Below are 115,343 nucleotides of genomic sequence, written 5' to 3' on the forward strand. Positions count from 1 at the left end.
TTTTGCATCTTTGTTGGGAATCGTCAGTGCGACGTTCTCAGGCGTGACAATCTGTTCAGACATAGTTTTATTCCGGCCTCGTTGTTACACGTTATGGCCCCTGGAGGGTGGTTGAAAAAAAGAAGCGCCCCGGGAAAGCGTCTGCTTCTCTCGGGGCGCTGCATTGTACAAATTCTGGTGTACAGATGCCACGGTTGCACGCGGCATTGGCGAAATAAAGTGTAAATGTCCTTACACTTTGTTCAGCGGATTAGCGAGTGCGCGGGCACACTTCGCCTTCTGCGAAGAAGAAAGCGATTTCGCGCGCGGCGGATTCTACGGAGTCAGAACCGTGGGTGCCGTTCTCGGTGAAGCTGTCAGCGTAGTCAGCACGCAGGGTACCCGCCAGCGCGTTCGCCGGGTTGGTTGCGCCCAGCAGGTCACGGTGACGCTGAACGGCGTTTTCGCCTTCCAGTACGGAAACCACGATTGGGCCGGAGGTCATGAACTCAACCAGACCGTCGAAGAATGGGCGACCTTCGTGTTCTGCATAGAAACCACGAGCCTGTTCAACGCTCAGGTGCAGCATTTTGGTGCCAACAATTTTAAAACCAGCAGATTCAAAACGCGCAAAGATGCTACCGATAACGTTTTTTGCTACCGCGTTCGGCTTGATGATGGAAAAAGTACGTTCAATAGCCATGTTAACCCCTGTAAGTTGTTCTGTTGTCGTACATACATGCGTATGACCTGGCGCGGATTATAATGAGCAACGCAGGTATTGCCTATGGATATAGGTAACATTTTTTTAAAATAAGACGAGTTTTAGTAACACTCTTCACTAAATCGCTTATTCTGCACATTATTGCACCGCGAACTGCACGGTCTGTACCTGCCCGGCGTCATCCATTACCAATAACTGATATTCACCAGACTTATCAAGTTTAAGACTCAATAGCGGTGAGTGGGTGTCTAATGGTTCACCATTCAAGAACCACCAGCGACTGCCCTGCCCGCCAGATGCCAGCACTGGCAACGTAGCTGCAGCCTGACCTGGCACCCGTTTAATCACGCCCCCCTCCCGGATACCCGAGAGCACCAGCGGCGGTGGGGCATTCTCATTCTGTGGTGGGCAGACGTTTGAGCGAGCAGGCAGACGCGCGGCGCGTTTTTCAGCAATCGGTAGCCAGGGCTCGAGCGGCAGCGGCCAGACAATCATCGTTTTCTGCTCAGCATCCGGACAATCGGCCGCCACGCGCTGGCCCTGAGCGTTCAGCCAGATCGGGAATCGAATTCCTTTCACCCCTTCCTGCTCTGGCATCAATAAGGTGGGCGGCTGACTCTCGTCCAGCAGCCAAGTTGACAAGCGGCGGCGGCAGTTACTGTCTCCGGCTGGCAGACTCTGACCACCAGGCCAGCAAATCACCCCACTACTGACCGATTCAGGGCGCGGATCTTCAGGCATTTTAGCCTGTTCCAGCGCCGAGCGCGGTTGCAGCATGTTATTCACTTGATTGAGTACCGGTACCGCACTGGCAAAACCAAACTGCCCTGCAACCGGGGTGCCATCCGGCCTGCCGGTCCAGACACCAATAAGATAGCGCCCGTTGACCCCTATCGCCCAGGCATCACGGTAGCCATAGCTGGTACCGGTTTTCCACGCCAGCGGTACGACACGGGGTAAGGCGCTGTCCGGCAAAGGCTGCGCTTCATTCGCCAGAATACGGCGGATGATCCACGCCGACCCCGGAGACATCAAAGGGCGCTCAATCAGTGGGTCGTCAGGCTGTAAACGCAGTTGCCCGGCCTTCCCCTGGCGAGCAAACGCACTGTAGGCGGCGGTGATATCTGCCAGTCGCGCCCCCGCCCCACCGAGAATCAGCGAAAGATTGGGCTCTGCCCCTTGTGGCAAGGTCAGCGGCAGCCCCGCATTACGTAACATGCCGGCAAACTTTTTCGGACCATAGACTTCAAGGACCTGTACAGCGGGAAGATTAAGCGAGCGCACCAGCGCCTCGCTCATACTGACCGGACCATGAAAGCCGCTATCAAAATTGCCAGGTCGATAATCGCCGGTGCGGCGCGGCACATCCTGCAATAAAGAAGCCGGATGAATCAGCCCCTCGTCCATCGCCAGGCCGTAGATAAACGGCTTGAGAACCGAGCCTGGTGAGCGAATCGCGCTCACCATATCCACATGACCAAACCGGGTGTCATCAGAGATATCTGCCGAACCGACCCAGCCGCGCACTTTCATATCGGTGTGGTCGACAACGATAATCGCCAGGGAGCTGCGCTGAGGCAGCCGGGTTTTGAGGCTCAGCGCCAGCTCTTCCAGCTGACGTTGCAGGCTGGCATCCAGGGTGGTGGTGACCTTCAGCGCAGAACGCTGGCTGACCATCATGCGGGAAAAGAGCGGCGCCAGTTGTGGCATCTGGCGCGGTGCCAGCCAGACAGGCTCTTCGCGTGACTCCGCCACCTGCTCTGCACTCCAGACGCCCTGGCTGACCATACGATCGAGCACTTTGTCGCGTGCGGCCTGGGCACGCTCTGACCATCTGTCCGGTCGCAAGCGGCTCGGTGCCTGCGGCAGTACCGCCAACAGCGCCGCTTCGGCATAACTCATTTGTGCCGGAGACTTGCCGAGATAGGCCCAGCTTGCTGCTCCAACGCCTTGCAGTGTTCCGCCGAAAGGGGCGCGATTCAGGTAAAGCGTCAGGATGTCGCGTTTGGAAAGGTGCCATTCCAGCTGCAGTGCACGCCAGAGCTGGCGAATTTTACCGCCAAAGGTGCGTGAATGAGGGTCAAGAAGACGCGCCACCTGCATGGTCAGGGTGCTGCCGCCGGAAATCACTCGCCCGGCACGCAGATCCTGCCACGCGGCGCGAGCAACCGAAAATGGGTTAACGCCAGGGTGTTTCCAGAACCAGCGGTCTTCATACTGGATAAGTGCTTCCAGGTAGCGCGGTGACACCTCTTCGATAGTCACCGGGTAACGCCAGATCCCTTCTGCATCAGCAAAACGCCAGAGCGGTGTGCCATCTTCCGAGACAACCACCCGCGCCGGATTCACCTCAGTGAGCGGCAACGGCCAGATCTTGTCTGCAAGAAACACACACACCAGCAATAAAAGAGGCGCTCCCGCCAGCCAGAGCCAGCGGGAGCGCAGGAGACGCCTGTTTTTCATCTTACGGGCGAACAATCAACGGACCACTTGCGGCTCCCGTTGCCCGCCACTGAGGAACATACATCGATTCCACTTGTGGCATTGGCAGTTGATAGGTTCCCGGCGTCACGGCACGCGCCAGGTAAATCAGGGTGACAGGTTGCCCCTGACTTACCGCTACGGCAGCCACAAAGCGGTCATCACGGAACTCCATATGCTGAATATCCGCCTGCTGCATCCGGTTGAGCAGCTCCTGCACTTCGCTGGCGCTGTCCGCCAGGCTGGCGCTGCTGCTGGCCAGGTTCTGGTTTTCCAGTTCCAGACCCGCAGGCAGCAAGTCGACCACCAGCGCATCCGGCACGTTATTGCTGGCCGTCACTTCCAGCCAGACCAGCACCAGTTCACCACTTTTCAGTGAATCCAGCGCTTTGGTGCGACCGTCGGTTCCCATAATGTGGCGTTCGATTTTCAGCACATTGCTCGCCGGTGCCGGGGTGTATTCCGGGTAACCGGTGCTGTCCAGACGCAGCCACATTGGGCTTTCACCGGTGTTCGTCACCTGCAACGCCGTCATTTGGTCGGCATTCAGTTCGCGGGTTTGCTGTTTATCGCCTTTAAGCTCTTCAGTTGTCAGACTGGTCTGCGCCTGCCAGTTACCCGGCAGATTTTGCAGAGGACGTCCGGCGAGGAACAACGCATTGCTCTCTTGCGTGGAGAGCCAGCGTTGCCCGAAGGCTTCCTCAGACAGGGTGGTCAGCAGTTTGTTTTGCTCATCCGGCAACAGCTTGTTCTCTTCGAGCAGTGCCAGCATCAGCGCATTGTCACGCAGTTCACTACCGTAATCGGCCATCCAGCGTTGAGACGACAGACGTTTCGTCACCAGCGCCTGCGCCATCGCCTGTTCACTGCGCGGAGCATCACCCATTAGTTTAAGTGCCACACCCAGTTGCATCAGCGGCAGTCCTGCTTTCGCCTGACTGTTACGCTGCCAGAGTTCACGCAGCGCGCCCAATGGGGCTTTCTGCTGGCGCGCCAGGACCAGCGCAGCATAGCTTTGGGTGGCAAATTTGGTGGCTGATACGTCATCGCTGTATCGCACGGCCATCGCTGCAGGATCCTGCAAATAGCGCAACAGGCGGTTGTTCGCGTTGTTCAGCGCCTCGCCCGGTACGCTGTAGCCCTGCTCGGTCGCCCGGAACAGGAAATCGGTCACATAAGCGGTGAGCCAGTACTCTTCAGGACCGTTTTTGTCCCACAACGAGAAACCGCCATCGTCGCGCTGCATTTGCAGCAGACGGGAGATGCCAATATCCACCGCCGCACGGCGTTTCTCATCGCTGTCGCCTTTGATACCCAGCATTTTAAGCTGCTCAGCATTGGTATACAGCGACGGGAACAGGCCGCTGGCAGTTTGCTCCAGGCAGCCGTACGGATAAGCACGCAACTCCTGAATATAACGGGCAATGTTCAGGGAAGGACGACCGCTCAGCAGCAATTGCCCCTGCAGCGCTACCGGAGAGATACGGTTGGTATGTTCCGCGGGTGCATTCCAGCTTTCATGCGGGTAAATCATCACATCGCTGCTGATGGTCTGCGCAGGCCAGGCTGGACGCACACCCAGCTTCCACGCTTTATGCTGAGGGGCAAAGGTTTCACCCGGGAGCGTCAGGCCTGAAATATCGGCACTGATTTCGCCATCACCAAATCCATCCAACGCACGTACCGGAATAAACAGCGTGGTACGGGCACCCGGAGCAAGTTCAACCGGTTTCGGCTGCTGGCTTGCCAGGGCCACCAGACCGCTGGCAGAGACGGTAACCTGCAGGCTTTGTGGTTTATCTGTCAGGTTAGTGATGTCCATCGTGAGGCGCGAGGTATCGCCACCTGCGAGGAAGCGCGGCATGTTGAGTTCAGCAATCACCGGTGCGGCCACTACTACTTTGCCTTCGCTGCTGCCAAAATCTTCCGAGGTCCAGGCCTGCGCCATCACGCGCAATTCACCGTTAAAATCACCAATTGGCAACGTCACCGTACCTTCACCGTTGTCATCCAGTGTGACTGGCTGGGCCTGCTGCGCGATGATAGTGACATGGTTAACCGGCGGTTTGCCGCCACGGTTGAGTTCATCACCATCGCCACCAAAGCGCAGCGATGCCAGACGCCCCTGGCCTTCAATCACCTGACCGTAGATATCGTAGATATCGGCACCGTAGCGTTTCTGACCAAAGAAGCCCGCCCACGGGTCTGGTGTTACGTAGTCGGTGATATTCAGTACACCGCTATCAACCGCGGACACCAGTACATTGACCTGTTTAGGCGCTTTGCCGTCTTTCAGATTGGCTTTGATTTTTACCGTCAGCGGCTGGTTTGGCCGCATTTTCTGCGGACTTTCCAGCGCCACGTTCAGTCGGCGGTTTTCATCGCCCATTGGCAGATGCAGTAAACCGACTGCCCGTTTCGGCGTCGCGGATTTCGATTTATCCCCCGGGCGGACCACCAGCGTACTCAGGTAGAGATCGTGACGGCGCCATTTCTGATCGACAGGAATGGAAATATCAAGACCGCCTTCCGGCACATCAATCTCCTGCCACCACAACGGCCCTTCACTGGACTCTATCATGGCGTAGCCTTTGCCCGCCGCCGGGGCTGTCACGTGCAACTTAATGGTGTCACCAGGCTGGTAAGCCGGTTTATCAAGTTTCATGGTCACGCGGTCAGGGCGCGCGGCACCTGCACCGTCGCTGTTATCCTGCCAGCTATAACCGGCCCAGAAACGCACGCTACTGACGCTTTCATCCGGTGCTTTCACTTCCAGACGATAAGAACCCCACTCGACCGGGAAGCTCACCTTACCAGTTTCATCGGCGGCTAAATCGAGGGATTGCTCCCCTTCAACCAGATCTTTTTGATCGAACTGAGACTGCCAGCCTTCGCTCTCAGACCAGTTCCAGTAATAGTCACGACGTTCGCGTATCAGGCGAACCTGAAGTCCAGAAACTGCTTGTTTGGCGCCTGTCGGGTCGGCATAAACAATGTCGAAGCCAGCCAGACCGTTCTCATCGACAATCGGCTGATTGACCGTCGTGTCAGTGCGATAGTCATAGACAGCTTTCGCCGCGAACTGTGGACGAATCCCCGGTAATGCAGCCGCAGGCCAGAGCGGTTGTTCTGCGCGACGGGTCACAGGACGACCGCCGGACTCCAGCAGGCTTGCCTGCAGAATCACCTGCAACGGCGAGTGCAGATCTTTCCACTGGCTGGCGGTACTCACCGCACCGTGCCCTTTTTCATCCAGTTGGATCTGCACTTCATCCAGGCTGCGGCTCTGATTCTCTTCTGCGATATCACCAAACTGGAAGCCCGGCAGGGCTTTTACCGCCTCACGCAATGGACGCAAGAAAAGTTGCCCTTGCAGCGTGTTGCCGCTGGCTGGTGCGCCGTACAGGTAGTACCCCACCACGCCAAAGTTGACGTCATCTTCCAGTGAAAGCGGTTCCTGTTGCGGGGTGAGATTGAGCGCCATACGCTCCGGCATAAAATCTTCCACATGGAAGGACCAGCTACGTAACTGGTTATCACCGGTGTTGGCGCGAATCGCCCAGGTACCGGTTTGCGCGCTGGCATCCAGCGTCCAGGTAAAGCGATACAGGCCATTTTCCGGCTGGCTGACCACGCTGCGCATCACCTGACCGTCGGGTTTCACGACCTCAAGTTTGACGGGCTGATCGGCAATCGGTTTGCCGTCGCTGTCGCGCAGCAGCGCATTCATGATGACCGTTTCGCCAGGACGATAGAGATCGCGCGGGCCAAACATGAAGAACTGCTTGCTGTAACCCGGATCCCCGGCAATGGCAAACTCAGCAAGATCCAGCGCCGGGAGTTTTAAATCCAGCAGCGTGGTTTCGCCCTCTTTACGCGCCAGCAGCAGCGCGGCTTCTTTGTCGGTGTTGAGTGTGGCATGGCCCTGTGCATCGCTGGTCGCCTGCGCCAGCGTCTGGCCTTTGTCATTGAGCAGAACAACATCAACGCCCGACTGCGCCGCCCCGTTCTCCAGACCCTGGGTGAAGATATCCATTCGATCGTGATAGCGGTGGGCAGAAAGGCCGATGTTGCTCAGGGTAAAGAGTGTGGCGGCGTTACTGTAGTTGTAATGCCCGGCCTGATTCATCACCGCAACATACACGCCCGCCTGCTGCAATGGCTTTATCTCTTTGAGCGGTAACTGCAGTTTTTCACGCGTGTTGCGTGCCGGATTAAGGTCAAAACGTCCGGTGTACACCAGGTCGACCATCTTGAGTAAATTCTCTGACTCCCAGTTGGTCAGGGAATTACGGTATTCCCACTGGCTGACAAAAGCCGCGAGGGATTCCGGTTTCACCCGGTAGAAATTGACGTCGATGTTATCCACGTTAAGTGCGATAACCGGTAAGCCTTCAACCACTTTACCTGGCAGCAGCGAGCCACGGCTGGCAAAACCAACGGTCGGCTGAATATCTCGGGTCGTGATTGGCTTTTCGTAATCAATGCCAAAAGTGGCGTTATTGATGGCCTGCAGACCACGATCGACCGACACCAGCAGTTCGCGGTTTGGCTCCAGGTGACGTAAACGGAGCTCTTTCAGATTAGGGGCCAGTTCCCAGGCACCGTCCACCTTGCCGTTCTTTTTGTCCACCACGTGGACGGTCTGGGCAAAGTTTTGATCCGGATTCAGCGGAATAGAAAAAGTCAGCACGAGGGCTGCGGCACCGTCCAGCTGGACTTCAGAGGCATCCACCAGCGTCAGCGGTTTACCTTCGCTACTTTTTGCCAGCTGTTTGATTTTTTCACTGTCGGGTTTCGCCGCCGGAGGCGTGCCTTGCGACGTTGAAGAAGTAGAGGTGGATGCAGGTGCTGACTGCGCTTCCTGCGGTTTATCGTTGTTGTCACAGCCTGCCAATGTGAACGTAGTCAAGAGTGCGATAGCTATCGCCGCTGAACGTAACGGTATCATCCTTTATCCCTGGCCCCAGAGCCTGTTAAGTAAATATCCGTAAGTATTATGCGCGACTTTACCAATTTCAAATAGCCACCCGATTCTGGAAAACATTTTCTGCCCAAAAACGAAGCAATGGCGCTGTTAGCCGGATCACAGGGCGTAACGTTACATGTAACCTTCTAAGTCATTTGTTTTTAATACAATAAGATAGCTGGCAAACCTCCGTTTACGGCTGCTAACGTTACTCCATCTTCACTCACCTCCCTGCGGTTCATATAAGAGAGAACGTAATGAGCAGAGCCGTTAATGCCCTACAAAATTTCGGTAAGTCCCTCTTTGGTCCGGTCCTGATTTTGCCCATCGTCGGCTTGTTTATTGCCTTTGGTAACATCCTGGGCAATGGCAACCTCGCAGAGTACCTGCCCTTTCTTGGTCACCCGCTGATTCAACATACCGGTCAGCTCATCGCCAAATCTGCCGTCTCCGTACTGGTTAACCTGGCGCTGGTGTTCGCGGTGGGGATTCCAATTGGCCTGGCCGCGCGAGATAAAGGCTACGCCGCCCTGATTGGGTTGGTGACCTTTATCGTCTTTATCAACGCCATGAACGTCACCATGCAGCTACAAGGCATGCTGGCCCCGGCAGACCAAATGAAAGCTGCCGGGCAAGGAATGGTGCTGGGTGTGCAGGTGCTGGAGATGGGTGTTTTTGCCGGTATCCTGACCGGTGCCCTTTCTGGCTATCTCTACAATAAATACTCCGGCGTGCAGTTTTCCGGCGCGATGGCTATCTACTCCGGCCACTGTTTTGTTGCCATTATCATGCTGCCGGTGTCGATGGTACTGGGCGTGCTGATGACCGAAATCTGGCCTTTCGCCCAGCACGGCATCAGCACGCTGGCAACCGCCATCAAAGGCGCAGGTCCGTTTGGCGTGGCGATTTACGGCTTCCTTGAGCGCATTCTTGTGCCTACCGGATTACATCACCTGGTGTATACCCCGTTTTTGTATACCGAACTGGGCGGCACCCAGGAGGTTTGCGGCACGGTATACCAGGGCGCACGCAACATCTACTTCGCCGAGATGGCCTGCCCGGACGTCAAACAACTCAGCAGCACGGTAGTATGGGATGCCCGTGGCATCAGTAAAATGTTTGGTCTGCCTGCCGCCGCGCTGGCCATGTACCTCACGGCAAAACCCGAGCGTAAAGCCGCCGCGAAAGCGATTTTGATTCCGGCCGCGCTGACTTCGATTCTGGTGGGGGTCACTGAACCTCTCGAGTTCTCCTTCCTGTTTGTTGCGCCCCTGCTGTTCGTGGTGCACGCGGTGCTGACCGGCATCGGCATCGGCATGATGCTGTTTTATCTCTTTGGCGTTCATGCGATTGGTGCCAACGGCATTATCGATTTCATTCTCTATAACCTGCCGCTGGGCACCGAAAAATCCAACTGGCCGATGTACATCGTGGTCGGGCTGATAATGTTCGCCCTCTACTTTGTCATCTTCCGCTTCCTGATCCTGCGCTTTGACATGAAAACCCCCGGTCGCGAAGAGGCCGAGGAAGAGACGCGTCTGTACAGCAAGCAGGATTACCAGGCCAAAGGGAACAACGACGGGCTGGGCGAAGCGATTGTCGTGGGCCTCGGCGGTCGCGACAACATTGAGGTGGTGGACAACTGCTATACCCGCTTACGCGTCACTGTCAAAGACGTCACCAGCATCGACGAACCCCGTCTGAAGGCGACCGGGGCGAAAGCGGTCATCAAACAAGGTAATAACGTTCAGGTGGTCTACGGGCTGCATGTCAAAAAAATGCGAGAAGCCGTTGAGCTGTTTCTCTAAAGGAGACTAAAGATGTTCAAACCCCCGTTTATTCTCTCTATCGCCGGTGGCGGCAGCACCTACACGCCAGGGATTGTGAAGAGCCTGATGGTTCAGCTGGATAAATTCCCGCTGGCGGAAATTCGCCTCTATGACATCGACGAAGCCCGGCAGAGCACCATTGCGCCGGTGGTCGAAAAAGTGCTGCGCGACCATAGCCAGAGCATCAAATTTACCGTCACCACTGACCCGGAAATCGCTTTTCACGGCGCACACTTTGTCTTCGCCCAGATGCGTGTTGGTCAGTACAAAATGCGCGAGCAGGATGAAAAAATCCCTCTGCGCCACGGTGTCGTCGGCCAGGAAACCTGTGGCCCTGGCGGTCTGGCGTATGGCTTACGTACCATTCTGCCAATGGTCGAGCTTATCGATCATGTTGAACGCTACGCCGATAAAAAAGCCTGGATCGTGAACTACTCCAACCCGGCCGCCATTGTGGCTGAAGGCGTACGTCGCCTGCGTCCGGATGCCCGCGTACTTAATATCTGTGATATGCCGGTCGCCGCCATGCGTAACATGGGTGCCGTGCTGGGTGTTGATCGCCACAAGCTGGTCGTGGATTACTTCGGTCTTAACCACTTTGGCTGGTTCACTCGCGTACTGGTCGATGGTGAAGACAAGCTGCCGCAGTTGCGTGAACATATTGCACGCTTTGGTCTGCTGACCGAGGATGCCGCGCAAACCGACCCGCAGCACTCGGATCCATCATGGGTGAAAACCTGGCGCAACATCAAACCGGTAATGGATCATTTCCCTGATTACCTGCCGAACCCCTATCTGCAGTATTACCTGATGCCTGACGACATTGTCGAACATCAGGATCCGAACTACACCCGTGCCAACGAAGTGATGAACGGGCGTGAGAAAAAGCTGTTTGCCGCAGCGGAAGAGTACAAGCGGACCGGGATTTTGTCGGATGCCTTCCACGTGGGGGTGCACGGTGAATTCATTGTCGATGTCGCCCGTTCACTGGCCTTTGATTTGCGTCAGCGTCATCTGGTGATTGTGGAAAATAAAGGAGCCATCGCCAACCTGCCTTACGATGCGATGGTGGAAGTGCCCGCCTACATCACCGCCGAAGGGGCTGAGCCGGTACGTATGGGTGCCGTGCCGTTGTTCCACCAAACGCTACTGATGCAGCAACTGGCCTCAGAGCAACTGCTGGTCGAAGCGACGATTGAAGGCAGCTACGAAAAAGCGCTACAGGCATTTACCCTTAATCGCACCGTGCCGACCATGCAGCATGCCAAAGCCATTCTCGACGACATGATTGAGGCCAACCGCGACTACTGGCCTGCCCTGCAACATGCCTGGGAAAACGGCAAGGCCGTGCAAAAATAACGAGGTAACTCGCGCCTTTTGCGATGGTTGCTTGTCGGGTCAGGAAAAAACGTTAACAATTCACGTTATTGTTGATGACCCGGAGGCAACCATGTCCACCTCTTATTTTGTCTCAGCCGACTGGCTGATTGAACACGGGGATAACCCCGAAGTACAAATCATTGATGCACGCATGGCCCCGCCGGGCCAGGAACATCGCGATCTCGTGGCGGAATACCGTGCTGGCCACATTCCTGATGCGATTCGATTTGATATCGAAGCCCTTTCCGATCACACCTCAAACTTGCCCCATATGCTGCCACGCCCGGAGGCATTTGCCGTCGCCATGCGTGAACTGGGCATCAGCCACGACAAACATCTGGTTGTCTACGACGAAGGCAACCTCTTTTCCGCGCCACGCGCCTGGTGGATGCTGCGTTACTTTGGTGCGGAAAACGTCTCGATTCTCGCCGGAGGCCTGGCAGGCTGGCAGCGCGACGAACTGCCGCTTGAGCAGGGTGACGTCACCCATCCTGAATCTGACTTTGACGTGAAAACAGACCCGACAACGGTTCAGCGCCTGACGGATGTGCTGTTAGTCAGCCATGAAGGCACTGCTCAGATCGTTGACGCTCGTCCTGCGCCACGCTTTAAGGGCGAAGCCAATGAACCGCGTCCGGGCCTGAAACGCGGCCATATTCCGGGTGCGCGTAACGTGCCCTGGGGTGATCTGGTGGTCAACGGTGAGCTGAAAACCACGGATGAGCTCGAGGGGATCTTTGAGCATCAGGGCGTGGATTTACACAAACCGATTATTGCCAGCTGTGGCTCCGGTGTGACGGCGTGTGTGGTCATCCTGGCGCTGGCGACACTCGGGGCGCACAACGTTAAGCTGTACGACGGCTCCTGGAGTGAATGGGGTGCCCGTCACGATCTGCCGGTTGACCCGGCATAAATGGATAACCGACTCGCGCCACTGTTGACGCGTGGTGAATCCCTGACGCGTGCTGAGTACCGTGTGCTGGCCCACCTGACGGAGCATCCGCTGCTGGTGGGCAACATCACGGTCCGCAATCTGGCGACGGCCACCTTTGTCTCTACTGCCACCATCATGCGTCTCTGCCAGAAGCTGGGCTTTAGCGGCTACAGCGAGTTTATCTGGCACTGCAAACAGCTTCTGGCCGACACGCCGCACATTGCCGAACAGTCGGCGAATAACAGCGATACGTTACCCACGCTGTTTCATCAGTTTATGGCGAATTACCAGCTGACGTTCCAGTGGGTGACGCCAGAAAAGCGGCAAGCCTTCGTCAGACTGCTGCGCGAAAAAGAGAGCTTCTTCCTCTACGGCGCGGGATTTTCCTATCTCTTTGCGGAGTATCTGACCAAGAAGTTACAGGTGCTGGGCAAGACGGCCTTTATCTCAGGGCCTGGTGACAGCCGCAATATTTTTCTCAGCAATGCCGCGCGTTACCAGGTGTTTGTCGCCGTCTCACGCAGTGGCGAAACCGAGCAGGTACTGGATAAAGCCCGCATTGCCAAAAATGTCGGCATGACGGTGATCGCCTTTACCCGCGCCTCAGCCAATCCGCTGGCAGAACTGGCGGATTTGCATTTCGCGCTGTACGACGAAGCGGTACATTTCGCCGCCGAAGCTGCGGGAGTGACGTCGTTTGAGTCAAACCTGGTGCTGTTGATGGATTTACTGCTGCTGGAAGCGACGGGCTAATACAGCCCGTCATGCATTTAGATAATGCGGTTGTTCTTCAGATCGCGCAGGAAGCTGCCCCAGCGACGCTCATAGAACGGGGTAATGTGATCAATCATGAAATGGCTGATTCCTTTTTCCCCTTTAACGACCTGGCAAATATCGACCGGATCGTCGCCTGGTAAGGTATCCATAGCCACGCTACCCGCCGCCTGGATAATCTCTTCGATATCGCCATCAGCTTCAATGCCAATCAGCAGATTGGACTGGTCATCGTTTTTCTCTTTGATCGAGCAAAGGTATGCGCACTTCACGTTATTAAAGGTTCTGAACAACGTGGTGAGTGAGTCGATCATCTGCGCAGGCGGTTCGGTCACTTCGGAGAGCAGCAGCGCCGTGCCGCCTTCCAGCACTTCCTGCTCGCTGAGCGGGCTGCCCTCTTTCCCCACCAGATGATTGATTTCGCGCGGGGTCAGTTCTTTACCGGTCGGCAATTTCGCGTTGAGGAAAAGCGTCTCCCCGAGCGTCATTTCGAACAGTGTACGGGCAGGCAGCACCACAAACTCCTGCTCGGTATCGACTGCTTGCTGCAGCGCTTCCAGTGAGGTGAAAAAGGGAATGACCGACTCGCCGTCATCTTTTTCCCAGTGCTGAATGTCCAGCGCGCTGTCTTCGACAACGGATTTATCATCCGCCGCCGTGCCCGGAACCCACACGGTAGACTCCAGCAGCGAGCGGAAAAAGGCCGGGCGGTAAGCAGGCTCAGTCGCCGCCTTTTCCAGCAGCGTTTCGAGGGTTTCAGTCTCGTGATGATGATGGTCGTGATCGTGGTCTGAATGAGACATAGATTTTACGGTTCGTCTTAAGCTGATTGATGCCCTCACCTCGCCCTCTCCCATCGAGAGAGGGTAAGAGTGAGGAAACAAATTACTTACTGGTCAACAGATTCGCCAGTGCACGGACGCCAAGCCCGGTTGCACCTGCCGCCCACTGTTCGACGCCCGCTTTACGGTAGGTTGCGGAACAGTCGATATGCAACCAGCCCTGCTGATAGTTCTCAACAAAGTGAGACAGGAAGCCCGCCGCCGTACTTGCGCCAGCCGGGAAAGCCGCGCTGGCGGTATTGTTCAGCTCAGCAAAGTTTGACGGCAACTGATGGCGGTGGAACTCGGCCAGTGGCAGACGCCAGAACGGCTCGTTCTCCGCAACCGCACTTTTCAGCAGGCGGTTTGCCAGTTTGTCATCAAAGCTGAACAGTGCATGGTAGTCGTTACCCAGAGCGGTTTTGGCCGCACCGGTCAGGGTCGCTGCATCGATGATCAGCTCAGGTTTCTGCGCACTGGCATTGATCAGGCCATCGGCCAGCACCAGACGCCCTTCTGCATCGGTGTTCATCACCTCAACGGTTTTACCGTTACGGTAGCGAATGATGTCGCCAAGCTTAAAGGCATTGCCACTGATCATGTTGTCCGCACAACACAGATAAAGCTTCACGCGCTTGTTCAGACCGCGGGTAATGGCAAACGCCAGTGCGCCGGTGACCATTGCCGCGCCACCCATATCGGATTTCATTGAATCCATAAACGCGGTCTGTTTGATACTGTAACCACCGGAGTCGAAGGTAATACCTTTACCCACCAGACAGGCATAAATTGGCGCTTCTTTGTCACCGGTCGGGTTGTAATCCAGCGAAAGCAGAACCGGTGGACGTTCTGAGCCACGTCCGACGGTATGAATGCCTGCGTAATTTTGTTCACGCAGATCTTCGCCTTTAACAATGCGGTAAGAGATAGAATCGCCGCCCACGTCATTGAGCAAATCGACAGCACGCTGTGCCAATTGTTCTGGCCCCAGATCTTCCGCAGGTGCGTTGATGATGTCACGCACCCAGTCAATGGTTTTCAGGCGTGCATCGAGCTCTTTTTGATCGGCTTCAGATAAAGTCGCCCACTCAACGTTACGGGTCCCTTTTGGCCCTTTGTAACCCGCCCAGAACGCCCAACTGCGGTCCGCGTCCCAGCCTTCGCCGCTCAGCGCGACATGCTTGATGCCCATGCCGTCGATTTTGCGTGCTGCACGCTGAATCAGGCCGGTATCGTCTTTGCCATTAAGATGCAGAGTAATGCCGTCGTTATTAATGCTGTACGTGGCTTTCTCGCCCCAGCGAGCGTCCGCGCCCTGGGTCGTTAAGGTAATTTTCATCGCTTCTGTTGTCATTGTTTTGTCCTTTAGCGCATGGGATATGAAAACGGGCCGCCAGAAGGCAGCCCGTCGATATCAAGATGCTTCGTCTAACCAGACTAGCAGAATTGCCTCGAGAATTTTTTCGTTCGATGCGTTTGGATCATCATCGAAGTCTTCCAGATTGCAAATCCACTGGTGCATGTCAGTGAAGCGTACGGTCTTCGGATCGAGATCCGGGAAGGTATCGTACAGGGCTTCGCCAATTTCGCGGCTGTCGGTCCATTTCAGTGACATATTAGTGCTCCCGCGCGTGATTGATGGTGTAGCGAGGAATCTCCACCACCAGGTCTTCGTCGGTGACGCGCGCCTGACAGCTCAGACGACTTTCCGGTTCCAGACCCCAGGCTTTATCCAGCATGTCGTCTTCATCTTCGGTGCTTTCCGGCAACGAATCAAAACCTTCACGCACGACACAGTGGCAGGTGGTGCAAGCGCAGGATTTCTCACAGGCGTGTTCAAGCTCGATACCGCCACGCAGGGCCACATCAAGAATGGTTTCGCCGATATTTGCTTCCATAACTACGCCATCGGGACACAGGTCCTGATGAGGCAGAAAAACGATCTTAGGCATGTTAAACCTCGTCGACGGAATGGCCTTTTAACGCGGTGCGTACGGACTGATCCATACGGCGCGCGGCGAATTCCTGGGTTTGTTTATCTACATTTTTAATAGCGTGTTCAATGGCGTCGGTATCATTGCCCTGGGCAACGGCAACAAGTTGCTCAATTGCTTCGTCAATGACCGCACGCTCTGCGGCGCTGAGCAGCGCGGCATCTGTTGCCAGCGCACCGGTCAGGCTCTCCAGTACGCGGGCGGCTTCCACTTGCTGTTCGGCGAGCATACGTGCTTTCACGTCCTGCTCGGCAAAGCTCATGGAATCCTTAATCATGGTGGCGATTTCGTTGTCGGTCAGACCGTAAGACGGCTTCACCTGAATCGCCGCTTCAACACCGGTGGATTTCTCCATCGCGGTCACGCTGAGCAGGCCGTCAGCATCCACCTGGAAGGTGACGCGAATATGCGCGCCGCCCGCAGGCATCGCTGGGATCCCGCGCAGGGCAAAACGCGCCAGAGAACGGCAGTCCTGCACCAGTTCACGCTCGCCTTGCATCACGTGGATAGACATCGCCGTCTGGCCGTCTTTAAAGGTAGTGAACTCCTGCGCACGCGCCACCGGAATCGTGGTATTACGCGGGATCACTTTCTCCACCAGACCGCCCATGGTTTCCAGACCGAGTGACAGCGGGATAACGTCGAGCAGAAGCATGTCGCTGTCCGGCTTATTTCCTACCAGAATGTCGGCCTGAATCGCCGCACCAATGGCAACCACTTTATCCGGATCGATGGACGTCAGCGGTGTGACGGCCAAAAAATTCACCCACCCGTTCACGCACCAGTGGTACGCGAGTTGAGCCGCCGACCATCACCACTTCCAGCACTTCATCAGCTTCCACACCCGCGTCTTTCAAGCGCGCGACGGCAAGAGAGTAACGTGCGTTTTACCAGCGAGGAAATCAATCTCTTCGAACTGTTCGCGAGTCACGGATCCCTTCCAGCCCGCGACCTCAACGGTAACTGAAGCTGCATCGCTCAAGGGCAATTTTTGCCGCAATCGCCGCATCCAGCAATTCGCGCTGTAGACGATTATCGCCATGCGCCGGCAGGTTCCCCTGCTCGCGAATGAAGTCCGCCAGCAGATGATCAAAGTCATCTCCGCCGAGTGCGGAGTCGCCGCCCGTCGCCAGCACTTCAAATACTCCGCGGCTTAAGCGCAGAATTGAAATATCAAAGGTGCCGCCGCCGAGGTCATAAACCGCGATCACCCCTTCTTTGCCAGAATCCAGGCCGTAGGCAATCGCCGCTGCCGTGGGCTCATTCAGCAAACGCAGTACATGCAAACCCGCCAGGCGTGCAGCATCTTTGGTGCCCTGACGTTGAGCATCATCAAAATAGGCAGGTACGGTAATGACGACGCCATCCAGTTCCCCGGAGAGGGACGTCCTGGGCACGCAGTGCCAGTGATTTCAAAATATCCGCGGAAACGCGGATGGGGTTCACCAGACCGGCACTGGTCGCAATCATCGGCAGACCATTTTCACTGGCCTGCAACTGGTACGGCAAGTGCGGATAACGCGCCTGGATATCCGCTCAGCGCAGCGGCCCATCATGCGTTTTACCGAACTGATGGTGTTAACCGGATCCTGAGCGGCGTTGGCGCGCGCGTCAAAACCGACCAATGTGCCCCTGGGACTGGTAATGCACCACGGAGGGTAATAAATGGCGGCCTTCGCTGTCAGCCAGCGTTTCCGCCTGACCGCTACGTACGGTTGCCACCAGAGAATTTGTGGTGCCTAAATCGATACCCGCCGCCAGACGACGCTGATGCGGCGCGGCGCTCAGACCTGGCTCACTAATTTGTAATAAGGCCATAATGTGCTTCCAAAATTAAAAACCGAGCAGTTTTTCTTCGAGTTGTTCTGTTGAGCTGCGCAGTTTATCCAGAAAACGCAGTTTACGCACGGTATCCGCCGCCACATCCCACGTTTCATTATTGAATTGTTCAACCATCAATTGATGACGGGCGTCATACATCTTTTTGACACGCAGGACAAAGGCTTCAAGACGCTCAGCATCCCGCGGCGGTGCCAATCTCATCGAGCTCTTCACGCAGCTCCAGTTGCTCCATCAGGAATGCGGTATCACGCACTGTGTGCTGCTCAGAGGTCAAGATCAAAGCCGTGAAGAGAAAGCAGATACTCTGCCCGCGCTAAGCGGGTGGCGTAGCGTTTGCCAGGCCTGATTGATGGTCGCAGATTGCTGCACAGACGCGAGTTGTTCCGCTGACGTGCCGCTGGCGAATTTATCAGGGTGGTACTGGCGCTGGAGATCCTGAAACCGGGTGGTCAGTGCCGGGATATCGACTTGATAGTGGGGGGATAGCCCAAAAAGGGTGAAGTAATCCATAAGACGGCCTGCTAAACAAACCCCACGCACAGTATGACTCTTCATCCTTCACACTGCTTCGACGTCGGCTGCGGTCAAAATCCCAGTCACATAGTTATCTATGCTCCTGGGAATTTCTCACTTGCCGCCTTGACTCAGCGCGAATGATTTTGAGTCTTTGCTATGGCGGGGCTTATCGGTAACACGCGATTAAACGTTGAAGCTTTCGCCGCAACCGCACTCATCTTTCACGTTCGGGTTAGTAAACTTAAACCCTTCGTTAAGACCTTCTTTCACGAAGTCCAGTTGCGGTGCCGTCGAGGAATTGCAGGCTCTTGCCATCGATAACGACCTTCACACCTTTATCTTCAAACACGGTATCTTCCGATTCCGGTTGCGTCGACGAATTCCAGTACGTAGGCCATGCCAGAACAACCAGAAGTTCTGACCCCCAGACGCAGGCCAAACCCTTTACCGCGGTTGGCCAGAAAGTTATTCACTCGCGCTGCAGCACTGTCGCTCAGGGTAATCGACATACAATGCCCTCAATTATTTCGCTTCACGTTTGCTTTTGTAATCCGCAATAGCGGCTTTAATCGCATCTTCTGCCAAAATAGAGCAGTGGATTTTTACCGGCGGTAATTCCAGCTCTTCGGCGATGTCGGTGTTCTTGATTGCCTGCGCTTCGTCGAGGGATTTGCCCTTTCACCCACTCGGTCACGAGTGAGCTGGAAGCGATAGCAGAACCGCAACCGTAAGTCTTGAAGCGAGCGTCTTCAATGATACCCTCATTGTTGACTTTAATCTGCAACTTCATCACGTCGCCGCAGGCCGGTGCACCCACCATGCCGCTGCCCACGCTCTCGTCGCTGTTGTCGAAAGAACCCACGTTGCGCGGATTCTCATAATGATCGATTACTTTTTCGCTGTAAGCCATGTTCTGTTTCTCCTGATTCCGCTGCCGATTAGTGATGTGACCATTCAATGCTGTTCAGATCCACGCCCTGCTTGAACATTTCCCACAGACGGAGAAAGGTCGCGCAGACGGCCAATGGAGTTACGAACCAGCTTGATGGTGTAATCAATTTCTTCTTCGGTGGTGAAGCGACCTAAGGAGAAACGAATGGAGCTGTGTGCCAGCTCATCAGTCATGCCCAGTGCACGCAGCACGTAGGATGGCTCAAGGCTTGCGGAAGTACAGGCTGAACCAGAGGAAACGGCCAGGTCTTTCAGCGCCATGATCAGCGATTCGCCTTCAACGTAGTTAAAGCTGACGTTGAGGATGTTCGGTGCGCCCTGCTGCGAGGTCACCGTTCAGGTAAACCTCTTCCATATCTTTCACGCCTTCCCACAGACGGTTACGCAGACCGCGCAGACGCGCCATCTCGGTTTCCATCTCTTCTTTGGCAATACGGTAAGCTTCACCCATGCCAACGATCTGGTGAACAGGCAGGGTACCGGAACGCATGCCGCGCTCGTGACCACCGCCGTGCATTTGCGCTTCGATACGGATACGCGGTTTACGACGCACGTACAGCGCGCCGATGCCTTTCGGGCCGTAGATTTTGTGGCCGGAGAAGGACATCAGATCCACTTTCAGCTGGCTCAGATCGATAGGCAGTTTGCCCACGCTCTGGGTTGCATCAACGTGGTAGATAATGCCGCGCGCACGGCACATTTCGCCGATGGTCGCGATGTCCTGCACCACGCCGATTTCGTTGTTCACGTGCATGATTGAAACGAGGATGGTGTCATCACGCATCGCGGCTTCGAGTTCTTTGAGGTCGATAATGCCGTTGCGCTGCAGGGGCAAGGTAGGTGACGTCAAAACCTTCACGCTCGAGCTGACGACAGGTGTCCAGCACGGCTTTGTGTTCGGTTTTGCTGGTAATAACGTGCTTGCCTTTTTTCTGGTAGAAGTTAGCCGCACCTTTAATTGCCAGGTTGTCAGATTCGGTCGCGCCGGAGGTGAAAACAATTTCACGCGGATCGGCACCAACCAGCTCAGCAATCTGATTACGGGCGATATCAACCGCCTCTTCAGCATGCCAGCCAAAACGGTGTGAACGGGAAGCTGGGTTACCAAAGTTTCCGTCCAGGGTCAGACACTGCATCATTTTCTCAGCAACACGCGAGTCCACCGGCGTCGTTGCGGAGTAATCGAGATAAATCGGTAATTTCATTGCTCTTTAACTCCGTACATCACTCAATGCAATGAACCAGGCTTTCGGCTCGGATGTTCAGCCGTTATACGGGGTGAGTGCCCACCCCGGCCTGATTCTGAATTCTTTTTTACGCTTTATCCTTACGGGCCTGCGGTGCGTCAAGGCGGCTAGCTTGTCCCTCACCCCAGGCAGCTTACATGAGTAAGCTGACTGGGGATTGCACTCAGTTGCCGCCTACGCAGCAGCAACCCGAATGATTCAGCGTACGGGTATGTTATGCGCGCAGCTTGACGTCGATTGCGTCCTGGCCACGGGTCGTGCGTTGGGTTTCGTGCGAATGCTGACGATCGGACACATCCAGGATTTCCTGGTTATTTACCAGTTCACCCAGGGTGATGTTGTTTAAGAAGCCGGTCAGACGATCGCTCAGATCACGCCACAATGCATGAGTCAGGCATTTGTCGCCGCCCTGGCAGCCGGTTTTACCCTGGCAACGGGTTGCATCAACAGATTCGTCAACGGCACTGATCACTTCGCCAACAGCAATGCTGCTTGCGTCTTTACCCAGCAGGTAACCGCCACCCGGGCCACGTACGCTGGCAACAAGGCCATTTTTACGCAAGCGGGAGAAAAGCTGTTCCAGATAAGAAAGGGAAATCCCCTGACGCTCGGAAATATCAGCCAACGGTACCGGACCCGTTTCAGAGTTGAGCGCAACGTCCAGCATTGCGGTCACGGCATAACGCCCTTTAGATGTCAGTCTCATGTCTTAACTTAGCCTCAAACTCGCCCCTGCCCGGGGTTTTTATTAAAATTTCAAATAATGTCGCATAGCGGAGGCAAGTCTGACATTCCTGACTAAATTGGTCAACTATTTACTTGACTGTTTTAGTCAGGTATTTAGCGTTTACGTGCCCTTTTACGTTAAGCTGCAGTTTGCAGCCCGTATCCCTCCCCCATCGAGGAGAGGGATGAGCAAGACTATTGCTTTTCTTGAGTTTTTTGTTCAATAGAGGCCAGCATACCGCGCAAAATATTGAGCTCCTGGCTCTCCGGACGGGCGCGTGTAAACAGCCGACGCAGCCTGCTCATCACCTGCCCAGGGTGGTTTTCACGGATAAAACCGGTAGAGAGCAGGGTCTTTTCCAGGTGTCCATAGAAGCGCTCCAGGTCATCCACCAATGGGTATGCCTCTTCTTCTATAGGTTCTGCCGGATTGTTTTCTTCCTGCGTTGCCAGCCAGGCCATGCGCACTTCATAGGCGATCACCTGGACTGCCATCGCCAGGTTCAGCGAGCTGTATTCCGGGTTGGCCGCAATGGCGACGTGGTAATGGCATTTTTGCAGTTCGTCATTGGTCAGCCCAACGCGTTCACGGCCAAAAACTAATGCCACGGGCGCATGCTTTCCTTCCGCAACGCTTTTCAGACCACATTCGCGAGGATCAAGCATTGGCCAGGGGAGCGTACGGGAGCGTGCGCTGGTGCCCACCACCAGGCTACAACCCGCGAGTGCTTCGTCCAGCGTATCGACGATCTGCGCGTTGCCAATCACGTCGCTGGCTCCTGCCGCCAGGGCGATGGCCTGGGAATCCGGTTTCACCAGCGGGTTTACCAGCCACAGGTTGGTCAAACCCATTGTTTTCATTGCGCGGGCAACAGAGCCCATGTTGCCGGTGTGAGAGGTCTCCACCAGTACGATTCGAATATTTTGCAGCATAGTTTTTCTACGGCTAAAGAATATTTGTGCATATTATCATAAACCGAAGACATATTCCGAATACGCTGCTATCATACGCGCCGTTTTCCCGTTCTTTAACATCCAGTGAGAGAGACCGATGCATCCGATGCTGACCATCGCCGTGCGCGCAGCGCGCAAGGCGGGTAATTTAATTGCCAAACACTACGAAACACCAGATTCCGTAGAATCCAGCCAGAAAGGCAGCAATGACTTTGTGACTAACGTCGATAAAGCCGCAGAAGCGCTTATTATCGAAACCATTCGCAAATCTTACCCGCAACACTCCATCGTCACCGAAGAAAGCGGTGAACATGAAGGCGAAGATCAGGATGTTCAATGGGTTATCGATCCACTGGATGGCACCACCAACTTTATTAAACGTCTCCCACACTTCTCCGTTTCTATCGCTGTACGCATCAAAGGCCGTACTGAAGTGGCGGTTGTTTACGATCCAATGCGCAATGAACTGTTCACGGCAACTCGCGGCCAGGGTGCACAGCTGAACGGTTACCGTCTGCGCGGCAGCATTGCCCGCGATCTGGACGGCACCATTCTGGCAACCGGCTTCCCGTTCAAAGTGAAACAGCACGCCAAGCCGTACATCAACATCGTTGGTAAACTGTTTACCGAATGCGCTGACTTCCGTCGCACCGGTTCCGCTGCGCTGGATCTGGCCTATGTAGCCGCAGGCCGCGTTGACGGCTTCTTCGAAATCGGCCTGAAGCCGTGGGACTTTGCTGCTGGCGAACTGCTGGTGCGTGAAGCAGGCGGCCTGGTGTGCGATTTCACCGGCGGTCATGGTTACATGATGAGCGGCAACATCGTTGCAGGTAACCCGCGCGTTGTTAAAGCGATGCTGGCCTGCATGCGTGACGAACTGAGTGAAGCGCTGAAGCGTTAATTCAGTGATGCCCTCACTCACTGAGTGAGGGCAACATAATCAAAACGGTCTTATCCCTCTGCCAACTGGCACCGCACTCATCCACATCACCACGGCAGCCGCCACCAATACCACACCGCCCGCTAACGCCAGCGTGGTCCAGCCAACCTGTTTCCAGACAGCAGGTGTTTTATTGCCACTCAGTTTGACCGCCAGCGTCCGGAAGGTATGCACCAGCAGCGCCAGTGAGCTTATGGTCAGCGACGTGCCCGCCGCCATTGCCATCGCCGACGCTACGCCCCAGCCAAACACGCCAATCACCTTACTGAACAGCAGCACCATGATGGCCCCTGAGCAGGGTCGCATTCCCATCGACAGTACAATCACCAGACGAGCCCGCCAGTCATCGCCATGCTGCAGTTGCTCCGGCGTCGGCAGGTGTTGATGCCCACAGCCGCAGTGCTCGTGGTGAACGTGATGCGGCGTAAACGTTTTAAAGGTCGGTTTACGCAAAATAGCGCGCAGCTTTTTAAGCGCCCGCCAGCAGAGTAAGCCCCCCAGCACGCCCACCAACGCATAGCTCCCCTTCTCCAGCCAGAAGCTGCTGAGATGCAACTGACGTGCAGGCAGCGCAAGCACGGAGAGCACCACCACCAGCAGCACCGCCACCAGCCCTTGCAGCAAAGAGGACGCCAGCGTCAGGCCAATACTGGATTTCAGTTTTGAAGGATGAGTCGCAAGCCAGGTCGTAATGACCACTTTGCCGTGCCCCGGCCCCAACGCATGCAGCACACCGTAGATCAAGCTGACCAACAGCAGTGAACTGCCTGCTTTAGTCGGATTCTCAGCGACCCCTTTTAGCAATACGCTAAGCTGTTGGTTGAATTCTCGCTGCCAGACAATACTCTCACGCAGTACCTGCGGCCAGGCCTGCCAAAGCCAGTACCCGCCCACCAGCACAAGTAGCAAAAAGAGGACCAGCGGCCACCACTGCCGCCAGCCGTGTTGTCGCAGGCGCGTCGTTGACATTACTGACATTTCAGGGTCACCGTTTGTGCAAATTGTTTACCCAGTTCCATGCTCTCCTCCGGCGCATCGGCTTTATCCAGTGACTGAGCATAGTCGAGCACTTCATCACCCGGGTGCGGCGTATTCACGGTCAACTTACATTTATCGCGCAGCTCCGCAGGCAAGGTCGCATCGCTGTCGTGCTCGTAACTCATATCCACATAATAGGTTGGATCAAAAGTGGCGAAGGTGTAGGTCTGCCCGCTTAGCGCCTGCGGTTCGGCAAGCGGAAGCGCAAAAGTCAGCACCGCCTGGTGACCGTCACGTTCCATCCCATAGTGCAGCGGTCGGTTGAGAAATTTCACTTTTTTGCCGTTATGCCAGACTTCCGTGAAGTAGTGCTGCCCTAGCACATTCGCCATGACTTCAGCGGCGAGTTTCTTCCAGATTTCCTCACCGGGTTTGGCGTCCCCGGCATCATAAAGTAAATCCGCCGAGGTAATTTCATCCATCGTCCAGCGCATCTCAAGCCCCGTCCACTGGTCATTCGTCACTAATACCCCGGTTTTCAGACGGATAAAGCTATGAGGGTGGGCCAGCGTGGCGAATGATAAAAGTGTGAGAAAAAGCCCTAAGGCGCATTGTTTCACTGCTTGCATGTCTTCCTCACGATAAAAATTCTGTGATGCTCTCCGGCAATCCTGATGGAAAGGGCTGCGGCTGCGCTTTCGTCAATCATACCTTTAGCTATTCTTATCGAACAACCTTACTGGAACTCTGCAGATGACAATCGTAATGACGCCCCCATCTGTGCTCTCCAGTCCGCAGCGTCGCTGCCAGGTGCTACTGATGCTCGCGCTACCGGGGCAAACGGTCACCACGGATATCATTCGCGCCGTCAATGGTGTTGACGAAGAGGTCGCACGGCAGGATATTGCTGATACCGACTATGAAATCCAGCGCTACCACCGGCTGACCATCGCATCCCAACAGGATGGTAGCTATCGGATTGAAGGCACAACCCTGGACCAACGTTTATGCCAGTTACAGTGGCTACGCCGTGGCCTGCGCCTGTGTCCGCATTTTATCTCTCATCATTATGTTCCGGCACTGAAATCGGCGCTGAAACAGAGAGGCATCGCCCGTACGCTGTATGATGACACCAACCTGCGGGCGCTGATTAACCTGTGTTCGCGTCGGTTGCAACGCTCATTTGAGTGTCGGGACATTCAGTTTCTGCGCCTCTACTTGCAATACTGCCTGCTGCAAAGTCACGCTGGTTTTTCACCAGAATTCAATCCGGTGCAACACGCATGGACGCAAATGCGCGCCGAATATGCCGCAGCGCAAGAGATAGTGCACCACTGGCAGCGCCGCGTCACTCCTCTGCCTCCGGCTAACGAACATGCGTTTCTGGCACTGCTATTTATGATGCTACGTACGCCGGATCCGCTGAACGATAACCATCACCAGGATCAGCGTCTCCAGCAGGCAATCGCCAGTATGGTCGAGCGTTTCCACCAACTGGCGGACCTGCACTTCAGCGATGAACAGGGGCTCACGGATCAGCTCTATATCCATATTGCTCAGGCGCTGGATCGCAACCTGTTCGGCATTGGCATTGATAACAGTTTGCAGGAAGAAATTGTGCGGCTCTACCCGCGGCTGATCCGCACAACGCGAGAGGCGCTTGAAGTACTGGAGACGGAGTATGCACTGCGTTTCAGTGATGAAGAGGCGGGGCTGGTGGCGGTGATTTTCGGTGCCTGGCTGATGCAGGAAAGCGACCTGCATGAAAAGCAGGTGGTACTGATTACGGGTAATGAACCGCAAAGAGAGCAGGAGATTGAGCTGCAACTGCGTGAACTTACGCTGCTGCCGCTCAACATTAAATACCTGTCGGTGCGCGAGTTTCAGAATCAAGGCGCGCCGCGTGACGTGACGCTGATCGTCACTCCGTACGCTACGCCGCTGCCGCTGTTCTCAGCACCGCTGATCCATACAGATCAATCGCTCACTGAACATCAGCAGCAGCATATTCGCACCATGCTGGAGTCTTAGCGCTGCGTGATGACCTTCGGACGCAGGAACAGCGCCGGAACAACCAGCAGCGCCATCACCCAGAACAACCCCTGATGAAGGTGCTGATACAGGAAGCCGGAGATCATGGTCATCAGGGCAATACTCCCCCCCATCGCCACTGCGGAATAGACGGCCTGCAAGCGAATGATTTCGCTCTCTTTACGTGCCGCAATGTAGCGCATCCCCGCCAGATGGCAGACGGTAAAGGTCCCGCAGTGCAGGATTTGCACCACAATCAGCCACGGCAGTTCCGTCGTCCATCCCATCAGTCCCCAGCGCACCAGACCACTGAAGGCGGAAAGCAGCAACAGGTCACGGGCACTGAAGCGACGGAACAGTCGGTTGCTCAGAGTAAAGACCACCACTTCTGCGACCACACCCAGCGACCACAGATAGCCGATCGTTGAGGCAGAGTAGCCTGCTTCCTGCCAGTAGAGCGCGCTAAAGCCGTAATAGGCGGCATGGGCCCCCTGCAATAACGACACGCAGGCCAGAAAACGCCAGTTCTTGACCACCAGGTCACGCCACGCCTGCCAGCCGGTGGCATCCTGATGGCGCATCTCGCCTTGCGGCAGAATTGAAGGGCGAATCAGCATGCCAAGCAGCATGGAGACCACGCCCAGCGTCAGCATCGCCAGCACGGCGTGGTAGTCAAATTCGCTAACCAGCTTGCCGGTCGCCGCCGATCCAATCACAAAGGCAATCGAGCCCCACACGCGCACCCGGCCGTAGTCCATCGGGAACTGTTTTTGCCAGGTATTCGCAAGCGCATCGGTCAGCGGCACCAGCGGTGAGAAAAAAAGGTTAAAACCAACAATTACCACCATCAGCCAGGCCACGTTGGTTCCGGCCCAAAATCCGAGGGCAAACACCAGCGTAATCAGCGCGAGAATGCGTAACGCCTTAATAAGCAAAGAAGGATTACTGACGCGCGGGGCAATCAGCAGGCTCCCCAGAAAACGGGCGACCAGGCCTGCGCCGAGCAAAATACCGATGGTTTCAGGCGTGAGCCCCGTCCCTTTGAGCCAGACGCTCCAGAAGGGGAGAAAAATACCGTAGCTAAAAAAGTAGGTGAAATAAGCGAGCGCCAGCCAGCGCGTGGACTGCAAGACCATGAGTTCCTCCTGAATGGTGGCGATAGTCTGGAGGGAAACCGATGGGCTTGCAAGTAACAGTTAGATAACATGCCCGCCCGGTCGCGAGCAGGCATGTTTTTTCAGGAAAGCCGTTCCAGTACCATCGTCTGGCTGAGGCTGTCACCCGGTTTTAATGCGGTCAGATTTCCGCCCTGTGACCGGTGATGATCGTCCGGTGCATGGCTCATCGGTTCAATACAAAAGAAGTCAAACGCGTAGCCTTTATCAAACGCCGGGTCAGAGACAAACACAAAGTAACAAGGTGCAGCGGGTTCGGTTGTCATCCGCAGCGCGTAATCCTGTTGGCGGATGAGCGCCCCGCCGTTCCAGCCCGCAAAACCGTTGTTCACCCACTGGCGTGGTAACGCGCTCGGCGGATTGAAATCCAGTGATTCAGGCAAGCGGTTCTGGTATTCACCTGCCAGCCACTGCTCGCGTTCAAGCCAGTAACCCGACGCCTGCGCCTGCAAACGCGTCGCGTCGGTTAACGGAAAGTACGGATGCCAGCCGAGGCCAAACGGCAGCGTCTCTTCCCCCTCATTGGTGACGGTGAGCGTCACCGACATCGCCGACGGCGTAAGCTGAAAATGCTGCCGCGCCCGGTAGCGATAAACCCCATTTCGATGTTGATAAACAAGGGTCAATGTCTCGTCACTCTTCTCGTCACACTGCCAGTCGTTCAGCCAGCCGTCGCCGTGCAGGTAGTGGTTGTCCCACGCCACGTTTGGCTCCAGGTGATAAGTCTTTCCTTCCCAAACGAAGCTATTTCCGCTGACCCGGTTGCCAAAGGGCACCAGCGGGAAACAGGAGGATTCCACGGCTACGCCACTCTGTTTGCCAGGGCGCAGCAAGGGCGTGTCGTTGTGCCAGAAACCTTCAATGACCCCACCGCGTTCTGACACCGCGAGCCGTAATGCTCCATTCTGTAAGGTATAAAGCGCCATCTTGTACCTCGTCAGTCAGGGAAATTGATAACCACTTTGCCGCACTTGCCGCTCGCCATCAGCGCATAGGCCTCTCCCGCCTGCTCCAGCGAGAAACGATGGGTGATGGCATTGCGCGGCCACAGTTTCCAGTCGGTAAGATCTTTCGCACATTTTTCCATGTGGAAAAGGCTGGTCACCCAGGAGCCGATAATACGCCGTTGGTGATGCATCAGGTCGGCGCTGACTTCAAACTCCACTTTGCCGGTTTCGCCAATGTAGACCACGCGTCCCCAGTCAGCGGTAGATTGCAGAGCCAGCAGTCGCCCGGCAGCGTTACCGGAGCAGTCGAGCGCCACATCCGCGCCTCCGCGTGTGATATCCGCAATAATCGCCGGAAGCCCTTCGGTGGTCGCCAGATAACCGTGGTCCATCACCCCGAGCTGCTTGGCCATCGCCAGCCTTTCTGGCAGCATGTCCACGCCAATAACACGTTTGGCACCGCGCCCCCGCGCCAGCATCATCGCCATCATACCTACCGGGCCGAGGCCAACCACCAGCACATTATCGCTCCCGGAGACTTCCCCACGCAGAATGCCTTCATAAGCCGTACCCACACCACAACTGACAAACGCCCCGTCTTCATAGCTCAACGTTTCAGGGAGCATAATGAGATCTTTTTCTTCCGCCAGCAGGTATTCGGCGTGGCCACCATCGCGCTGCCAGCCGTAAGCGGCTTTGCCTTCTCCGGTACAGGAGATTGGGAATCCCCGGCGACAGTTTGCGCAAAATCCGCAGCCCGAGATGTGGTACACCAGCACGCGGTCACCCTCTTTGAAATGGCGACACCCTGGCCCACGCGCTACAATCTGCCCGCACGGCTCATGCCCATTGATGAAACCCTGATACAGCGGTTTATCGGGTGCCGCAGCGGTTGCCCGGTGCTGGTGGTAGATGTAATGGACATCGCTGCCGCAAATGCCCGACGACTTCATTTTAATCAGCACCTGGTTGATGCCAGGTTGCGGGACCGGCACTTCCCGTAAATCGACGGTGGAGTTGCCAGGTAAGTAAGCTGCCAGCATAGTTTTCATCATTCCCTCGTTCCTCTGTAGCCATCATGTTTGCGCCCTGTCTGGCGCAAGAGTTATTGAATCAGCGCTTATTACTGTTTCGCTGGGTCAGCAGGATGTTCGCCAGTACCGCCACCACGATGATGACGCCTCGCACCACCTGCTGGAAAAAGGAGTTAATCCCGAGCAGCACCAGCCCGTTACCGATAAGCGTGATGACCAGTACACCAAGCAGCGTGCCGAGCAGAGAACCGCGTCCACCGGAAAGCGCGGTGCCGCCAACCACGACGGCGGCAATCACATCGAACTCCAGTCCGTTAGCCGCCCCGGCGTTGCCCGAACCCAGGCGCGCCGCCAGCAGAATGCCGGTCACTGCAGCCAGCAGGCCGGACAGCGTGAAAATCAGAATGCGCACCCGTTTGACGTTGATGCCGCAAAGCTGTGCGGCGGTCGCGTTGCCGCCAACGGCAAACACCGAGCGGCCAAAAGCGGTTTTGCGGCTGATAAAGACGAACAACCCAAAAATCAGCATCATGATCAGCGCCGAAACCGGCACGCCCAGGAACTGTCCGCCGAGCCAGTCCAGCACATCGTTCTCTTCGATTGGCACCGGCAGTGCGTTGGTCATGAACAGCCCCATACCGCGCAGTGCACTCCACAACCCTAAGGTCGCCACGAAGCTCGGCACGTTAAACACGCCACGCAAAACACCCGCCAGCGTACCTAACGCGGCACCCAGCAGCAGAACCAGCAGACAGGCGATAATCAGCGGCACCTGGAATTGCAGTAAAAAAGCCAGACAGACCGAGACAAAGGCCACCATGGGCCCGACGCTGACATCAATTTCACCGGAGATAATAATCAGCGTCATCGCCCAGGCGGCAATCCCGATAGTGGCGGCATCGCGCAGCACGTTCATTTGGTTGTTGAGTGAGATAAACCCGGGTGCATTAAACGAAAACACCAGGTACAAAATGGCGATCACCACCAGCAGGCCAATCACGTTGATGTGGCGACCGACGAACTGTTTTAGCGACCCTTTTTTGCCATGCGGCAGAGTTATGGATGAGGCAGACATCGTAAATTCCTCTGTAGAGCAGTCATCAGTGGACGGACAAAATCGCGGACATCAGTGCATCCACGCTGACGGGAGAGACAAATTCGCGGGTAAACGTCCCCTGCTGAAGCAGCAGGATGCGGTCGCACACCAGCGGTAGCTCCTCTACCTCACTGGAGATAAAGACCACGCTTTTTCCTTCCTGCGCCAGTTCACGGACAATGCGATAAATTTGCTGTTTGGCTTCAATGTCGACACCGCGCGTCGGTTCATCAAGCAGCAGGATCTGGCTGCCCGCATAGACCCAACGCCCGATCACCACTTTTTGCTGATTGCCACCGGAAAGCGTGCCGATAGCGGTTTCGCTGCTGCTGGCTTTCACGCTCATGCGCTGCATGATGGACTCGGTGAAGGTTCGAATGCGATCCCATTGCAGCACGCCCCGTCGGCTGACCGAGTGGCGGTTGGTGATTACCGTGTTTTCATCCACGCCGAGCAGCGGAATGATGCCGGCCTCTTTACGGTTTTCCGGCGTATACCCCATGCCGCGCTGGATCATGGTGCCGTAGTCAGGTTTTTGCAGCGTTTCGCCGTTAAGGGTGATGACGCCCGCCTCGAAACTTTCCAGACCAACGATCGCTTTGAGCAGTTCCGTGCGCCCAGCCCCCAACAAACCGGCAATGCCCAGCACTTCTCCCCGCTGCAGATGGAATGAAATGTCTTCCAGCTTGGGCCGCATTCGTAGCCCTTTGACCTCCAGCACCGTCTCCTCATGGGAAACCGCGTGGCTGACCGGAGCAAGATCATCATGCTCGCGTCCGAGCATCAGCGAGACAATATGCCCGGTGGTGGTATTTTCCAGCGCCACATTGCCCGCCACCTGCCCGTCACGCATGATGGTGGCCGACGAGGCAATCCTGCGGATCTCCTCCATGCGGTGGCTCACGTAGATGACCGCCACGCCAAGCGCCGACATCTGTTTGACCGCTGCCATGACCAGTTCCACTTCGATGCTGGCGAGCGAACTGGTGGGTTCATCGAGAATAACCAATCCTGGTTCGCCGGCCATTACGCGAGCAATTTCCACCAGCTGTTTTTGCGCCGGACTCAGGGTTTCCACCAACGCATCCGGTTCAACATCGACACCCAGTTTTTCCAGGCACTGACGGGCCTGACGCTGCATGATTCCGTTGTCAATCATGCCGCCCTGCTTCGGCCAGTGACCGAGGCAGAGATTTTCTGCCACTGTCAGACCTTCTACCAGGCTAAGTTCCTGATAGACCGCCCGTACGCCAAGCTCCGCCGCACGGCGGGTTAAGGAGGCATCCGCACCGTCCAGCAGCGTGCCAGAGAGCCGCACTTCACCGCTGTCGAGCCGTTCACTGCCGGTCAACATACGAATGAGCGTCGATTTACCGGCACCGTTTTTACCGAGCAAGGCCCGGACTTCACCTCGGTGAAGGGTGAAATCAACGTTATCCAGCGCCACAACGCCCGGGTAACGCTTATTCCCCCCTTTCACGGAGGCGATGGGGTTTTCATGCATGACCATCGCCATATTCCGCCTCTGTCAGGGTAAGCCGTCCACGTGAGTCGCCAGCCACTGCTTGCCGTCATCCGCCTGGGTATAGAGATCGATAGGCACCTGAATCACCTTCTCTTTCGGCGGCGTTTTGTTAATAACGTTCATTGTCTGGGCAAAGACCGCATCGCCCATTTTCTTGCCGGAGATATCAACAACGGCTTTAAGCACCTGATTGTTTTGCAACTCCTGCGCAATTTCGGTGGTCATGTCAGAACCAAACACCGCAATTTTTCCGGCCTGGTTCTGGTTGCGTACCGCTTTCACCGCGCCGAGCGTTGCCCCACCCGACTCGCCCATAATGGCGTCGATATCCGGCGTTGAGATAATCAACTTCTCACCCACGGAGATGGCTTTATCGAGCACCGTCCCTTCCTGGTTAGCGACGATTTTCATCCCCGGCACTTTCGCTTTAAACGCCTCTTCGAAGCCTTTGCGGCGCTGCACGCAGACTTCATAGGCTTCACAGTTGATGACCGCAATTTTCGGCTCAGTGATGTTTTTGGCGACAAAGTACTCCGCTGCGGCCTCGCCTAATTTGCGTCCGAACTCCATCGGATCACCCACCAGCCAGGCAGAAACGTACTTATCGACCCCTTTCTGGCTAATACAGGTGTTGTAACAAAGCACCGGAATACCCGCTTCGCTGGCGCGGCGAATGGTACGACTGCTGCCGTTTTCCGAAACGGCGGAGAGAATGATGGCGTCCACGTTGCGCGCCACCAGGGTGTCGATAAACGAGCTCTCTTTCGAGATATCGCCCTGGGCATTGGTTTCAATCAACTGCACCTTCACTTCGGAGGCTTTAGCCGCATCCTGCACGCCCTGGCGCACCCCGGCGTAGTAGCCTTGTGTATCAAGATAGATAGCACCAATGGTCATCTCTTTCGGTGCCGCATGAGCAGTAAAAGCAGTGGTGAGGAGCGGGAACAGGGTCAGCGCCAAAAGCGACGCTTTTAATTTGCGGGACATAATTGTCTCCTTGTAGGGTCTTCGTTTTGTTGTGTTTACGCGCGGTAAGACGCGTGGTGTTACCTTAAATTTTTAAATATTTTATACATTTACCTGAGAGTGGCGGTCAGGCCGCTCTCAGATTTCAGTAAACAGGATTTAGTGAATAAGATGCAGCACGTAAGGCATAACTCGCTCAAAGAGCGCCGCTTTCGGCCAGGCCGGGTTAAGTTTTGCCAGTGCCGCGCTGGCCTGGTTCCATTGATGCTCATCCCCCATGCCCGCTGCCGCCAGGGCCTGGATGTACAGGCACTTCTCCTGATGCTGTTGCTGCAAGGAGCCGTACAGCGAGAGCAGATCCGGCTGCGAAACGGCAAAGAAATCCGCTTCCACCGGGGCGTGGGCCATATTGGCTGCCCACTGCGCCATGTTGGTAAACAGCGCGTCCGCAGCAGCGTTGTCGCCCAGCATGCGCAGTGCCATCCCCTGCCAGAAGAGATAATCCGCAGGTTGGTCGTTGTAGTAGCTATGAACGTTGAGTGTGCGATCGCCCTGGGTCGCTTTCTGCCAGGCAATCTGCGCCTGCGCCTCATCTCGTTGCAGTCGGGCACAGACCCCAAGCCAGAACCAGATGTCGTTGTCAGTTTGCCCTGGCAGACGCCCCTCACTGAGGTTTTCCGGGTAACGCAAAGCGGCAATCAGCAGCATTTCTGCGCGTGCAGGTTGATGGGCCTCAATGGCCTGCCACGCCTGCAATAGCTGGTTGAGAATAAACTGGCTGGTGACTTTCCCTTCGCCACCTTCCCAGGGGTGGAATTTACGGCTTACCAGCACGTCGGTGGCCTTCTCCGTTTGACCGCACAAGTGCCAGAGATTGAGCAACTCCGCCGTCATGTCATCACGTTTAAGCGCACATGGCAGGTTGGACTCCAGCCGTGTGAGTCGACTTTGCGGCGTGGCCCCCGTGAGTTTTGCCAGCAAATCACGTTCAAACAGCAAACGTGCATCGTCGGGTAATAAACGGCAGGCAGCGTCGAGATAACGGGCAGCGAGCGTTTCATCCTGCTGCTTGTTCCATGCGTAAATGGCGAGACCACGCCAGGCATCAGCCACGCTGTCGTCCATCGCCACGCACTGCTGCCAGAGCGCCACGGCTTTTTCATCGTTGCGTTTGCTGTAGTGGAAACAGGCCAGCAAATGACGGGCAAAAGCACTCTCCGGGATCGCATTTAACGCATCCACTTCATCCAGCGTATTGGGGAAGCGGACAAAGTGCGGGAAGACGTTAATAGCCCGGGCAATCAACGGCGCACGGTCGGCCTCAGGGAGCAGGCTCGCCTGTAGCAACAGTGGTAAGGTACGCTCACAAGCCAGTTCGTTCAGGACATTGATGGCTTCTGTTTTCATGCCCCAGCTCAGCAGTTGCCCGGCCGTAGTCAACGCATTGATATCGCGCCCGCCACAGAGGTCGCGCCAAGCGTTCAGCGCCTCATCACTGCCTTCGCTCTGCCATTGCAGCCACCACACCGTTGGGTTCAGCGGGTAGTCATGACGCAGCGTCTGTAAATTTGCCTTCGCCTTATTTGGATTACCGCTTAACTGCAGCAGGCGTACCTGCAGGCACAAAACGTCCTGATTAGTCGGGCAGGCTCGTAAGCTCTGGCGGCAAAACTCAATACCCTCGGCGTAGCGTTGTTCACGGGCCGCCAGACGCGCCAGTCCATAAAAGCCCGCCGCTTTGCTGTTACCACTCCAGGTCGCCCGCCAGAAATCCTCTTTTGCCTCCAGGAAATTCTGCTGGCGCTCAAAGGCGCTGGCACGCATAAAACTGGCCTGCCCGCACTGAGGATTCTTGTTCAGCCGGTGCGCACGCGCCAGTGCCTGAGTCGCATATTCGACGGCGCGAGGATAGTCAGCGCGGTTATATTCGAGGGTTGCCAGTGCCAGGTTGCAGCGATAATCAAGCGGATCGATCGCCACGCCACGGGTGTAATAATCAAATGCCGAACGGCTGGCGTGGTTGTACTGCTCCAGATGTTGACCAATAAACCAGGCTTCATCGGCAGAGGTAATGTTTTGTGCAGCGTCAGGGGCGGTCGCTACCTCCGGCAGAGGCAACTCACCAGGCTGGTGCTCTTCATACGCCAGAACGACGATGCCATTCGCATCCGTCAGCGTAAGCGTCAGTCGCGCAGGGAGAGCAACGTCAAGCTCGCCCTGTAGCACCGAGCACGGTGCCAGATTTACGCTTTCGTCCAGCAGCGACTTCAGATTGCCTGCCCCGGTGAGCGTTAAACGGTATCCTTCCAGTGAAGCAATGGCATACAGCCCCCACTCCACGCCATTTTCGTTGCGTTGCAGTTTTAACACCGCATCCCGGGAGGCGTTCTGTACCCTCCCCAGCGTGTGATACGGCAGGAAATACTGCACAAAGCGCTTCTCTTCATACGCATCAAGCCAGGTGAAATCAGGCTGGTTATCGGCAAATATCCCGGTCATCAGCTCAATGTAGGGGCCGTTGTTATCGGTAAGGCTACGATCCCAGGCCTGGCCAAATTCGCTATGCCCCCAGCTCCACTGTTTCTTGCCAGGTGCGATGTGATGATCGGCGACGTGCAGCAACCCGCCGTTTTCATCGTGCGACCAGGCGCCGACGAAATCGTAGGCTGATTTCTCTGCCATATACGAGGTCGGGACCGGCACGTTCTTGTAACGGGAAATATCAACTCCCGCCGAGTAATCAACTTTGTAATAGGTTCCGGTAGCGATGGGGAAAGCGGACACCGCACGTTTGCCGTGGTCAAACACCGCAGTCACATCAGGTGGGAAAACGCTTTGATGGTCATCGCCCCCTTTCACCGCCGGGTTTGCCCACCACAAAAAGTGGCGCGGCGTGGCGTTAGCGTTGTAAACGCGGCTGCCAATTTCCAGCGCAGCGCGATTTGGGCGCAGGGTGAAGCCGGTCATCACCTGTAGTCCGTGCATCGGCTCAGTTTCGCCGACCCACACCGTCTTGCTGCCATCGTCATGCTCTTCGAACGTGCAATCTACGGGCATATAGGTGGTCGGACGATGGTGCTGCGGCCAGTTAAACTCAATTCCCCCCGAGATCCAGGGGCCGAGCAGACCGACCAGCGCCGGTTTGATCACCTCATTGTGATAGACAAAGTCACGCTGCCTGACCTTATCAAATGCCTTCTGCACGCGCCCGCCCAACTCCGGGAGGATCATGATTTTCAGATAGTCATTTTCCAGCCAGACAGCCTGCCACGCTTTGTCTGTTTTGCTGTCGCTCAGCGTATCGGTCACGCCGTAGGGGTAGACCGCCCCCGTTGACCCTTGATAAACGCGGTTTTCAAGAAACATGGGGTGAACGTCCTGCGGACCGGTTTCGTAAGTAGGGATTAAGACGGTTTCACGCCAGACTTTTACGGGTTCCATATTGCCCTCTTAATTAACAAGACATACTAAAATGTGGATTTGTGGGCAGTCTGACAGACTAAGACAAGGCGTTTTCGCATAATAATCACGCAATACACTAAACAAGGTTTAGTAAAGATGAGCGTCTGCATTAACAACCAACAGATTCGCCGTATCAATAAATGCGTGGTGCTTGAGCACCTTTACCGAGAAAAGCGCGCGACCAAATCCACGCTGGCAAAGCTGGCGCAGCTCTCTATTCCCGCTATCAGCAATATTCTTGAGGAGCTGGCGGTAGAGCACCGCGTGTTGAATGTGATGGATGAGAAACCCACCCGCGGTCACAGCAGTGGGACCTGGCTGATTGCGCCGGAAGGTGACTGGACGCTGTGCATGAACATCACCCCAACCAGCATCGAATGCCAGCTCGCCAATGCCTGCATGAGTCCGAAGGGAGAGTACGAACGTCACACGTTGAATGCCCCCCACCCGCAGGCACTGTTAACTGCGATCGAGCAGTGCTGGCATCGCTACCGCAAAGCCTGGCCGGGGCGTACGCTCAACCTGGCGCTGGGGATTCATGGGCAGGTCGATCCAGTCACCGGCGTGTCGCAAAATATGCCGCAGGCCCCGTGGAGTGAACCGATTGAGCTGAAATATCTGCTGGAGGAGAAGCTGGGTGTACGCGTTCTGGTAGATAACGACTGTGTGATGCTGGCGCTAGCGGAGAAGTGGCAGAATCATGGCCAGTCGCGGGATTTCTGTGTCATCAACGTCGATTACGGGATTGGCTCTTCCTTCGTCATCAACGAACGAATTTACCGCGGAACGCTCTACGGCAGCGGGCAGATTGGTCACACCATCATCAACCCGGACGGCGTGGCATGCGATTGCGGGCGCTATGGCTGCCTTGAAACCGTTGCCTCATTAAGCGCGCTGAAAAAGCAGGCGCGGATCTGGCTGAAATCGCAGCCTGCGCCGATGCTGGATCCTGATACTCTCACCACCACCCAGTTGATTGCCGCATGGCAGGCAGGCGATCCGCGCATTACGGCGTGGGTGGAAAATGCCGCCAGCGCCATTGGCCTGAGTTTGTATAACTTCCTGAATATTTTGAATATCAACCAGATATGGCTTTATGGCCGCAGTTGCGCGTTTGGGGAAAGTTGGTTGAATACCCTTGTGCAGCAGACCGGGTTGAACCCGTTCGATCAGGGGGGCAATCCACGTATCAAAGCCACGCAGATTGAGATGGGCCGTCTCAGTCGTGCGCAGCAAATTATGGGAATTGGCTATTTATACGTCGAGGCGCTGCTCAATGAAATGCACTAACGGATGTAAGAGTCCAACACGCTGAGCACCACTTCGAGATCTTCCTCGCGCTTCACTTCATCGCTTTCGTGCACGATGTGATCGGTCAGGTGACCTTTGATCACCTCGCGCATCAGACCGTTTACCGCGCCACGAATGGCGGCAATCTGTTGTAAGACCTGAGCACACTCATGCGGTTCATCCAGCATCTTTTTCAGCGCCCCCACCTGTCCTTCAATCTTGCTGGCACGTGCTTTGAGCTTTCGTTTATCCCGGACGGTATGTGACATGCTGACCTCATTTCACGGATGCTGAGTGAACGTCAGAATATCATAGTTCAACTGGGGGGGAGTTTAATTCTACTGGGGGGTAGTATTTTTTACTGGGGGGGAGTAGATTGAAAAAAGATAAAAAATAGCGAGAATTATTCTCATGACTGATTTTGCAACACTCTTTCAGCAAGGAAATGCCTGGTTTTTCATCCCGAGTGCGATTCTGCTCGGTGCGCTGCACGGACTGGAACCGGGCCATTCGAAGACCATGATGGCGGCCTTTATCATTGCCATTAAGGGCACGGTAAAGCAGGCGGTAATGCTCGGCCTGGCCGCCACTCTTTCCCACACGGCAATCGTCTGGCTGATAGCACTGGGTGGGATGTACATCAGCCGCCAGTTCACCGCCGAATCCGTTGAGCCCTGGCTGCAGATGATCTCTGCGCTGATCATCCTCGGTACCGCAGCCTGGATGTTCTGGCGCACCTGGCAGGGTGAACGCCAGTGGCAGGCTGGCCATCATCACGGTTCACACCATGGTCACGCTCATCACTCCCATTCCCAACCGCAAGGGCTGGTATTGCAGCCGGTAAAAACCGTGGTTAGCCAGCAGCCGAAGATCCTCAAACTGCGTAAGCTCAGCAAAGAAGAGGAGTATCAGGATGCCCACGAGAAAGCACACGCGCGGGACATTGAACGGCGTTTTACCGGCACCGAAGTCACCAACGGGCAGATTCTGCTGTTTGGCCTGACGGGGGGACTGATCCCCTGCCCGGCAGCCATCACGGTGTTGCTGATCTGTATTCAGCTTAAAGCACTGACGCTGGGGGCGACCATGGTGGTCTGCTTTAGCATTGGTCTGGCATTGACGCTGGTTGCCGTGGGTGTCGGTGCGGCAGTCAGCGTGCAGCAGGCGGCAAAACGCTGGTCCGGCTTTAATACCCTTGCACGACGCGCCCCCTATTTCTCAAGCGTGTTGATTGTGTTGGTGGGAATTTACATGGGCATTCATGGGTATGCCGCGCTGAGATAAGTTTTTAGGACATTCCTGAAAACGCAGAATGTTCAGCTTACAGTCATATGTTGGTAGTGGAATCGGGGGATAACTCTGTCCTATAGTGAATGTTATCCACCACAACGGTTCAGCCGTTTTATGTCTCTTTCATGCTAAAACATTACCTGCAAACATTGAAAATGGGGTACGTAAAAGCCTTCGACTGCTACGGCAGGGATACTAAGCTTGAGTATCTGTATATCCTGTCATTTCAGCTGTGCTGGTTTGCGTTCTACTTGTGGATACCTTACACAAGCGACTACTCGTTAATTATCTTTTGCTTTTTTATCCTCCCCGTCGCTTCGAGCAATGCCCGCTGCATACGGTACTGCGGCTACTCCCGTGCCCTGTGCCTGCTCTGGTTTATCGCACCCTACGTGCTGTTCTTCCTGCCTTTCTTGCTGAGAAAAAGGGACATTCCGCAGCAAACGTTATAAAAAAAGCCCGCTAGATAAGCGGGCTTTTCAATTTCATCACGACTATCGCTTACGCGTAAACCGGGAAGCGGGCACAGATAGCCAGCACTTTCGCTTTGACGCTTTCGATAACAGCTTCATCGCTGATGTTATCAAGCACGTCACACATCCAGCCTGCCAGCTCTTTCACTTCAGCTTCTTTGAAGCCGCGACGGGTTACCGCCGGGGAACCGATACGGATACCGGACGTGACGAACGGGCTCTTAGGATCGTTCGGTACGCTGTTTTTGTTAACGGTGATGTTGGCACGACCCAGCGCTGCGTCAGCTTCTTTACCGGTCAGGTTCTTATCAACCAGATCCAGCAGGAACAGGTGGTTTTCAGTACCGCCGGAAACCACTTTGTAGCCACGGTTCAGGAACACTTCCACCATCGCTTTCGCGTTTTTAGCTACCTGCTGCTGGTAGACTTTGAACTCTGGCTCCATCGCTTCTTTCAGCGCCACGGCTTTTGCCGCGATCACGTGCATCAGCGGGCCGCCCTGCGCGCTTGGGAACACAGCGGAGTTCAGCTTTTTATACAGCTCTTCGTCGCCGCCCTTCGCGAGGATCAGACCACCGCGTGGACCCGCCAGGGTTTTGTGCGTTGTGGTGGTCACAACGTGAGCATGTGGAACCGGGTTCGGGTAAACGTCTGCCGCAATCAGACCGGCAACGTGCGCCATGTCAACGAACAGGTATGCACCGATGCTGTCTGCGATTTCGCGCATTTTTGCCCAGTCAACCACGCCAGAGTAAGCAGAGAAGCCACCGATGATCATTTTCGGTTTGTGCTCTTTGGCTTGCTTAGCCATGTCTTCGTAGTCAATTTTACCGGACTCATCAATGCCGTAAGGGATGATGTTGTACAGTTTGCCGGAGAAGTTTACCGGGGAACCGTGAGTCAGGTGGCCGCCTTGCGCCAGGTTCATACCCAGAACGGTATCGCCCGGTTGCAGCAGCGCAGTGTAGACCGCGAAGTTAGCCTGTGAGCCGGAGTGCGGCTGCACGTTCGCGTAATCAGCACCAAACAGTGCTTTTGCACGATCGATAGCCAGTTGCTCAACCACGTCAACGTATTCACAACCGCCGTAGTAACGCTTGCCTGGGTAACCTTCGGCATATTTGTTAGTCAGCTGAGAACCCTGAGCCTGCATTACACGCGGGCTGGTGTAGTTTTCGGAGGCGATCAGTTCAATGTGTTCTTCCTGACGTACTTTTTCTTGCTCCATAGCCTGCCATAAATCGGCATCATAATCGGCAATGTTCATTTCACGCTTTAACATCCGCTTCTCCTGCTCAGCTAACAATAAAACAGCTCTAAATTGAGGCCCGTTTTGGGGAACGGCCCACAGTATAACTGAATCAAATCTCGATAACAGGTCTTGACAAAGGTTTTTACGCAAACGATTGGCTACCCGTAATACAAGGGTTTGAGAGACAATAGACTTTACCTTTGCAACGGAATTCTTTTCACCTTTGTGATGCAAGATATTCACGTTCACCGGGCGGGGATATTGATAACCTTTTCTTTACAAGGGGCAGGTTCATTTTATAAGATGCATTTTAAATGCATGTTTTAGAAAATGATAAGGAAGCAATTATGCTCGACGCCCAAACCATCGCCACCGTGAAAGCCACCATTCCCCTGCTGCTGGAAACAGGTCCGAAACTGACCGCCCATTTTTATGATCGGATGTTTACGCATAACCCGGAGCTCAAAGATATTTTTAATATGAGCAATCAGCGTAACGGCGATCAACGTGAAGCGCTGTTCAACGCTATCGCCGCCTACGCCAGTAACCTGGATAACCTCGCCGCCCTGCTGCCTGCGGTGGAAAAAATTGCCCAGAAGCACACCAGCTTCCAGATAAAACCCGAGCAGTACAACATTGTGGGGCAACACCTGCTGGCAACCCTGGATGAGATGTTCAGTCCAGGCAATGAGGTGCTGGAAGCCTGGGGGAAAGCGTATGGCGTGCTGGCAGGCGTGTTTGTTCAACGCGAAGCGCAGCTGTATCAAGAGCACGCAGAGAAAACAGGCGGCTGGGAAGGCACCCGTGCGTTTCGTCTGGTGGCAAAAAAGCCGCAGAGTGCGCTTATCACCAGCTTTGAATTCGCCCCGGTAGACGGTGGCAAGGTTGCGGATTACCAGGCCGGGCAGTATCTCGGTATCTGGCTGAAACCCGAAGCCTTCGCGTATCAGGAAATTCGCCAGTACTCACTGACCCGTGCCGCTAACGGCGAGAGCTATCGTATCGCGGTAAAACGTGAAGACGGCGGGCAGGTTTCAACCTGGCTGCATCAGCATGCCCGCGAAGGGGATATTGTGCACCTCGCCGCCCCGGCGGGTGATTTCTTCCTCAATGTGCAAGCCACCACACCCGTTACGCTGATTTCCGCCGGTGTGGGTCAGACGCCAATGCTGGCGATGCTCGACACCCTTGCACAGGCAAAACATCAGGCGCAGGTGAACTGGTTCCACGCGGCAGAGAATGGCGCAGTGCATGCGTTTGCTGACGAAGTCACCGCACTGGGTGCAGCGCTGGCGCAGTTTACGTCCCACGTGTGGTATCGCGAACCGGCAGAAATGGATACGCAGTTTAATAGCCAGGGATTGATGGATTTGAGTCAGTTGGAGGGTGCATTCAGCAGCCCGGCAATGCAGTTTTATCTCTGCGGCCCGGTGCCGTTTATGCAGTTCGCCGCGAAGCAGTTAGTCGGTCTGGGGATTAACGCTGAGAACATTCATTACGAATGTTTTGGTCCGCACAAAGTGCTGTAAGGTAGGATGCCCCTCACCTTGCGGGCGAGGGGCAATAAATCAGATGGCCGCGTCATCTTCTTCGCCGGTACGGATACGTACCACGCGTGCGACATCAAAGACGAAAATCTTACCGTCACCAATTTTACCGGTCTGCGCAGTGCGGATAATGGTATCCACACAGGTATCGACGATATCGTCGGTCACCACGATTTCAATTTTCACTTTCGGCAGAAAATCCACCATGTATTCCGCGCCACGATAAAGCTCAGTGTGGCCTTTCTGACGACCAAAACCCTTCACTTCAGTTACCGTCATCCCGGTGATGCCGACTTCGGCCAGCGCTTCGCGCACGTCATCCAGTTTGAAAGGTTTAATAATCGCATCAATCTTTTTCATGGTGGGTCCTTTTACACGCTTGCCAGTTTTCGTCTTCGTAATCGGTTGCTCACACTATCATATCCCCTGGGCCATTACTCTTTAAAGTCGTTGGCATCCAGTTCATGACGTGACAGTAATTTGTAAAATTCCGTGCGGTTTCGCCCCGCCATTCTCGCCGCATGCGTGACGTTGCCTTTGGTGATTTGCAGCAGCTTGCGCAGGTAGTTGAGTTCAAACTGATTTCGCGCTTCCACAAAGGTCGGCAGGGCGGTGTTTTCGCCTTCCAGCGCTTGCTCCACCAGCGCATCGCTGATGACCGGTGACGAGGTGAGCGCCACGCACTGCTCAATAACGTTCACTAACTGGCGCACGTTGCCGGGCCAGCCTGCGGTCATCAGGCGTTTTAAGGCATCGGTCGAAAAGGCGCGTACAAACGGCTTGTGCCTGTCAGCCGACTGGCGCAAAAGATGGTTCGCCAGCAGGGGGATATCTTCCGCACGTTCGGCCAGTGCCGGGATCTTCAGATTCACCACGTTGAGGCGGTAAAAGAGATCTTCACGAAACTCCCCACGGGCCATCGCTTTGGGAAGGTCGCGGTGGGTTGCGGAGATGATACGCACGTTAATGTCGATATCACGATTGCTGCCCAGCGGACGCACTTTGCGCTCCTGCAGGACGCGCAGTAATTTCACCTGCAGCGGGTTGGGCATATCGCCGATTTCATCGAGGAACAACGTGCCGCCTTCCGCCGCCTGGAAGAGCCCTTCACGACTGCTGACTGCGCCGGTAAAGGCACCACGCGCATGGCCGAACAATTCGGACTCAAGTAACTGCTCCGGCAGCGCGCCGCAGTTAATAGCAATAAAGGCATTTTTACTGCGCGGGCTGGCGTTATGAATCGCCTGGGCAAGGATCTCTTTACCGGTGCCGCTCTGGCCGTTAATCAGCACGCTGACGTCAGACTGTGCCACCATTCGCGCTTGTTCCAGCAAACGCAACATAATCGGGCTGCGGGTAATAATGGTTTCACGCCATTGATCGTCAGAAACCGGAGCCGTGTGCTCCAGTGCGTCATCTATGGCCTTATACAGCGCATCTTTGTCGACCGGCTTGGTCAGGAAACTGAATACGCCTTGCTGCGTGGCGGCGACCGCATCGGGAATAGAGCCGTGCGCCGTCAGGATAATAACCGGCATACCGGGCTGAACGCGTTGGATCTCCGCGAACAACTGCATCCCGTCCATCTCATCCATGCGCAGATCGCTTATCACCAGATCGACCTTCTCACGTGCCAGGATCCGCAACCCTTCCTGACCACTTTCGGCGGTGACAATGCTGTAACCCTCGCTGGTCAGGCGCAGCCCAAGCAGCTTTAACAGGCCCGGATCGTCGTCCACCAACAAGAGATGGGCAGGTTTTCGGCTGGTCATGGTTTGGCTTCCTCGGGTTTAACGTCGGTCCTTGCCGGGCGCGCACTGTCCGGCAGATCGTTGCCACCCGGTTTACGAGTGGAAAGCCTGCGTTCAATGTCGGTCAGATTTTCCAGTTTGCGCGTCGTCGTTTCCAGTTGCTCACGTAAGAACTGCTGCTGCTGGCGCAGTGAGTCCAGCTCGGTGTCTGTCGATTGCTGAAGCTTCGCGTAACGACCGCGTTCTTCAGACAACTGCACCTGCATCAACTCGCCATCACGCCAGAGCTGGAAAAGCGGGCGGACAGGTGCAGGGATCTGCGGGCTGAGCACATCCAGACGAGCGGCATTCTCGCGGCGCTCTACCGGCGTAATTTTGGCACTCGACAGCAGGATGCCTCGTTTGAATGCATCCTGCCAGGTGTCATCTGCATGCATGCGGGCTTCAGCCCGGGCGGCCGCTGGGGCCAGACGACTGGCACAGTCCATGCTGCGCATCCAGAACAGAGGGTTAGTATCAAAAACCTGACCCGAGAGCGCCCAGATGTCGTCGCAGTCGGTCACTAAAAAATCGGCTAACTGATGTTCCGGCACCTGCTCTTCCAGCTGTTCCCGAACGGCATGTTCAGGCGCCTGTGAGACACAACCTGCCAGCAACAGGCAGGATACTGCGCGAAGCATTTTTTTAGGCAACAACACCGCGCCAGTCACGCGGGATAAAACGTGCGACATACTTACCTGATTTCGCTTCATTTAATGGATTTTTCCGGCGCATTAAGCGGTAACTCAATGCGAAAACAGACATCTGCGTGACTGACGGTCACCAGATGCAACTCACCCTGCATGCGACGAATGCAGTCTCTGGCAATACTCAAGCCCAGCCCACTGCCCTTCACCGCCCCTTTTCGTTGATGGCTACCCTGAAAGAAGGGTTCGAAAATCATGCCGCGTTCCGCTTCCGGGATTGGCGTCCCGGTGTTTGACACCTCAATGCGCAGTCGCGAGCTGGCAAGGTAACTGTGGATATAAATGTTACCGGATTCAGCACCATAGTGCACCGCGTTCGAATAAAGATTATCCAGCACGCTCATCAGCAGCATCGGTTCGGCAATGCAGCTGGTTGCATCCAGGGTCACCTCGGTATGCATCATTTTAGCTCGCGCGGGCAAACTGTGAGCGGAGATGACCATCTCCAGCAGCGGCTCAATCTCTACCGGTTCGAGTTCGACGACGCTGTCCGCCAGTTTGCGGTTGTAATCAAGAAGCTGCTCAATCAGCTTTTGCAGATTACGGCTGCTGTCATCGAGGATCTCCACCACCTCTTTTTGTTCCGGCGTGAGCGGCCCAACAACCTGGTCAGCCAACAGTTCGGTGCCCTCTCGCATACTGGCAAGCGGCGTTTTTAATTCGTGAGAGAGATGACGCAAGAATTGATGGCGCTGGGATTCCAGCCATGAGAGACGTTCGCTGAGCCAGATAATACGCTCACCCACATAGCGAAGTTCGCGTGGCCCTTTAAAGATAACCGTGTGACCAAGTGAACGCCCCTCACCAAGCCGGTTGATCATTCGCTCAATGCCTTTAACGGGGCCGATAATCATGCGAGTAAACAGCAACACCATTGCCAGACTGACCATAAAGAGCACCAGCGCCTGCCAGCCGAAGAATTGCCCGCGTTCGGCAATATCCTGCTGTAACTGCTGCCCACGGGAGAAGACCACCTGGCGGGTGGATTGCACCATCTCGGTATTGGCCGCAGCAAAAGCCTCCAGGCTCGCTGACGCCTCAGGCGCCGGGCTGCTGTTTTTGCACTGGAGCTGGGCAAGCTCACTCAGGTCCTGGCGCAACGCCTGGTAGAGTTTGTCATCCGGAAGGACACCCGCATGGGCATCGAGCATTTCATTGTAACGTTTGAGCTGGCTTTGATAGACGCGCTGTAAGGTGTGATCGTCGAGGACACAGTACTGGCGGTAGCTGCGTTCCATCTCCAGCGCGGTGCTGGTCATGGCTTCACTGCGGCGGGCATCAATCAGGGTGGTGCGATTGGTCAATGCAGCCTGAGCGCTCAGGGCATTAAGACTTTGCCAGGCTTGCCACGCCAGCACCAGCAAGGGTAACAGAATTAACAGGAACGCCATCATGACGACCTGACGCAGGGATCGGGGGAAAATGGGCCAGCGTTTCACCGCACTACTCTCGTAAAAACAGGTTAACAGGATGCTAGCTGAGTAACGCGCTGCGGGGAAGTCAGAAACAACAAAGCCGGGTATAAACCCGGCTTTGTTATGAAATTAGGCGGTGCCTAACTCGACGTTTCGCCCGGGGTCTGAAAAAGCGAACTTTTATCAGCAGTTGGACGGCAGGCACCTTAAGTGCATCATTCGAAGTTTATGTAGCGCGTCCCGAAGGGGCTGACATAAGAGGGTGAATGAGCCACTGCTTAATATTATGCAACAGCCGTGCCAAAACGCAAAATTATTTATTAAAGCAATGATATTCAGGCATTTAACCAATAAACCGTGATGTATAGCGGGTGAATGATTTCCAGGCTAACTGTCGCTGATTAGCAACACCCTTTGCTCACCATAACAATAATCATATAAATCAATAAGTTAAGTGTCTCCATTTGGAGACACTATAATGCCTGATTTGTCGCAATTCCCCGACACACCGGCATGCGGGGCGTCACAAATAAAAAAAGCTCCCCAGATGGAGAGCTTTATACTGTTGGGTAATTAAATTAGCCCAGTTGCTTACGGGCGTTACGGAAGATACGCATCCACGGGCTGTCCTCGCCCCAGTTTTCCGGGTGCCAGGAGTTAGAGACCGTGCGGAATACACGTTCCGGGTGCGGCATCATCAGGGTCACGCGACCGCTTTCGTTGGTCACCGCCGTAATACCGTTTGGTGAACCGTTCGGGTTAGCCGGGTAGGTTTGCGTCACTTTGCCGAAGTTATCAACGAAGCGCAGCGCCACCAGGCCTTTGCTCTCAAGCTGTGCCAGGTGTGCCGCATCACGCACTTCCACGCGGCCTTCACCGTGGGAAACCGCGATAGGCATTTGTGAACCAACCATGCCCTGCAGCAGCAGCGACGGGCTCTGAGTCACTTCGACCAGGCTGAAACGTGCTTCGAAGCGGTCAGAGTGGTTACGCACAAAGCGCGGCCACAGTTCGCTGCCCGGCACCAGCTCACGCAGGTTCGACATCATCTGGCAACCGTTACACACGCCCAGCGCCAGGGTCTGCGGACGGTGGAAGAAGGTTTCGAACTCATCACGCACGCGGTTGTTGAACAGAATCGATTTCGCCCAACCTTCACCCGCGCCCAGCACGTCACCGTAAGAGAAGCCACCGCAGGCCACCAGCGCCTGGAAATCTTCCAGACCAGTGCGTCCTGCCAGCAGGTCACTCATGTGGACGTCAATAGCGTCAAAGCCCGCACGATAGAATGCTGCGGCCATCTCCACATGGGAGTTAACGCCCTGCTCACGCAGCACTGCCACTTTCGGGCGCGCGCCGGTCGCGATATACGGTGCCGCGATGTCTTCGTTGATATCGAAGGAGAGCTTCACGTTCAGGCCCGGATCGGTATCGTTGGCTTTCGCCTCGTGTTCCTGGTCGGCACATTCCGGGTTATCACGCAGGCGCTGCATCTGCCAGGTGGTCTCTGCCCACCACATACGCAGGGTGGTACGGCTTTCGCTGAATACCGCCTGACCGGCTGCTTCTATAACAAAACGGTCGCTCGCCGTTGCCTGACCCAGATAATGTACGCAGTCGGCCAGACCGTTTGCTGCCAGCAGCGCTTCAACCGCGTCGCGATCTGCGGCACGAACCTGAATCACACCACCCAATTCTTCATTGAACAGAGCTGCCAGATGATCCTGACCGAGCGCAGCGATATCCACAGTCACGCCACAGTGACCGGCAAACGCCATTTCGGCGAGGGTCACCAGCAGGCCGCCGTCAGAACGGTCGTGCCAGGCCAGCAATTTACCTTCCGCCACCAGCGCCTGCATGGCGTTCCAGAACCCTTTCAGTTGCTGAACGTCACGCACATCGGCAGTTTTATCACCCAGTTGACGATAAACCTGCGCCAGTGCGGTTGCACCCAGCGCGTTATGACCTTTACCGAGGTCAATCAACAGCAGGGCGTTGTCTTCGGTAGAAAGCTGCGGGGTCACGGTGCGGCGCACATCTTCCACACGGCCAAAGGCGGTGATCACCAGCGACAGCGGAGAGGTCATCTCGCGCTGCTCGTTACCTTCCTGCCAGCGGGTTTTCATCGACATCGAGTCTTTCCCGACCGGAATAGTCAGACCCAGTGCCGGGCAAAGTTCTTCACCGACCGCTTTCACCGCTTCGTACAGACCGGCATCTTCACCCGAGTGACCGGCTGCGGACATCCAGTTTGCCGAGAGCTTAACGCGGTTGAGTTCACCGATTTGCGTCGCCGCCATGTTGGTCAGGGACTCACCAACCGCCAGACGCGCGGATGCAGCAAAGTCCAGCAGTGCTACCGGAGCACGTTCGCCGATGGACATTGCTTCACCGTAGTAGCTGTCCAGGCTGGCAGTGGTCACTGCGCAGTTGGCCACAGGCACCTGCCACGGACCGACCATCTGATCGCGCGACACCATACCGGTGACGGTACGGTCGCCAATGGTCACCAGGAAGGTTTTCTCAGCAACAGCAGGCAGATGCAGTACGCGATTTACCGCGTCAGCAATGGAAATATCACGTGAATCGATGGCTTCCCCGGCCGCTTTGCGCGTCTGCACGTCACGGGTCATTTTCGGGGTTTTGCCCAGCAGCACATCCAGCGGCAGATCGATTGGCTGGTTGTCGAAGTGGCTATCGCTCATCGTCAGGTGTTGTTCTGCGACGGCTTCACCAATCACCGCGTACGGTGCGCGTTCGCGGCGGCAAAGCTCATCAAACAACGGAAGCTGGTCAGCGGCTACCGACAGGACATAGCGTTCCTGGGATTCGTTACACCAGATTTCCAGTGGGCTCATACCCGGCTCGTCGCTGAGGATGTCACGCAGCTGGAATTTACCGCCGCGTCCACCGTCGCTCACCAGTTCCGGCATGGCGTTCGACAAACCACCCGCGCCCACGTCATGGATAAACTGGATCGGGTTGGCATCGCCCAGCTGCCAGCAGCGGTCAATCACTTCCTGGCAACGGCGTTCCATTTCCGGGTTGTCACGCTGAACGGAGGCAAAATCCAGGTCGGCGTCAGACTGACCAGAGGCCATGGAGGAAGCCGCGCCACCGCCCAGACCGATGTTCATCGCCGGTCCACCCAGCACAATCAGTTTCGCGCCGACGGTAATTTCACCTTTCTGCACGTGGTCAGCGCGGATGTTACCGATGCCGCCTGCCAGCATGATTGGCTTGTGATAACCGCGCAGCTCTTCACCGTTGTGGCTGTTTACTTTCTCTTCGTAGGTACGGAAATAACCGGTCAGAGCCGGACGACCGAATTCGTTGTTGAACGCTGCACCACCCAGCGGGCCATCGGTCATGATATCCAGCGCAGTGACAATACGCTCAGGCTTACCGAAGTCCTCTTCCCACGGCTGTTCAAAGCCAGGGATACGCAGGTTAGAAACAGAGAAGCCCACCAGACCCGCTTTTGGTTTTGCGCCGCGACCGGTTGCACCTTCGTCACGGATTTCACCGCCGGAACCGGTTGCCGCACCTGGCCACGGGGAAATCGCCGTCGGGTGGTTGTGGGTTTCTACTTTCATCAGAATGTGTGCCGCTTCCTGGTGGAAGTCGTAACGGCCATTCTCGTGGTCAGCAAAGAAACGCCCGACGTCAGAACCTTCCATAACCGCGGCGTTGTCTTTATAAGCAGACAGCACGTAGTCCGGGGTTTTCTCGAAGGTGTTTTTGATCATCTTGAACAACGATTTTGGCTGCTGTTCGCCGTCGATGACCCAGTCGGCGTTAAAAATTTTGTGGCGGCAATGTTCGGAGTTAGCCTGCGCGAACATGTACAGCTCGATATCGTTAGGATTACGACCAAGACGGGTAAACGCCTCCTGGAGGTAATCAATTTCGTCTTCCGCCAGCGCCAGGCCCAGACGCACGTTAGCGTCGATCAGTGCCTGACGACCTTCACCCAGCAGATCCACACTTTGCACCGGCGCAGGCTGATGATGTTCAAACAGCAGTGCGGCATCCGCTTCTGCGGTGAACACGGTTTCCATCATGCGGTCATGCAGTTCAGCAGCCACGCTCGCCCACTGGGCTTCGGTCAACGTGGAGGCTTCAACGTAGTACGCCACACCGCGCTCAAGGCGATTGATTTTGGCCAGATCGCAGTTGTGGGCGATATCCGTTGCTTTTGAAGACCAGGGAGAGATAGTACCAGGGCGAGGTGTAACGAGGAGCAATTTACCGGACGGGGTGTGACTGCTCAGCACCGGGCCATATTTCAGAAGTCGTTGCAGCCGGGTCAGTTCTTCGTCGTTCAACCGATCGTTCACGTCGGCGAAATGGACATACTCAGCGTAAATGTTGCTCACCGGGAGCTGGGCTGCCTGAAAACGCGCCAGCAGTTTGTTGATACGAAATGCGGACAGGGCAGGCGAACCACGCAGAATTTCCATCATTAGTCTCTCGTCTTCGAAGCTTTAAGTGTGAATCAGGGGGAAAACGGGCGTCATTATAGAGAATCCTGAGCGGTGACGAAACCGTTTGCGTCGAAATAAAATCATGTATGCCATTTGGCAGCAAACCGTAGCGGTTTCGCTAATTAGTTGCCAACTGGCGTTTTGTTGCGCAAAATGCCGCTCAATCACCGATAAACACCCTTGTATTCATGGCGGCTATTCGCTGGGGCAACAGTACGACGCAGAGAATTAACTAATTGAAAAAATTTAAGATTAATTATCTGCTCATCGGCATTGTCACCCTGCTGCTGGCAGCAGCGCTATGGCCTTCCATCCCCTGGTTCGGTAAAGCAGAGAACCGTATCGCGGCTATTCAGGCGCGCGGTGAACTACGCATCAGTACCATTGCGTCGCCCTTAACCTATGCAAGCGTAGACGAAAAACCCTATGGCCTGGATTATGAGCTGGCACAGCAGTTTGCTAACTATCTGGGCGTGAAGCTTCACGTCACTGTTCGCCAGAATATTAGTCAGCTTTTTGATGATCTGGATGCGGGCAGAGCCGATATGCTGGCCGCCGGCCTGGTCTATAACAGCGATCGTATCCACCATTATCAGCCTGGTCCGGTTTACTACTGGGTTTCGCAGCAACTGGTTTACCGTGTAGGAAGTTATCGTCCCCGCACACTGGCAGACGTCAATGACACCCAGCTCACCATTGCACCGGGTCATGTTGCCATCAACGATCTTCGCGAACTTAAAGAGAAGAAGTTCCCGAATTTGAGCTGGAAAGTAGATGAGAAAATGGGTACCACCGACCTGCTCGAAGAGGTGGTTGACGGGAAACTCAGTTATACCGTCGCTGATTCCGTCGCCATCAGCTTATTCCAGCGCGTCCACCCTGAACTGGCCGTTGCACTCGATATTAGCGACGAACAACCCGTAACCTGGTTCACGGCACGGGACAGCGATAACACGCTCTCAGCAGCGATGCTCGATTTCTACAACAACATTAATGAAGATGGCACCCTGGCACGCCTGGAGGAGAAATACCTCGGTCACGGTGATGATTTTGACTACGTGGACACCCGCACCTTCCTCCGTGCTGTCGACAGCGTCCTGCCCGATCTCCAGCCGTTGTTCACAAAATATGCACAGGAGATTGACTGGCGACTACTCGCCGCTATCTCTTATCAGGAGTCGCACTGGGATTCGCAGGCTACCTCACCCACCGGCGTGCGTGGGTTAATGATGCTCACTAAGAATACCGCCCAGAGTTTAGGCTTAAGCGATCGTACCGATGCTGAACAGAGTATCAGCGGTGGTGCACGTTACTTGCAGGATATGATGGCGAAAGTGCCAGAAACCGTACCAGCCGAGGAGCGAATCTGGTTTGCCCTCGCCGCCTATAATATGGGCTATGCCCATATGCTGGATGCCAGAGCACTGACCAGCAAAACCAAAGGTAACCCGGACAGTTGGTCAGATGTCAAACAACGCCTGCCGCTGTTAAGTCAGAAGCCTTATTACAGCAAACTGACCTATGGCTATGCCCGCGGGCATGAAGCCTATGCCTACGTCGAAAATATCCGTAAGTATGAAATCAGCCTGGTGGGCTATTTGCTCGAAAAAGAGAAAGAGGCTGCGAAGACGTTAAAAATGGCCCAGAGTTACCCGGTTGTCGATGCCGAAGAGTTTAAGCGGGCACCCTATGGGGTGATGCCCTTCAGCGCATTCAACCCAAACCCCAGTGATGCCTTCCCACGTAATCCGCTTATCGTACCGGACAGACTGACAGTTCAGGCACCCTCAAAGGTTAAATAAACGCTTCAGGCCCTTTTTTCAGGGCCTTTTTTTCCAGTCGGCGTTGACGGAAAAAATCACTCAACATCCCTGCGCATTCATCGCGTAACACACCTTCGATGATCTCCACCCGGTGATTCATCCCAGGATGATGCAGTACGTCCATCAACGAACCTGCAGCACCGGTTTTGGCATCACGCGCACCGAAAACCAGTTGACCGATACGGCCATGCACCATCGCGCCGGCGCACATCACACAAGGCTCAAGGGTCACGTACAGAGTGGTATCGATCAGACGATAATTTTGCAAAACCACACCGCCCTGACGCAGCGCCATGATCTCGGCGTGGGCAGTAGGATCGTGTCGTCCAATGGGTCGGTTCCAGCCCTCTCCAATCACCTGGTTATTGTGCACCAACACGGCGCCAACGGGCACTTCGCCTTCGTCCCACGCGCGTTTTGCCAGCGTTAAGGCGTGGCGCATCCAGTATTCATGATTGAGTTCGGGGTTGGACAAGGGAGGTACTCCAGTTAACAAGCGGGGCGCATTATACACACCCGCTATGTATTACACATCACTCATTCCAGTTGCTGGAGTTTACCGTGCGGTGTGACCCGCCAGCGATGCTGGCAGAAGTAAAGCAACGGGTTATCCTGATTGCTGTCGCTGTAACCGCTGTAGAGACGCAGTGGAGTGCCAATTTGACGCTCCAGTTGCGCCACTTTCTCATGCCCCAGGCAACGCATCGTCAGCACCCAGCCGCCATAGCGTCGCCCAATCTGACTGGCGATAATGTTCACACGTGGCAGCCAGGGCGTATCAAAATAGACCAGCTCCACCAGCGGCTGTGGCGAGCCGGTAATCAGCCAGATATCCGCATCCGAGGCCAGAAGATAGTTGGTGAGCCTCTCCTGCACCACCGGAAACGCCGTCACCTGCCCCCGGAACCAGGTGGCAAATTTCTGCTCCAGCTTCTTCATATGCGCTTCGCTATAACCAAAGGTGCAGGCCCACAACAGCAGGCTCATCGGCCAGCGCGCCGCGCGTCCTTTAACCAGCAGTGCAATGCCGATAACCGGTAAGACAGGCAGAACCAGCAAGACGTTAAGCGGATGATGACGCAGAACATAGCGCAGAAAAGTGCCGAACATATCCTGCTGGTGCAACGTGCCATCTAAATCGAAAAAAACAACGCGACGCTCACTGATAGCCAAATGTTACTCCTCGGGATCGTTGAAACCTAACAGCCAGGTAAACAGGAACCCGGCAATAACCGCTACAAGATAGCCTAACAGATAGAGCATCACTTTTCCGGTAACGATAGTTAAGACCAGCGGCAAACCAGAGATGCCAAAGGTAATCACAGTCGCCACTTTTGCATAGCTGATAAGCGCACCACCGACCGCACCGCCCAGACAAGCACCGAGGAAAGGTTTCCCCAGCGGCAAGGTCACACCGAAAATCAACGGTTCCCCAACGCCCAGCAGCCCAACCGGCAGCGCCCCCTTGATCACTTTCTTAAGTCGGGCGTTGCGGGTTTTCATGAGTACAGCAATGGCAGCCCCCACTTGACCCACGCCCGCCATGGCAAGTATTGGCAGTAATGCGTTGTAGCCGTGAGCCTGCACCAGTTCAACATGAATAGGCACCAACCCCTGATGCAGACCCGTTAACACCAACGGCAGGAACGTGCCTGCCAGCACCGCACCCACCAGTACGCCACCGCGATCGATGGCCCAGGTCGCACCGTGGGCAATGGCTTCGGAGATGATGCCGCCCAGCGGCTGCAGCGCGACAATGGCGACCGTCCCGGCAATCAGCGTCGTCAACAACGGGTTGAGGATCAGTTCAACGGAGCCGGGTAATATGCGGCGCAGCCGTTTTTCAATCCAGCACATCAGTACCACTACCAACAGCACGGCAATCACCCCACCACGTCCGGGCTGTAAGGCCTCACCAAAGAGTGTGATTTGGGCAAGCTGAGGACTGGAGAGAATCCCCGCCATCACGCCACCGAGCGCCTGGGAACCGCCGAATACCTTCGCTGTATTGACCCCGACCAGGATGTTCATGATGGCAAAGACGGCACTGCCAAAAATCCCCAGCAGCCCAAGCATATTGGGATACTGGGTTGCAAAATCGCCGACAATATCCGGGCGTTTCAGGATATTGATGATGCCGGTAATCAAGCCCGAAGCGATAAACGCCGGGATCAGTGGAATAAAGACATTGGCAAGCTGACGCAGCGCATCGCTCATTGGCGCTTTGTATTTGGCTTTCACCTGCGCCTTGGTGCGCTCAGCATCGTCAAAGGTCGGTCTGACGCCACCTTCGGCCATGATCGCTTGCATCTCATTCACCACCTGTGCGGCTTTTCCCGGGCCGACAATAAACTGGTGCTGCTGCCCCTGCTTCACGTAGCCACTGATGCCTGGTAGCTGTTTGACTTGCGCGAGATCCATCTTGCTTTCGTCGTGTACCTCAACACGCACACGCGTCATGCAGTTTTCAAGTCGCAGAATATTGCCGTGTCCACCCACACCCGCAAGGATGCCGCTGGCGAGCGCCGCTGTCTTTTCCATCACTGCCCCTTTAGTTTTCTAATGCTGTGCGTAAAAAACCGTGGTGAAGATCGAGTTTAGCCCTTGCCGTTACGGCATCCATGCCGCTCAGCACCATCAGAATGGCCGGTTTGACCTCATAATCTGTCTGCTTAAGCACGACTTCAGCCTGCTCGCGCGATGCGCCCGTTGCTTCAATCAACATGCGACAGGCACGATCCACTAACTTCACGTTGGTCGCTTTCATGTCGACCATCAGGTTCTGGTAGACCTTGCCAAACTTAACCATTGCGCCGGTGGAGATCATATTCAGCACCAGTTTCTGCGCGGTGCCTGACTTCAGGCGGGTGGAGCCGGTCAAGGCTTCCGGACCGACTACCGGAGAGATAGCGATATCCGCTTCATGGGCAATGGGGGAATCCGGGTTGCAGGAGATGGCTACGGTGGTGCAACCCGTACGACGAGCGAATTTCAGTCCGCCAATAACATAAGGTGTGCGTCCTGAGGCAGCCAGTCCAACGACCAGATCCTCTGCGCTAAGATTCAGTGCCACCAGGTCATCTTCACCCAACTGCGCATTGTCTTCTGCCCCTTCGACAGCTTTAAGCAATGCACCAGGACCACCTGCGATCAGCCCCACCACCAGCCCGTGTGGCACACCGAATGTGGGTGGGCATTCAGACGCATCCAGCACCCCAAGCCGCCCGCTGGTTCCCGCTCCCATATAAATAATACGCCCGCCCGCTTTGAGCGAAGCGGCTGCCGCATCCACAGCTTTCGCCACATCGGGCAAGGTGGCTTTGACTGCTTCTGCGACCAGCGTATCCTGTTGGTTAAAACGGTTAACTAACTCGATGGTCGTTAATGCATCTAAATCCATGGTCTGTGGATTGCGTGTTTCTGAAACCAGTGCACCAAGATTCATTTTTGCTCCTCAGGAATTTTTAATTCATAATAACCGTAATAATTTGGAATATAAAATTCATCTGCCTACGTGAAATGCGTTTTTTGGAATCGATGTCACATTTTGCCTCGGGAGACCTATGAACTGCTTAATACAAATTCGCCAGCGCTATGCCGGTTTTGCTCAGAGTGACAGGAAGCTGGCCGATTTCCTTCTGGCCAATCCTGAACACGCGCGCCACTTAAGCTCGCAACAGCTTGCGGCTGATGCAGGTGTAAGTCAGTCAAGCGTAGTGAAGTTTGCCCAAAAGCTGGGGTTTAAAGGCTTTCCGGCACTGAAGCTGGCGATCAGCGAAGCGCTGGCCAGCAGCCCCGAGCCCTGGTCTGTCACCGTACACAACCATATTCGCGGTGATGATCCCCTGCGCGTGGTGGGCGAAAAGCTGATCAATGAGAATCTGAGCGCGATGCGCGCCACTCTCGATGTGAATAGCGAAGACAAACTGCGCGAGAGCGTGGAGATGCTGCGTAATGCCCGGCGGATTGTAATCACCGGTATTGGTGCGTCGGGTCTGGTGGCGCGCAACTTCGGCTGGAAGCTGATGAAAATCGGCCTCAATGCGGTAGTGGAACAGGATATGCACGCCCTGCTGGCAACCGTACAGGCGATGTCAGCTAACGATCTGCTGCTGCCCGTCTCCTATTCCGGCGAGCGCCGCGAGATCAACATGGCGGCCGATGAAACGCTGCGTGTCGGCGGTAAGATCCTCGCGATCACCGGCTTTACGCCCAATGCGCTGCAACAACGGGCCACGCGCTGCCTCTACACCATTGCTGAAGAGCAGGCCACCCGCAGCGCCGCCATCTCTTCGACCAGCGCGCAGATGATGCTGGTCGACGTTCTCTTCATGGCGCTGGTGCAGCGCGACCTGGATCATGCGCCTGACCGCATTCGTCATAGTGAGGAGCTGGTAAAAAAACTGGTCTGAACAGGGAATGGGCGTATAATGCCCGCCCTGTTTGTGTGAGGTTTCTGAGATTTTCCTGATGGCGCTGTTAATCACCAAAAAATGCATCAATTGCGATATGTGCGAGCCGGAATGTCCGAATGAGGCCATTACGATGGGCGACAGCATTTATGAGATTAACAGCGATCGCTGTACGGAGTGTATCGGCCATTACGAGACGCCGACCTGCCAGAAAGTGTGCCCGATCCCCAATACCATTTTGAAAGATCCGGCACATCCCGAGAGCGAAGAGCAGTTATGGGACAAGTTTGTCCTGATGCACCATGCCGATAAAATCTAACTTTCGATAATCACCGTTGCGCAGGCATAACGACGCTCGTCTGCCAATGTGACGTGCATATGTGCCACGCCCATTTTTTCCGCAAGTTTTAACGCCTCGCCCCACAAGCGCAAGCAGGGCTTACCCAGCTCATCGTTGTACACTTCGAACTGATTAAAGGCGAGGCCATTGCGAATACCGGTACCAAAGGCTTTGGCGGCTGCTTCCTTTACCGCAAAGCGTTTGGCGAGAAAACGCACCGGTTGCTGGTGCGTTTCCCAGATGGCCCATTCGTTGTCACTCAACACGCGTTTTGCCAGGCGATCGCCACTGCGGGCGATCACGGCTTCAATGCGGGTGATTTCAACGATGTCAGTCCCCAGCCCAAGAATCGCCATTACTTACGTGCTTCCACCATCAGGCGTTTCATTTCGGCCACGGCCTCTTTCAGACCGCTCATCACGGCGCGACCGATAATGGCGTGACCGATATTCAGCTCGTGCATCTCCGGCAGACGCGCAATGGCTTGCACGTTGTGATACGTCAGACCGTGTCCGGCGTTCACTTTCAGGCCCAGACCCGCCGCATAGGTTGCCGCTTTGGCAATACGCTCCAGCTCTTTCGCCTGCTCAGCTTCGCTTTTCGCTTCGGCATAGCAACCCGTGTGGATTTCGATATAAGGCGCACCAACATCGGACGCTGCTTTGATTTGTTCGAAATCGGCATCAATAAACAGCGAAACCAGAACGCCTGCGTCTGCCAGGCGTTTGCAGGCGTCACGCATTTTGTCGATCTGACCCGCAACATCAAGGCCACCTTCCGTGGTCACTTCCTGACGCTTTTCCGGCACCAGGCAGCAAAAATGTGGCTGCGTTTCGACGGCAATCGCCAGCATCTCTTCTGTAACCGCCATTTCGAGATTCATGCGCGTATCCAGGGTCTGGCGCAGTACACGTACGTCTCTGTCGGTGATATGGCGACGATCTTCGCGCAGATGCACCGTAATGCCATCTGCCCCTGCCTGCTCAGCAATAAAGGCTGCCTGAACCGGGTCCGGATAGGCGGTACCGCGCGCGTTGCGCAGAGTGGCGATGTGGTCGATGTTGACGCCTAACAGTAATTCAGACATGACAATCCTCATTCTTCATTATTCGTTTTTGTTGCTCGTTTCGGCATAAACTGCCGGAATAATTCCCGGCTCTTAAGCGGTTTGCCTCCAAGATACGGCTTAAGCGCTATGCGGGTAAAGCGTTTCGCCGCCCGGAGCGTATCCATATCAGGAAATTCTCGTTCAGCCAGCGCTCGCAGGTGTCGACCGGTAAACGTAGTGTTATCAATCACCACACTGGCGATGAAGCCTTTCTCTTCCCGGTAGCGGTAGGTCATGGCGTCATCCACTTCCTCCCCGCTGCCCGCGCAGTGCAGGAAATCCACCCCGTATCCCAGGTGCCCAAGCAACGCCAGTTCGAAACGACGCAGCGCGGGTTCAGGCGATCCCGTCGCCCCTGCTAAGGCCTGGATACAGTAGAGATAGTCGAAAAAGAGTTCGGAGAAGCGCGTTTCATGCTCCAGCACGCGGGCAATAAGCTCGTTAACGTACAGGCCGCTATAAAGGGTGATACCGCTGAGAGGAAGCGCCAGAGAGACGGCTTCAGCGCTGCGCAGCGTTTTGACATCGCCACGGCCACCGAAACGTACCAGCAAGGGGGTAAAAGGCTGCAAGGCACCTTTGAGATTAGAACGTTTTGAACGTGCGCCTTTAGCAACAAGGCGCACGCGACCCGACTCTTCCGTGAAGACGTCCAGCATCAGGCTGGTTTCGCTCCAGGGACGACTATGCAGGACGAAAGCGCGCTGCCAGCCCTCCATTAACACTTATACTCTATGGCTTTCGAGTTGCAGGAAGGCGGCAAGTTTGCGAGTCCCCAGGAGCATAGATAACTATGTGACTGGGGCGAACAAACGTAGCCAACGCATCTGCGGCTTGAAAGACGACGAGTATTAAAGATCGTCGACGTAACCGAGGCTGCGAAGTGCGCGTTCATCGTCGGCCCAGCCGGATTTCACTTTGACCCACAGCTCAAGGTGTACCGGTGCTTCGAACATCTCCTGCATATCTTTACGGGCTTCAATACCGATGGTTTTAATCTTGGCGCCTTTATTGCCAATGACCATCTTTTTCTGCCCTTCACGTTCCACCAGGATCAGACCGTTAATGTCGTAACCACCGCGTTCATTGGAAACGAAACGCTCGATTTCAACGGTAACCGAATACGGCAACTCTGCCCCCAGGAAACGCATCAGTTTTTCACGAATGATTTCAGACGCCATGAAACGCTGGGAACGATCGGTGATGTAATCTTCCGGGAAATGGTGAATGGCTTCCGGTAAATGCTTGCGCACGATGCCTGCAACGGTGTCGACGTTAAAACCGGTCTCAGCAGAGATCGGAACGATGTCGAGAAAGTTCATCTGGCTGCCCAGGAACTGCAGATGCGGCAACAGGTCCGCTTTTTCCTGCACATTATCAACTTTGTTGATCGCCAGGATAACCGGCGCTTTACCGTCACGCAGTTTGTTCAGCACCATTTCGTCGTCCGGCGTCCAACGGGTACCTTCGACCACGAAAATCACCAGTTCAACGTCACCGATGGAGCTGCTCGCCGCTTTGTTCATCAGGCGGTTAATGGCGCGTTTTTCTTCCATGTGCAGGCCGGGGGTATCCACATAAATAGCCTGATAAGCCCCTTCAGTGTGGATGCCGACAATACGGTGACGCGTGGTCTGTGCTTTACGCGAGGTGATCGACACTTTCTGCCCAAGCAGATTGTTCAGCAGCGTCGATTTACCGACGTTGGGGCGACCAACAATGGCGATAAAGCCGCAATAGGTTTTTTCTTCAGTGCTCATTCCAGCTCCAGATTTTTCAGTGCCTGTTCGGCGGCAGCCTGCTCAGCCTTACGGCGGCTCGACCCTGTGCCAACCACCGGCTCTTTCAGGCCACTGACCTGGCAGTGGATAGTAAATTCCTGATCGTGCGCTTCACCACGAACCTGTACCACCAGATAGGATGGCAGCGGTAAGTGGCGACCTTGCAGAAACTCCTGCAAACGCGTTTTCGGATCTTTTTGCTTGTCGCCCGGACTGATTTCATCCAGACGCGTTTGATACCAGTTGAGGATCAACTGCTCGACAGTCTTGATATCGCTGTCGAGGAAGACCCCACCAATTAACGCTTCTACGGTATCCGCGAGAATAGACTCACGACGGAATCCGCCGCTTTTCAGCTCACCCGGCCCTAAGCGCAGACATTCGCCCAGGTCAAACTCACGGGCTAATTCTGCGAGCGTATTACCGCGTACCAGCGTGGCACGCATCCGGCTCATATCGCCTTCATCAACACGTGGAAAACGGTGATAAAGTGCATTAGCAATAACAAAACTCAGAATAGAGTCACCCAGAAATTCTAAACGCTCATTATGTTTGCTGCTGGCACTGCGATGAGTTAACGCCTGCTGCAACAACTCCTGATGAGTAAAAGTGTAGCCCAGCTTCCGTTGAAGCCGATTTATAACGATGGGATTCATGCGATACCAATAAATGAATGCGTCAACAATGCAGCACACGAAACCGACCTGTAACAACCAACGCGGTTTCGTGTGCTGTGACACCCGAGGGAGCCAACCTTAAACTTCGGGGGAATATTCTATACGTAACGACAGGGTATGTCGTTAGTCTGAACGGATTTATAGCGGAAATAATTTGGGGTGCAGATATTATTCCGCACCCCAGAGAAATTAATGAATACCACCAATACGACTTAAGCGTACACCGGTCGGCCATTCACCTTCTTGCTTCTCGAAACTCATCCAGATAGCCGTTGCCCGACCCACCAGATTCGCTTCCGGGACAAAGCCCCAATAACGGCTGTCAGCACTGTTATCGCGGTTGTCACCCATCATAAAATAATGGCCCGGTGGCACAATCCAGGTTGCCAGCTGTTGGCCCTGTTGCTTGTAGTAAATGCCCAGTTGATCCTGCGCGATAGGCACGGTCAGAATACGGTGCGTCACGTCCCCCAAGGTCTCTTTACGCTCGGTCAGACGCACACCATCATCGCGGGTTTCACTTTTCGGCAACTGGAAGAAGCCGCTGTTGGCTTCGCCACCTTCGCGACGGCCAAAAATCTGCACGAAATCGCTCGGCTCAACGTTGCTGTAAGTAATAGGCAATGCATTAGAGCATGCCTGACCAGAACTGCAATTTGGCTGAACCGTAACCTGTTTCGTCACCGGATCGTAACTGACTTTATCGCCCGGAACACCGACCACACGTTTGATATAGTCCAGACGCGGATCGTCAGGGTATTTAAATACCGCAATTTCACCGCGTTTCGGATGACCGGTTTCGATCAGCGTCTTCTGATAAATCGGGTCTTTAATCCCGTAGGCAAATTTTTCCACCAGAATGAAGTCACCGATAAGCAGCGTCGGCATCATTGAACCTGATGGGATCTGGAAGGGCTCATAAATAAACGAGCGCACCACCAGCACAATCGCCAGCACCGGAAAGACCGATGCCCCTGTTTCCAGCCAACCCGGTTTCGGGCCGACTTTCTTCAGCGTCTTTTTATCGAGAGCGTCATTGGTCGCCAGTTGTGCAGCTGCCTGCTGCTCACGGCGCTTCGGTGCAAAAATGAACTTATCCAGGCACCACAACAACCCTGTTACCAGGGTTGCAATCACCAGGATCAGGGCAAACGTGTTCGCCATGCCAACTCCTTAAAGGTTATTTGCCGTCTTTCCCGACGTGCAGAATGGCGAGGAACGCTTCCTGCGGCAGTTCGACGTTACCGACCTGCTTCATACGTTTCTTACCGTCTTTCTGTTTCTGCAGCAGCTTTTTCTTACGGCTGACGTCACCGCCATAGCATTTTGCCAGAACGTTTTTACGTAACTGTTTAACTGTGGAACGGGCAATAATATGGTTACCGATAGCGGCCTGAATGGCGATATCAAATTGCTGGCGTGGGATCAGCTCTTTCATTTTCTCAACCAATTCACGACCGCGATACGGTGCGTTGTCGTTATGGGTGATCAAAGCCAGAGCATCGACACGATCGCTGTTAATCAATACGTCAACACGAACCATGTTTGAAGCCTGGAAGCGTTTGAAGTTGTAGTCCAGTGACGCATAGCCACGAGAAGTTGACTTCAGACGGTCAAAGAAGTCGAGAACCACTTCTGCCATCGGGATTTCATAGGTCAGCGCAACCTGGTTACCGTGGTACACCATGTTGGTCTGCACACCGCGTTTTTCAATACAGAGTGTGATGACGTTGCCCAAAAACTCCTGCGGCAGCAGCATGTGGCACTCAGCAATCGGCTCACGCAGCTCACTGATGTTATTCAGCGGCGGCAGCTTGGACGGGCTGTCAACGTAGATCACTTCTTTCGACGTGGTTTCGACTTCATACACTACCGTCGGGGCGGTGGTGATCAGATCCAGATCGTATTCACGCTCCAGACGTTCCTGTATGATCTCCATGTGCAGCAGACCGAGGAAGCCGCAGCGGAAGCCAAAGCCCAGCGCCGTAGAACTTTCTGGCTCATAGAACAGAGAAGCATCGTTCAGGCTCAGCTTGCCGAGTGCATCACGGAAGTTCTCGTAATCATCAGAGCTGACCGGGAACAGACCCGCGTAAACCTGCGGTTTCACCTTTTTAAAGCCCGGCAGCGCTTTATCAGCAGCATTTCGTGCCAGCGTCAGGGTATCGCCCACTGGCGCGCCAAGAATGTCTTTAATTGCACAGACTAACCAGCCTACTTCGCCACATTTCAGCTCAGTACGGTCAACCTGTTTCGGCGTGAAGATACCCAGGCGGTCAGCGTTATAGACCTGACCGGTACTCATCACCTTCACCTTATCGCCTTTACGCAAGGTGCCGTTCTTAACACGGATCAGTGAGACAACGCCCAGGTAGTTATCGAACCAGGAGTCGATGATCAGTGCCTGCAGAGGGGCTTCAGGATCACCTTCTGGTGCAGGGATTTCGCGAACTAAACGTTCGAGCACATCAACCACACCCACGCCGGTTTTCGCTGAACAGCGAACGGCATCGGTGGCATCAATACCGACGATATCTTCGATTTCTTCAGCAACACGTTCCGGGTCGGCAGCGGGCAGGTCAATTTTGTTGAGGACCGGCACCACTTCGAGATCCATTTCCATCGCCGTGTAGCAGTTTGCCAGCGTCTGCGCTTCTACGCCCTGCCCTGCATCCACCACCAGCAATGCGCCTTCACAGGCCGCCAGCGAACGGGATACTTCGTAGGAGAAGTCAACGTGACCTGGGGTATCGATAAAGTTCAGTTGATAGGTTTCACCATCGGATGCCTTGAAATCCAGCGTAACGCTTTGCGCTTTGATGGTAATACCGCGTTCACGCTCCAGATCCATTGAATCAAGAACCTGGGCTTCCATTTCGCGATCGGACAAGCCGCCACAAATTTGGATAATGCGGTCAGACAGCGTCGACTTACCGTGGTCGATGTGAGCAATGATCGAAAAGTTACGTATATTCTTCATATAGGGAGATTTTTTGCCTTACGAATTACTAAGAGGCCGCGGTTTTGCGCCTGACGTCAAAAGTCTGAAACGCCGCATTCTACACTACAACGACAATGCGAGGAAATGCTCAAACGATTAACAAATCCGCCTTTGCACTTCCCCGATTAAGACGGGAAAATTACTGACTGCTCTCGACTGAGGGATCCTCAATTCGCACCATATTCGGTGGAAGGCCGACGCTAATTATAACGGGCTGCCAGTCATTACGTGTCACCAGTTTTTGCGAAAAACTACGCGCCAGTAAAAAACCACCAACCCCACCGAGAATTGCGCCGCACAACGTGGCCAGATCCTGATTAAATAGCGTCTGGAACAAGGCTGCCATCAGGAACAACCCCACCAATGGCGACATGTAAACCAACAATGCCGATCCCAGCAGACTACCTTCGCCAATACCCAGTTCAACTTTTTGCCCTTTCACGAGCGGCTGATCGCAAGGCACGGCAATGGTATGAACCATTTGTGGTCCCAATTTATTCAGAACGCGAGTGCCACAGCCAGACCGGGAAGAGCAGCTTTTGCAGGATGTTTTGACATCACACTCAACCAGCGCTTCGCCCTGATTCCATGAGACTACGGTTGCCCACTCTTTGATCATTGCGCCGCCTTGTACTTAACGCTATCAGCAATACGCTTCGCCGTTTGTGGAGGCAATTCACCCACAATAGTGATTTCATTATTGTCACGCACGGTTGTACTGACGGTACGTCGGCCCGTGCGTAACATTTGATCGGTACTGTTCTGGTTTGCACGATTGACGTTTACGGAGAAACTAAACAGTCCATCAGAATAGAGGCGTGACTCCACGGGCATATCAACTGTCGGCAACTGACGACGGCTGCTGGAGATTTCAACAAATCCCTGCGGGATCCATGATGGCGCCCAGTTAAACGTTACCTTGTCCCCGTTTGGTACAGAAAGCAGAGGCGGCAAATTGGCTTGCGCTAGCGTTTGCATGTTGACCGCCACCTGCGTGTTCACGTTGTACGCAATCACACGGAATTGCTCCAGCGTCTCGCCATCACGGTCAAGAAGATCAACGCGCATCGGTAAGCGCGTTTCGGCATCCATCCAGACGATGTAGCTATAACGAGTCCCATCCCGGGCCACAACACGAATCACCTCGCATAGACGATCCGCAATACGCGTACGCCCTACCGAGATAAAATCATAGTAAGGGGATAGACGTTTGAAGTCGGTATAAACAAGAGAAGGCAGCGAGTCGACAATATAGTCGCCGTTCAACGTGAAGGGCTCAAGACCTGGCTCAAAATAGCTGATCTCATTGCCACGCTGAACCACTTCCCGACGGGGACCATCCAGTTGCAAAAGCTGCGCAAGTAGTTGATTGTTAACCCGAGCATGCCGGTAGCGTAACGACTCTACCCCTTGCTTGCTGATGCTGATAAAGGACAGTTCATAATTGAGTGACTGGCTCGCCACGTTCATTTGCTGCAACAACGCCCCGGACGCGTTATCTGCCGAGGCGTTGTTGGAGAAGAACAGGCCTGCTGCCACTAAGGACATCGCACACCAAAGTTGCTTCATTACTGCGATTGAGTTCCTAACGTTTGATTTCCTGGCACTTGCACAGCCGCTTGCTGCGTTTGTGCCTGCTCAAACTTAAGCTGTTCGGAGTGCAGGCGACGTTGCAATTCGTAATCCTGCAACATAGCGTTGATACGGCGACGCTGTTCTTGCACCTGCTGTTGCTGCCCGACGTCTGCCGTAGCATCAGCCGGAACACCCAGACTCACCGGGCTCGCTTTACCCATCATCGGCATCGTGTTAAACACCGGCGCTTCAGGCTGCTGGGAAGAGTCTGACTGCCCATTATAGTGCTGGACGCCAACAATAACAGCAAGTGATACACACGCTGCCACACCCATTTGGGTAAGCTGCGCTGCCCATGGACGTACTTTTGACCAGAACGGCATCTTTTGCCATTCCTGCGGCGCGGGTTGCGCTTCGGGAATAAGCGGTATTGCCTGATGAACAGGTTCATTTTCAATCGCGGCCATTACCCGGGCTGAGATATCGAAGTGGAGAACATCCGCAGTATCACCCCGCAAGGTGTCACGGATAAGGTGATAATTCTCCCAGGTTTTCTGCATTTCAGGAGAGCGAGATAACTCAATGAGCAACTCACTATCCAGCGTTTCACCATCCATTAAGGCGGAAAGTTGTTCTTTCTGCATGCCTAATACCTTTTCCAGTATCCCGCTATCGTCAACGCCTGATAAGCGGTTGAACTTTATTATCAATAGCTTCCCGCGCACGGAAAATACGTGAACGAACAGTACCCACCGGGCAATCCATGATGACAGCTATCTCTTCATAGCTAAGGCCATCCAACTCCCGCAACGTAATTGCCATGCGTAAATCTTCCGGGAGCGACTCAATGGTACGGAAAACTATTTGTCTCAGTTCTTCTGACAACATTAAGTTCTCAGGGTTCGAAATTTCTTTCAGTGCACCGCCACTTTCGAAGTTTTCTGCTTCAATCGCGTCCACATCGCTTGACGGCGGCCTGCGTCCCTGAGCAACCAGATAATTTTTTGCTGTATTCACAGCGATACGATACAGCCAGGTATAAAAAGCACTATCTCCCCGGAATGAATCCAGCGCACGATAGGCTTTGATAAATGACTCTTGTACGACATCAGGCACATCGCCTGAAGGTACATAACGGGAAACCAGACTCGCCACTTTATGCTGGTAGCGCACTACCAGTAAGTTAAACGCCTTCTGTTCTCCCTTTTGGACCCGTTCGACAAGGACCTGATCCGTTAACTGCTCGCTCATCCGAGGTAAAGTCTCCCCAAAACCAATTTCCACGCGTAAAAGAAACGCCACTCCATTACTGCAATATGAGCAAGCAGCCAATTAGAGGGTAGGTTCATTAAAAAGTTCCGTTACGCCTTTGTTTTTGTGTCGTTCTGCAGACTTTTCATTATGACTCATTATAAGTCCACAAACACCGAACTCTGTATTTTTAATGACAAAAGACCATAAGACCGCCAGAGAGTAACGCAATACCGCCTTTTTTTCATCACCTAATCAATTTCACTTAACGTCGCATTTTCTATCGTGTCGTTCATCGATCACTCATGCTTTTGTTTAGCCTTTAGTACAAACAGCAAAAAAAACGTACGCACTAGTGGTGTGTGGTGCTATGCTCGCCGAACATTGTTTAGTAAATTAAACACACATCATGAAAACAATATCTGAACTCTCTTGCGATGTCCTGGTAATCGGCAGCGGTGCTGCTGGCCTGTCCGTTGCTCTGCGTCTCGCAGAGCGTCACAAGGTTATAGTGTTAAGTAAAGGGCCAGTGAGCGAAGGCTCAACCTTCTATGCGCAAGGCGGTATTGCCGCGGTTTTCGATGAAACTGACAGTATCGAATCCCACGTTGAAGATACGCTGATTGCAGGTGCCGGGATCGTTGAACGTCATGCCGCCGAGTTTGTCGCCAGTAACGCCCGCCAGTGCGTACAGTGGCTAATCGATCAGGGCGTTTTATTTGATACGCATATTGATTCCAACGGTGATGAAAGCTATCACCTGACTCGCGAAGGTGGGCACAGCCACCGGCGTATTCTTCACAGCGCTGACGCCACCGGAAAAGAGGTGGAAACCACGCTGGTGAGTAAAGCGCTCAACCACCCCAATATCCACATTCTGGAACGCAGTAATGCGGTTGACCTAATTGTTTCCGACAAAATCGGTTTACCGGGCACACGTCGTGTTGTTGGTGCATGGATCTGGAACCGCAATAAGGAAGTAGTGGAAACCTGTCATGCCAAAGCTGTGGTGCTGGCAACGGGCGGTGCGTCGAAAGTGTACCAGTACACCACCAATCCGGACATCTCCTCCGGCGATGGTATTGCGATGGCGTGGCGAGCGGGTTGCCGCGTCGCTAATCTGGAATTCAACCAGTTCCACCCCACGGCATTGTTTCACCCGCAGGCGCGCAATTTCCTTTTGACAGAAGCACTACGCGGCGAAGGCGCACACCTTAAACGCCCGGATGGCACTCGCTTTATGCCAGACTTCGATGCGCGTGGCGAGCTGGCCCCGAGGGATATCGTCGCCCGTGCCATCGATCATGAGATGAAGCGCCTTGGCGCAGACTGCATGTATCTTGACATCAGCCACAAACCTGAAGCTTTTGTTCGCCAGCACTTCCCGATGATTTATGAAAAATTACTCGGGCTTGGTATCGATCTTACTAAAGACCAGGTACCCATCGTACCGGCAGCACATTATACCTGCGGCGGAGTGATGGTTGATGAACATGGTCGCGCCGATGTTGACGGTCTCTATGCCATTGGTGAGGTCAGCTATACCGGTCTTCACGGTGCAAACCGTATGGCCTCAAACTCGTTGCTCGAATGCCTGGTCTACGGCTGGTCAGCAGCAGAAGACATTGCCCGACGCGTGCCACACATTCGCACTATTAAAACGCTACCAGCCTGGGACGAAAGCCGCGTGGATGATGCAGATGAACGCGTCATTATCCAACACAACTGGCACGAGTTGAGACTGTTCATGTGGGATTATGTCGGGATTGTCCGCACCACAAAACGGCTCGAACGCGCACTGCGCCGCATCACGCTGCTACAGCAGGAAATCGACGAGTACTATGCCAATTTCCGCGTATCGAATAATTTACTGGAACTGCGTAATCTGGTGCAGGTTGCGGAGCTGATTGTGCGCTGCGCAATGGAGCGTAAAGAGAGCCGCGGATTGCACTACACGCTGGACTACCCGGATTTACTCCCTGAATCCGGGCCAACAGTGCTGGCCCCACGGGTCTACATAAATAAGTAGAATGCCTGCGTTAACGCGGTGTAGCTCTCAGAGTAATGCTGATCGGCACCGCGAATCACCAGTCTGTCGGTGAAGCATTCACCGGGCGTCGGCGAAAAGGCTAACATGACCCGATGCGGTAGTCGCACTTCATACTCGGTCACATCGGTGCGCAAACGCACATGCCAGCCCATACCCTGCGCTCTGGCAGTGAAGGCTTCACTAACCTCTACCGGCAAAATCACACAGAAAAAACCGTCTTCCGTGATGAGCGTCGCCGCGCATTCCAGCAGCGAGTGATGGTCCAACGTGGTGGTGTAGCGAGCCTGCTCGCGCTGGGGCGTTGCACATTCGACACCCTGCTCAAAATAGGGAGGATTGCTGACAATAAGGTTATAACGTGCCGTTTGCCCTTCCGCCCACGTAATCACATCTGCTTGATTGACCAGCAGTCGTGATGCCCAAGGGGAAGCCAGCGCGTTATCCTTCGCCTGTGATGCTGCCTCGTCATCCAGTTCGATGGCATCAATCACGACATTTTCAGCGGTACGCTGAGCAAGCATCAGTGAAATCAGCCCACTTCCTGCACCAATATCAAGGATACGTTTAGCGCGAGAGACGGGAGACCACGCACCGAGTAAGATACCGTCAGTCCCCACTTTCATGGCGCAACGATCGTGTGCAACGAAAAACTGCTTAAATGTGAAGCCATCGCGGCGCAATTGAGCCTTTGGCTGGTGCATCTTTACAACCTCTGTACGGAAACAGACGTAGCATAGGGTAAAGCGAAGCGCTGGAAAAGTAATAAGCAGACAAACAGATGAAGATTGCAGCCGTAACGTCTATAATCAGCGCCCCACACAGAGGTAGATAATGACTGTAACGACTTTTTCCGAACTCGAACTTGACGAAAGCCTTCTGGAATCTCTCCAGGAAAAAGGCTTCACACGCCCGACCGCCATCCAGGCTGCCGCTATTCCGCCTGCGCTTGAGGGGCGTGATGTGCTCGGTTCCGCACCGACAGGTACGGGGAAAACGGCGGCATACTTGCTGCCTGCGTTGCAGCACCTGCTGGATTTTCCACGAAAGAAATCTGGCCCGCCGCGTATTTTGATCCTGACGCCAACCCGTGAGCTGGCGATGCAGGTTGCCGACCATGCCCGTGAACTGGCGAAGCATACCCATCTGGATATTGCGACCATCACTGGCGGTGTTGCTTATATGAACCACGCCGAAGTGTTCAGTGAGAACCAGGATATCGTGGTAGCAACGACGGGGCGTTTGCTGCAATACATTAAAGAAGAGAATTTTGACTGCCGTGCTGTTGAGACGCTGATTCTGGATGAAGCGGATCGCATGCTCGACATGGGCTTTGCTCAAGACATCGAACACATCGCTGGCGAAACGCGCTGGCGTAATCAGACCATGCTTTTCTCAGCCACCCTCGAAGGCGAAGCGATTAAAGACTTTGCCGAGCGCCTGCTGAAAGAGCCTGCTGAAGTCTCCGCCACACCGTCCACACGTGAACGTAAAAAAATTCACCAGTGGTATTACCGTGCTGATAATTATGAGCACAAGCTCGAGTTACTCAAACACGTTCTGAAACAAGATGATGCGACGCGTACTATCATCTTCGTGCGCAAACGTGAGCGTGTGCATGAGCTAGCCTCTCAATTGCGCTCTGCAGGCATTGATAACTGTTATCTTGAAGGTGACATGCCTCAGGTGAAACGCACTGAAGGGATTAAACGTCTGACTGAAGGTCGCGTTAATGTTCTGGTGGCGACTGACGTGGCAGCGCGCGGTATAGACATTCCTGAAGTGAGCCATGTGATTAACTTCGACATGCCGCGCAGCGGGGATACCTACCTCCACCGCATCGGTCGTACCGGACGTGCAGGCCTCAAAGGTACAGCTATTTCTCTGGTTGAAGCGCATGACTATCTGCTGCTGCAGAAAGTGGGCCGTTACATCGAAGAGCCGGTGAAAGCGAGAGTGATCGACGAACTGCGCCCGACGACGCGTCCACCGAGCGAGAAAATGACCGGTAAACCGTCCAAGAAAGTACTCGCCAAACGCGAAGAGCAGAAGCAGAAAGAAAAAGAGAAGCCGCGTGTGAAAAAACGTCACCGCGATACCAAAAATATTGGTAAACGTCGCAAGCCAACAGCTGCAGCAACGTCAGAACCAAAAAGTAGCGAAGAATAAAAAAACGCCGGGATTTCCCGGCGTTTTTATTTCTGCAGCCTGAAATTACAGGCTTTCAGTAAAGGTACGAGCAATAACGTCACGTTGTTGTTCTGGAGTCAGTGAGTTGAAACGCACTGCATAACCAGAAACACGGATAGTCAGCTGCGGATATTTTTCCGGATGTTCAACAGCATCAAGCAGCGTTTCGCGACGCAGCACGTTAACGTTCAGATGCTGACCACCTTCCACACGCACCTGAGGCTGAACTTCCATCGGGATTTCACGGTATTCGATTTCGCCCAGCTTGCTCACGGCAACAACGTCATCTTCGGCATAACCTGCTTTCGCACAAACGCAACGTGCTTCGCCTTTTTCGTTATCGAGCAGCCAGAAAGAATTCAACAGTTCATCGTTAGCGGCTTTAGTAATCTGGATACCAGTAATCATGGTGTGCCTCCCTTAGGCAATATTTTTGATTTGGCCTATTTTCGTTGGCGGCCAATTGGTAAAACCATTGTTGCTTGAGTGTATATATACCCTCCACCCAGCCTTGATTCTTTGATTAAAATCAAAGAAAACCACACCCTAAACAGGGTAATGAGCAGAATTTATTGTTTTACATCAAGTTACGCCAGCTACGATTTATGGTTTTTTTAGTATTTTTCAACTTTTTTTATTTCGTACAGACCATAAAGCGTTCCCATATTTTGTTCCAGAGAAAGAAGCAGTTAAGCTAGGGCGATGAAAACTCCTGGGAGAGCGCAATGACGACCTCATTGACCTGGCACGACGTGCTGGCTGAAGAAAAGCAGCAGCCATACTTTATTAACACGCTTAGTGCCGTTGCGGCAGAGCGCCAGTCGGGGAATATCATCTATCCCCCCCAAAAAGATGTGTTTAACGCGTTTCGTTTCACCGAACTCGGGCAGGTAAAAGTAGTCATTCTGGGGCAAGATCCCTATCACGGTCCCGAACAGGCCCATGGACTCTCTTTCTCGGTACGACCGGGTATCGCCATCCCTCCTTCGCTACTGAATATGTATAAAGAGCTGGAACAGTCGATCCCAGGTTTCACCCGCCCGGCACATGGTTATCTGGAAAGCTGGGCACATCAGGGGGTGTTGCTACTTAATACCGTTCTCACTGTTCGCGCAGGACAAGCGCATTCCCACGCCAGCCTCGGCTGGGAGACCTTTACAGATAAAGTCATTAGCCTGATTAACGAACATCGGGAAGGAGTGGTCTTTTTATTGTGGGGGGCGCATGCACAGAAGAAAGGGGCCATTATCGATGGTAAGCGCCATCACGTATTAAGAGCACCGCATCCGTCGCCACTCTCGGCTCACCGCGGCTTCTTCGGCTGCCGCCACTTTGTGCTGGCAAATGAGTGGCTGGTGCAAAAGGGTGAAATACCAATTGACTGGATGCCCGTTTTACCCGCAGAGAGCGAGTAAAAAAATGGCCCGGTAAGCTTTCACTTCCGGGCCATTTTTATTAAAGCGACTAGGCTTTGTTCTGACGCCACCACTCTGCAAGCAACACGCCGGTTGCCACAGAAACGTTCAGGCTCTCTACATTACCCGAACCATTAATGGAGACACTCAGGTCCGCGCTGTCGAGCGCAGCATCGGACAGACCATCGCGTTCCTGACCCAGCACCAGTACCATTTTCTTCGGCAGCGTCGCACTGAACAGCGGCGTACCTTTATGACTGGAGGTGGTCACGATGGCGTATCCCGCCTTGCGGAATCCATCCAGTGCGTCAATAAAGCTGTCACCAGTAATAGCCTGCACGTGCTCTGCACCACCTTCCGCGGTACGCACTGCAGCACCTGATTCAATCACCGCAGCATCCTGCAACAACACACCTTTCACGCCGAAATGCGCGCAGCTGCGCATCATCGCGCCCAGGTTGTGCGGGTTGCCGATATCTTCCAGTGCCAGCACACAATCTTCCGCGCCCGCCTGAGAAACCCACTGCTGGACGCTGGTGCCATTGCGTTTTTTGATCAGGAAGCAAACACCACCATGGTGTTCAGTACCTGACGCTTTCGCCAGTTCAGCATCATCAACCACATGGTAGGCTTTGCGGTTAGCCGCCATCCAGCGCAGCGCTTCTTTAAAGCGCGGAGTCACACTCTGCACAAACCAGGCACGAACAATACTGTCCGGACGGCTGTTAAAGAGTGCCTGGCAAGCGTTTTCGCCGTATACGCGCGTTTCTTCCGCACGCTGGCGGCGAATAACTTCAGGGTCGACAAAGCTTTTGCCGCTGATACCGCCGTGATCGGCTTTCTCAGGTGCATCATCGTGAGGTGCACGGGAAACGGTGCGCCACGGGGAATCACTTTGTGGGCGGTCGCGGTCACGATCACGACCGCGGTCATTGCTTCGCTCTTCGCGAGCAGGACGGCGACCACTGTTTTTCTCTTCGCGAGCGGGGCGACGACCTGCGTCAGTACGAGACGTTCCGCTACGAGCAGGCCCTTTCCCGGTACGCGGGTTTTGGCTGCGTTTATCGGAATCATCATCACTGCGGACATACATCACTTTGACTTTGCCGCTTTTATTTTTCAGTTCATCGTTCATGCTTTTCTCCACCAGCGCTGCGCGAAGCGCGCAGATTACCTGATGTGCTGGCGCTTAGCCATTAATTCGTTCAAAAGCTACTGACTATTATATTCATTGAATAAATCGCATTGTCGTTTAGAACCTCCTCAACGATAATGTGTAACATATTAGAAACATATCGGCGTTGTGCCATTTTGTACCCACGCTTCCCTGAGGTTAGTTATGAATACCGTATGTGCAAGCTGCCAGGCGTTAAACCGCATTCCTGCTGAACGAGTAAACGATGCCGCTAAATGTGGGCGTTGTGGGCATGAATTATTTGATGGCGATGTCATCAATGCCACTGGTGACACGCTGGATAAGCTGCTCAAAGATGACCTGCCGGTTGTAGTCGACTTCTGGGCACCCTGGTGTGGTCCCTGTAAGAGCTTCGCGCCGATTTTTGAAGATGTGGCCGAAGAACGCAGCGGCAAAGTGCGCTTTGTAAAAGTGAATACTGAAGCCGAACGCGAGCTCAGCGCACGCTTTCGTATTCGTAGCATCCCAACCATTATGCTGTTTAAGAATGGCGAAGTGGTGGACATGCTCAGCGGCGCTGTGCCAAAAGCCCCGTTTGATAGCTGGCTGAACGACTCTCTCTGACCCATTCAGGGGCACATCTCTTGTGCCCCGATTTCAGCTCTGCGACAATGGCGTTTTTCACGCAACTTTCATGACTGATAACGCTGTACTCCAACTCAGGGCGATACGTCTTGCCCGCTCAACCCGTCCTTTTCTTGCTCGTGGTAATCGGGTGATTCGCTGCCAGGGCTGTCTGTTGCCCAAAAAACGCTGTCTGTGCGATACGGTTAAACCCGTTGCGGCACGTAGTCGTTTTTGTCTGGTGATGTTTGATACCGAGCCTATGAAGCCCAGCAATACCGGAAGGCTGATCGCCGATATACTGCCGGACACCCTCGCCTTTGAGTGGTCGCGTACCGAGCCGCCGCAAGCGCTGATAGATTTATGTGCAAGCGATGAGTATCAACCAATGGTAGTGTTTCCTGCGTCTTACGCCGGGAGTGAGCGTCAGGTGCTGGCGGCACCGGCCTCAGGAAAACCGCCACTCTTTATTATGCTCGATGGCACCTGGACCGAAGCACGCAAGATGTTTCGTAAAAGCCCTTACCTCGATGCCTTGCCGGTTATCTCTGTCGATCTCTCCCGGGTCTCTGCGTACCACCTGCGTGAAGCGCACGCAGAAGATCAATATTGCACGGCAGAAGTCGCTATCGCGTTGCTGGATATCTCAGGGGATGCCGAGGCGGCAAAAGGACTTGGTAGTCATTTCACGCTCTTTCGCGAACGCTACCTTGCCGGAAAATCGCATCATCAAGGACGTATCACAGCTGAAGACGCACAAAACGTTTAAAATCATCCGGTCACTCTTTTGCGGAGACCGGTATGAGCCAACGAGGGCTGGAAGCATTACTACGTCCTAAATCGATTGCAGTTATTGGCGCGTCTATGAAACCAGATCGTGCCGGTTATCTGATGATGCGCAATCTTCTGGCCGGTGGATTTGCCGGGCCGGTATTACCGGTCACCCCGACCTATAAGGCGGTGCTGGGTGTTTTGGCCTGGCCTGAAGTAAGTCAATTACCTTATGTTCCTGACCTCGCCGTGCTCTGCACGCATGCAAAACGCAACATTCTCCTACTTGAAGAGTTGGGGAAAAAAGGGTGTAAAACCTGCATTATCCTGTCTGCTCCCCCCGAGCAACATGCCGCCCTGTTAGCCTGCGCCAGGCGTTATCAGATGCGCCTGTTAGGCCCAAACAGCCTGGGACTTCTCGCCCCCTGGCAGGGGCTTAACGCGAGCTTTTCCCCGGTGCCCATTACCCGTGGCAAGCTGGCTTTTATCTCGCAGTCTGCCGCGGTATCAAACACCATACTTGACTGGGCGCAGCAACGTGAAATGGGGTTTTCCTACTTCATTGCGCTGGGTGATAGCCTGGATATTGATGTGGACGAATTGCTCGACTTCCTCGCTCGCGACACGAAAACCAGCGCTATCCTGCTCTATCTGGAGCATTTGAGCGACGCTCGTCGCTTTGTCTCCGCAGCCCGAAGCGCTTCACGTAATAAACCGATTCTGGTCATCAAAAGTGGTCGCAGCCCGGAAGCGCAACGGCTTTTACAAACGCCTGCGGGACTGGATTTGGCGTGGGATGCAGCCATTCAGCGTGCCGGGTTACTGCGTGTACAGGATACCCACGAACTCTTTTCCGCCGTTGAAACCTTGAGCCATATGCGGCCACTGCGCGGCGATCGGCTGATGATTATCAGTAACGGAGCGGCCCCTGCTGCATTAGCCCTTGATGAACTATGGTCTCGCAACGGCAAGCTGGCGACGCTCAATGAAGAAACCCTGAATAAGCTGCGTGAGGGATTGCCAGATTACGTCAGCCCTGGCAATCCGCTCGACCTGCGGGATGATGCCAGCAATGAGCGTTACATCGCAGCATTGAATATCCTGCTCGACAGCCAGGAGTACGATGCACTGATGGTCATCCATTCACCCAGTGCCGTTGCACCGGGCAATGAAAGTGCCCAAACGCTTATCAATACGCTCAAACTTCATCCGCGGGGCAAGTTCATTACCGTATTAACCAACTGGTGTGGGGAATTCTCTTCACTTGACGCGCGGCGATTGTTCAGTGAGGCCGGGCTGCCCACCTATCGCACCCCGGAAGGGACCATCACCGCATTTATGCATATGGTAGAGTATCGCCGTAACCAGAAACAGCTGCGTGAAACCCCTGCTTTGCCTCTTCACCTGACCGCTAACACGGCCGAGGCACACAACCTACTTCAACAGGCGATCGCTGACGGGGCTACATCGCTCGATACCCACGAAGTGCAGCCTATTCTGAGCGCGTGGGGCATTCAAACCCTGCCAACATGGATAGCCGAGGACAGCGCTGAAGCCGTACATATTGCCGGGCAAATCGGTTACCCGGTGGCGCTGAAATTGCGCTCCCCTGATATTCCGCACAAATCTGAAGTTCAGGGCGTGATGCTCTATTTACGCACCGCAACAGAGGTTCAGCAGGCGGCAAATGCCATCATCGATCGCGTAAAGATGAACTGGCCGCAAGCGAGGATCCAGGGACTTCAGGTCCAGAGCATGGCGAATCGCGCTGGAGCACAAGAGCTTCGCGTGGTGGTCGAGCACGATCCTGTCTTTGGCCCGTTAATTATGTTAGGTGAAGGCGGGGTTGAGTGGCGGGCACAGGATCAGGCTGCCGTTGCCCTCCCCCCGCTCAACATGAACCTCGCCCGCTATCTGGTCATCCAGGCGATTAAAAATAAGAAAATCCGTGGACGCAGCGCACTTCGTTCGCTGGACATCGCCGGTCTGAGCCAGTTTCTGGTACAGGTATCCAACCTTATTGTTCATTGCCCCGAGATCCAGCGACTCGATATCCATCCCCTTCTGGCTTCAGGTCATGAGTTTACCGCGCTGGATGTCACTCTGACGGTTGGGCAATACAGCGGCGAGGGTGAAAGTCGTCTCGCGATTCGCCCCTATCCCCAGCAACTTGAGGAAGGTGTCATTCTTAAAAATGGCGAAGCCTGCCTGTTCCGCCCCATCCTTCCCGAGGACGAACCACAACTGCAGCAGTTTATTGCCAGAGTGACGAAAGAGGATCTTTATTACCGATACTTCAGCGAGATCAACGAATTTACCCACGACGATTTAGCGAACATGACGCAGATCGACTACGATCGGGAAATGGCCTTTGTCGCCGTGCGCCAGACGGGCGAGTCTGAGGAAATTCTGGGAGTGACACGTGCAATTTCCGACCCGGACAACATCGATGCGGAATTTGCGGTGCTGGTACGATCCGATTTGAAAGGCTTGGGGCTGGGGCGACGTTTACTGGAAAAGCTCATCAGTTATACGCGAGATCACGGACTTAAACGTTTGAATGGTATTACTATGCCCAACAATCGCGGCATGGTAACGCTGGCGCGAAAACTGGGATTCGACGTCGACATTCAGTTAGAAGATGGGATTGTGAGTTTGTCTTTAAATCTGGTGCCGACCGATGAAACATAAGTAAGGTACTGGAAATGTTGCTCACTTTACCTGGTACTGGTGTTATCATCGTCCGCTTCTGTCGATTTCATCGTACAGAGGCCCTTTTAATAAACAGAGAAGATACGCACTGTGATGTTGTCAAAATTTAAGCGAAATAAACATCAACAACACCTTGCCCAACTACCTAAGCTAACTCAGTCAGTTGATGATGTAGAGTTTTTCTACTCTCCCTCTCATTTCAGGGAGAACCTGCTGGAGAAAATTGCCAGCGCCACACGCCGTATCTATATTATTGCTCTCTATCTGGAGCAGGATGATGGCGGTAAAGCTATTTTGGGTGCCTTGTACGATGCCAAACGTCTGCGCCCGGAGCTTGAAATTTGTGTTCTCGTTGACTGGCATCGTGCCCAGCGAGGCCGTATTGGTGCAGCCGCATCGAATACCAATGCAGACTGGTATTGCCGCATGGCGCATGAGAATCCGGGTATTGATATCCCGGTTTACGGTGTGCCTGTTAACACGCGTGAAGCACTGGGTGTACTGCACTTTAAAGGCTTTATCATTGACGATAGCGTCTTCTACAGCGGTGCCAGCCTCAACGACGTCTACCTGCATCAGCACGATAAATATCGGTACGATCGCTATCACCTGATCCGCAATCCGCAGATGGTTGAGGTCATACTGAACTGGGTTAAGCAGAATCTGGTCGAAGGCCGTGGCGTTAATCGCCTTGATGACCCCCAGCGCCCTAAAAGTCCAGAAATCAAAAATGATGTTCGCCAGTACCGCCAGGATCTACGCGATGCGACATATCATTTCCAGGGCAATGCTGATAATGACCAACTGGCCGTTACTCCGCTGGTTGGGTTAGGCAAATCCAGCCTGCTGAATAAAACGATTTTCCATCTGATGCCGTGCACGGAAAATAAGCTGGTGATCTGTACGCCGTATTTCAACCTGCCAGCCGTGTTGGTGCGAAATATTATTCAGCTTCTGCGAGATGGCAAAAAGGTTGAGATCATTGTTGGCGATAAGACGGCAAATGACTTCTATATTCCGGAAGATCAACCGTTCAAAATAATCGGTGCGCTGCCTTATCTCTATGAGATAAACCTGCGGCGTTTCCTGAGTCGCCTGCAATATTACGTCAACACCGATCAATTGGTCGTGCGGTTATGGAAAGACGAAGATAATACTTACCACCTCAAGGGCATGTGGGTGGATGACGAGTGGGTGCTGCTTACGGGGAATAACCTTAACCCGCGTGCATGGCGTCTGGATCTGGAGAATGCGATCCTGATTCACGATCCTCAACATCAGTTGACAGCCCAACGTGATAAAGAGCTTGAGCTTATTCGCACACACACAACAGTGGTAAACCACTATCGTGATCTGCAAAGTATTGCGGATTACCCGGTGAAAGTGCGTAAGCTTATTCGCCGTTTACGTCGAATTCGAATCGATAAGCTTATTAGTCGTATCCTTTAAAAGACAAAGCCTCATCTGATGATGGGGCTTTTTTTCAGGGACTTTTATGCGCTACTTACTCATTTCCTGCCTGTTGCTGTTAACTGGATGTGCACATACAGCACAAGATCAATGGAGCGGTCAGGATAAGGCTCAGCATTTTCTCGCGTCCGCCATACTATCCGCGGCAGGGAATGAATATGCCCAACATCAGGGCATTAGCCGCGATCGTAGTGCAATTTATGGTCTGATGTTCTCTGTGAGCCTTGGCGTATCAAAAGAGCTTTGGGACAGCCGCCCAGCAGGGAGCGGCTGGAGCTGGAAAGATTTTGCCTGGGATGTTGCCGGTGCCACAACCGGTTACGCCGTCTGGCAGTTAGCCAGCCATTAAAGCCGTATCCCTTTGCCCTTGCGATGCAACATCAGCGACACGACAAAGGCTAAACCGCATAATGCAGTGACATACCAGAAAAATGCAGTTTCGATCCCGACTGACTTCAGCGACAACGCGACATATTCCGCAGAGCCACCAAATAACGCATTCGCTACGGCATAGGATAAACCGACGCCTAAAGCACGAACCTGTGCTGGAAACATTTCTGCCTTCAGGATCCCACTGATGGAGGTGTAAAAACTCACAATGATCAACGCCAGCATAACCAAAGCAAACGCCGCCCACGGTGAGGTAACACTTTGCAGAGCGCTCAAAATTGGAACGGTAAAGAGTGTCGCAAACCCACCAAAACAGAGCATGGATGCTCGGCGACCAATGCTATCCGACAATGCACCAATAAGTGGCTGAATAAGCATAAAAACGAAGAGAGCACCGGTCATGATCACACTGGCTACATTTGCATGCATACCAGCAGTGTTCACCAGATATTTCTGTATGTAGGTCGTGAACGTGTAAAAACTTAATGAACCACCGGCAGTAAACCCAAGCACCATGATAAAGGCTTTACGGTTTCTCCAGAGCCCCCGTAGCGATCCGGCATCTTTTAATGCCCGGACTTCTTGTTTCGAGGTTTCGTCCAGTTGGCGACGAAGCCATAGTGCCACTACAGCCAACGCAGCCCCCATAGCAAAAGGAATTCGCCATCCCCACGAACGTAATTCTGCATCATCAAGAACTTGCTGTAATATCACAACAACCAACAGAGCTAACAGCTGCCCACCAATTAAGGTGACATACTGGAATGAGGCATAAAAACCCTTTCTTCCTTCAACCGCAATTTCGCTCATATAAGTCGCGCTGGTACCATATTCTCCCCCAACGGAGAGCCCCTGAAACAACCGCGCCAGCAATAGCAATGCCGGAGCCCAGGTACCGATAGTTTCGTAGCCCGGCAGACAGGCGATTACCAACGATCCTAAGCACATCATGCAGACCGAAATCAGCATGGAGGTTTTACGCCCATGTCTGTCGGCGATACGACCAAACAGCCATCCTCCAATAGGACGCATCAGGAAGCCTGCTGCAAAGACACCGGCAGTCTGGAGCAGTTGTGTTGTGGTGTTACCGGCAGGGAAAAAGATATGCGCAAAATACAGTGAACAAAACGAATATACGTAGAAATCGAACCATTCCACCAGGTTACCAGAGGAAGCGCCTACAATTGCCCATACCCGGCGGCGCATGTCCGTTGCATCTACAGTTTTGTTTTCCTGCCGAGTGGTGACCTCAGCCATATTTCTCCCCTCTGGTCTGTCATGGTTTTTTGGAGAAATCAGATTACGCCCCAGCCAAAAGTAAATACAGTGTTAATGATTTGCCTGCTATCATTTCAGAATGTTAGCCTGACATTCATCTTATCCCCAGCGAGAGATATGCTCTCGTTTGCGTTGAAGATAATCTTCATCCATGCGGATTTTATCCCACCATTTTTTAAACACCGCTGCTGCGCCTGCTTTCATCGGATCATTGCCCCGTTCGCGCGTGCTTCCATCTTCAGCATATTTTTTACCGCCTTTGTAGTTGGCATAACGCCTGGCACGTGTATACCCCATCTGTATAAATTTTCGGGCCATATCCATTCCAACAAAATCATCATTCCGGCGATAAATCTCAAACAGCTGGTAGATTTTTTCAGCTGATTTGGTTGCGGATGAAAAGTCTTTATAGCGCCACCAGGGCAGGATTTCACCCTTATAGGGCTCAACCAGCAGTACGCCCTGTTCACCACGGCCAATCTGATAATGCTCTGGATGATTGCGGAAATTGATGCTGGCGAAATCTTGCTCATAATCGAAGGCCTTGCTCGCCAAGTTGAGCTCCTTAACCATTTCAAATAGATGAAGATAGGTTGTTTTACAGGTAATGTTTTACAGGATGTGCAGATTTAATCTTCAGGGGCAATCTTAAGAGGATTTGAGAGGAATAAAAACGCAAAAAGCCCATCCTTCCGGATGGGCTCTTCACTTGTTTGATGCCTGGCAGTTCCCTACTCTCGCATGGGGAGACCCCACACTACCATCGGCGCTACGGCGTTTCACTTCTGAGTTCGGCATGGGGTCAGGTGGGACCACCGCGCTGTTGCCGCCAGGCAAATTCTGTTATCAACACGTCTTCTGGACCTGTCGATTAATCCGGTTCAAGCTAAAAATTTCGTCTCTTCACGCCAAAACACCTTCGGCGTTGTAAGGTTAAGCCTCACGGTTCATTAGTATCGGTTAGCTCAACGTATCGCTACGCTTACACACCCGACCTATCAACGTCGTCGTCTTCAACGTTCCTTCAGGACTCTCAGGGAGTCAGGGAGAACTCATCTCGGGGCAAGTTTCGTGCTTAGATGCTTTCAGCACTTATCTTTTCCGCATTTAGCTACCGGGCAATGCCATTGGCATGACAACCCGAACACCAGTGATGCGTCCACTCCGGTCCTCTCGTACTAGGAGCAGCCCCCCTCAATTCTCCAGCGCCCACGGCAGATAGGGACCGAACTGTCTCACGACGTTCTAAACCCAGCTCGCGTACCACTTTAAACGGCGAACAGCCGTACCCTTGGGACCTACTTCAGCCCCAGGATGTGATGAGCCGACATCGAGGTGCCAAACACCGCCGTCGATATGAACTCTTGGGCGGTATCAGCCTGTTATCCCCGGAGTACCTTTTATCCGTTGAGCGATGGCCCTTCCATTCAGAACCACCGGATCACTATGACCTGCTTTCGCACCTGCTCGAGCCGTCACTCTCGCAGTCAAGCTAGCTTATGCCATTGCACTAACCTCCTGATGTCCGACCAGGATTAGCTAACCTTCGTGCTCCTCCGTTACACTTTAGGAGGAGACCGCCCCAGTCAAACTACCCACCAGACACTGTCCGCAACCCGGATTACGGGTCTACGTTAGAACATCAAACATTAAAGGGTGGTATTTCAAGGTTGGCTCCACGCAGACTGGCGTCCACGCTTCAAAGCCTCCCACCTATCCTACACATCAAGGCTCAATGTTCAGTGTCAAGCTATAGTAAAGGTTCACGGGGTCTTTCCGTCTTGCCGCGGGTACACTGCATCTTCACAGCGAGTTCAATTTCACTGAGTCTCGGGTGGAGACAGCCTGGCCATCATTACGCCATTCGTGCAGGTCGGAACTTACCCGACAAGGAATTTCGCTACCTTAGGACCGTTATAGTTACGGCCGCCGTTTACCGGGGCTTCGATCAAGAGCTTCTCCTTGCGGATAACCCCATCAATTAACCTTCCGGCACCGGGCAGGCGTCACACCGTATACGTCCACTTTCGTGTTTGCACAGTGCTGTGTTTTTAATAAACAGTTGCAGCCAGCTGGTATCTTCGACTGATTTCAGCTCCACGAGCAAGTCGCTTCACTTACCATCAGCGTGCCTTCTCCCGAAGTTACGGCACCATTTTGCCTAGTTCCTTCACCCGAGTTCTCTCAAGCGCCTTGGTATTCTCTACCTGACCACCTGTGTCGGTTTGGGGTACGATTTTGTGTTACCTGATGCTTAGAGGCTTTTCCTGGAAGCAGGGCATTTGTTACTTCAGCACCGTAGTGCCTCGTCATCACACCTCAGCGTTAAAAAGAGTCCGGATTTACCTAAACTCTCCGCCTACATGCTTAAACCGGGACAACCGTCGCCCGGCTAACATAGCCTTCTCCGTCCCCCCTTCGCAGTAACACCAAGTACAGGAATATTAACCTGTTTCCCATCGACTACGCCTTTCGGCCTCGCCTTAGGGGTCGACTCACCCTGCCCCGATTAACGTTGGACAGGAACCCTTGGTCTTCCGGCGAGCGGGCTTTTCACCCGCTTTATCGTTACTTATGTCAGCATTCGCACTTCTGATACCTCCAGCAACCCTCACAGGCCACCTTCAACGGCTTACAGAACGCTCCCCTACCCAACAACACATAGTGTCGCTGCCGCAGCTTCGGTGCATGGTTTAGCCCCGTTACATCTTCCGCGCAGGCCGACTCGACCAGTGAGCTATTACGCTTTCTTTAAATGATGGCTGCTTCTAAGCCAACATCCTGGCTGTCTGTGCCTTCCCACATCGTTTCCCACTTAACCATGACTTTGGGACCTTAGCTGGCGGTCTGGGTTGTTTCCCTCTTCACGACGGACGTTAGCACCCGCCGTGTGTCTCCCGTGATAACATTCTTCGGTATTCGTAGTTTGCATCGGGTTGGTAAGTCGGGATGACCCCCTAGCCGAAACAGTGCTCTACCCCCGAAGATGAGTTCACGAGGCGCTACCTAAATAGCTTTCGGGGAGAACCAGCTATCTCCCGGTTTGATTGGCCTTTCACCCCCAGCCACAAGTCATCCGCTAATTTTTCAACATTAGTCGGTTCGGTCCTCCAGTTAGTGTTACCCAACCTTCAACCTGCCCATGGCTAGATCACCGGGTTTCGGGTCTATACCCTGCAACTTAACGCCCAGTTAAGACTCGGTTTCCCTGCGGCTCCCCTATACGGTTAACCTTGCTACAGAATATAAGTCGCTGACCCATTATACAAAAGGTACGCAGTCACCCTGATAAATCAAGGCTCCCACTGCTTGTACGTACACGGTTTCAGGTTCTTTTTCACTCCCCTCGCCGGGGTTCTTTTCGCCTTTCCCTCACGGTACTGGTTCACTATCGGTCAGTCAGGAGTATTTAGCCTTGGAGGATGGTCCCCCCATATTCAGACAGGATACCACGTGTCCCGCCCTACTCTTCGAGTTCACAACGTGTGCACTTTCGTGTACGGGGCTATCACCCTGTATCGCCGGACTTTCCAGACCGTTCCACTACCACACGCGCTGATTCAGACTCTGGGCTCCTCCCCGTTCGCTCGCCGCTACTGGGGGAATCTCGGTTGATTTCTTTTCCTCGGGGTACTTAGATGTTTCAGTTCCCCCGGTTCGCCTCATGCCACTATGTATTCATGACATGATAGTGTGTCGAAACACACTGGGTTTCCCCATTCGGGTATCGCCGGGTCAAAGGTTCATATCACCTCGCCGACGCTTATCGCAGATTAGCACGCCCTTCATCGCCTCTGACTGCCAGGGCATCCACCGTGTACGCTTAGTCGCTTAACCTCACAACCCGAAGATGTTTCGTAAAACACCGTTCGATGTCGTGAAAATTTGAGAGACTCGAACACACCGTCTGTTCTGTTCTTATTACGGAGAACAGACACGATGTGTCGTTTCAATTTTCAGCTTGATCCAGATTTTTAAAGAGCAAATATCTCAAACATGACTTATTAAGTCAGTTTTGAGATACAGAGGTCGGCGACTTTCACTCACAAACCAGCAAGTGGCGTCCCCTAGGGGATTCGAACCCCTGTTACCGCCGTGAAAGGGCGGTGTCCTGGGCCTCTAGACGAAGGGGACACTGAAGTCTGCTTCGGCAAGACGCCTTGCTATTTACTTTTCATCAGACAATCTGTGTGAGCACTACAAAGGCAGGTTCTTTAAGGTAAGGAGGTGATCCAACCGCAGGTTCCCCTACGGTTACCTTGTTACGACTTCACCCCAGTCATGAATCACAAAGTGGTAAGCGCCCTCCCGAAGGTTAAGCTACCTACTTCTTTTGCAACCCACTCCCATGGTGTGACGGGCGGTGTGTACAAGGCCCGGGAACGTATTCACCGTGGCATTCTGATCCACGATTACTAGCGATTCCGACTTCACGGAGTCGAGTTGCAGACTCCGATCCGGACTACGACATACTTTATGAGGTCCGCTTGCTCTCGCGAGGTCGCTTCTCTTTGTATATGCCATTGTAGCACGTGTGTAGCCCTACTCGTAAGGGCCATGATGACTTGACGTCATCCCCACCTTCCTCCAGTTTATCACTGGCAGTCTCCTTTGAGTTCCCGGCCGAACCGCTGGCAACAAAGGATAAGGGTTGCGCTCGTTGCGGGACTTAACCCAACATTTCACAACACGAGCTGACGACAGCCATGCAGCACCTGTCTCAGAGTTCCCGAAGGCACCAAAGCATCTCTGCTAAGTTCTCTGGATGTCAAGAGTAGGTAAGGTTCTTCGCGTTGCATCGAATTAAACCACATGCTCCACCGCTTGTGCGGGCCCCCGTCAATTCATTTGAGTTTTAACCTTGCGGCCGTACTCCCCAGGCGGTCGACTTAACGCGTTAGCTCCGGAAGCCACTCCTCAAGGGAACAACCTCCAAGTCGACATCGTTTACAGCGTGGACTACCAGGGTATCTAATCCTGTTTGCTCCCCACGCTTTCGCACCTGAGCGTCAGTCTTTGTCCAGGGGGCCGCCTTCGCCACCGGTATTCCTCCAGATCTCTACGCATTTCACCGCTACACCTGGAATTCTACCCCCCTCTACAAGACTCAAGCCTGCCAGTTTCGAATGCAGTTCCCAGGTTGAGCCCGGGGATTTCACATCCGACTTGACAGACCGCCTGCGTGCGCTTTACGCCCAGTAATTCCGATTAACGCTTGCACCCTCCGTATTACCGCGGCTGCTGGCACGGAGTTAGCCGGTGCTTCTTCTGCGAGTAACGTCAATCAACACGGTTATTAACCGTATTGCCTTCCTCCTCGCTGAAAGTACTTTACAACCCGAAGGCCTTCTTCATACACGCGGCATGGCTGCATCAGGCTTGCGCCCATTGTGCAATATTCCCCACTGCTGCCTCCCGTAGGAGTCTGGACCGTGTCTCAGTTCCAGTGTGGCTGGTCATCCTCTCAGACCAGCTAGGGATCGTCGCCTAGGTGAGCCATTACCCCACCTACTAGCTAATCCCATCTGGGCACATCTGATGGCAAGAGGCCCGAAGGTCCCCCTCTTTGGTCTTGCGACGTTATGCGGTATTAGCTACCGTTTCCAGTAGTTATCCCCCTCCATCAGGCAGTTTCCCAGACATTACTCACCCGTCCGCCACTCGTCACCCAAGAGCAAGCTCTCTGTGCTACCGTTCGACTTGCATGTGTTAGGCCTGCCGCCAGCGTTCAATCTGAGCCATGATCAAACTCTTCAATTTAAGTTTGATGCTCGTGAATTAAACTTCGTAATGAATTACGTATGTTCACTCATGAGACTTGGTATTCATTTATTGTCCGAAGACATTAAGAATCCATGTCACTTTGAGTGCCCACACAGATTGTCTGATAAATTGTTAAAGAGCAGTGCAACTGCGGCTTTCGCTCACCGTCGCGAGGTGTGCGTATATTACGCTTTCCTCGCTTCAGAGTCAAGCGTTTATTTTCGCTTTTCTCTGCGAGGTTCTCAGTGGAACCCCGCTGACCCGGTGGCCTGTAAGCCGTTGTTCCGTGTCAGTGGAGGCGCAGTATAGGGATTTATTTCAGGCTGACAAGTCAAAAATACAAAAAACTTATCAACTGCTCACTTTCCAGGCGAATCACATCCGAGAAGTCTATTCTTGCCTGGTTTTTAAACAAAAACGAGCCCCGCAGGGCCCGTTTTTGTCGTTTTGTGATTTACTGCACTGCCACGATTCGGTCTTCTTTCACATCCAACTGAATCATTTTTCCTGGAATCAGCTCACCTGAAAGGATTTGCTGCGCCAGAGGGTTCTCAATTTGCTGTTGTATTGCACGTTTTAATGGGCGAGCCCCATAAACCGGGTCATAACCATTTTCACTCAGCAGTTTGAGCGCCTCATCAGAAATGTGGACTTCATAACCACGTTCTTCCAGACGCTTGTACAACCGCTGCAGTTGGATCTGCGCAATAGAAGCAATATGTTTCTCACCCAGCGGGTGGAACACAACGACTTCATCTATACGGTTGATAAACTCCGGTCGGAAGCTATGGCTCACAACCCCCAGCACCAAATCTTTCATATGGCTGTAGTCCAGCTCACCGAAACGTTCCTGAATTAAATCAGAACCCAGGTTCGAGGTCATGATGACGACGGTATTACGGAAATCAACCGTTCTGCCTTGCCCATCGGTCAGGCGCCCATCGTCCAATACCTGCAACAGAATATTGAATACGTCTGGGTGTGCTTTCTCTACTTCATCCAGCAAGATGACCGAATAAGGCCGGCGGCGAACCGCTTCAGTTAAGTAACCCCCTTCTTCATAACCGACATATCCCGGAGGTGCACCCACAAGTCTGGATACAGAATGCTTCTCCATAAACTCGGACATATCGATACGCACCATCGCGTCATCACTATCAAACATAAAGTTCGCCAGCGATTTGCACAGCTCGGTTTTACCCACCCCGGTCGGACCCAGGAACAAGAAGGAACCAATGGGGCGATTAGGGTCAGATAAACCAGCCCGACTACGACGAATCGCATTAGATACGGCTTCGACTGCTTCATCCTGGCCAATCACACGATGGTGAAGGTCCTGCTCCATACGCAGCAGTTTCTCGCGCTCACCTTCCATCATGCGAGCAACCGGAATTCCCGTCCAACGCGCCAGAACCTCCGCAATCTCAGCATCAGTCACCTTATTACGCAGAAGACGCATCGTTTTACCTTCAGACTGCGTGGCCGCTTCCAGTTGTTTCTCAAGCTCAGGAATTTTGCCATACTGCAGTTCAGACATTCGCGCGAGATCTCCCACACGACGCGCCTGTTCAATGGCAATTTTTGCCTGCTCAAGCTCAGCTTTAATCGTCTGAGTGCCAGATAATGACGCTTTCTCCGCTTTCCACTCTTCTTCTAAGGAAGAATATTGGCGCTCTTTATCGGAAAGCTCGTCGTTAAGCATATCCAGACGTTTTTTACTGGCATCATCAGACTCTTTCAGCAAAGCCTGCTGTTCCAGTTTGAGTTGGATAATACGGCGATCAAGCCTGTCCAGTTCTTCCGGCTTCGAGTCAATCTGCATACGAATGCTGGACGCAGCTTCATCAATCAAGTCGATAGCTTTATCTGGCAACTGGCGATCGGCAATATAGCGATGTGACAATGTTGCCGCTGCCACAATGGCCGGATCGGTAATCTGCACATGGTGGTGTAGTTCATAACGCTCTTTCAGTCCGCGCAGAATAGCAATGGTATCTTCCACCGAAGGTTCCGCTACAAACACTTTCTGGAAACGACGTTCCAGCGCAGCATCTTTTTCAATGTACTGACGATATTCATCCAGGGTTGTGGCGCCCACGCAGTGCAGTTCACCACGCGCCAAAGCCGGTTTCAGCATGTTTCCGGCATCCATTGCGCCGTCAGCCTTACCTGCCCCTACCATCGTGTGCAATTCATCGATAAACAGGATGACATTACCTTCCTGTTTGGCGAGATCGTTCAACACCCCTTTCAGGCGCTCTTCAAACTCACCACGGTACTTCGCCCCGGCCACCAGCGACCCCATATCCAGTGACAATACCCGACGCCCTTTCAGACCTTCAGGCACTTCACCGTTGACGATACGTTGTGCAAGCCCTTCGACGATGGCGGTTTTACCCACCCCAGGTTCACCGATAAGTACCGGGTTGTTTTTAGTACGACGCTGCAGTACCTGGATGGTACGACGAATTTCTTCATCACGTCCGATCACCGGATCGAGCTTGCCTTGCTCAGCACGCTCGGTCAGATCGACAGTGTATTTTTTCAAGGCCTGACGTTGATCTTCGGCCCCTTGATCGTTCACGTTTTCACCCCCACGCATTTGATCAATAGCCTGCGTCACATTTGCGGTGGTAACGCCTGCCGCTTTCAGCAGATCGGCCAACGTACCGCGTGACTCAAGCGACGCCAGAACAAAAAGCTCTGACGAGATAAAGTTGTCCCCACGTTTTTGCGCCAGCTTATCGCAAAGGTTAAGCACACGAACCAGATCCTGAGACGGCTGCACGTCACCACCGGTACCTTCTACTTGCGGCAAACGACTCAGCGCCTGATCCAGGGCCGTGCGTAACTGGCCGGCATTAATGCCAGCAGACGTTAATAAAGGACGTATCGATCCCCCTTCCTGATTCAGCAAGGCGCTCATTAAGTGAAGTGGTTCGATGAATTGGTTGTCTTGCCCCAGTGCAAGCGACTGGGCATCGGCAAGAGCAAGCTGGAATTTATTGGTAAGACGATCCAGACGCATAACTCCCCCCATATAACAGGTCAAATTTGCTACTGGAGATTAAATGAGGTCATCCCTCAATTATTCAAGGTGAATGACCTGAATTATGTGAAAAGAAAGTTACGCGTACCGGATCGTCTTGATTCGTTAGGTTATATCAGCCAAATGAAACTTGCCATACGGCCGGTCGTCTTGTCGCGACGATAAGAGAAGAAATCGTGCTTTTGGGTAAACGTACAACGGTCACCGCCGAAGACATTTGTCACCCCGGCTAAAGCAAGACGCTGTCGCGCCAGGGTGTAGATATCGGCATAGTACTTCTCACCCGCGGGTTTGAATGCAGTATCTGCAACCGCATCCACAGCCATAAAAGCGTCGCGGACTTCTGCACCCACTTCGAATGCTTCAGGACCAATCGCCGGCCCGAGCCAGGCCAGGATATTTTCAGGCTGGTCAGCAAAACAGGCAACCGTCTCTTCAAGCACACCCGCGCATAAACCTCGCCAGCCTGCGTGGGCAGCCGCCACCTCTGTCCCTGCACGGTTGCAGAACAGAACCGGCAGGCAATCCGCTGTCATGACGGCACAAACGGTCCCGGGGGTATTGCTGTAAGACGCATCTGCGCGCTTACTGGCATAGGGTTCCCCCGTGAGTTGCAGAACATCTTTGCCATGAACTTGTTCAAGCCAGACAGGTTTCGATGGCAGTCTGCCAGCCGCATACAGACGCATGCGGTTCTCTTCGACGTGCTCCAGATTATCACCGCAATGTGCGCCCAGATTCAGCGAATCATAGGGCGGCAAACTGACACCACCGTGCCGTGTAGAGCTACATGCCGCCACACCTTCAGGCAGCGACCATTCGGGGATAATCAAGTGGGTCATAACCAGGCCACATCGTCCTTATGAGTTTCGAAATCTTCACGCATAGCAGCAATGAGATCGACCATATCCTGAGGGATAGGCGCATGCCATTCCATCTCAATGCCCGTAATCGGGTGATAGAGTCGGAGCATCGTTGCATGCAGCGCCTGACGATCAAATTTACGTAGTTCCGTGATGAATTCTTCAGAAGCACCTTTTGGTGGACGCGGACGGCCGCCATAAAGTTGATCCCCAACCAACGGATGCGTGATATGCGCCATATGGACACGGATCTGGTGAGTACGACCGGTTTCCAGACGCAGACGCAGACGCGTATGTACACGGAAATGCTCCATGATGCGATAGTGCGTTACCGCCGGTTTACCCATCGGGTGCACTGACATATGAGTACGTTTGGTTGGATGACGACTGATAGGCTCTTCAACCGTACCACCTGAAGTCATGTGGCCAATTGCCACCGCTTCATATTCACGGGTGATTTCACGCAGCTGCAACGATTCAACCAGACGCGTTTGCGCCGGAATCGTTTTTGCCACCACCATCAAACCAGTCGTGTCTTTGTCCAGACGGTGAACAATCCCCGCACGCGGAACATCAACAATCGGCGGATAATAGTGCAGCAGAGCATTGAGCACCGTGCCATCCGGGTTACCCGCTCCAGGGTGCACCACAAAATCACGTGGTTTATTGATAACGAGGATGTCGTCATCTTCATAAACGATGGTCAGCGGGATGTCCTGCGCTTCGAACCGCACTTCTTCTTCTATTTCAGCAGCGATAGTAACGCTCTCGCCACCCAATACTTTTTCTTTTGGTGTATCCCAGATCTTGCCATTTACCTGAACATTTTGGGCAAGGATCCATTCTTTTATGCGCGAACGCGAATAATCAGGGAACAATTCGGCCAAAGCCTGATCTAATCGTTGTCCAAGTTGTTTTTCGGACACCGTTGCGGTGAGTTGTACTCGTTGTGCCATATACAGCTTCTTCGTTAACGTTGGGTTTTACGGCTTCGCCGTATAATATAGTGTGCTATTGTAGCTGGTCTTAGTCGGGAGCAGGAAGAGACAATCTCCCGCATAAACATTTGAGGAAAGTCTAAACGTCATGACGCGCATGAAATATCTGGTGGCAGCCGCCACGTTGAGCCTGGCTTTGGCGGGTTGCTCCGGTTCAAAGGAAGTGGTGCCCGATAATCCGCCAAATGAAATCTATGCGACTGCCCAGCAAAAGCTGCAAGACGGTAACTGGAAGGGAGCGATAACGCAACTAGAAGCACTGGATAATCGCTATCCGTTTGGGGCCTATTCGCAGCAAGTGCAGTTGGATCTGATCTACGCCTACTACAAAAATGCCGATTTACCGCTGGCTCAGGCTGCCATTGATCGCTTCATGCGACTGAATCCGACTCATCCAAACATCGATTATGTCATGTACATGCGTGGTCTGACTAATATGGCGTTGGATGACAGTGCGTTACAGGGCTTCTTTGGTGTCGATCGTAGCGACCGCGACCCGCAGCATGCACGTGATGCGTTCAATGATTTCTCAAAACTGGTCCGTGGCTATCCGCGTAGCCAGTATGTTACCGACGCCACTAAGCGCCTGGTGTTCCTGAAGGATCGCCTGGCAAAATATGAGTACTCTGTCGCCGAGTACTACACCAAACGTGGTGCATGGGTGGCGGTTGTAAACCGCGTTGAAGGTATGCTGCGTGATTTCCCGGATACGGCAGCAACACGCGATGCGCTCCCGCTGATGGAAAACGCTTATCGCCAGATGCAGATGGGCGCTCAGGCAGACAAAGTCGCCAAGATTATCGCCAGCAATCACAGCAGCTGATGATGAGTAAAAAACAAAACGGCAGCCCGATGGCTGCCGTTTTTTTATCCGTTTAGGCCAGCGCTGAAACGTGTAAGTGCCGACCTATCCCATCAACTATGACGGGTAATCCTGACTTCGACAAGTGATATTTGCCCTCTTCCTGCCCTGCCTCACAAAACCTTTTCTTTGACAAAAAGTGACAAAATAATGTGATTTAAATCACACATTTTGACATTTTTGGCGTTATGCTGGAATCACCAAGACGGAAAGACAAGAGGTAACATCTATGACAGTGAACATTACCAGCAAACAAATGGAAATCACCCCGGCTATTCGCCAACATGTCGCAGACCGTCTCGCCAAACTGGATAAATGGCAAACTCATTTAATTAACCCACATATCATTCTGTCTAAAGAGCCACAGGGTTTTATCGCTGACGCAACCATCAATACGCCGAACGGGCATTTGGTGGCCAGCGCGAAACATGAAGATATGTACACCGCGATTAACGATTTGATCAACAAGCTGGAGCGCCAGCTCAACAAAGTGCAGCACAAGGGTGAAGCGCGTCGTGCTACCACCTCGGTGAAAGATGCAGACTTCGTTGAAGAAGAAGAATAACACCGTAGCATTGAGTTAATCCGCAACGCGCCTCCGGGCGCGTTTTTTGTTGACAGAGCGAAAACAGTACAGGTACTTTACTCTGTACTCACTAAAGGAAATTTACATGTACCGTGTCCCGTTTTTCTTCGCATTCTTTTTTACCTTCCCCTGACTGGGAGGCGTTTCGTCGTGTGATAAAGAATGCGAAGACGAACAATAAGGCCTCCCAAATCGGGAGGCCTTTTTTATTGATAACAAGAAAGGCAACACTATGACATCGGAAAACCCATTACTGGATTTACGAGTAAAAATCAGTGCGTTAGATGAACAGCTTCTCTCTTTACTGGCAGAGCGACGTGAGCTCGCGGTTGAAGTAGGGAAAGCGAAGCTGGCCTCACACCGCCCTGTAAGAGACATTGACCGTGAGCGTGATTTGCTGGAGCGTTTAATTCAACTTGGGAAAGCCCATCACCTGGACGCTCACTACATCACCCGTCTGTTCCAGTTGATTATCGAAGATTCTGTCCTTACCCAGCAGGCCCTGCTCCAGCAGCACCTCAATAAAATTAACCCACACTCTGCCCGCATCGCCTTCCTCGGACCGAAAGGGTCTTACTCGCATCTGGCGGCTCGCCAGTACGCCGCACGCCACTTTGAGCAATTTATCGAAAGCGGCTGCCCAAAATTCCATGAGATCTTTAATCAGGTTGAGACGGGCCAGGCGGATTACGCAGTAGTCCCCCTGGAAAACACCAGTTCTGGCGCGATTAATGACGTCTATGACTTGCTCCAGCACACCAGCCTGTCGATTGTGGGCGAGTTAACGGTACCGATTGACCATTGCGTACTGGTTTCTGGCTCAACCGACCTGGAGACTATCGAGACCGTCTACAGCCACCCACAGCCGTTCCAGCAGTGCAGTCAGTTCCTGAATCGCTACCCCCACTGGAAAATTGAATATTGCGAAAGCACGTCGGCTGCGATGGAGAAAGTCGCCCAGGCTAATTCCCCACACGTCGCCGCATTGGGCAATGAGGCCGGCGGCGCACTCTATGGCCTGCAGGTGCTGGAACGTAATCTGGCCAATCAAACACAGAACATTACCCGCTTTGTGGTGCTGGCGCGTAAAGCTATTGATGTGTCCGACCAGGTACCAGCAAAAACAACGTTGCTGATTGCCACCGGCCAACAGGCGGGTGCGCTGGTTGAGGCTTTGCTGGTCCTGCGTAATCACAATCTGATTATGACTAAACTGGAATCTCGCCCAATCCATGGTAACCCGTGGGAGGAGATGTTCTATCTCGACATCCAGGCGAACCTGCAATCCACCGATGTACAAAAAGCGCTGCGCGAACTCACCGCTATCACCCGTTCATTAAAAGTTCTGGGCTGCTATCCAAGTGAGAACGTCGTGCCTGTCGATCCCGCTTAACGCTCAATAAACAGCGATTTCTTCATTCCTGCCACGTTTACGGGCAGGGTGAAGATCGCGCCGGACAGCGGGAATTTTGCCACTTCATCCGCCTCCATATTTTCTCGCGTGGTGGTAATAAACAGCGTTTTCAAATCGGTGCCGCCAAAACAGACCATCGTTGGGCAGCGAACTGGCAGTCGATGCTCTTCCAGCATTTCTCCCGCAGGCGAGAATCGGGCAATACGCCAGCCATCAAAGAGCGCACTCCAGTAACAGCCTTCTTCATCCATCGCAGCCCCATCAGGGATCCCTTCACCGGCGTTGAACTGGCGGAACAGCTCACGTGTGCCAGGCTCCCCCTTTTCATCCAGCGGCGTGCGATAAATCACGCCATTAGGCGTGTCAGAGGTATACATCCACTGCTTATCCGGGCTGAATGCCAGACCGTTTGCACCGTGAATGTCGCACTGGATAACACGAGGATTTAGCTGATTATCCACGCGTACCAACAACGCACCATTATAATCACCCGGTCCCCAGAAGGTGCCGGCATAGAAACGCCCCTGATTATCGGTGCCGCCATCATTAAAACGTGCAAGCTGAGGATTTGAGGGATTATCACAGACTTTTTGAATCAGTAGCCCACGCTTGTCAGCCAACCAGATGGCATTGCGCATGGCGACGATGAAGCCCCCTTTCTCGCGCAGTGCAAAACAACCGACCTCTTCCGGGAAGCTGAGTACGCTATGTTCCCCGGAAGCAAGGTGGTAACGATGCAGCTCGCCTTTCAGAATATCAGCCCACCAAAGCGCCTGTTCTTCTTCGCTCCATGTCGGGCACTCCGGCAAATGTCCGGTGTAGTCAAATAATGTCTGTAATTCAGCCATATCCCATCCCTTAAAAAGACAAAAGCCAGCGGCACCCCGCTGGCTTTTCAGTATATACGGCAATGTTGTTTACTGACGGCTGTCGTTCGCCTGACGCAGTAAAACGCGGCTTTCATTCTGGAAGCGCTTCGCATAATCACCGAACCAGTGCTCCACTTTGCGGAAACTGTCGATAAATGCCTGCTTATTCCCTTGCTCCAGCAGGCCAATTGCCTCGCCGAAACGCTGGTAATAACGCTTAATTAACGCCAGATTACTTTCCGACGACATGATGATGTCAGCATAAAGTTGCGGATCCTGAGCAAACAGGCGCCCAACCATCGCCAGCTCAAGGCGATAAATCGGTGACGAGAGCGCCAGTAACTGTTCAAGCTGGACATTCTCTTCTGCCAGGTGCAGCCCATATGCAAAGGTCGCAAAGTGGCGAAGCGCCTGGATGAACGCCATGTTCTGATCGTGCTCAACAGCGCTGGTGCGATGCAGCCGCGCGCCCCAAACCTGAATCTGCTCCAGGAACCACTGGTAGGCTTCGGGGTTACGCCCGTCACACCAGACCACCACCTGTTTTGCCAGGCTCCCGCTGTCAGGACCAAACATTGGGTGCAACCCAAGCACTGGGCCTTTGTGTGCCGTCAACATGGCTTGCAATGGCCCACTTTTTACAGACGCAAGGTCGATCAGAATACAATCGTCCGGCAGCGGCGGAAGCTCAGCTATCACCTGTTCGGTAATGTGAATCGGCACACTTACAATGACCATGCCCGCATCTGCAACAATGTCCTGCGCCTGCGCCCAGTCATCTTTTTCCAGAATACGCACCTGGTAGCCAGAAAGTGTCAGCATTTTAGCGAACAACTGGCCCATCTGCCCGTTACCGCCCACGATCACAACCGGACGTAACGACGGACACAGGGTTTTGAATCCTTTGTCATTTTCACTGGAATAGGATTCGCGCATCACCCGACGAAGCACATCTTCAATCAGGTCCGGCGGCACACCGAGCAATTCCGCCTCTTTGCGGCGTGAAGCCAGCATTGATGCCTCACGTTCCGGGACATAAATCGGCAGGCCATATTTGCTTTTGACCTCACCTACTTCTGCCACCAGCGACATACGGCGCGCCAGCAACTCCAGCAGTGCCTTATCAACTTCATCAATTTGATCGCGCAATGCGGTCAGCTCTGCAACCATAACACCCTCTTAAGCCAGACGTGCCGCAAGGCTGCTACGCAGATCGTTGTTGATTTCGCGCAATAGGGATTCCGTGGTTTCCCAGTTAATGCACGCATCAGTGACCGACACACCGTACTTCATCTCACTACGCGGCTGCTCGGAAGATTGATTGCCTTCGTGGATATTACTTTCAATCATCAGACCGATGATTGAACGGTTGCCATCTTTAATCTGTGCAACAACCGACTCAGCCACTGCAGGCTGGCGGCGGTAATCTTTGTTCGAGTTACCATGGCTGCAATCTACCATCAGCGAAGGTTTGAGTCCCGCCTGTTCCATCTCTTTTTCGCACTGAGCAACGTCAGCCGGGCTGTAGTTAGGGGCTTTACCACCTCGCAGAATCACATGTCCATCCGGGTTACCCTGTGTTTGCAGCAGGCAAACCTGGCCAGCCTGGTTGATACCAACAAAGCGGTGCGGCATAGCTGCGGCACGCATCGCATTAATCGCTGTTGCCAGGCTGCCATCGGTGCCATTTTTAAATCCAACCGGCATAGAGAGCCCTGATGCCATTTCACGGTGGGTCTGGGATTCGGTTGTACGCGCACCGATAGCGGACCAACTGAACAGGTCGCCCAGGTATTGTGGGCTGTTCGGATCGAGAGCTTCCGTTGCCAGCGGCAGGCCCATGTTTACCAGCTCCACCAGCAGACGGCGGGCAATTTTCAGACCGCTTTCAACATCAAACGAGCCATCCATGTGTGGATCGTTAATCAACCCTTTCCAGCCGACAGTGGTACGGGGTTTTTCAAAATAGACGCGCATCACCAGATAGAGGCTATCGCTGACCTCTGCGGCAAGTGCTTTAAATCGACGAGCGTATTCAATCGCGGTTTCTGGATCATGAATTGAACAAGGGCCACAGACTACTAACAGGCGTGGATCGCGTCCTGCAATGATATTAGAGATGGTCTGTCGGGACTGCTCGATTTGCGCTTCCTGCTCAACGGTGAGCGGAAAGGTGGCTTTCAATTGATCCGGAGTGATCAGTACATGTTCGTCGGTGATGTGTACGTTGTTCAGCGCGTCTTTTTGCATGATGGCGATCCTGTATAGCTCGTTTGCGATAGTTGATCCTCAGCGAGGAGAGCATCACAATACCATAGCCAGTAAAGATATCAATCCATATTACGTACACTTTTGTTTACAGCACATCAAAAACCGCAAATTATAGTGTTAAAATCGTAAATAAAAAGGTACACGTAGCAATGCATGAGGCTGAAAACGTCAATAACTTAGAGATAATTATTCTGTACTTTGCGCGGTCAGCGTCCACTTTTTGGTCTTTTTAATTGCCGTCTTATGGCCCTCATGGTGATTTCCCCCATCGCCAATGGAAAGCAGACTGAATCGCCGAATTGTGAATGAGGCAAAATTAGCAGCCAGGGAAGACCGATATAATCCTCACATTGTGTGCAACAAAGTGTGAAGACTGCGATGTTACTTTGTCACGAGTGGGCTTTAGATCTGTTAGTAGTAATGATTCGGCGGCTCATGGCAGGCATTCAGTACAGAAATTACGCTCGCCCGCTACTGCTTCTCATTCTCTTAACGTTTTCCCTTACCCCGCTTTTTGCACAACGTGTGCAGGAGCCCTCACGTATGGTTCGTGCGATAGTTTCCGGTATCGTGAGTTACACCACATGGCCTTCACTTACAGGCCTACCAAGGCTGTGTATTTTTAGCTCTTCACGTTATGCGACTGTCTTAAATACCGTCGGTGAAGGTGCATCATTGCCTTACATTCCAGTGATGGTGAGCGACGATAGTGAAGCCCTCAACGCACAATGCGACGGCATCTATTTTGGAACCGAGTCTTCGGCATTTCAGGATGTACTGGCGAATCACTATCACCCCCATCCGCTGCTGCTTATTGCGGAGCAAAATCCTGAGTGTCAGAGCGGAAGTGCGTTTTGTTTGCTTTTTGAATCAGCCAGGGTCAGTTTCACTGTCAATCTGGATGTGCTGAGTCGAAGCGGGATCAGGGTCAACCCAGATGTATTAATGCTAGCGCGGAAGAACAAGGATGGATAAAACATTTTCTCGCCCAACGTTTATTAGCCGGATGCGACGAATCAGCCTCATAAGTGTCATCATTACGATGACGCTTATCTGGCTCTTGTTGAGCATCGCATCGGTATTCACATTGCAGCAGTATGCACAGAAAAATCTCGAATTCACTGGCATTACCATGAGCCACAGTCTGGAGGCCGCTCTGGTGTTTGGTGATGAGGCTGCTGCATCCAGCGTGCTCACAACTCTGGGGCAACAGGGCTATTTTTCCGAAGCTGAAGTGCTGGATCGTAATAAACACCTGGTGGCAGGCTGGAACTGGTCACCTGATGACACCCATAGCATGTTTAATGGTTTCCTGAGTCGCTGGCTGCTCCCCTCCCCCGTGACCCAGCCTATCTTGCATAACGGTTTTTACATTGGTGAAATCAGGTTACAGGCCTTTGATAATCTGATTGGTCACTACATCGTTTTGTCACTACTGGTGCTGACAGTTTGCATTATTTTCGCCTCAGCCATTGCGTTCTTGATCACCCGACGCCTGCATAACGGGATCGCAGAAGCCTTGCAGAATATTACCGATGTGGTTCACGATGTGCGCACTAACCGTAACTTTTCACGCCGCGTGAGCGATGAGCGCATTGCCGAGTTCCATCTTTTTGCGCAAGATTTCAATAGTCTGTTGGATGAGATGGAAGAGTGGCAACTTCGCCTGCAGGCGAAGAATGCACAATTACTGCGTACCGCGCTTCACGATCCGCTCACTGGCCTTGCAAACCGCTCGGCATTTCGCAGCAACATCGCCACCCTGATGAAAGAAACAACCTCACGCGCCAGCTCTGCCCTACTCTTTCTCGACGGCGATAATTTCAAGTGCATCAATGATACCTGGGGGCACTCCGCTGGCGACTGTGTGCTTATTGAGATTGCCAGAAGGTTGATGGAATTTGGTGCTGGTCACCATCTCGCCTACCGTATTGGCGGTGATGAGTTTGCGATGATCCTCGCGGATGTCCACTCGGATGCAGAAGTCCAGCGTATTGCTTCTCAGCTTTCTCAGAAGTTCAGCAAGCCCATCGACTTACGCAATGGGAGCACGGCAACCATGACACTCAGTATCGGCTATGCCCTGACCTGGGAGCATGCGACGACCGAGGGTTTGCTGGAGCTAGCAGATAAAAATATGTACCAGGTAAAAAACCGTCGCTCCCAGTCCTCCTGGTAATCCCTTAAATGAAAAAGGCGGGTCTCCCCGCCTGTATCATTATGCATTCTGCTGAATTTGAGGCAGTCTGCCCTGCCGCCAGCGCAGATAGTCCACCACAAACAATACCACCATACTTACCCCCATCACCGGTAACGCCACCCCGAACAACATGGTGAGGCACAACGTCATTACGCGACCTGTTATCGGCAAATTTAGCCAGCTCTGACTCAGGGTTTCGGCTGGGTTTATCAGCGCACCTTTCGGGCGACGCAGCCACCAGAGCCGATAACCAAGCACAATAGCCACGCAGAGCGCCAGGCCAAATGCGATCAGCACCAATTGATTCGGCAGTCCAAACAGTATCCCCATATGAAAATCGACACCCCAGCGCGTCAGTTTCGCCATCAGAGGGTAATCCGTAAACCGGGTATGATCGATGATGTGAAGAGATGCCCCCTCCACCGCGACTGCATCAACACGTGTGGGCCAGGTGCGGTCAATTTCCGTCACTGTCCAGGCCCGGGAGGCATCACGCGGGGGCCGGATCTCCAGCTTCCTGGCATTAATGCCTTCACGCTGTGCAGACTGCAATACCTTATCGAAGAGCGACAGTTCGATAGGTTCAGCAGCCATTCTCATTCCGGCATGATGCATATGATGCTCAGCATGAGGGTCATGGAATTCAGCACCATTGCTCAGCAAAGTATTAACCTGCGGGGTCAGCCAGCCGAACGCAGCCCGCATTTTATCGACATTTCCTCCCGCCCATTGCGACCAGGTCAGGCCCGTCGCGGAGAAAAGCAACATTCCCGCCAGCAACGCCCAGCCTAACCCCGCATGCAAACGACGCGTGTTTTGTATCCGGTTATTGATGCGCCGTTTTGGGCGGGTAGAAAACCAAAGTGCAATACCACCCAATGCGGCAACCCACATCCAGGATGCAGCCAGCTCACTGTAGATGCGCCCTGGATTTCCCAGTAATAAAGAACGGTGTGCATAATCAATCCACTGGCGGAACGGCAAAATTCCACTCGTACCATAGACGGTCATATCGCCTTTCACTTGCAATGTCACAGGATCGATAAAAATAGCCCGGCTCTCTGATTCACCCAACTTGGGATCAGCATACATCACACGTGTGGTTTCACCGGCAACCAGTGCCGGGCGAACAGCAGATATCGTCAAGTCGCCACCGGTTGCCTGTTCTGCAATAGCGATTTGTGTGGCTAGCGACTGTTTTTCACCGGATGCCGAACCGGTCAACGCCTCTTTATATAACCCGTGTTCCAGTTGTGGCGAGGCGACGTAAAGTGTGCCTGTCAATGCCGCGACGAAAATGAAAGGCCCGATAAACAGCCCAATATAAAAATGAAGGCGACGCAGCAGGGAAATCCAGGCCGCGCGCGGGGTGCAGGTCGTCATACTTTTCTTTCCTGAAAGAAAAAGGTATTACTGCGCCTGAGCACAGTGATTTATCAGTAGTAAGAAGCAGACAGATGCGGCGGTGCGCGGGTATCAGGCCAGAGCCAGGGGAAAAATCGCCAGTGTTTGAGCACCGGGCGAGGCACGAAAAGACGGATGCGTTCAAGGACAAACGAGATCAGCAGTACCAGCGCCATCAGCAGACCGGGTACATGCGCTAAAAGTACGCAGTAACCGCAGGCTTCAGCATGATCAACAGGTACTGAGGCTGGAGCCATATCGTGGTGCCCGGCCATCGACATCATGCTCATGTCATGATGCATGCCTGGCATCGCACTCATCGGATCCTTTTGCAGGGAGACGGAGATAAGCGGAGCAATGATAATCAGCAGGATCGCAAACAACGCAAGCAGTGCCGCCGCGCGTTGCCAGATTGCCTGATGCTGTTTATCCGTCACATATCCCCCTGTTAAAGCGCGGACAGTGTAAACGATTTATGGCAAAGAGGTTAACAGGGACTGAAAAGCCCCCCTTTTAATAGCAAACCACAAAAGCGAATCTTAGTTAAGACGCTTTCTGGCGACCCCATTGATTACACTACCATTTTTATATAAAACAACTAGTTATATGTATCCTTAGTGCATCTGAGTGCGGTTAAATACATGCTGCGTGGTCAGAGTGTGGACAGCATAGACGCCGGTTCGGCTATCGGATTGAGCACTGCGGCCTCTTCAAGATGGTCAGGGGCAAAGTGCGCATATTTCATGGTTTCCCGGATGTTGGCATGTCCAAGTATTTTTTGTAACACAAGGATGTTACCACCGTTCATCATAAAGTGAGCGGCAAACGTGTGTCGTAATACGTGGGTTTTCTGCCCTTCGCTCAGCACGATATCTGTCAGCCGGAACATTTTTTTAAACTCCTGATAGCAGGGCCGGAACAAACGCCCCTGCATTGGCGACAGCTCGTCATACAGCCACTGAGGGATCGGCACTGTCCGGTTTTTCTTGCCCTTCGTTTTGGTAAAAGTCAGTTTATGGGGTGAGAGCTGGGAACGTGTCAGGCGCTCGGCCTCACTCCAGCGCGCACCGGTTGCCAGGCAAACTTTCACGATCGTAGTAAGGTATTCTTTTCCGTACAGCTCGCAGGCTTTGAACAGCTCAACAATTTGTTGCGGTGTCAGCCAGGACATTTCTTTTTCGGCCTCTTTAAAAACACGCACACCGTCTAACGGGTTCGGGAGGTTCCACTCTCCCAGACGCTTAAGCTCATTGAACACCGCCGCCAAATATTGTTGCTCGCGGTTTACCGTTATCGGCTTCGCTATCCAGTCAGCAGGGTCTTTGTGATAACCGTTATCGATCTCACCGCGCAGGCGTTTATCGCGATAATGCGCCCAGTCTTTTGCTGTCAGCTGCGAAGCGATTGGATTACCCAGGCCATTGCAAATAATGTGAAGTTTTGCGAGACGCGATTTATGCGCAACAAGAGCCTGCCCGTGAAGATTATGCCAAAGCTCAATTATCTCACTCAGTTTGCGGCGATCCTCCTTGTCTGCTTTCCAGGGCTTGTCCTGTGCTTCCTCTTTGCAATAAGCCTCATAGGCGACGGCCTCGCCTTTCGTGTCAAAACTTTTTCGAACCCGACGGCTGTCCCTTCCATTAAGACGGAAATCGCATTGCCATTTACCGGATGAAAGTTTAGCTACGGTCATTGCTCCCCCGCAGTGCTCATGAAAAATGCAGATTGCTTATATTTAGATGGTAAAAACATTGTTTCAGCAGTGACATTGGACAACCGAAAATTAAAGGATTCACCTTTTTTGAAGTCAATATCACTTTGGTTAATTAAGGGGAAATTATTTAAATAGGCTCCCTGAACATTAATCTTCTTGTCACTACTAGTATCATTTTTAATGTTAATGATTATGGAAACATCAGATGGTTTAAAGTCAGTCGTGCTGAATTTATTATTTTGATATTTTTGCAGCTTTTCCTCTAACGTAGGTGAAATATTCACCAGTACGGCTTCATTTTTATATGACAAGACACGGAGTTTAGGGTGTTCAGCCTTAAGTAACTCTGCGGGGCCGTAAGCAATCGGAAGGGTGAATTTTGCATAAGAATTAAAGTGCTTTGTGAAACACTCATCAAATTTAGAATCGGGGAATACATCAGATATGGCAGACTGCACTTGCAGAAGTGAATCAGATGGCTTGCGTGAGTCTTCATAACTGTTACAAGCAGCGACTTCAGTCACGATAGTGGATGTAGTAATGGTAATGCTTTTATCAAATAGCTTCGAGTATAAAATATCGGAAGACCATTCCAACTTACAACCAGACAAAAGAATTACACTTGTAACCAGAATTAATTTTTTCATATGCTTTTTCATCGTTATCTTCCCGTAATCAACGTAAAATTATCCCTTAAACTTGAATGAGCGTACAAAACCATTGCAATAAATAGTATGGCACTCACCCGTTATAAGCGTATGTCACTAGCACGCGCCCTTCAGATTTGACATCATCAGTACCACAAGTAAATTCAACTCCATTATCTACATTACAGACAGTTATTTTATTTCCCGGTATTTTTGAAACATTGTAGACATCCAAAGCACCATCAACATTTAAAAGAAGCGTGCCACTGGCAATTTCATTTTTATCTCTATCGACCATCCAGGACATCTTAGAGGATGAAAGATAAACGGGATAAGACGCGCTTAAAGGGATGAGATTATTATCAATCAACACTTTGCCCTTATCAGATATTTGCCCTGCAAAAAGTTCAAGATGATCGATAAGACGCCCTTTGTCCTTTTTCATATCCTCGCGTATTTCACCTTTCCCAGTTGCCAGCCACTCCAGATTGACCCCTGTATCTAAAGCGCAGGCGACAACAACATCACCCGGGAAAAATTCGCGTCTTATCCAAGTGCTCATAGTCCCTGAAGAGATACCCAAGAGTTCACCTAGCTGTTTTTGCAAAGTGAAGCCATATGCCATAAGGATTCTTTGTAGAACTGTCTGCCCACCGTTTTCTAACAGTTTGGTGTAGACAGAGTCAGCACGATTAACTTTTGCAACTTCAATGGTGTTATTTCTTGCATTTGCAAGATTTCCATTTGATAACCAATCAATATCTGCTCCCGTGCTTTGAGAGCATTCGTAAATGTATCTGAAAGGAATGCTCCCTCTGCTCACCCAGTTGCTGATGGTGGGCTGTGGCACGCCAGTCTTAGATGAGAATTCAGCGTTTGTTCGCACGTTGTACGCTTCTTTCATTCTCCCCAGAACTTCCTGGGCCATGTTTTGTTTGTCAGTCATGGGAAAAAAACCTTTTCAAATGGATTGACAAATTTCCATATGGAAATTAATCTCACCAATAATTTAGAAATGCACGCCAATGCACTAAAACAACAGTTAACCGGAGATACTCCCCTATGGCTCCACAAATTGCAATCCCATCAGGCCCCGATCTGATGACCTATGAAGAGTTCGCCGTGGCCTATGGATACAGCATCCGCACCGTAAAACAGATGGTTGCTGATGGTGATCTCCTTCTCATGCCGCGCAGGAAAGATGGTGGTGCAGCCCGTATCAACATGGTCGCGTTTCGTGGTCGCTTGCTGCAACAAGGTATTAACTGCCGCTACGTTGCTGCTTAACCATCTCGATTATGCAAGTTGAAAAGGATACCAACATGTTAGATTTTCGCATTTCGTCACATAAACACTTCGATGATGCTTGCAGGAAGTTTGCAGCTACTCACAACGTTAAAGAGTTGGCCTTAGAGGCTGGTATCAAGCCACATACCCTTTACAACAAACTCAACCCGGAACAACCGCACCAGCTAACGCCCCGCGAAATCTGGATTCTGACTGACCTGACTGAAGACCCTACGCTGGTTGATGGTTTTCTGGCTCAGATTCACTGCTTGCCGTGCGTGCCGTTGAACGAAGTGGCTAAAGAGAAGCTGCCTGTTTACGTGATGCAGGCGACCGCGCAGATCGGACAGGTTGCAGCAAACGTCGCTGGCGCTTCACGGCTTACCCATATTTCACGCCAGGTAATTGTCGAAAACGCCAACGCTGGTATGCGATTCCTCGCGCTAACAGCTCTGGCGGTAGATGCCAGGTTGAAATCTAATCCGGCAATGGCAAGCGCCATCGACACCATGACGGGCCTCGGTGCCTCGTTCGGTCTGATTTGAGGACACCAGAATGGATAACGGACCATCTTTCGCTTCCCTTCTCGTTCACCAGTCACCGGCCCCGCATTATGGCAACGGATGGATAATGGGAAAGGATGGCAAACCCTGGCACCCATGCCGCGATCAGTCCGCATTGTTAAATGAATTGCAGTCCAAAGCCAAAGTGTCGTTATCAACCCGGCTTTTGAAGTTTTTCTGGAGGCGTTATGAACAACAGCTCAACACCCGCGCCAAATAAAACGGACGTGAGTGCATTTAATAATGCCGATATGCAGACACAAAAAATGACGGGTGCAGAGTGCATCAATCGTTTTCACAAACAATTGACCGCAACTAATAACCGCGCCCTGCGCACGTTCAACAAAATGAGCAGTGATTTTAAATTCACTGTTTTAACTCTGGCGAACCGCAGCACCCCCGGCACTTTTCAGGAGCGCGATATAGGTGAGCCGTTTGAATCGTTCGATGAAAGTAAGCGTTTATTAATTATCAAGGCAATGAATGAAATATCGCGATGGGGAAATATCATCCCTCGCTTTATCTCAGAGTTTGACAAAAATTTACCCGGTTGATTTCTGACCTTTTTAAAATGAGGAAGTAAAAATGTTTGGATTCCGTAAAAAAGTACGCCACGCAGCATCTGAAGTTAAAAAGTTTGAAAAACGTGACTTGGCTCAGGCGGTAGTTAATGCGGCTTATCTGGTTGCTTATGCTGATGGCGAGTGTGAACCATCAGAAAAGGCCAAAATCGAGCAGGTGTTACGCAATCAACCGGCTTTGGCAGCATTCACGTCTGAGATTAATGGCATCAGTTCAACAATCATTGGGCAGCTCGATACCAACTTTAAAATTGGTCGTCGTGCTGCACTCCGCGAAATTGAAGACGTTAAACACGATACCCGCGAAGCTGAAGATGTGCTGGATGTAGCTGTCGCAATTGCTGAAGCAGACGGCGAAGTAGAGCCGGAAGAACGTAAGGTGCTGGAAGAAATCGCCAATATCCTCGGCCTGCGTCTGGAAAATCATCTGTGATTGGCAAATTACGCATAGCAGCAGCTGCCCTTCTTTTGTTCCTGGTGGTTGCTGTCGACTTTGCCAGCCGCGCAATGTCCATGCTAGCTGACGGGGTGTTAGTCGCTGGCGTAGTTGCCTTAGTTATACCGATGTTGAAGAAGTCCTGATTATAAAGCCCGCATACAGCGGGCTACCTCTCACTAATTAATCGAGCAATTTATGGCGTAAACCCGCCGGGTATTTTTTTGCTCAAAATCTGGAGTTAGCACAATGCGAAATATCGAAACCCTTAAAACCAAAGTTGGCCAGGATGATGCCGGGTTGAATGCAATTCTGACTGAAGCCCGCATGGAAGAACGTCGCGGGCGTGCTGACGTCATGGCGGCACGTCTGGAGGTTATGGCCTCACATATCGTTTCCCGTGAAATGCAGCCTCGTCTTGCCGCTGAGCTGCTTCGTCAGGAAGCCGAAAAAATCCGCAACGAAGCGCAGGAGACTCACTGATGGCTGACGCAATGGATCATGTGCAGGAGCGCGAGCAGGAAGAGCGTGAGCGCCACATCAAAAACGCCCGCAGCAATTCCGCTGCGGTTTCTCTTTTCTTCTGCGACAGCTGCGGGACTCCAATTCCTGAAGCGCGCCGCATCGCCGTGCCTGGCGTTGACACCTGCGTGACCTGTCAGACCGTAACCGAACTGAAAAGCAAACACTATAGGGGTGGATTATGAGCACCATTCTGAAGTGGGCGGGCAATAAAACCGCCATTATGAATGAATTGTTAGAGCACCTGCCCGCCGCAGGATTACGCCTGGTAGAACCGTTCGCGGGTTCATGTGCCGTGATGATGGCGACTGATTATCCGGCGTACCTCATTGCAGATATCAATCCTGATCTGATCAATATGTACCGTGTCATCAGCAGCGATACGGAAAAATTCATCGAGCTGGCCCGCGCAATGTTCGGTAGCCATAGTCTTGCAGAAAGTTATTACCGCGCACGCGAAGCGTTCAATTATGACAACGATCTGGGGTGCTTACACCGGGCTGTCTATTTCCTTTATCTCAATCGTCATTCTTATCGAGGGCTTTGCCGTTATAACCAGAGCGGCGGTTTTAATGTTTCGTTCGGCAATTATAAAAAAGCATATTTCCCTGAAAAGGAAATACGTGCATTTGCCGAAAAAGCGCAGCGCGCCACGTTTATCTGCACCAGTTTTGAAGAAACATTAAACATGTTGCTGCCTGGCGATGTGATTTACTGCGACCCGCCGTATGACGGAACCTTTAACGGATACCACTTCAGCGGGTTCGGTGACGATGAGCAGTATCACCTGGCTTCCATTCTTGAACGCCGTTCATCAGAAGGTTATCCGGTCATAGCATCTAACGCAGATACCTCTCTCACCTCATCGCTTTACCGCACGTTTACCCTTCATCGGATCAATGTCAAACGTAGCATAGGTGTCGAGGCTGGGAGCGGTAAGGCCGCAAAGGAAATCATTGCCGTTTCAAAAAACAAGCAGAGCTGGCACGCCGCAGTCAGGACGATTTTGTTATCCACACCACAAAACACTGCAAACACATTTTACGAATTATTTAGCACCCGTGAGGCGTCTTCGTTAGTCCAGGAAGCGGCTCGGATTACAAAGAAAGGAACTTTACATATTAAGGGCTATGACCCAGGGCAAGGTGATCGATCCGCAGAAGTAACGATGGAGTATGACCCGGTTAATGACTCCTATTCCGTTTTGTCTTTTGAATGTCCTGCAATCGGCAAGGGTAGCAAGCCGTATTTAAAAATTGAGACGAAGCCATGACGGCAGATTTTGCCTATCCATGGAATGAGCCACGGCCCGCGATTGGTGGGCCGGAATTCACCAAAAGCGCGGGCGGCTTCACCTATCTGACCCCGGATGGAAGCCGCAAATGGCTTTCCACTCAGGATTTAATTGAAGTCGATGAGCCGCCGGAACGCGCTCGCACGGTACGCCGCCGCCTGGCGGCTCTACCGCATTACATTCGCCGCTACTACACCCAGAAGCTGGATCAGCTCGACAGCAAAGGAAAGGCCACCGCAGATAGTTGGCTGGTTAAAACTTTCGAGCGTCACGTGCTCAGCCGCTTTGACAGCGTAAATGACCGATATCTGCCGCAGGGAGCCTTTCCTGCGGTGCTGATGCCACTGCGTGATCAATTCTGGCGTTTGCTTTGGGCTGGCAAAAAAGAGATGAAACGACTGGCGCATAACCTGGCTGACATCATGGGCAGCGAGTTTATGCGCGAGTTTGATTTCCAGATGGCCCGGACTGAAGACCCACATTTTTCTACCCTTTCAGGTTATGGGCGCATGGGTTTTCTGGCATCACACCTGAATACAAGCGTTCCGGCCTGGCGCGCTTACTGCGACGAAACGCTGGAAGCAGAAACGGCACTTAGTGCAGTGGCCCGCCTTCAGACTCCGGCATGGTGGCTTAATCGCCTGCGGCGTATGCACGCCCGCTGGCGTGAACATCTGATGATTGCGACAGGGTATGTGCAAAAGAAATCTGCACCTTACGCCAGCGATCCATGCGTCAGTGAATGGCAGGCCCAGAAAAAGGCCAACCGTGAATATATCAACGCAATGGAACTGGAAGACCAGGACACCGGCGAGCGTATTTCCCTGGCCGACAAAGTACACGGCAGCATTGCAAACCCGGCTATTCGTCGAAGTGAGCTGATGGTACGCATGCGCGGTTTTGAAGACCTCGCGAAAGAGGCCGGACTGGTCGGTGATTTCTACACGCTGACAGCACCGTCCCGTTATCACGCCACCCAAAGCAACGGGCGCAGGAATGATAAATACCTGGGAGCATCACCCCGTGATACCCAGCATTATCTCTGCAAAGTCTGGTCAAGAACCCGCGCCGCATGGAAAAGAAAGGGCGTCCGTGTTTTCGGTTTCCGTGTAGTGGAACCTCATCATGACGCGACACCCCACTGGCATCTGTTGCTGTTCATGCGCCCTGAACATGTTGAATTTGTCCGGGCAATCTTCCGCAAATACGCACTTAAGGAGGACGGGCATGAACCCGGCGCGCAGGAGAATCGTTTTCTGTGCAAACCGATTGAAGAAGAGAAAGGCAGCGCCACCGGGTATATCGCGAAGTACATCAGCAAAAACATAGATGGCTACGCGCTGGATGACGAAAAAGACGATGTTACCGGCGAGCCGTTGAAGGACATGGCTCGGCGCGTCAGCGCATGGTCATCGCGCTGGGCTATACGCCAGTTTCAGCAGATTGGCGGTGCACCCGTCACGGTGTATCGCGAATTGCGCCGTCTTCGTGATCGAGAGTTAGTCCTGCACCCGGAAATCGCTGAGGCCCATACCGCCGCCGATGAGGGAAATTGGGCGGCGTACATTTCCGCGCAGGGAGGCCCGCTTGTTGCCCGTGATTGTCTGAGGGTTCGCCTCAGTTATGACGTCACCGAAAACGGTAACGCGTATGGCGATGACGTGACAACCATCTCCGGTATCTATTGCCCCTTCGCGGGGGAGTCATCCCTTATCTATACCCGTACAACTCAATACAAAATCGTTCCGAAGCGTGCCGACGCCGACGCTCCCGGTTTTGATTTTGACGTTTCAGGCGGCAGCGCCGCCCCTCGGAGTTCTGTCAATAACTGTACGCGGGAGCCGCGAACGGTTGAAAAACAACCCGATCCCCTGTCCATGGTCGGAAATGACGCTGCCAGCTCGAGCGTGGACTACTCCGCACTACCCAGGAAAGAGAAAAAAGCAGTCGCGGCGCGGCTTTCTAATGAATTCCATGAAGAGGAACGGCAGAAACGCGAGCGCCGGAAGCTGATTCCAGCGCGGTATCAACCGGGCGAGCAAGCCGAACGAATCCGGGATTTTGCCCGGTCGATTGGCTGGGATATCGGGGAAACAGAAATAGGCCTGCTGATGGCGGGCCAGCGCATAGCCCTGGACGGCGTTTTTTACTGCGCCCGAAGCGACGGCGCGCTTTATCGAACGCGAGAAAAAATACCGCAATCAACGGCAGAGACGGTCAACACACTGGTGACAAGGCTGCGATCTGCTTATTCAACCAACAAGGATATGACATGAAAAGAAATACACATTCATGTGGCACTTCGGTACCGCATGGTTAGAAGTAACAATGCGGTACCAGACACGAACACAGTCACTTTTGATCGTGTTGGCCATTTCATCGAGCACCGTCATTTTTAACCATGCTGCAGTATTGTCAGAAATGACATTGCTGCAGGCGAGATAAAATAATGAGCTATCTGGGAAGTAAGGCCGCCAGCGGCGTCTATCAGAAAATCATCGCGGAGATGCCACCGCATGATACATACATTGAAACCCACCTCGGCGGCGGTGCTGTCATGCTGCGTAAGCCGCCTGCCCTGAAAAATTGGGGGATCGATATCGACATAGATACTGTCGAGTCATTCAACAATGACAATCCTGAATTTCTGGATGCCCTGGAAGACAATCTGTTTATAGATATTGGTGATGCCGTCGATTTCCTCCAGAGGTTCGACTTTGCCAGCGCGGGTCAGGTTTTGGTTTATTCTGACCCGCCCTATTTACCAGAAACGCGATCCAGCTCCGCACGGTATCGCCACGAATACACACTAACCGACCATTACCGCTTGTTACATTGCCTTTGTTCGTTACCGGAAAACGTTAGCATTATCGTGTCAGGTTATCCGTCTGCCGTTTATGACAATGCGCTACCTGGTTGGCGCACGCGAGAATTTCAAGCCATGACCCGGGGAGGCGTGAGAACAGAGAAAATCTGGATGAACTTTGCCGCAGGCAGCGCCTATTCACATACATTTGCCGGAAAAGACTATAACGACCGGAGCCGCATTAAGCGCAAAGCAAAGCGTTGGGCAGATAAATACGCGGCCCTGCCAGCATCTGAACGCCTGGCGATTATGGTTGCCCTAAACCAGATTGACTCTGCATCCTTATTACATAGAGAGGTTTTCAATGGCGAAAACAGCAGCACAGCGCAAGGCTGCGCAGCGTGCCCGGCAAACAGCCGCCGGTGAGCAGAAAGTTGAAGTTATCCTGGATGGGCAAGAAAGAGAAATGCTGGCGCGCAACTGCGCCGCGCGCCGCCCAGGCAAAGAGCCGTACGACTATGGAGAATACATCGCCATGCTGATCCGGCAGGATGATGCACGAACACACGGGCGCATTAAATCCATAAGCACTAGGAAATGCACGAAATGCGGCGACAGCCTCCCGGTTGCGTCGTGCCCATGCCAGGGCGATTCTAAATGCTGGGCTACAAATGGATGGCATGAAGTAAAACTGATTATGTGACATGTCACGCGCCCGCGCTTTAGCGGGCATATTTCCCCTTTTCACCAGACGACTAATTTCCCCCCAACCATTAAGACAATCTTCCTGTTTTCCGTAGGTAGCTAATAAGTCAGACAAAACAACCATATCAAAAAGTTCGTTTTCATCCGTAAATCCCCCTTTTCTCTTTTTGCAATTACGTGATACTGTATATTTATACAGTATCCTTGCTGGGAGGGATTTCATGGTTGTAGAGGATGTTAGTCGTTTGCAGCATCAAATGGCGTGCGTGCAATTCATTGCGGAAATTTCACTTATTGCAAACTGCAAGCCGTCAGATCTTAAATTGGCCCTGAGTTTAATCGCTGATCTTACGCACAATGACAGCACTGAACGTGAAGAGAGTATTTTTTACAGAGCCGAATGAATGGAATACATCACGTTGGATAACGACAAAAATGACGACCGGCGCTGATTGCGGATTTCTGGGATAGAGATGTGAGGGAGGGTGAGCACCGACGCAGTTAATAATAACGTCGCAGCGGACTAAAACTTGCTTTTAGACCGGTGCGGGGTTGAACAACGAGCGACGCGAGGCGTTAGATCATGGGTGGTAATCAAGAGCAAAGATTTCAGACTGTGCCCCAGGGGCAGGCGCTGACAAAGTATAAGCCCGGCGGTTGGGTTTTGTTTCAGCGTGCCGGTTTCACTGATTACTGGCTAGGTCGGACATTTGACGGGTATTTCATGCTCGGGCCTGACCATCCCATCTCTGGTAATGAGGCTGACAGATTCATCATTTACTACGAAGCCGAGCAATATCGACGGTCGATACCTGTCGAACATGATCCGCAAATGCCACTCTTTTAGGGCAGATTCAATCAGGTTTGGAGGGAAACTGAATAGCAGGAATTGGCATGCAAAAACATTGAACATCATGCCATTGTAATGATGCGCTATCTGAGAAGCTGTATGGGTTTTGAAGTTACAGTTGTGCCACTTTTTGGCGAAAGACACAAGATATGCTCTCTTGTCATAAATATTTTATGAATTTGTTGCCTTCAATGAGGTAATCAACTTAAGTTACTTTAATGCAACAAGATGCTGAAATCGGTGTCTTATCGATATGAAGCATATGTTGTTCTCAACGGTGACCACGTGTACCATTGCGCCGCCGGATTAGGAGGGATTATGTCAAACATTGCTGCACTAAAACTGGGTAACCCCATTGAGCGTCTGGCAAAAGTACTAAAAGATAACCAAGACAAGCTGAATCTGAACAAAGACGGTTTCGTATGTGTCGATCTATCTAATGAAGATGCGCTAAAAGCAATCAAAGACCAGATGGACAAACTCGAAAGCATCAAGCCATACACTGTTAAAACAAAATACTATTCACGTTACAGACAAAAATAATGGCAACTTTACTTTTAGCTGTTGTACTGGTGAGTGGATTTATCTACGTTAACCTATCATTATCAACAAGATATACATTTAAGCGTTCCACTGGTTGGGACGCTTATTTTTTTGTCGCTGCTTGGGGAGTCGTGTTTTTTTTAGCGGGCGGGTTTATAACTTTCGTGCTGAATGTCACAGGTGGTTTTCGCTGGCTAGCCAAGACACTTAGCCTTACGACTGACAGCTTCAATGGAATGCTTTCCACAACTACCGACAAGACACAGCGAATAAATGAAATAAAGCAAGTCGCGTGGGTAGTTCTGTCGATCCTTCTATCAGCTCTTTTTGGTTTTTTAAGCAAACTAAAAACAAAAAAAGGAGATCGCCGATGGGATGCCTTAGCAAAGGTCGTGGGTACAAATGCTTTCGAATCCCTGCTTGTTGAAGCGTCAGCTCGGCAGTTTCCTGTAATAGTAACCTTATCTACACGCAAAATTTATGTTGGGTTAGTCACATGCCCGGCTCTAGAAAATGGGCAATCTGAGCATTTGGAACTACTCCCGATGTTAAGTGGATATAGGGATAAAGATGATCTGACAATTAACATCACCACAAACTATCATCAGCACTATTTAGAGAGTGGTATCATAAGTGGGATGTCGAGATTAAATATCAGTGATTTCAGGGTGTTGATGCCAAAAGATGAGATTGAAACGATTTCATTCTTTGATACTGAAACCTATGAAAAATTTAAGCGAGATGAAGAACGAGATCGCAATAGTGGTCGACCATTAACAAAAAGAGCTGCGACCAGGAAGAAAAAAGTACCGCCAGAAGCAACTCCTGAGTAATGCATGACTATGGTGCATGAAACTGAATGATCGGAAAAGGATCGTTTATCCTCTGGCCCGCCTGCTCTGGCGGGCTTTTTCGTTATCCATGCACCTGCATGAAAAACCATGCATAAAGCGGGCGGGCGTGGCGGGGCTACGAGCGCGCATAATGGGATAAAATCATGGAAATCCGGCACGATCTCAGGTCTGTTGACAGCTTCAATCTTTGAGAGGTATCTATCACGGATAAAATAAAACGGCCCGCAGAAAGCTTCTTAGGTGCTCTAGATGGTATTCTATCGAAATGTGATATTTTACTATTTGAGCTATATGATAATGACCCTGCAAAAGTATATTTTTACAGGAGTGGTGCACCCGCAAAGGGCGGCACTTTATGACAAAACCTTAAAGGTTCATTTCGGGATAGGTGAAAACCCTGGCAGGTGGTATTGCGAGGCCAGAATCTTATGCAATCAACTATTCGCTGAAATTACTACGGATGTCCATGTCAATGAGTTTGCGCTCAAAAACGCTGTAGAAGGATTGATAAATGGCGAGTTGGCAAGGCTTGGCTTCATTTTAGGGTATGATTTTAAGTTATCTGTTGACCGTGTAGTTAACCTTGAAGTCGGACTAGATCGAGTGTTTGGAATTGATAATTCTTACATCAGTAATTTTATGGCTGGTCAGGATTTTGAAGTTTTAGATAAGAAACTGCGCGCTATGACGACAAATATGGAAGGAACTTTTTTCTCACGCGCAATGAATGATCTCAAATCGGCATTATCCAACCGAGACGATGCAGCCTTTTACTGTTACCGCGCTCTTGAGTCTCTGAAAAACCATTACAATTTTACACAAGGATTATCTCCCAAGAAGTGTGAAGAGTGGTATGCCTTTAGAGATTTCCTGGGGTTAACAAAAGAAGATATTATTGATGGTATTAAGGTTCATTCCGATGGAACAAGACATGGTCACCCTGTTTTTTTGGAAGAGGAAGATTATAAATTCGTCATGACAACGACATGGCAGTGGACTTTAGACTACGTGTTCAAAATGGTGCCTAAGTAAAAAAACCACATTGCTGTGGCCTCGAACCTCTCTTTTAGAAGTCCTCAAGTTTTTATGGCTCAAATACGCTCACTTCTTCCCTGTTCCAGTCATTCAACTCCTGCTGTCGCTGGTGTAGAGGAAATAGTTCATTGGCAACAAAGACGCGACTGGCCCGACCAAATCCCCAAGCAGTAAACGACACAACACCCATCATCTGAAGTTGCACGCGGTGAGCGAACATCATACCACTCAGACTAACGTTCTGAATGTTCAAAACTAATCCTTTTATCTACCTCTGACACCAACCCTCAATCTACAACCAAGAGCGCCCGCACCAAGCACTGGAGATGACCATTGAGGAGTATTACACGCTCTCGATATTAATCATGAATCAGGGAGTTGTGAATGGTATACGGTCCTTGCTACCAGCCTTGATATCTATCCGCCCTCGGAGGCGAAGTTTAAGTGGAAAACTTATGCGTGCTATTGTTCCGACAAAAATGTCCATTAAGGTCAGAATTTTTACTGCGACAATGGTTTACGCTTTTACTTTCTTAAGATTAATCTTAATATAATGTATAAGATCATGATCAGTAATCCCGCAGTGATTGTTGGAGTTGAAATAATTTCAAGGAGTTATTAATGTGGAAGCAATTGATTATTTGGGGTTCGTTGTTTTTCTTATTAATAGTAATGATGGGTAGTTTTAGCCTCCCCTCAGT

At 53.0% G+C, this 115,343-nt stretch carries 103 protein-coding genes, 1 tRNA gene, 3 rRNA genes, 7 pseudogenes and 1 other annotated feature (2 of these 115 cut by a window edge); of the genes and pseudogenes, 44 read left to right on the plus strand and 70 right to left on the minus strand.

Translation table 11 applies throughout. The features are described from left to right. The 4 genes from rlmN to AC5JPW_RS19990 form a co-directional block, all read right to left on the minus strand. A protein-coding gene (gene rlmN / locus AC5JPW_RS19975) for a dual-specificity RNA methyltransferase RlmN (protein WP_494242847.1) crosses the window boundary here: on the minus strand, positions 1–63 show its beginning. The gene continues 1,104 nt to the left of window position 1, outside the view; only the first 63 of its 1,167 coding nucleotides appear in the window; it begins with the start codon at positions 61–63; the stop codon falls past the left edge of the window. A gap of 187 nt (positions 64–250) precedes the next feature. Next, on the minus strand, positions 251–682 hold the full coding sequence (gene ndk, locus AC5JPW_RS19980) for a nucleoside-diphosphate kinase (RefSeq protein ID WP_494242848.1): 432 nt from the start codon (positions 680–682) through the stop codon (positions 251–253). A 159-nt stretch (positions 683–841) separates the two neighbouring features. Further along, positions 842–3,166 carry a peptidoglycan glycosyltransferase PbpC gene (gene pbpC / locus AC5JPW_RS19985; protein WP_494242849.1) on the minus strand — a complete coding sequence of 775 codons (2,325 nt, stop codon included), beginning with the start codon at positions 3,164–3,166 and terminating at the stop codon, positions 842–844. 1 nt (position 3,167) lies between these two features. Then, positions 3,168–8,135, minus strand: coding sequence for an alpha-2-macroglobulin family protein (locus AC5JPW_RS19990; RefSeq protein WP_494242850.1), 4,968 nt, complete (start codon positions 8,133–8,135; stop codon positions 3,168–3,170). Positions 8,136–8,410: 275 nt separating this feature from the next. Between AC5JPW_RS19990 and AC5JPW_RS19995 the strand changes: the two genes are divergently transcribed. The 4 genes from AC5JPW_RS19995 (at position 8,411) to AC5JPW_RS20010 (ending at position 13,049) form a co-directional block, all read left to right on the plus strand. Beyond that, entirely contained in the window at positions 8,411–9,961 is a 1,551-nt protein-coding gene (locus AC5JPW_RS19995) for a PTS transporter subunit EIIC (RefSeq protein WP_494242851.1), read from the plus strand. 12 nt (positions 9,962–9,973) lie between these two features. After that, positions 9,974–11,341 (plus strand): 6-phospho-alpha-glucosidase, encoded by a 1,368-nt coding sequence (locus AC5JPW_RS20000; RefSeq protein ID WP_494242852.1) that lies wholly within the window; start codon positions 9,974–9,976, stop codon positions 11,339–11,341. 91 nt (positions 11,342–11,432) lie between these two features. Beyond that, positions 11,433–12,275: a 3-mercaptopyruvate sulfurtransferase gene (gene sseA / locus AC5JPW_RS20005; protein WP_494242853.1), complete on the plus strand. Its 843-nt coding sequence runs from the start codon at positions 11,433–11,435 to the stop codon at positions 12,273–12,275. Then, entirely contained in the window at positions 12,276–13,049 is a 774-nt protein-coding gene (locus AC5JPW_RS20010; protein ID WP_494242854.1) for a MurR/RpiR family transcriptional regulator, read from the plus strand. It abuts the gene before it with no gap. Between the two features lie 17 nt (positions 13,050–13,066). Here AC5JPW_RS20010 and sseB read toward each other — a convergent pair whose 3' ends face one another. From sseB to trmJ, 13 genes and pseudogenes are all read right to left on the minus strand, one after another. After that, entirely contained in the window at positions 13,067–13,873 is an 807-nt protein-coding gene (sseB, locus tag AC5JPW_RS20015; protein ID WP_494242855.1) for an enhanced serine sensitivity protein SseB, read from the minus strand. Between the two features lie 82 nt (positions 13,874–13,955). After that, positions 13,956–15,245: an aminopeptidase PepB gene (gene pepB, locus AC5JPW_RS20020; protein ID WP_494242856.1), complete on the minus strand. Its 1,290-nt coding sequence runs from the start codon at positions 15,243–15,245 to the stop codon at positions 13,956–13,958. A gap of 60 nt (positions 15,246–15,305) precedes the next feature. Then, a complete protein-coding gene (iscX, locus tag AC5JPW_RS20025) occupies positions 15,306–15,506 on the minus strand; it encodes a Fe-S cluster assembly protein IscX (RefSeq protein ID WP_494242857.1) in 201 nt (66 codons plus the stop codon). Position 15,507: 1 nt separating this feature from the next. Continuing rightward, positions 15,508–15,843 carry an ISC system 2Fe-2S type ferredoxin gene (fdx, locus tag AC5JPW_RS20030; protein WP_494242858.1) on the minus strand — a complete coding sequence of 112 codons (336 nt, stop codon included), beginning with the start codon at positions 15,841–15,843 and terminating at the stop codon, positions 15,508–15,510. A gap of 1 nt (position 15,844) precedes the next feature. Further along, positions 15,845–16,651: an Hsp70 family protein gene (locus AC5JPW_RS20035; protein ID WP_494242859.1), complete on the minus strand. Its 807-nt coding sequence runs from the start codon at positions 16,649–16,651 to the stop codon at positions 15,845–15,847. Further along, a pseudogene (locus AC5JPW_RS20040) lies at positions 16,605–17,282 on the minus strand (Hsp70 family protein). Before AC5JPW_RS20040 ends, AC5JPW_RS20035 begins: the two are co-directional and overlap by 47 nt. 214 nt (positions 17,283–17,496) lie before the next feature. Then, complete coding sequence (locus AC5JPW_RS20045) at positions 17,497–17,703, minus strand: Hsp70 family protein (protein WP_494242860.1); 207 nt, start codon at positions 17,701–17,703, stop codon at positions 17,497–17,499. Between the two features lie 15 nt (positions 17,704–17,718). Continuing rightward, positions 17,719–18,237, minus strand: a pseudogene (gene hscB / locus AC5JPW_RS20050) (co-chaperone HscB). A gap of 189 nt (positions 18,238–18,426) precedes the next feature. After that, positions 18,427–18,752 (minus strand): annotated as a pseudogene (gene iscA / locus AC5JPW_RS20055) (iron-sulfur cluster assembly protein IscA). Between the two features lie 13 nt (positions 18,753–18,765). Further along, positions 18,766–19,153: pseudogene (gene iscU / locus AC5JPW_RS20060) on the minus strand (Fe-S cluster assembly scaffold IscU). Positions 19,154–19,181: 28 nt separating this feature from the next. Next, positions 19,182–20,399 (minus strand): annotated as a pseudogene (gene iscS, locus AC5JPW_RS20065) (cysteine desulfurase). A gap of 256 nt (positions 20,400–20,655) precedes the next feature. Further along, positions 20,656–21,147 (minus strand): Fe-S cluster assembly transcriptional regulator IscR, encoded by a 492-nt coding sequence (iscR, locus tag AC5JPW_RS20070; RefSeq protein ID WP_458046196.1) that lies wholly within the window; start codon positions 21,145–21,147, stop codon positions 20,656–20,658. A 215-nt stretch (positions 21,148–21,362) separates the two neighbouring features. Next, positions 21,363–22,100, minus strand: a complete 738-nt coding sequence (trmJ, locus tag AC5JPW_RS20075; RefSeq protein WP_494242861.1) for a tRNA (cytosine(32)/uridine(32)-2'-O)-methyltransferase TrmJ — start codon at positions 22,098–22,100, stop codon at positions 21,363–21,365. 118 nt (positions 22,101–22,218) lie between these two features. On the opposite strand from trmJ, the gene suhB reads away from it, so the two are divergent. Further along, positions 22,219–23,022, plus strand: a complete 804-nt coding sequence (gene suhB / locus AC5JPW_RS20080; protein WP_494242862.1) for an inositol-1-monophosphatase — start codon at positions 22,219–22,221, stop codon at positions 23,020–23,022. A gap of 39 nt (positions 23,023–23,061) precedes the next feature. On the opposite strand, the gene AC5JPW_RS20085 is transcribed toward suhB, so the two are convergent. After that, the gene (locus tag AC5JPW_RS20085) at positions 23,062–24,039 is read right to left on the minus strand and encodes a nickel/cobalt transporter (protein ID WP_494242863.1); all 978 of its coding nucleotides are present in this window, start codon (positions 24,037–24,039) and stop codon (positions 23,062–23,064) included. Next, entirely contained in the window at positions 24,030–24,668 is a 639-nt protein-coding gene (locus AC5JPW_RS20090; RefSeq protein ID WP_494242864.1) for a DUF1007 family protein, read from the minus strand. The genes AC5JPW_RS20085 and AC5JPW_RS20090 overlap by 10 nt, the downstream gene beginning before the upstream one ends. A gap of 124 nt (positions 24,669–24,792) precedes the next feature. Between AC5JPW_RS20090 and csiE the strand changes: the two genes are divergently transcribed. Further along, positions 24,793–26,070, plus strand: coding sequence for a stationary phase inducible protein CsiE (csiE, locus tag AC5JPW_RS20095; RefSeq protein ID WP_494242865.1), 1,278 nt, complete (start codon positions 24,793–24,795; stop codon positions 26,068–26,070). On the opposite strand, the gene AC5JPW_RS20100 is transcribed toward csiE, so the two are convergent. The 7 genes from AC5JPW_RS20100 to AC5JPW_RS20130 all read right to left on the minus strand — a co-directional run bounded on the left by AC5JPW_RS20100 (position 26,067) and on the right by AC5JPW_RS20130 (position 36,254). Then, entirely contained in the window at positions 26,067–27,206 is a 1,140-nt protein-coding gene (locus tag AC5JPW_RS20100; RefSeq protein WP_494242866.1) for a 3-phenylpropionate MFS transporter, read from the minus strand. The genes csiE and AC5JPW_RS20100 overlap by 4 nt on opposite strands. 101 nt (positions 27,207–27,307) lie before the next feature. Continuing rightward, positions 27,308–28,171 carry an aldose 1-epimerase gene (locus AC5JPW_RS20105; protein ID WP_494242867.1) on the minus strand — a complete coding sequence of 288 codons (864 nt, stop codon included), beginning with the start codon at positions 28,169–28,171 and terminating at the stop codon, positions 27,308–27,310. Between the two features lie 11 nt (positions 28,172–28,182). After that, positions 28,183–29,244: a zinc-dependent alcohol dehydrogenase family protein gene (locus tag AC5JPW_RS20110; RefSeq protein WP_494243890.1), complete on the minus strand. Its 1,062-nt coding sequence runs from the start codon at positions 29,242–29,244 to the stop codon at positions 28,183–28,185. 61 nt (positions 29,245–29,305) lie between these two features. After that, a complete protein-coding gene (locus AC5JPW_RS20115; RefSeq protein ID WP_494242868.1) occupies positions 29,306–30,301 on the minus strand; it encodes an ABC transporter permease in 996 nt (331 codons plus the stop codon). Between the two features lie 25 nt (positions 30,302–30,326). Next, the gene (locus tag AC5JPW_RS20120) at positions 30,327–31,838 is read right to left on the minus strand and encodes a sugar ABC transporter ATP-binding protein (protein WP_494242869.1); all 1,512 of its coding nucleotides are present in this window, start codon (positions 31,836–31,838) and stop codon (positions 30,327–30,329) included. Positions 31,839–31,850: 12 nt separating this feature from the next. Further along, on the minus strand, positions 31,851–32,834 hold the full coding sequence (locus AC5JPW_RS20125; protein ID WP_494242870.1) for a substrate-binding domain-containing protein: 984 nt from the start codon (positions 32,832–32,834) through the stop codon (positions 31,851–31,853). 138 nt (positions 32,835–32,972) lie between these two features. After that, entirely contained in the window at positions 32,973–36,254 is a 3,282-nt protein-coding gene (locus tag AC5JPW_RS20130) for a DUF5107 domain-containing protein (protein WP_494242871.1), read from the minus strand. Between the two features lie 117 nt (positions 36,255–36,371). On the opposite strand from AC5JPW_RS20130, the gene AC5JPW_RS20135 reads away from it, so the two are divergent. Then, positions 36,372–37,565, plus strand: a complete 1,194-nt coding sequence (locus AC5JPW_RS20135; RefSeq protein WP_494242872.1) for an ROK family protein — start codon at positions 36,372–36,374, stop codon at positions 37,563–37,565. Here the strand turns inward: AC5JPW_RS20135 and rcnR are convergent. Next, positions 37,562–37,834 carry a Ni(II)/Co(II)-binding transcriptional repressor RcnR gene (gene rcnR, locus AC5JPW_RS20140; RefSeq protein WP_494242873.1) on the minus strand — a complete coding sequence of 91 codons (273 nt, stop codon included), beginning with the start codon at positions 37,832–37,834 and terminating at the stop codon, positions 37,562–37,564. The genes AC5JPW_RS20135 and rcnR overlap by 4 nt on opposite strands. A 142-nt stretch (positions 37,835–37,976) precedes the next feature. On the opposite strand from rcnR, the gene AC5JPW_RS20145 reads away from it, so the two are divergent. Then, a complete protein-coding gene (locus AC5JPW_RS20145; RefSeq protein ID WP_494242874.1) occupies positions 37,977–38,849 on the plus strand; it encodes a nickel/cobalt efflux protein RcnA in 873 nt (290 codons plus the stop codon). Positions 38,850–39,356: 507 nt separating this feature from the next. Here AC5JPW_RS20145 and glyA read toward each other — a convergent pair. After that, positions 39,357–40,610, minus strand: a complete 1,254-nt coding sequence (glyA, locus tag AC5JPW_RS20150) for a serine hydroxymethyltransferase (RefSeq protein WP_494242875.1) — start codon at positions 40,608–40,610, stop codon at positions 39,357–39,359. A gap of 317 nt (positions 40,611–40,927) precedes the next feature. On the opposite strand from glyA, the gene hmpA reads away from it, so the two are divergent. Further along, positions 40,928–42,109, plus strand: coding sequence for an NO-inducible flavohemoprotein (hmpA, locus tag AC5JPW_RS20155; protein WP_494242876.1), 1,182 nt, complete (start codon positions 40,928–40,930; stop codon positions 42,107–42,109). Positions 42,110–42,148: 39 nt separating this feature from the next. On the opposite strand, the gene glnB is transcribed toward hmpA, so the two are convergent. From glnB to purL, 5 genes are all read right to left on the minus strand, one after another. Then, the gene (gene glnB, locus AC5JPW_RS20160; RefSeq protein ID WP_002438074.1) at positions 42,149–42,487 is read right to left on the minus strand and encodes a nitrogen regulatory protein P-II; all 339 of its coding nucleotides are present in this window, start codon (positions 42,485–42,487) and stop codon (positions 42,149–42,151) included. Positions 42,488–42,561: 74 nt separating this feature from the next. Then, a complete protein-coding gene (gene glrR / locus AC5JPW_RS20165; RefSeq protein WP_494242877.1) occupies positions 42,562–43,899 on the minus strand; it encodes a two-component system response regulator GlrR in 1,338 nt (445 codons plus the stop codon). Next, positions 43,896–44,630, minus strand: a complete 735-nt coding sequence (gene qseG / locus AC5JPW_RS20170; protein ID WP_494242878.1) for a two-component system QseEF-associated lipoprotein QseG — start codon at positions 44,628–44,630, stop codon at positions 43,896–43,898. Before qseG ends, glrR begins: the two co-directional genes overlap by 4 nt. Continuing rightward, positions 44,627–46,063, minus strand: coding sequence for a two component system sensor histidine kinase QseE/GlrK (qseE, locus tag AC5JPW_RS20175; protein ID WP_494242879.1), 1,437 nt, complete (start codon positions 46,061–46,063; stop codon positions 44,627–44,629). Before qseE ends, qseG begins: the two co-directional genes overlap by 4 nt. Before the next feature lie 554 nt (positions 46,064–46,617). After that, positions 46,618–50,505, minus strand: a complete 3,888-nt coding sequence (gene purL / locus AC5JPW_RS20180; RefSeq protein ID WP_494242880.1) for a phosphoribosylformylglycinamidine synthase — start codon at positions 50,503–50,505, stop codon at positions 46,618–46,620. Between the two features lie 257 nt (positions 50,506–50,762). Between purL and mltF the strand changes: the two genes are divergently transcribed. Beyond that, complete coding sequence (mltF, locus tag AC5JPW_RS20185; RefSeq protein ID WP_494242881.1) at positions 50,763–52,328, plus strand: membrane-bound lytic murein transglycosylase MltF; 1,566 nt, start codon at positions 50,763–50,765, stop codon at positions 52,326–52,328. On the opposite strand, the gene tadA is transcribed toward mltF, so the two are convergent. The 4 genes from tadA to murQ are packed head-to-tail and all read right to left on the minus strand — an operon-like array spanning position 52,321 to position 55,794. Next, positions 52,321–52,863, minus strand: a complete 543-nt coding sequence (gene tadA / locus AC5JPW_RS20190) for a tRNA adenosine(34) deaminase TadA (RefSeq protein ID WP_494242882.1) — start codon at positions 52,861–52,863, stop codon at positions 52,321–52,323. The genes mltF and tadA overlap by 8 nt on opposite strands. Positions 52,864–52,886: 23 nt before the next feature. After that, the gene (gene yfhb, locus AC5JPW_RS20195) at positions 52,887–53,522 is read right to left on the minus strand and encodes a phosphatidylglycerophosphatase C (protein WP_494242883.1); all 636 of its coding nucleotides are present in this window, start codon (positions 53,520–53,522) and stop codon (positions 52,887–52,889) included. Between the two features lie 3 nt (positions 53,523–53,525). After that, entirely contained in the window at positions 53,526–54,890 is a 1,365-nt protein-coding gene (locus tag AC5JPW_RS20200) for a PTS transporter subunit EIIC (RefSeq protein ID WP_494242884.1), read from the minus strand. 10 nt (positions 54,891–54,900) lie between these two features. After that, complete coding sequence (gene murQ, locus AC5JPW_RS20205; protein ID WP_494242885.1) at positions 54,901–55,794, minus strand: N-acetylmuramic acid 6-phosphate etherase; 894 nt, start codon at positions 55,792–55,794, stop codon at positions 54,901–54,903. 118 nt (positions 55,795–55,912) lie between these two features. Between murQ and AC5JPW_RS20210 the strand changes: the two genes are divergently transcribed. Together AC5JPW_RS20210 and AC5JPW_RS20215 are read left to right on the plus strand one after the other, a co-directional pair. After that, on the plus strand, positions 55,913–56,761 hold the full coding sequence (locus AC5JPW_RS20210; RefSeq protein ID WP_494242886.1) for a MurR/RpiR family transcriptional regulator: 849 nt from the start codon (positions 55,913–55,915) through the stop codon (positions 56,759–56,761). Between the two features lie 58 nt (positions 56,762–56,819). Then, positions 56,820–57,080: a YfhL family 4Fe-4S dicluster ferredoxin gene (locus AC5JPW_RS20215; protein WP_494242887.1), complete on the plus strand. Its 261-nt coding sequence runs from the start codon at positions 56,820–56,822 to the stop codon at positions 57,078–57,080. On the opposite strand, the gene acpS is transcribed toward AC5JPW_RS20215, so the two are convergent. From acpS to rseD, 12 genes are all read right to left on the minus strand, one after another. Then, positions 57,077–57,457, minus strand: coding sequence for a holo-ACP synthase (gene acpS, locus AC5JPW_RS20220; RefSeq protein ID WP_494242888.1), 381 nt, complete (start codon positions 57,455–57,457; stop codon positions 57,077–57,079). The two genes, AC5JPW_RS20215 and acpS, sit on opposite strands and share 4 nt — an antisense overlap. Beyond that, positions 57,457–58,188: a pyridoxine 5'-phosphate synthase gene (gene pdxJ / locus AC5JPW_RS20225; RefSeq protein ID WP_494242889.1), complete on the minus strand. Its 732-nt coding sequence runs from the start codon at positions 58,186–58,188 to the stop codon at positions 57,457–57,459. Before pdxJ ends, acpS begins: the two co-directional genes overlap by 1 nt. 8 nt (positions 58,189–58,196) lie before the next feature. Continuing rightward, positions 58,197–58,928: a DNA repair protein RecO gene (gene recO / locus AC5JPW_RS20230; RefSeq protein WP_494243892.1), complete on the minus strand. Its 732-nt coding sequence runs from the start codon at positions 58,926–58,928 to the stop codon at positions 58,197–58,199. 132 nt (positions 58,929–59,060) lie between these two features. After that, positions 59,061–59,969, minus strand: a complete 909-nt coding sequence (gene era / locus AC5JPW_RS20235) for a GTPase Era (RefSeq protein ID WP_494242890.1) — start codon at positions 59,967–59,969, stop codon at positions 59,061–59,063. Then, positions 59,966–60,646, minus strand: a complete 681-nt coding sequence (rnc, locus tag AC5JPW_RS20240) for a ribonuclease III (protein WP_494242891.1) — start codon at positions 60,644–60,646, stop codon at positions 59,966–59,968. The genes era and rnc overlap by 4 nt, the downstream gene beginning before the upstream one ends. Positions 60,647–60,856: 210 nt before the next feature. Next, entirely contained in the window at positions 60,857–61,831 is a 975-nt protein-coding gene (lepB, locus tag AC5JPW_RS20245) for a signal peptidase I (protein ID WP_494242892.1), read from the minus strand. A 16-nt stretch (positions 61,832–61,847) separates the two neighbouring features. Beyond that, a complete protein-coding gene (gene lepA / locus AC5JPW_RS20250) occupies positions 61,848–63,647 on the minus strand; it encodes a translation elongation factor 4 (protein ID WP_494242893.1) in 1,800 nt (599 codons plus the stop codon). A 160-nt stretch (positions 63,648–63,807) separates the two neighbouring features. Beyond that, entirely contained in the window at positions 63,808–64,287 is a 480-nt protein-coding gene (rseC, locus tag AC5JPW_RS20255; protein ID WP_494242894.1) for a SoxR-reducing system protein RseC, read from the minus strand. Then, entirely contained in the window at positions 64,284–65,237 is a 954-nt protein-coding gene (gene rseB, locus AC5JPW_RS20260) for a sigma-E factor regulatory protein RseB (protein WP_494242895.1), read from the minus strand. Before rseB ends, rseC begins: the two co-directional genes overlap by 4 nt. Continuing rightward, a complete protein-coding gene (gene rseA, locus AC5JPW_RS20265; RefSeq protein WP_494242896.1) occupies positions 65,237–65,887 on the minus strand; it encodes an anti-sigma-E factor RseA in 651 nt (216 codons plus the stop codon). The genes rseB and rseA overlap by 1 nt, the downstream gene beginning before the upstream one ends. Positions 65,888–65,918: 31 nt before the next feature. Next, positions 65,919–66,494, minus strand: coding sequence for an RNA polymerase sigma factor RpoE (gene rpoE, locus AC5JPW_RS20270; RefSeq protein WP_437888222.1), 576 nt, complete (start codon positions 66,492–66,494; stop codon positions 65,919–65,921). Further along, positions 66,491–66,592, minus strand: a complete 102-nt coding sequence (gene rseD, locus AC5JPW_RS20275) for a rpoE leader peptide RseD (protein ID WP_494242897.1) — start codon at positions 66,590–66,592, stop codon at positions 66,491–66,493. Before rseD ends, rpoE begins: the two co-directional genes overlap by 4 nt. Before the next feature lie 311 nt (positions 66,593–66,903). On the opposite strand from rseD, the gene nadB reads away from it, so the two are divergent. Then, entirely contained in the window at positions 66,904–68,523 is a 1,620-nt protein-coding gene (nadB, locus tag AC5JPW_RS20280; RefSeq protein WP_494242898.1) for an L-aspartate oxidase, read from the plus strand. Here nadB and trmN read toward each other — a convergent pair. Further along, positions 68,508–69,245 carry a tRNA(1)(Val) (adenine(37)-N(6))-methyltransferase TrmN gene (gene trmN / locus AC5JPW_RS20285; protein ID WP_494242899.1) on the minus strand — a complete coding sequence of 246 codons (738 nt, stop codon included), beginning with the start codon at positions 69,243–69,245 and terminating at the stop codon, positions 68,508–68,510. The two genes, nadB and trmN, sit on opposite strands and share 16 nt — an antisense overlap. Positions 69,246–69,375: 130 nt before the next feature. On the opposite strand from trmN, the gene srmB reads away from it, so the two are divergent. Then, the gene (srmB, locus tag AC5JPW_RS20290) at positions 69,376–70,710 is read left to right on the plus strand and encodes an ATP-dependent RNA helicase SrmB (RefSeq protein ID WP_494242900.1); all 1,335 of its coding nucleotides are present in this window, start codon (positions 69,376–69,378) and stop codon (positions 70,708–70,710) included. A 45-nt stretch (positions 70,711–70,755) separates the two neighbouring features. Here the strand turns inward: srmB and grcA are convergent, their stop codons facing one another. Then, on the minus strand, positions 70,756–71,139 hold the full coding sequence (gene grcA, locus AC5JPW_RS20295) for an autonomous glycyl radical cofactor GrcA (protein WP_494242901.1): 384 nt from the start codon (positions 71,137–71,139) through the stop codon (positions 70,756–70,758). 317 nt (positions 71,140–71,456) lie between these two features. Here grcA and ung point away from each other — a divergent pair, with 317 nt between their 5' ends. Beyond that, the gene (ung, locus tag AC5JPW_RS20300; RefSeq protein ID WP_494242902.1) at positions 71,457–72,146 is read left to right on the plus strand and encodes a uracil-DNA glycosylase; all 690 of its coding nucleotides are present in this window, start codon (positions 71,457–71,459) and stop codon (positions 72,144–72,146) included. 49 nt (positions 72,147–72,195) lie between these two features. On the opposite strand, the gene AC5JPW_RS20305 is transcribed toward ung, so the two are convergent. After that, positions 72,196–73,281 (minus strand): tRNA/rRNA methyltransferase, encoded by a 1,086-nt coding sequence (locus AC5JPW_RS20305; protein ID WP_494242903.1) that lies wholly within the window; start codon positions 73,279–73,281, stop codon positions 72,196–72,198. Between the two features lie 204 nt (positions 73,282–73,485). Here AC5JPW_RS20305 and trxC point away from each other — a divergent pair, with 204 nt between their 5' ends. From trxC to AC5JPW_RS20330, 5 genes are all read left to right on the plus strand, one after another. Beyond that, entirely contained in the window at positions 73,486–73,905 is a 420-nt protein-coding gene (trxC, locus tag AC5JPW_RS20310) for a thioredoxin TrxC (RefSeq protein WP_494242904.1), read from the plus strand. A gap of 70 nt (positions 73,906–73,975) precedes the next feature. Next, positions 73,976–74,674: a tRNA-uridine aminocarboxypropyltransferase gene (locus AC5JPW_RS20315; protein ID WP_494242905.1), complete on the plus strand. Its 699-nt coding sequence runs from the start codon at positions 73,976–73,978 to the stop codon at positions 74,672–74,674. A gap of 32 nt (positions 74,675–74,706) precedes the next feature. Next, positions 74,707–77,367 carry a bifunctional acetate--CoA ligase family protein/GNAT family N-acetyltransferase gene (locus AC5JPW_RS20320; RefSeq protein ID WP_494242906.1) on the plus strand — a complete coding sequence of 887 codons (2,661 nt, stop codon included), beginning with the start codon at positions 74,707–74,709 and terminating at the stop codon, positions 77,365–77,367. Positions 77,368–77,481: 114 nt separating this feature from the next. Then, positions 77,482–78,837 (plus strand): CDP-diacylglycerol--serine O-phosphatidyltransferase, encoded by a 1,356-nt coding sequence (gene pssA / locus AC5JPW_RS20325; RefSeq protein ID WP_494243894.1) that lies wholly within the window; start codon positions 77,482–77,484, stop codon positions 78,835–78,837. 46 nt (positions 78,838–78,883) lie between these two features. Beyond that, entirely contained in the window at positions 78,884–79,207 is a 324-nt protein-coding gene (locus AC5JPW_RS20330) for a YfiM family lipoprotein (protein WP_494242907.1), read from the plus strand. Here AC5JPW_RS20330 and AC5JPW_RS20335 read toward each other — a convergent pair. The 9 genes from AC5JPW_RS20335 to rluD form a co-directional block, all read right to left on the minus strand. Further along, on the minus strand, positions 79,204–80,505 hold the full coding sequence (locus tag AC5JPW_RS20335) for an MFS transporter (protein WP_494242908.1): 1,302 nt from the start codon (positions 80,503–80,505) through the stop codon (positions 79,204–79,206). The genes AC5JPW_RS20330 and AC5JPW_RS20335 overlap by 4 nt on opposite strands. A gap of 120 nt (positions 80,506–80,625) precedes the next feature. Continuing rightward, a complete protein-coding gene (locus AC5JPW_RS20340; protein WP_494242909.1) occupies positions 80,626–81,081 on the minus strand; it encodes a DUF4385 domain-containing protein in 456 nt (151 codons plus the stop codon). A gap of 163 nt (positions 81,082–81,244) precedes the next feature. Beyond that, positions 81,245–81,360, minus strand: a 5S ribosomal RNA gene (gene rrf / locus AC5JPW_RS20345). A 95-nt stretch (positions 81,361–81,455) separates the two neighbouring features. Further along, positions 81,456–84,363 (minus strand): 23S ribosomal RNA (locus tag AC5JPW_RS20350). 221 nt (positions 84,364–84,584) lie between these two features. After that, positions 84,585–84,660 (minus strand) — tRNA-Glu (locus AC5JPW_RS20355). 86 nt (positions 84,661–84,746) lie between these two features. Next, a 16S ribosomal RNA gene (locus AC5JPW_RS20360) occupies positions 84,747–86,286 on the minus strand. Together the 16S, 23S and 5S rRNA genes with 1 tRNA gene alongside form the textbook arrangement of a ribosomal RNA operon. Positions 86,287–86,743: 457 nt before the next feature. Then, positions 86,744–89,317, minus strand: coding sequence for an ATP-dependent chaperone ClpB (clpB, locus tag AC5JPW_RS20365; RefSeq protein ID WP_494242910.1), 2,574 nt, complete (start codon positions 89,315–89,317; stop codon positions 86,744–86,746). Positions 89,318–89,448: 131 nt separating this feature from the next. Then, on the minus strand, positions 89,449–90,180 hold the full coding sequence (yfiH, locus tag AC5JPW_RS20370; protein ID WP_494242911.1) for a purine nucleoside phosphorylase YfiH: 732 nt from the start codon (positions 90,178–90,180) through the stop codon (positions 89,449–89,451). Next, on the minus strand, positions 90,177–91,157 hold the full coding sequence (gene rluD, locus AC5JPW_RS20375; protein WP_494242912.1) for a 23S rRNA pseudouridine(1911/1915/1917) synthase RluD: 981 nt from the start codon (positions 91,155–91,157) through the stop codon (positions 90,177–90,179). The genes yfiH and rluD overlap by 4 nt, the downstream gene beginning before the upstream one ends. Before the next feature lie 130 nt (positions 91,158–91,287). Between rluD and bamD the strand changes: the two genes are divergently transcribed. The 4 genes from bamD to pheA all read left to right on the plus strand — a co-directional run bounded on the left by bamD (position 91,288) and on the right by pheA (position 94,040). Further along, a complete protein-coding gene (bamD, locus tag AC5JPW_RS20380) occupies positions 91,288–92,022 on the plus strand; it encodes an outer membrane protein assembly factor BamD (RefSeq protein ID WP_494242913.1) in 735 nt (244 codons plus the stop codon). 268 nt (positions 92,023–92,290) lie between these two features. Next, positions 92,291–92,626 carry a ribosome-associated translation inhibitor RaiA gene (raiA, locus tag AC5JPW_RS20385; RefSeq protein ID WP_494242914.1) on the plus strand — a complete coding sequence of 112 codons (336 nt, stop codon included), beginning with the start codon at positions 92,291–92,293 and terminating at the stop codon, positions 92,624–92,626. 105 nt (positions 92,627–92,731) lie between these two features. Beyond that, positions 92,732–92,857, plus strand: a sequence feature (Phe leader region). Continuing rightward, entirely contained in the window at positions 92,733–92,780 is a 48-nt protein-coding gene (pheL, locus tag AC5JPW_RS20390) for a pheA operon leader peptide PheL (protein WP_437433249.1), read from the plus strand. It overlaps the preceding feature by 48 nt. Before the next feature lie 22 nt (positions 92,858–92,879). Beyond that, positions 92,880–94,040 (plus strand): bifunctional chorismate mutase/prephenate dehydratase, encoded by a 1,161-nt coding sequence (gene pheA, locus AC5JPW_RS20395; protein ID WP_494242915.1) that lies wholly within the window; start codon positions 92,880–92,882, stop codon positions 94,038–94,040. On the opposite strand, the gene AC5JPW_RS20400 is transcribed toward pheA, so the two are convergent. The 3 genes from AC5JPW_RS20400 to aroF all read right to left on the minus strand — a co-directional run bounded on the left by AC5JPW_RS20400 (position 94,037) and on the right by aroF (position 97,180). Further along, positions 94,037–94,909: an SMP-30/gluconolactonase/LRE family protein gene (locus AC5JPW_RS20400; protein ID WP_494242916.1), complete on the minus strand. Its 873-nt coding sequence runs from the start codon at positions 94,907–94,909 to the stop codon at positions 94,037–94,039. The genes pheA and AC5JPW_RS20400 overlap by 4 nt on opposite strands. Positions 94,910–94,978: 69 nt before the next feature. Next, complete coding sequence (gene tyrA, locus AC5JPW_RS20405) at positions 94,979–96,100, minus strand: bifunctional chorismate mutase/prephenate dehydrogenase (protein ID WP_494242917.1); 1,122 nt, start codon at positions 96,098–96,100, stop codon at positions 94,979–94,981. 9 nt (positions 96,101–96,109) lie between these two features. After that, a complete protein-coding gene (gene aroF, locus AC5JPW_RS20410; protein WP_494242918.1) occupies positions 96,110–97,180 on the minus strand; it encodes a 3-deoxy-7-phosphoheptulonate synthase AroF in 1,071 nt (356 codons plus the stop codon). A 456-nt stretch (positions 97,181–97,636) separates the two neighbouring features. Between aroF and yfiR the strand changes: the two genes are divergently transcribed. Both yfiR and dgcN read left to right on the plus strand, forming a co-directional pair. Continuing rightward, entirely contained in the window at positions 97,637–98,176 is a 540-nt protein-coding gene (gene yfiR / locus AC5JPW_RS20415; protein WP_494242919.1) for a regulatory sequestration protein YfiR, read from the plus strand. Beyond that, positions 98,169–99,380, plus strand: coding sequence for a diguanylate cyclase DgcN/YfiN (gene dgcN / locus AC5JPW_RS20420; RefSeq protein ID WP_494242920.1), 1,212 nt, complete (start codon positions 98,169–98,171; stop codon positions 99,378–99,380). The genes yfiR and dgcN overlap by 8 nt, the downstream gene beginning before the upstream one ends. A 39-nt stretch (positions 99,381–99,419) precedes the next feature. Here the strand turns inward: dgcN and AC5JPW_RS20425 are convergent, their stop codons facing one another. The 5 genes from AC5JPW_RS20425 to AC5JPW_RS20445 form a co-directional block, all read right to left on the minus strand. Then, positions 99,420–100,784, minus strand: coding sequence for a PepSY-associated TM helix domain-containing protein (locus tag AC5JPW_RS20425; RefSeq protein WP_494242921.1), 1,365 nt, complete (start codon positions 100,782–100,784; stop codon positions 99,420–99,422). 53 nt (positions 100,785–100,837) lie between these two features. Continuing rightward, on the minus strand, positions 100,838–101,242 hold the full coding sequence (locus tag AC5JPW_RS20430) for a DUF2946 domain-containing protein (RefSeq protein WP_494242922.1): 405 nt from the start codon (positions 101,240–101,242) through the stop codon (positions 100,838–100,840). 215 nt (positions 101,243–101,457) lie between these two features. Continuing rightward, positions 101,458–102,498, minus strand: a complete 1,041-nt coding sequence (locus tag AC5JPW_RS20435) for a phage integrase (protein ID WP_494242923.1) — start codon at positions 102,496–102,498, stop codon at positions 101,458–101,460. Then, positions 102,495–103,178, minus strand: coding sequence for a DUF7424 family protein (locus AC5JPW_RS20440; RefSeq protein WP_494242924.1), 684 nt, complete (start codon positions 103,176–103,178; stop codon positions 102,495–102,497). The genes AC5JPW_RS20435 and AC5JPW_RS20440 overlap by 4 nt, the downstream gene beginning before the upstream one ends. A gap of 82 nt (positions 103,179–103,260) precedes the next feature. Then, positions 103,261–104,112 carry a helix-turn-helix domain-containing protein gene (locus AC5JPW_RS20445; RefSeq protein WP_494242925.1) on the minus strand — a complete coding sequence of 284 codons (852 nt, stop codon included), beginning with the start codon at positions 104,110–104,112 and terminating at the stop codon, positions 103,261–103,263. Between the two features lie 116 nt (positions 104,113–104,228). On the opposite strand from AC5JPW_RS20445, the gene AC5JPW_RS20450 reads away from it, so the two are divergent. The 17 genes and pseudogenes from AC5JPW_RS20450 to AC5JPW_RS20530 all read left to right on the plus strand — a co-directional run bounded on the left by AC5JPW_RS20450 (position 104,229) and on the right by AC5JPW_RS20530 (position 114,639). After that, the gene (locus tag AC5JPW_RS20450) at positions 104,229–104,453 is read left to right on the plus strand and encodes a hypothetical protein (RefSeq protein ID WP_485888685.1); all 225 of its coding nucleotides are present in this window, start codon (positions 104,229–104,231) and stop codon (positions 104,451–104,453) included. Positions 104,454–104,488: 35 nt separating this feature from the next. After that, positions 104,489–104,998, plus strand: a complete 510-nt coding sequence (locus AC5JPW_RS20455) for a phage regulatory CII family protein (RefSeq protein ID WP_494242926.1) — start codon at positions 104,489–104,491, stop codon at positions 104,996–104,998. A 10-nt stretch (positions 104,999–105,008) separates the two neighbouring features. Beyond that, the gene (locus tag AC5JPW_RS20460; RefSeq protein WP_494242927.1) at positions 105,009–105,236 is read left to right on the plus strand and encodes a phage filamentation protein Fil family protein; all 228 of its coding nucleotides are present in this window, start codon (positions 105,009–105,011) and stop codon (positions 105,234–105,236) included. Continuing rightward, on the plus strand, positions 105,205–105,570 hold the full coding sequence (locus AC5JPW_RS20465; protein ID WP_494242928.1) for a hypothetical protein: 366 nt from the start codon (positions 105,205–105,207) through the stop codon (positions 105,568–105,570). Before AC5JPW_RS20460 ends, AC5JPW_RS20465 begins: the two co-directional genes overlap by 32 nt. A 31-nt stretch (positions 105,571–105,601) precedes the next feature. Next, positions 105,602–106,030 carry a tellurite resistance TerB family protein gene (locus AC5JPW_RS20470; RefSeq protein ID WP_494242929.1) on the plus strand — a complete coding sequence of 143 codons (429 nt, stop codon included), beginning with the start codon at positions 105,602–105,604 and terminating at the stop codon, positions 106,028–106,030. Beyond that, complete coding sequence (locus AC5JPW_RS20475) at positions 106,027–106,179, plus strand: DUF3927 family protein (protein WP_494242930.1); 153 nt, start codon at positions 106,027–106,029, stop codon at positions 106,177–106,179. The genes AC5JPW_RS20470 and AC5JPW_RS20475 overlap by 4 nt, the downstream gene beginning before the upstream one ends. 103 nt (positions 106,180–106,282) lie before the next feature. Then, positions 106,283–106,516 carry a DUF2732 family protein gene (locus AC5JPW_RS20480; protein ID WP_494242931.1) on the plus strand — a complete coding sequence of 78 codons (234 nt, stop codon included), beginning with the start codon at positions 106,283–106,285 and terminating at the stop codon, positions 106,514–106,516. Continuing rightward, the gene (locus AC5JPW_RS20485) at positions 106,516–106,740 is read left to right on the plus strand and encodes a TraR/DksA family transcriptional regulator (protein WP_494242932.1); all 225 of its coding nucleotides are present in this window, start codon (positions 106,516–106,518) and stop codon (positions 106,738–106,740) included. The genes AC5JPW_RS20480 and AC5JPW_RS20485 overlap by 1 nt, the downstream gene beginning before the upstream one ends. Further along, positions 106,737–107,522 (plus strand): annotated as a pseudogene (locus tag AC5JPW_RS20490) (DNA adenine methylase); the annotation flags it as partial. The gene AC5JPW_RS20485 and the pseudogene AC5JPW_RS20490, both read left to right, overlap by 4 nt. A gap of 302 nt (positions 107,523–107,824) precedes the next feature. Further along, the gene (locus AC5JPW_RS20495) at positions 107,825–110,125 is read left to right on the plus strand and encodes a replication endonuclease (protein WP_494242933.1); all 2,301 of its coding nucleotides are present in this window, start codon (positions 107,825–107,827) and stop codon (positions 110,123–110,125) included. Positions 110,126–110,298: 173 nt separating this feature from the next. Next, positions 110,299–111,081 carry a DNA adenine methylase gene (locus tag AC5JPW_RS20500; RefSeq protein ID WP_494242934.1) on the plus strand — a complete coding sequence of 261 codons (783 nt, stop codon included), beginning with the start codon at positions 110,299–110,301 and terminating at the stop codon, positions 111,079–111,081. Then, positions 111,020–111,358 (plus strand): hypothetical protein, encoded by a 339-nt coding sequence (locus tag AC5JPW_RS20505; protein ID WP_494242935.1) that lies wholly within the window; start codon positions 111,020–111,022, stop codon positions 111,356–111,358. Before AC5JPW_RS20500 ends, AC5JPW_RS20505 begins: the two co-directional genes overlap by 62 nt. A gap of 223 nt (positions 111,359–111,581) precedes the next feature. Further along, a complete protein-coding gene (locus tag AC5JPW_RS20510; RefSeq protein WP_494242936.1) occupies positions 111,582–111,764 on the plus strand; it encodes a hypothetical protein in 183 nt (60 codons plus the stop codon). A 179-nt stretch (positions 111,765–111,943) separates the two neighbouring features. Beyond that, entirely contained in the window at positions 111,944–112,207 is a 264-nt protein-coding gene (locus AC5JPW_RS20515; RefSeq protein WP_494242937.1) for a hypothetical protein, read from the plus strand. 321 nt (positions 112,208–112,528) lie between these two features. Then, entirely contained in the window at positions 112,529–112,753 is a 225-nt protein-coding gene (locus AC5JPW_RS20520) for a multidrug ABC transporter ATPase (protein ID WP_494242938.1), read from the plus strand. Further along, the gene (locus AC5JPW_RS20525; RefSeq protein ID WP_494242939.1) at positions 112,753–113,586 is read left to right on the plus strand and encodes a hypothetical protein; all 834 of its coding nucleotides are present in this window, start codon (positions 112,753–112,755) and stop codon (positions 113,584–113,586) included. Before AC5JPW_RS20520 ends, AC5JPW_RS20525 begins: the two co-directional genes overlap by 1 nt. 318 nt (positions 113,587–113,904) lie before the next feature. After that, positions 113,905–114,639: a DUF8168 domain-containing protein gene (locus AC5JPW_RS20530; protein WP_494242940.1), complete on the plus strand. Its 735-nt coding sequence runs from the start codon at positions 113,905–113,907 to the stop codon at positions 114,637–114,639. Between the two features lie 52 nt (positions 114,640–114,691). On the opposite strand, the pseudogene AC5JPW_RS20535 reads toward AC5JPW_RS20530, so the two are convergent. Then, a pseudogene (locus AC5JPW_RS20535) lies at positions 114,692–114,895 on the minus strand (phage portal protein); the annotation flags it as partial. A gap of 368 nt (positions 114,896–115,263) precedes the next feature. Between AC5JPW_RS20535 and AC5JPW_RS20540 the strand changes: the two are divergent. Further along, positions 115,264–115,343 carry the beginning of a hypothetical protein gene (locus AC5JPW_RS20540; RefSeq protein ID WP_494242941.1) on the plus strand. The gene runs 634 nt beyond the window's last position, so the window shows 80 of its 714 coding nt (coding positions 1–80); the start codon lies at positions 115,264–115,266; its stop codon lies off the right edge, out of view.

This window comes from Phytobacter sp. (assembly GCF_059074235.1).

What these genes read in the sequence shown, in the direction of transcription:
- grcA (WP_494242901.1), bottom strand. Translation starts at nt 71,139, where the DNA reads ATGATTACTGGTATCCAGATTACTAAAGCCGCTAACGATGAACTGTTG.
- AC5JPW_RS20315 (WP_494242905.1), top strand. Translation starts at nt 73,976, where the DNA reads ATGACTGATAACGCTGTACTCCAACTCAGGGCGATACGTCTTGCCCGC.
- AC5JPW_RS20525 (WP_494242939.1), top strand. Translation starts at nt 112,753, where the DNA reads ATGGCAACTTTACTTTTAGCTGTTGTACTGGTGAGTGGATTTATCTAC.
- dgcN (WP_494242920.1), top strand. Translation starts at nt 98,169, where the DNA reads ATGGATAAAACATTTTCTCGCCCAACGTTTATTAGCCGGATGCGACGA.
- acpS (WP_494242888.1), bottom strand. Translation starts at nt 57,457, where the DNA reads ATGGCGATTCTTGGGCTGGGGACTGACATCGTTGAAATCACCCGCATT.
- pdxJ (WP_494242889.1), bottom strand. Translation starts at nt 58,188, where the DNA reads ATGTCTGAATTACTGTTAGGCGTCAACATCGACCACATCGCCACTCTG.
- AC5JPW_RS20335 (WP_494242908.1), bottom strand. Translation starts at nt 80,505, where the DNA reads ATGGCTGAGGTCACCACTCGGCAGGAAAACAAAACTGTAGATGCAACG.
- rluD (WP_494242912.1), bottom strand. Translation starts at nt 91,157, where the DNA reads ATGGCACAACGAGTACAACTCACCGCAACGGTGTCCGAAAAACAACTT.
- AC5JPW_RS20445 (WP_494242925.1), bottom strand. Translation starts at nt 104,112, where the DNA reads ATGACTGACAAACAAAACATGGCCCAGGAAGTTCTGGGGAGAATGAAA.
- AC5JPW_RS20450 (WP_485888685.1), top strand. Translation starts at nt 104,229, where the DNA reads ATGGCTCCACAAATTGCAATCCCATCAGGCCCCGATCTGATGACCTAT.
- rpoE (WP_437888222.1), bottom strand. Translation starts at nt 66,494, where the DNA reads ATGAGCGAGCAGTTAACGGATCAGGTCCTTGTCGAACGGGTCCAAAAG.
- AC5JPW_RS20145 (WP_494242874.1), top strand. Translation starts at nt 37,977, where the DNA reads ATGACTGATTTTGCAACACTCTTTCAGCAAGGAAATGCCTGGTTTTTC.
- AC5JPW_RS20105 (WP_494242867.1), bottom strand. Translation starts at nt 28,171, where the DNA reads ATGGCGCTTTATACCTTACAGAATGGAGCATTACGGCTCGCGGTGTCA.
- AC5JPW_RS20200 (WP_494242884.1), bottom strand. Translation starts at nt 54,890, where the DNA reads ATGGAAAAGACAGCGGCGCTCGCCAGCGGCATCCTTGCGGGTGTGGGT.
- AC5JPW_RS20330 (WP_494242907.1), top strand. Translation starts at nt 78,884, where the DNA reads ATGCGCTACTTACTCATTTCCTGCCTGTTGCTGTTAACTGGATGTGCA.
- qseG (WP_494242878.1), bottom strand. Translation starts at nt 44,630, where the DNA reads ATGAAGCGAAATCAGGTAAGTATGTCGCACGTTTTATCCCGCGTGACT.
- rcnR (WP_494242873.1), bottom strand. Translation starts at nt 37,834, where the DNA reads ATGTCACATACCGTCCGGGATAAACGAAAGCTCAAAGCACGTGCCAGC.
- AC5JPW_RS20120 (WP_494242869.1), bottom strand. Translation starts at nt 31,838, where the DNA reads ATGGCGATGGTCATGCATGAAAACCCCATCGCCTCCGTGAAAGGGGGG.
- AC5JPW_RS19990 (WP_494242850.1), bottom strand. Translation starts at nt 8,135, where the DNA reads ATGATACCGTTACGTTCAGCGGCGATAGCTATCGCACTCTTGACTACG.
- AC5JPW_RS20125 (WP_494242870.1), bottom strand. Translation starts at nt 32,834, where the DNA reads ATGTCCCGCAAATTAAAAGCGTCGCTTTTGGCGCTGACCCTGTTCCCG.
- glyA (WP_494242875.1), bottom strand. Translation starts at nt 40,610, where the DNA reads ATGTTAAAGCGTGAAATGAACATTGCCGATTATGATGCCGATTTATGG.
- AC5JPW_RS20515 (WP_494242937.1), top strand. Translation starts at nt 111,944, where the DNA reads ATGGGTGGTAATCAAGAGCAAAGATTTCAGACTGTGCCCCAGGGGCAG.
- AC5JPW_RS20530 (WP_494242940.1), top strand. Translation starts at nt 113,905, where the DNA reads ATGACCCTGCAAAAGTATATTTTTACAGGAGTGGTGCACCCGCAAAGG.
- iscR (WP_458046196.1), bottom strand. Translation starts at nt 21,147, where the DNA reads ATGAGACTGACATCTAAAGGGCGTTATGCCGTGACCGCAATGCTGGAC.
- fdx (WP_494242858.1), bottom strand. Translation starts at nt 15,843, where the DNA reads ATGCCTAAGATCGTTTTTCTGCCTCATCAGGACCTGTGTCCCGATGGC.
- murQ (WP_494242885.1), bottom strand. Translation starts at nt 55,794, where the DNA reads ATGAATCTTGGTGCACTGGTTTCAGAAACACGCAATCCACAGACCATG.
- glrR (WP_494242877.1), bottom strand. Translation starts at nt 43,899, where the DNA reads ATGACCAGCCGAAAACCTGCCCATCTCTTGTTGGTGGACGACGATCCG.
- rseD (WP_494242897.1), bottom strand. Translation starts at nt 66,592, where the DNA reads ATGAACCTACCCTCTAATTGGCTGCTTGCTCATATTGCAGTAATGGAG.
- AC5JPW_RS20130 (WP_494242871.1), bottom strand. Translation starts at nt 36,254, where the DNA reads ATGGAACCCGTAAAAGTCTGGCGTGAAACCGTCTTAATCCCTACTTAC.
- AC5JPW_RS20485 (WP_494242932.1), top strand. Translation starts at nt 106,516, where the DNA reads ATGGCTGACGCAATGGATCATGTGCAGGAGCGCGAGCAGGAAGAGCGT.
- rseC (WP_494242894.1), bottom strand. Translation starts at nt 64,287, where the DNA reads ATGATCAAAGAGTGGGCAACCGTAGTCTCATGGAATCAGGGCGAAGCG.
- AC5JPW_RS20440 (WP_494242924.1), bottom strand. Translation starts at nt 103,178, where the DNA reads ATGAAAAAGCATATGAAAAAATTAATTCTGGTTACAAGTGTAATTCTT.
- trxC (WP_494242904.1), top strand. Translation starts at nt 73,486, where the DNA reads ATGAATACCGTATGTGCAAGCTGCCAGGCGTTAAACCGCATTCCTGCT.
- AC5JPW_RS19995 (WP_494242851.1), top strand. Translation starts at nt 8,411, where the DNA reads ATGAGCAGAGCCGTTAATGCCCTACAAAATTTCGGTAAGTCCCTCTTT.
- AC5JPW_RS20045 (WP_494242860.1), bottom strand. Translation starts at nt 17,703, where the DNA reads ATGGCCTTATTACAAATTAGTGAGCCAGGTCTGAGCGCCGCGCCGCAT.
- recO (WP_494243892.1), bottom strand. Translation starts at nt 58,928, where the DNA reads ATGGAGGGCTGGCAGCGCGCTTTCGTCCTGCATAGTCGTCCCTGGAGC.
- aroF (WP_494242918.1), bottom strand. Translation starts at nt 97,180, where the DNA reads ATGCAAAAAGACGCGCTGAACAACGTACACATCACCGACGAACATGTA.
- rnc (WP_494242891.1), bottom strand. Translation starts at nt 60,646, where the DNA reads ATGAATCCCATCGTTATAAATCGGCTTCAACGGAAGCTGGGCTACACT.
- AC5JPW_RS20400 (WP_494242916.1), bottom strand. Translation starts at nt 94,909, where the DNA reads ATGGCTGAATTACAGACATTATTTGACTACACCGGACATTTGCCGGAG.
- AC5JPW_RS20320 (WP_494242906.1), top strand. Translation starts at nt 74,707, where the DNA reads ATGAGCCAACGAGGGCTGGAAGCATTACTACGTCCTAAATCGATTGCA.
- AC5JPW_RS20215 (WP_494242887.1), top strand. Translation starts at nt 56,820, where the DNA reads ATGGCGCTGTTAATCACCAAAAAATGCATCAATTGCGATATGTGCGAG.
- hmpA (WP_494242876.1), top strand. Translation starts at nt 40,928, where the DNA reads ATGCTCGACGCCCAAACCATCGCCACCGTGAAAGCCACCATTCCCCTG.
- trmJ (WP_494242861.1), bottom strand. Translation starts at nt 22,100, where the DNA reads ATGCTGCAAAATATTCGAATCGTACTGGTGGAGACCTCTCACACCGGC.
- rseA (WP_494242896.1), bottom strand. Translation starts at nt 65,887, where the DNA reads ATGCAGAAAGAACAACTTTCCGCCTTAATGGATGGTGAAACGCTGGAT.
- AC5JPW_RS20500 (WP_494242934.1), top strand. Translation starts at nt 110,299, where the DNA reads ATGAGCTATCTGGGAAGTAAGGCCGCCAGCGGCGTCTATCAGAAAATC.
- rseB (WP_494242895.1), bottom strand. Translation starts at nt 65,237, where the DNA reads ATGAAGCAACTTTGGTGTGCGATGTCCTTAGTGGCAGCAGGCCTGTTC.
- lepA (WP_494242893.1), bottom strand. Translation starts at nt 63,647, where the DNA reads ATGAAGAATATACGTAACTTTTCGATCATTGCTCACATCGACCACGGT.
- glnB (WP_002438074.1), bottom strand. Translation starts at nt 42,487, where the DNA reads ATGAAAAAGATTGATGCGATTATTAAACCTTTCAAACTGGATGACGTG.
- era (WP_494242890.1), bottom strand. Translation starts at nt 59,969, where the DNA reads ATGAGCACTGAAGAAAAAACCTATTGCGGCTTTATCGCCATTGTTGGT.
- csiE (WP_494242865.1), top strand. Translation starts at nt 24,793, where the DNA reads ATGACAATCGTAATGACGCCCCCATCTGTGCTCTCCAGTCCGCAGCGT.
- AC5JPW_RS20305 (WP_494242903.1), bottom strand. Translation starts at nt 73,281, where the DNA reads ATGAACGATGAACTGAAAAATAAAAGCGGCAAAGTCAAAGTGATGTAT.
- AC5JPW_RS20435 (WP_494242923.1), bottom strand. Translation starts at nt 102,498, where the DNA reads ATGACCGTAGCTAAACTTTCATCCGGTAAATGGCAATGCGATTTCCGT.
- trmN (WP_494242899.1), bottom strand. Translation starts at nt 69,245, where the DNA reads ATGCACCAGCCAAAGGCTCAATTGCGCCGCGATGGCTTCACATTTAAG.
- AC5JPW_RS20085 (WP_494242863.1), bottom strand. Translation starts at nt 24,039, where the DNA reads ATGTCAGTAATGTCAACGACGCGCCTGCGACAACACGGCTGGCGGCAG.
- pbpC (WP_494242849.1), bottom strand. Translation starts at nt 3,166, where the DNA reads ATGAAAAACAGGCGTCTCCTGCGCTCCCGCTGGCTCTGGCTGGCGGGA.
- yfiH (WP_494242911.1), bottom strand. Translation starts at nt 90,180, where the DNA reads ATGACCCACTTGATTATCCCCGAATGGTCGCTGCCTGAAGGTGTGGCG.
- srmB (WP_494242900.1), top strand. Translation starts at nt 69,376, where the DNA reads ATGACTGTAACGACTTTTTCCGAACTCGAACTTGACGAAAGCCTTCTG.
- tyrA (WP_494242917.1), bottom strand. Translation starts at nt 96,100, where the DNA reads ATGGTTGCAGAGCTGACCGCATTGCGCGATCAAATTGATGAAGTTGAT.
- AC5JPW_RS20510 (WP_494242936.1), top strand. Translation starts at nt 111,582, where the DNA reads ATGGTTGTAGAGGATGTTAGTCGTTTGCAGCATCAAATGGCGTGCGTG.
- pssA (WP_494243894.1), top strand. Translation starts at nt 77,482, where the DNA reads ATGTTGTCAAAATTTAAGCGAAATAAACATCAACAACACCTTGCCCAA.
- AC5JPW_RS20425 (WP_494242921.1), bottom strand. Translation starts at nt 100,784, where the DNA reads ATGACGACCTGCACCCCGCGCGCGGCCTGGATTTCCCTGCTGCGTCGC.
- purL (WP_494242880.1), bottom strand. Translation starts at nt 50,505, where the DNA reads ATGATGGAAATTCTGCGTGGTTCGCCTGCCCTGTCCGCATTTCGTATC.
- pepB (WP_494242856.1), bottom strand. Translation starts at nt 15,245, where the DNA reads ATGACAACAGAAGCGATGAAAATTACCTTAACGACCCAGGGCGCGGAC.
- AC5JPW_RS20460 (WP_494242927.1), top strand. Translation starts at nt 105,009, where the DNA reads ATGGATAACGGACCATCTTTCGCTTCCCTTCTCGTTCACCAGTCACCG.
- AC5JPW_RS20110 (WP_494243890.1), bottom strand. Translation starts at nt 29,244, where the DNA reads ATGAAAACTATGCTGGCAGCTTACTTACCTGGCAACTCCACCGTCGAT.
- AC5JPW_RS20480 (WP_494242931.1), top strand. Translation starts at nt 106,283, where the DNA reads ATGCGAAATATCGAAACCCTTAAAACCAAAGTTGGCCAGGATGATGCC.
- AC5JPW_RS20495 (WP_494242933.1), top strand. Translation starts at nt 107,825, where the DNA reads ATGACGGCAGATTTTGCCTATCCATGGAATGAGCCACGGCCCGCGATT.
- AC5JPW_RS20505 (WP_494242935.1), top strand. Translation starts at nt 111,020, where the DNA reads ATGGCGAAAACAGCAGCACAGCGCAAGGCTGCGCAGCGTGCCCGGCAA.
- iscX (WP_494242857.1), bottom strand. Translation starts at nt 15,506, where the DNA reads ATGTCACTGAAATGGACCGACAGCCGCGAAATTGGCGAAGCCCTGTAC.
- nadB (WP_494242898.1), top strand. Translation starts at nt 66,904, where the DNA reads ATGAAAACAATATCTGAACTCTCTTGCGATGTCCTGGTAATCGGCAGC.
- AC5JPW_RS20520 (WP_494242938.1), top strand. Translation starts at nt 112,529, where the DNA reads ATGTCAAACATTGCTGCACTAAAACTGGGTAACCCCATTGAGCGTCTG.
- ndk (WP_494242848.1), bottom strand. Translation starts at nt 682, where the DNA reads ATGGCTATTGAACGTACTTTTTCCATCATCAAGCCGAACGCGGTAGCA.
- AC5JPW_RS20090 (WP_494242864.1), bottom strand. Translation starts at nt 24,668, where the DNA reads ATGCAAGCAGTGAAACAATGCGCCTTAGGGCTTTTTCTCACACTTTTA.
- AC5JPW_RS20455 (WP_494242926.1), top strand. Translation starts at nt 104,489, where the DNA reads ATGTTAGATTTTCGCATTTCGTCACATAAACACTTCGATGATGCTTGC.
- AC5JPW_RS20210 (WP_494242886.1), top strand. Translation starts at nt 55,913, where the DNA reads ATGAACTGCTTAATACAAATTCGCCAGCGCTATGCCGGTTTTGCTCAG.
- sseA (WP_494242853.1), top strand. Translation starts at nt 11,433, where the DNA reads ATGTCCACCTCTTATTTTGTCTCAGCCGACTGGCTGATTGAACACGGG.
- raiA (WP_494242914.1), top strand. Translation starts at nt 92,291, where the DNA reads ATGACAGTGAACATTACCAGCAAACAAATGGAAATCACCCCGGCTATT.
- bamD (WP_494242913.1), top strand. Translation starts at nt 91,288, where the DNA reads ATGACGCGCATGAAATATCTGGTGGCAGCCGCCACGTTGAGCCTGGCT.
- AC5JPW_RS20470 (WP_494242929.1), top strand. Translation starts at nt 105,602, where the DNA reads ATGTTTGGATTCCGTAAAAAAGTACGCCACGCAGCATCTGAAGTTAAA.
- suhB (WP_494242862.1), top strand. Translation starts at nt 22,219, where the DNA reads ATGCATCCGATGCTGACCATCGCCGTGCGCGCAGCGCGCAAGGCGGGT.
- AC5JPW_RS20000 (WP_494242852.1), top strand. Translation starts at nt 9,974, where the DNA reads ATGTTCAAACCCCCGTTTATTCTCTCTATCGCCGGTGGCGGCAGCACC.
- sseB (WP_494242855.1), bottom strand. Translation starts at nt 13,873, where the DNA reads ATGTCTCATTCAGACCACGATCACGACCATCATCATCACGAGACTGAA.
- AC5JPW_RS20115 (WP_494242868.1), bottom strand. Translation starts at nt 30,301, where the DNA reads ATGTCTGCCTCATCCATAACTCTGCCGCATGGCAAAAAAGGGTCGCTA.
- clpB (WP_494242910.1), bottom strand. Translation starts at nt 89,317, where the DNA reads ATGCGTCTGGATCGTCTTACCAATAAATTCCAGCTTGCTCTTGCCGAT.
- pheA (WP_494242915.1), top strand. Translation starts at nt 92,880, where the DNA reads ATGACATCGGAAAACCCATTACTGGATTTACGAGTAAAAATCAGTGCG.
- AC5JPW_RS20010 (WP_494242854.1), top strand. Translation starts at nt 12,276, where the DNA reads ATGGATAACCGACTCGCGCCACTGTTGACGCGTGGTGAATCCCTGACG.
- AC5JPW_RS20135 (WP_494242872.1), top strand. Translation starts at nt 36,372, where the DNA reads ATGAGCGTCTGCATTAACAACCAACAGATTCGCCGTATCAATAAATGC.
- AC5JPW_RS20100 (WP_494242866.1), bottom strand. Translation starts at nt 27,206, where the DNA reads ATGGTCTTGCAGTCCACGCGCTGGCTGGCGCTCGCTTATTTCACCTAC.
- ung (WP_494242902.1), top strand. Translation starts at nt 71,457, where the DNA reads ATGACGACCTCATTGACCTGGCACGACGTGCTGGCTGAAGAAAAGCAG.
- AC5JPW_RS20465 (WP_494242928.1), top strand. Translation starts at nt 105,205, where the DNA reads ATGAACAACAGCTCAACACCCGCGCCAAATAAAACGGACGTGAGTGCA.
- yfiR (WP_494242919.1), top strand. Translation starts at nt 97,637, where the DNA reads ATGGCAGGCATTCAGTACAGAAATTACGCTCGCCCGCTACTGCTTCTC.
- lepB (WP_494242892.1), bottom strand. Translation starts at nt 61,831, where the DNA reads ATGGCGAACACGTTTGCCCTGATCCTGGTGATTGCAACCCTGGTAACA.